81 protein-coding genes, 2 tRNA genes, 3 pseudogenes and 1 riboswitch (1 of these 87 cut by a window edge) are annotated in these 84,762 nt (G+C 68.2%); of the genes and pseudogenes, 52 read left to right on the top strand and 34 right to left on the bottom strand.

The window, feature by feature from the left end; all coding sequences use genetic code 11:
* The 6 genes and pseudogenes from G582_RS18370 to G582_RS0101910 form a co-directional block, all read left to right on the top strand.
* A pseudogene (locus tag G582_RS18370) lies at positions 1-332 on the top strand (IS3 family transposase); the annotation flags it as partial.
* Between the two features lie 69 nt (positions 333-401).
* Positions 402-1,489, top strand: a protein-coding gene (locus G582_RS0101930; protein WP_248642636.1) for an IS3 family transposase whose coding sequence is annotated in 2 segments (ribosomal slippage) — positions 402-654 and positions 654-1,489 — 1,089 coding nt in all. Because the reading frame shifts where the segments join, the coding sequence is not laid out codon by codon here.
* 173 nt (positions 1,490-1,662) lie between these two features.
* Positions 1,663-2,337: a hypothetical protein gene (locus G582_RS17785; protein ID WP_156880198.1), complete on the top strand. Its 675-nt coding sequence runs from the start codon at positions 1,663-1,665 to the stop codon at positions 2,335-2,337.
* 246 nt (positions 2,338-2,583) lie between these two features.
* A complete protein-coding gene (locus G582_RS0101920; protein ID WP_038052420.1) occupies positions 2,584-3,285 on the top strand; it encodes a transposase in 702 nt (233 codons plus the stop codon).
* Positions 3,286-3,400: 115 nt separating this feature from the next.
* Positions 3,401-4,465: a GGDEF domain-containing protein gene (locus G582_RS0101915; RefSeq protein ID WP_169380537.1), complete on the top strand. Its 1,065-nt coding sequence runs from the start codon at positions 3,401-3,403 to the stop codon at positions 4,463-4,465.
* Positions 4,466-4,702: 237 nt separating this feature from the next.
* Positions 4,703-5,233, top strand: a complete 531-nt coding sequence (locus G582_RS0101910) for a hypothetical protein (protein ID WP_156880196.1) — start codon at positions 4,703-4,705, stop codon at positions 5,231-5,233.
* 88 nt (positions 5,234-5,321) lie between these two features.
* Here the strand turns inward: G582_RS0101910 and G582_RS0101905 are convergent, their stop codons facing one another.
* The gene (locus tag G582_RS0101905; RefSeq protein ID WP_028838389.1) at positions 5,322-5,762 is read right to left on the bottom strand and encodes an FKBP-type peptidyl-prolyl cis-trans isomerase; all 441 of its coding nucleotides are present in this window, start codon (positions 5,760-5,762) and stop codon (positions 5,322-5,324) included.
* 279 nt (positions 5,763-6,041) lie between these two features.
* On the opposite strand from G582_RS0101905, the gene G582_RS0101900 reads away from it, so the two are divergent.
* Positions 6,042-6,311, top strand: coding sequence for a membrane protein (locus G582_RS0101900; protein WP_028838388.1), 270 nt, complete (start codon positions 6,042-6,044; stop codon positions 6,309-6,311).
* Positions 6,312-6,464: 153 nt separating this feature from the next.
* Positions 6,465-7,130, top strand: coding sequence for a L,D-transpeptidase family protein (locus G582_RS0101895; RefSeq protein ID WP_028838387.1), 666 nt, complete (start codon positions 6,465-6,467; stop codon positions 7,128-7,130).
* Between the two features lie 41 nt (positions 7,131-7,171).
* On the opposite strand, the gene G582_RS0101890 is transcribed toward G582_RS0101895, so the two are convergent.
* On the bottom strand, positions 7,172-8,083 hold the full coding sequence (locus tag G582_RS0101890) for an NAD(P)/FAD-dependent oxidoreductase (RefSeq protein WP_038052466.1): 912 nt from the start codon (positions 8,081-8,083) through the stop codon (positions 7,172-7,174).
* A gap of 116 nt (positions 8,084-8,199) precedes the next feature.
* Positions 8,200-8,316: pseudogene (locus G582_RS17780) on the bottom strand (pyridoxamine 5'-phosphate oxidase family protein); the annotation flags it as partial.
* Positions 8,317-8,525: 209 nt separating this feature from the next.
* Between G582_RS17780 and G582_RS0101880 the strand changes: the two are divergent.
* Complete coding sequence (locus tag G582_RS0101880; RefSeq protein WP_028838385.1) at positions 8,526-8,753, top strand: hypothetical protein; 228 nt, start codon at positions 8,526-8,528, stop codon at positions 8,751-8,753.
* A 330-nt stretch (positions 8,754-9,083) separates the two neighbouring features.
* Positions 9,084-12,038, top strand: coding sequence for an EAL domain-containing protein (locus tag G582_RS15055; protein WP_051246452.1), 2,955 nt, complete (start codon positions 9,084-9,086; stop codon positions 12,036-12,038).
* A gap of 130 nt (positions 12,039-12,168) precedes the next feature.
* Here G582_RS15055 and G582_RS0101870 read toward each other — a convergent pair whose 3' ends face one another.
* Positions 12,169-13,344 (bottom strand): GGDEF domain-containing protein, encoded by a 1,176-nt coding sequence (locus tag G582_RS0101870; protein WP_028838384.1) that lies wholly within the window; start codon positions 13,342-13,344, stop codon positions 12,169-12,171.
* Positions 13,345-13,528: 184 nt separating this feature from the next.
* Here G582_RS0101870 and G582_RS0101865 point away from each other — a divergent pair, with 184 nt between their 5' ends.
* Positions 13,529-15,181 (top strand): sensor domain-containing diguanylate cyclase, encoded by a 1,653-nt coding sequence (locus G582_RS0101865; RefSeq protein WP_028838383.1) that lies wholly within the window; start codon positions 13,529-13,531, stop codon positions 15,179-15,181.
* A 145-nt stretch (positions 15,182-15,326) separates the two neighbouring features.
* Here G582_RS0101865 and G582_RS0101860 read toward each other — a convergent pair whose 3' ends face one another.
* The 3 genes from G582_RS0101860 to G582_RS0101850 form a co-directional block, all read right to left on the bottom strand.
* Positions 15,327-15,554, bottom strand: a complete 228-nt coding sequence (locus G582_RS0101860; protein WP_156880194.1) for a hypothetical protein — start codon at positions 15,552-15,554, stop codon at positions 15,327-15,329.
* Positions 15,555-15,701: 147 nt separating this feature from the next.
* Entirely contained in the window at positions 15,702-16,214 is a 513-nt protein-coding gene (locus G582_RS0101855; protein WP_028838381.1) for a protein disulfide oxidoreductase, read from the bottom strand.
* 71 nt (positions 16,215-16,285) lie between these two features.
* Complete coding sequence (locus tag G582_RS0101850; RefSeq protein WP_051246449.1) at positions 16,286-18,766, bottom strand: cation-translocating P-type ATPase; 2,481 nt, start codon at positions 18,764-18,766, stop codon at positions 16,286-16,288.
* A gap of 183 nt (positions 18,767-18,949) precedes the next feature.
* On the opposite strand from G582_RS0101850, the gene G582_RS0101845 reads away from it, so the two are divergent.
* The 3 genes from G582_RS0101845 to G582_RS0101835 all read left to right on the top strand — a co-directional run bounded on the left by G582_RS0101845 (position 18,950) and on the right by G582_RS0101835 (position 21,597).
* Positions 18,950-19,993 (top strand): S66 peptidase family protein, encoded by a 1,044-nt coding sequence (locus tag G582_RS0101845; RefSeq protein WP_028838379.1) that lies wholly within the window; start codon positions 18,950-18,952, stop codon positions 19,991-19,993.
* 166 nt (positions 19,994-20,159) lie between these two features.
* The gene (gene pyrC, locus G582_RS0101840; RefSeq protein ID WP_211219270.1) at positions 20,160-21,242 is read left to right on the top strand and encodes a dihydroorotase; all 1,083 of its coding nucleotides are present in this window, start codon (positions 20,160-20,162) and stop codon (positions 21,240-21,242) included.
* Between the two features lie 70 nt (positions 21,243-21,312).
* Entirely contained in the window at positions 21,313-21,597 is a 285-nt protein-coding gene (locus tag G582_RS0101835) for a hypothetical protein (protein ID WP_156880192.1), read from the top strand.
* A 657-nt stretch (positions 21,598-22,254) separates the two neighbouring features.
* On the opposite strand, the gene G582_RS0101825 is transcribed toward G582_RS0101835, so the two are convergent.
* On the bottom strand, positions 22,255-22,977 hold the full coding sequence (locus G582_RS0101825) for an rRNA pseudouridine synthase (RefSeq protein WP_028838376.1): 723 nt from the start codon (positions 22,975-22,977) through the stop codon (positions 22,255-22,257).
* A 90-nt stretch (positions 22,978-23,067) separates the two neighbouring features.
* Between G582_RS0101825 and G582_RS0101820 the strand changes: the two genes are divergently transcribed.
* Complete coding sequence (locus tag G582_RS0101820) at positions 23,068-23,925, top strand: PA4780 family RIO1-like protein kinase (protein ID WP_028838375.1); 858 nt, start codon at positions 23,068-23,070, stop codon at positions 23,923-23,925.
* 72 nt (positions 23,926-23,997) lie between these two features.
* The gene (locus tag G582_RS0101815; RefSeq protein ID WP_425476529.1) at positions 23,998-25,041 is read left to right on the top strand and encodes a YihY/virulence factor BrkB family protein; all 1,044 of its coding nucleotides are present in this window, start codon (positions 23,998-24,000) and stop codon (positions 25,039-25,041) included.
* Positions 25,042-25,159: 118 nt separating this feature from the next.
* Here G582_RS0101815 and G582_RS0101810 read toward each other — a convergent pair whose 3' ends face one another.
* Positions 25,160-26,074: a glucose 1-dehydrogenase gene (locus G582_RS0101810; RefSeq protein ID WP_083960898.1), complete on the bottom strand. Its 915-nt coding sequence runs from the start codon at positions 26,072-26,074 to the stop codon at positions 25,160-25,162.
* A gap of 127 nt (positions 26,075-26,201) precedes the next feature.
* Here G582_RS0101810 and G582_RS15050 point away from each other — a divergent pair, with 127 nt between their 5' ends.
* Entirely contained in the window at positions 26,202-27,101 is a 900-nt protein-coding gene (locus G582_RS15050; RefSeq protein WP_051246446.1) for an amidohydrolase family protein, read from the top strand.
* 73 nt (positions 27,102-27,174) lie between these two features.
* Entirely contained in the window at positions 27,175-27,540 is a 366-nt protein-coding gene (locus tag G582_RS0101800) for a DUF6164 family protein (protein ID WP_028838372.1), read from the top strand.
* Positions 27,541-27,562: 22 nt separating this feature from the next.
* Here G582_RS0101800 and G582_RS0101795 read toward each other — a convergent pair whose 3' ends face one another.
* Positions 27,563-28,042, bottom strand: a complete 480-nt coding sequence (locus G582_RS0101795) for a VOC family protein (protein WP_028838371.1) — start codon at positions 28,040-28,042, stop codon at positions 27,563-27,565.
* Positions 28,043-28,160: 118 nt separating this feature from the next.
* Positions 28,161-28,347, top strand: a riboswitch (yybP-ykoY riboswitch).
* 1 nt (position 28,348) lies between these two features.
* Here G582_RS0101795 and G582_RS0101790 point away from each other — a divergent pair.
* Positions 28,349-28,927, top strand: a complete 579-nt coding sequence (locus G582_RS0101790) for a TMEM165/GDT1 family protein (RefSeq protein ID WP_028838370.1) — start codon at positions 28,349-28,351, stop codon at positions 28,925-28,927.
* 15 nt (positions 28,928-28,942) lie between these two features.
* Here G582_RS0101790 and G582_RS0101785 read toward each other — a convergent pair whose 3' ends face one another.
* The 5 genes and pseudogenes from G582_RS0101785 to G582_RS17045 form a co-directional block, all read right to left on the bottom strand.
* Positions 28,943-29,647, bottom strand: a complete 705-nt coding sequence (locus tag G582_RS0101785) for an ABC transporter ATP-binding protein (protein WP_028838369.1) — start codon at positions 29,645-29,647, stop codon at positions 28,943-28,945.
* Positions 29,640-30,818 carry an ABC transporter permease gene (locus tag G582_RS0101780; protein ID WP_248642634.1) on the bottom strand — a complete coding sequence of 393 codons (1,179 nt, stop codon included), beginning with the start codon at positions 30,816-30,818 and terminating at the stop codon, positions 29,640-29,642. Before G582_RS0101780 ends, G582_RS0101785 begins: the two co-directional genes overlap by 8 nt.
* A gap of 27 nt (positions 30,819-30,845) precedes the next feature.
* A complete protein-coding gene (locus G582_RS0101775; RefSeq protein WP_028838367.1) occupies positions 30,846-32,090 on the bottom strand; it encodes an efflux RND transporter periplasmic adaptor subunit in 1,245 nt (414 codons plus the stop codon).
* Positions 32,091-32,177: 87 nt separating this feature from the next.
* Positions 32,178-33,575 carry a GGDEF domain-containing protein gene (locus G582_RS15045; RefSeq protein ID WP_083960897.1) on the bottom strand — a complete coding sequence of 466 codons (1,398 nt, stop codon included), beginning with the start codon at positions 33,573-33,575 and terminating at the stop codon, positions 32,178-32,180.
* A gap of 172 nt (positions 33,576-33,747) precedes the next feature.
* Positions 33,748-35,882, bottom strand: a pseudogene (locus G582_RS17045) (EAL domain-containing protein).
* Positions 35,883-36,305: 423 nt separating this feature from the next.
* Here G582_RS17045 and G582_RS0101755 point away from each other — a divergent pair.
* Positions 36,306-36,848 carry a hypothetical protein gene (locus G582_RS0101755; protein ID WP_038052460.1) on the top strand — a complete coding sequence of 181 codons (543 nt, stop codon included), beginning with the start codon at positions 36,306-36,308 and terminating at the stop codon, positions 36,846-36,848.
* A gap of 18 nt (positions 36,849-36,866) precedes the next feature.
* Here G582_RS0101755 and G582_RS15035 read toward each other — a convergent pair whose 3' ends face one another.
* Positions 36,867-37,076 carry a hypothetical protein gene (locus G582_RS15035; RefSeq protein ID WP_038052409.1) on the bottom strand — a complete coding sequence of 70 codons (210 nt, stop codon included), beginning with the start codon at positions 37,074-37,076 and terminating at the stop codon, positions 36,867-36,869.
* A 14-nt stretch (positions 37,077-37,090) separates the two neighbouring features.
* Positions 37,091-37,369, bottom strand: a complete 279-nt coding sequence (locus G582_RS17410; RefSeq protein ID WP_083960895.1) for a hypothetical protein — start codon at positions 37,367-37,369, stop codon at positions 37,091-37,093.
* Between the two features lie 392 nt (positions 37,370-37,761).
* Here G582_RS17410 and G582_RS0101735 point away from each other — a divergent pair, with 392 nt between their 5' ends.
* Positions 37,762-38,034, top strand: a complete 273-nt coding sequence (locus G582_RS0101735; RefSeq protein ID WP_138348528.1) for a hypothetical protein — start codon at positions 37,762-37,764, stop codon at positions 38,032-38,034.
* 37 nt (positions 38,035-38,071) lie between these two features.
* On the opposite strand, the gene G582_RS15030 is transcribed toward G582_RS0101735, so the two are convergent.
* A complete protein-coding gene (locus G582_RS15030) occupies positions 38,072-39,598 on the bottom strand; it encodes a lipase family alpha/beta hydrolase (RefSeq protein WP_038052406.1) in 1,527 nt (508 codons plus the stop codon).
* 161 nt (positions 39,599-39,759) lie between these two features.
* Here G582_RS15030 and G582_RS0101725 point away from each other — a divergent pair, with 161 nt between their 5' ends.
* A complete protein-coding gene (locus G582_RS0101725) occupies positions 39,760-40,482 on the top strand; it encodes a hypothetical protein (protein WP_028838364.1) in 723 nt (240 codons plus the stop codon).
* Positions 40,483-40,495: 13 nt separating this feature from the next.
* Here G582_RS0101725 and G582_RS0101720 read toward each other — a convergent pair whose 3' ends face one another.
* Positions 40,496-41,338, bottom strand: a complete 843-nt coding sequence (locus G582_RS0101720) for a GGDEF domain-containing protein (protein ID WP_028838363.1) — start codon at positions 41,336-41,338, stop codon at positions 40,496-40,498.
* A gap of 128 nt (positions 41,339-41,466) precedes the next feature.
* Between G582_RS0101720 and deoC the strand changes: the two genes are divergently transcribed.
* From deoC to G582_RS0101695, 5 genes are all read left to right on the top strand, one after another.
* Positions 41,467-42,204, top strand: coding sequence for a deoxyribose-phosphate aldolase (deoC, locus tag G582_RS0101715; RefSeq protein ID WP_028838362.1), 738 nt, complete (start codon positions 41,467-41,469; stop codon positions 42,202-42,204).
* 3 nt (positions 42,205-42,207) lie between these two features.
* Positions 42,208-43,413: a phosphopentomutase gene (locus G582_RS0101710; protein ID WP_028838361.1), complete on the top strand. Its 1,206-nt coding sequence runs from the start codon at positions 42,208-42,210 to the stop codon at positions 43,411-43,413.
* Positions 43,414-43,416: 3 nt separating this feature from the next.
* Positions 43,417-44,130: a purine-nucleoside phosphorylase gene (gene deoD / locus G582_RS0101705; RefSeq protein WP_028838360.1), complete on the top strand. Its 714-nt coding sequence runs from the start codon at positions 43,417-43,419 to the stop codon at positions 44,128-44,130.
* Between the two features lie 111 nt (positions 44,131-44,241).
* Positions 44,242-44,508 carry a DUF2249 domain-containing protein gene (locus G582_RS0101700; protein ID WP_028838359.1) on the top strand — a complete coding sequence of 89 codons (267 nt, stop codon included), beginning with the start codon at positions 44,242-44,244 and terminating at the stop codon, positions 44,506-44,508.
* Positions 44,509-44,527: 19 nt separating this feature from the next.
* On the top strand, positions 44,528-45,139 hold the full coding sequence (locus tag G582_RS0101695) for an FmdE family protein (RefSeq protein WP_028838358.1): 612 nt from the start codon (positions 44,528-44,530) through the stop codon (positions 45,137-45,139).
* Between the two features lie 3 nt (positions 45,140-45,142).
* On the opposite strand, the gene G582_RS0101690 is transcribed toward G582_RS0101695, so the two are convergent.
* Complete coding sequence (locus G582_RS0101690) at positions 45,143-45,994, bottom strand: class I SAM-dependent methyltransferase (RefSeq protein ID WP_038052403.1); 852 nt, start codon at positions 45,992-45,994, stop codon at positions 45,143-45,145.
* Positions 45,995-46,072: 78 nt separating this feature from the next.
* On the opposite strand from G582_RS0101690, the gene G582_RS0101685 reads away from it, so the two are divergent.
* The 4 genes from G582_RS0101685 to G582_RS0101670 all read left to right on the top strand — a co-directional run bounded on the left by G582_RS0101685 (position 46,073) and on the right by G582_RS0101670 (position 48,931).
* Positions 46,073-46,981 carry an acyltransferase gene (locus G582_RS0101685; protein ID WP_038052400.1) on the top strand — a complete coding sequence of 303 codons (909 nt, stop codon included), beginning with the start codon at positions 46,073-46,075 and terminating at the stop codon, positions 46,979-46,981.
* Between the two features lie 63 nt (positions 46,982-47,044).
* Positions 47,045-47,584 (top strand): cytochrome b, encoded by a 540-nt coding sequence (locus G582_RS0101680; protein WP_248642633.1) that lies wholly within the window; start codon positions 47,045-47,047, stop codon positions 47,582-47,584.
* Between the two features lie 95 nt (positions 47,585-47,679).
* Positions 47,680-47,913 carry a hypothetical protein gene (locus G582_RS0101675; RefSeq protein ID WP_028838354.1) on the top strand — a complete coding sequence of 78 codons (234 nt, stop codon included), beginning with the start codon at positions 47,680-47,682 and terminating at the stop codon, positions 47,911-47,913.
* Between the two features lie 94 nt (positions 47,914-48,007).
* A complete protein-coding gene (locus G582_RS0101670; protein ID WP_028838353.1) occupies positions 48,008-48,931 on the top strand; it encodes a M14 family metallopeptidase in 924 nt (307 codons plus the stop codon).
* Between the two features lie 24 nt (positions 48,932-48,955).
* Here the strand turns inward: G582_RS0101670 and G582_RS0101665 are convergent, their stop codons facing one another.
* Both G582_RS0101665 and G582_RS0101660 read right to left on the bottom strand, forming a co-directional pair.
* Complete coding sequence (locus G582_RS0101665) at positions 48,956-49,729, bottom strand: ABC transporter permease (RefSeq protein ID WP_211219269.1); 774 nt, start codon at positions 49,727-49,729, stop codon at positions 48,956-48,958.
* A complete protein-coding gene (locus G582_RS0101660) occupies positions 49,726-50,664 on the bottom strand; it encodes an ABC transporter ATP-binding protein (protein ID WP_028838351.1) in 939 nt (312 codons plus the stop codon). Before G582_RS0101660 ends, G582_RS0101665 begins: the two co-directional genes overlap by 4 nt.
* A gap of 100 nt (positions 50,665-50,764) precedes the next feature.
* Here G582_RS0101660 and G582_RS0101655 point away from each other — a divergent pair, with 100 nt between their 5' ends.
* The 6 genes from G582_RS0101655 to G582_RS18140 all read left to right on the top strand — a co-directional run bounded on the left by G582_RS0101655 (position 50,765) and on the right by G582_RS18140 (position 55,266).
* On the top strand, positions 50,765-51,250 hold the full coding sequence (locus G582_RS0101655) for a DUF2975 domain-containing protein (protein ID WP_028838350.1): 486 nt from the start codon (positions 50,765-50,767) through the stop codon (positions 51,248-51,250).
* The gene (locus G582_RS0101650; RefSeq protein ID WP_028838349.1) at positions 51,250-51,495 is read left to right on the top strand and encodes a helix-turn-helix domain-containing protein; all 246 of its coding nucleotides are present in this window, start codon (positions 51,250-51,252) and stop codon (positions 51,493-51,495) included. The genes G582_RS0101655 and G582_RS0101650 overlap by 1 nt, the downstream gene beginning before the upstream one ends.
* Before the next feature lie 76 nt (positions 51,496-51,571).
* The gene (locus G582_RS0101645; RefSeq protein ID WP_028838348.1) at positions 51,572-51,916 is read left to right on the top strand and encodes a RidA family protein; all 345 of its coding nucleotides are present in this window, start codon (positions 51,572-51,574) and stop codon (positions 51,914-51,916) included.
* 110 nt (positions 51,917-52,026) lie between these two features.
* On the top strand, positions 52,027-54,087 hold the full coding sequence (locus G582_RS0101640) for a M13 family metallopeptidase (protein ID WP_028838347.1): 2,061 nt from the start codon (positions 52,027-52,029) through the stop codon (positions 54,085-54,087).
* Positions 54,088-54,179: 92 nt separating this feature from the next.
* Positions 54,180-54,764: a DUF6151 family protein gene (locus tag G582_RS18145; RefSeq protein ID WP_169380535.1), complete on the top strand. Its 585-nt coding sequence runs from the start codon at positions 54,180-54,182 to the stop codon at positions 54,762-54,764.
* Positions 54,765-54,792: 28 nt separating this feature from the next.
* Positions 54,793-55,266 (top strand): YciI family protein, encoded by a 474-nt coding sequence (locus G582_RS18140; RefSeq protein WP_038052397.1) that lies wholly within the window; start codon positions 54,793-54,795, stop codon positions 55,264-55,266.
* A gap of 39 nt (positions 55,267-55,305) precedes the next feature.
* On the opposite strand, the gene G582_RS0101625 is transcribed toward G582_RS18140, so the two are convergent.
* Complete coding sequence (locus G582_RS0101625; protein ID WP_028838346.1) at positions 55,306-55,851, bottom strand: peroxiredoxin; 546 nt, start codon at positions 55,849-55,851, stop codon at positions 55,306-55,308.
* A 72-nt stretch (positions 55,852-55,923) separates the two neighbouring features.
* Positions 55,924-57,003 (bottom strand): diguanylate cyclase, encoded by a 1,080-nt coding sequence (locus G582_RS0101620; protein WP_051246432.1) that lies wholly within the window; start codon positions 57,001-57,003, stop codon positions 55,924-55,926.
* Between the two features lie 111 nt (positions 57,004-57,114).
* On the opposite strand from G582_RS0101620, the gene G582_RS0101615 reads away from it, so the two are divergent.
* Complete coding sequence (locus tag G582_RS0101615) at positions 57,115-57,381, top strand: DksA/TraR family C4-type zinc finger protein (RefSeq protein ID WP_028838344.1); 267 nt, start codon at positions 57,115-57,117, stop codon at positions 57,379-57,381.
* A gap of 87 nt (positions 57,382-57,468) precedes the next feature.
* Here the strand turns inward: G582_RS0101615 and G582_RS0101610 are convergent, their stop codons facing one another.
* Complete coding sequence (locus G582_RS0101610) at positions 57,469-58,707, bottom strand: hypothetical protein (RefSeq protein WP_028838343.1); 1,239 nt, start codon at positions 58,705-58,707, stop codon at positions 57,469-57,471.
* 201 nt (positions 58,708-58,908) lie between these two features.
* Between G582_RS0101610 and G582_RS0101605 the strand changes: the two genes are divergently transcribed.
* Positions 58,909-60,636, top strand: a complete 1,728-nt coding sequence (locus tag G582_RS0101605; RefSeq protein ID WP_028838342.1) for a M1 family metallopeptidase — start codon at positions 58,909-58,911, stop codon at positions 60,634-60,636.
* A gap of 155 nt (positions 60,637-60,791) precedes the next feature.
* On the opposite strand, the gene G582_RS0101600 is transcribed toward G582_RS0101605, so the two are convergent.
* Positions 60,792-62,780 (bottom strand): SDR family oxidoreductase, encoded by a 1,989-nt coding sequence (locus G582_RS0101600; RefSeq protein WP_028838341.1) that lies wholly within the window; start codon positions 62,778-62,780, stop codon positions 60,792-60,794.
* A 145-nt stretch (positions 62,781-62,925) separates the two neighbouring features.
* Between G582_RS0101600 and G582_RS0101595 the strand changes: the two genes are divergently transcribed.
* Both G582_RS0101595 and G582_RS0101590 read left to right on the top strand, forming a co-directional pair.
* A complete protein-coding gene (locus tag G582_RS0101595) occupies positions 62,926-63,183 on the top strand; it encodes an acyl-CoA-binding protein (protein ID WP_028838340.1) in 258 nt (85 codons plus the stop codon).
* A gap of 11 nt (positions 63,184-63,194) precedes the next feature.
* Positions 63,195-63,821, top strand: coding sequence for a TetR/AcrR family transcriptional regulator (locus G582_RS0101590; RefSeq protein WP_028838339.1), 627 nt, complete (start codon positions 63,195-63,197; stop codon positions 63,819-63,821).
* Positions 63,822-63,842: 21 nt separating this feature from the next.
* Here G582_RS0101590 and G582_RS17770 read toward each other — a convergent pair whose 3' ends face one another.
* Positions 63,843-63,998, bottom strand: a complete 156-nt coding sequence (locus G582_RS17770; RefSeq protein WP_156880188.1) for a hypothetical protein — start codon at positions 63,996-63,998, stop codon at positions 63,843-63,845.
* 128 nt (positions 63,999-64,126) lie between these two features.
* On the opposite strand from G582_RS17770, the gene G582_RS0101580 reads away from it, so the two are divergent.
* The 5 genes from G582_RS0101580 (at position 64,127) to cysN (ending at position 69,636) form a co-directional block, all read left to right on the top strand.
* Entirely contained in the window at positions 64,127-64,990 is an 864-nt protein-coding gene (locus G582_RS0101580; RefSeq protein ID WP_028838338.1) for a hypothetical protein, read from the top strand.
* 54 nt (positions 64,991-65,044) lie between these two features.
* A tRNA-Leu gene (locus G582_RS0101575) sits at positions 65,045-65,131 on the top strand.
* Positions 65,132-65,152: 21 nt separating this feature from the next.
* Positions 65,153-66,793, top strand: a complete 1,641-nt coding sequence (locus G582_RS0101570) for an FMN-binding glutamate synthase family protein (RefSeq protein ID WP_028838337.1) — start codon at positions 65,153-65,155, stop codon at positions 66,791-66,793.
* 36 nt (positions 66,794-66,829) lie between these two features.
* Positions 66,830-67,735 (top strand): sulfate adenylyltransferase subunit CysD, encoded by a 906-nt coding sequence (gene cysD, locus G582_RS0101565; RefSeq protein ID WP_156880186.1) that lies wholly within the window; start codon positions 66,830-66,832, stop codon positions 67,733-67,735.
* A complete protein-coding gene (cysN, locus tag G582_RS0101560) occupies positions 67,735-69,636 on the top strand; it encodes a sulfate adenylyltransferase subunit CysN (RefSeq protein ID WP_038052395.1) in 1,902 nt (633 codons plus the stop codon). Before cysD ends, cysN begins: the two co-directional genes overlap by 1 nt.
* A 58-nt stretch (positions 69,637-69,694) precedes the next feature.
* Here cysN and G582_RS0101555 read toward each other — a convergent pair.
* Positions 69,695-69,769, bottom strand: a tRNA-Val gene (locus G582_RS0101555).
* A gap of 157 nt (positions 69,770-69,926) precedes the next feature.
* Here G582_RS0101555 and G582_RS0101550 point away from each other — a divergent pair.
* From G582_RS0101550 to G582_RS17035, 6 genes are all read left to right on the top strand, one after another.
* Positions 69,927-70,637, top strand: coding sequence for a polysaccharide biosynthesis/export family protein (locus tag G582_RS0101550; RefSeq protein WP_051246429.1), 711 nt, complete (start codon positions 69,927-69,929; stop codon positions 70,635-70,637).
* Positions 70,638-70,658: 21 nt separating this feature from the next.
* A complete protein-coding gene (locus tag G582_RS15015; RefSeq protein WP_038052393.1) occupies positions 70,659-72,947 on the top strand; it encodes a GumC family protein in 2,289 nt (762 codons plus the stop codon).
* 3 nt (positions 72,948-72,950) lie between these two features.
* The gene (locus tag G582_RS17040; protein WP_028838333.1) at positions 72,951-74,339 is read left to right on the top strand and encodes a J domain-containing protein; all 1,389 of its coding nucleotides are present in this window, start codon (positions 72,951-72,953) and stop codon (positions 74,337-74,339) included.
* Positions 74,336-75,559 carry a tetratricopeptide repeat protein gene (locus tag G582_RS0101535; protein ID WP_028838332.1) on the top strand — a complete coding sequence of 408 codons (1,224 nt, stop codon included), beginning with the start codon at positions 74,336-74,338 and terminating at the stop codon, positions 75,557-75,559. The genes G582_RS17040 and G582_RS0101535 overlap by 4 nt, the downstream gene beginning before the upstream one ends.
* Before the next feature lie 92 nt (positions 75,560-75,651).
* Entirely contained in the window at positions 75,652-76,068 is a 417-nt protein-coding gene (locus G582_RS0101530) for a hypothetical protein (RefSeq protein ID WP_028838331.1), read from the top strand.
* Between the two features lie 96 nt (positions 76,069-76,164).
* Positions 76,165-77,526 carry an O-antigen ligase family protein gene (locus G582_RS17035; RefSeq protein WP_169380533.1) on the top strand — a complete coding sequence of 454 codons (1,362 nt, stop codon included), beginning with the start codon at positions 76,165-76,167 and terminating at the stop codon, positions 77,524-77,526.
* A gap of 35 nt (positions 77,527-77,561) precedes the next feature.
* Here the strand turns inward: G582_RS17035 and G582_RS0101515 are convergent, their stop codons facing one another.
* The 6 genes from G582_RS0101515 to recN all read right to left on the bottom strand — a co-directional run.
* Positions 77,562-78,101, bottom strand: a complete 540-nt coding sequence (locus G582_RS0101515; RefSeq protein WP_028838329.1) for a DUF2939 domain-containing protein — start codon at positions 78,099-78,101, stop codon at positions 77,562-77,564.
* Between the two features lie 35 nt (positions 78,102-78,136).
* On the bottom strand, positions 78,137-79,585 hold the full coding sequence (sbcB, locus tag G582_RS0101510; protein WP_028838328.1) for an exodeoxyribonuclease I: 1,449 nt from the start codon (positions 79,583-79,585) through the stop codon (positions 78,137-78,139).
* A 165-nt stretch (positions 79,586-79,750) separates the two neighbouring features.
* A complete protein-coding gene (locus tag G582_RS0101505) occupies positions 79,751-81,097 on the bottom strand; it encodes an FAD-dependent oxidoreductase (protein WP_028838327.1) in 1,347 nt (448 codons plus the stop codon).
* The gene (gene kynU / locus G582_RS0101500) at positions 81,087-82,361 is read right to left on the bottom strand and encodes a kynureninase (RefSeq protein WP_028838326.1); all 1,275 of its coding nucleotides are present in this window, start codon (positions 82,359-82,361) and stop codon (positions 81,087-81,089) included. The genes G582_RS0101505 and kynU overlap by 11 nt, the downstream gene beginning before the upstream one ends.
* Positions 82,358-83,368 carry an amidohydrolase family protein gene (locus G582_RS0101495; RefSeq protein WP_028838325.1) on the bottom strand — a complete coding sequence of 337 codons (1,011 nt, stop codon included), beginning with the start codon at positions 83,366-83,368 and terminating at the stop codon, positions 82,358-82,360. The genes kynU and G582_RS0101495 overlap by 4 nt, the downstream gene beginning before the upstream one ends.
* Positions 83,369-83,405: 37 nt before the next feature.
* Positions 83,406-84,762: the 3' portion of a DNA repair protein RecN gene (recN, locus tag G582_RS0101490; protein ID WP_028838324.1), read on the bottom strand. Its footprint extends 302 nt past the window's final position; the window shows 1,357 of its 1,659 coding nt (coding positions 303-1,659); its start codon lies beyond the right edge, outside the window; it ends in the stop codon at positions 83,406-83,408.

The raw sequence follows: 84,762 nt of genomic DNA, 5'->3' as shown, positions 1-84,762 counted from the left end.
GGCGGCATGGAGGCCGAAGACGCCAAGCGCCTGAAGGAGCTGGAGTCGGAGAACAACCGCCTGAAGCGGCTGCTGGCTGAAGCGCACTTGGACATCGAAGCGCTCAAGGTTGGCTTCGGGGTAAAACGTTAGCCCCGCAACGCAAGCGCGAGGCGGTCCGGCGCATGCTCGAACTCACGACGTTGAGCGAGCGCCGGGCCTGCCGCCTTGCGGGGCTGTCCCGCGATGCCTTCCGCCATCCGCCCGAACAGACGCCTGCGACCCAGGCGCTGTCGGCGCGCATCATCGAACTGGCGCAGGTGCGCCGCAGGTTCGGCTATCGCCGCCTGCACGGTAATCCCCCCACCCATTAGCAGACGCCAGAGGTGGAATTTTCTCGTACGCTTTCCCGAGGAGGTTCCATGAAGAAGTCCCGCTTCACCGACAGCCAGATCATCGCCGTGCTCAAGCAGGCCGAGGCCGGCACGCCCGTGCCGGAACTGTGCCGCGAACACGGCATCAGCTCGGCGACGTTCTACAAGTGGCGCAGCAAGTTCGGCGGCATGGATGCGTCGCTGATGTCCCAGCTCAAGGAGCTGCAGGACGAGAACCGGCGGCTGAAGAAGATGTACGCCGAGGCACAGCTCAGTGCCGACCTGCTGAAGGAGGCGATGTCAAAAAAATGGTGAGGCCATCTCAACGCCGGGAGATGGCCCGATCGGCGGTGGAAGGCGGACACACGAACATCCGGCATGCCTGCCAGACGTTCGAGGTGAGCGAGACCTGCTACCGCTATCAGGCGAAGGCGTGCGAGGAGAACGCACGGATCGCAGACTGGCTCGTGCGGCTGACGACAGCCTATCGCGACTGGGGCTTTGGCCTGTGTTTCCTGCACCTGCGCAACGTCAAAGGCTTTGGCTGGAACCACAAGCGGGTCTATCGTATCTACCGCGAGCTGGAGTTGAACCTGCGGATCAAACCGAAGAAGCGCCTGGTACGCGAGCGGCCCGAGCCGCTGGCGGTGCCCGATGCGATCAACGAGGTCTGGTCGATGGACTTTATGCACGACCAGCTGAGCGACGGGCGCAGCTTCCGGCTGTTCAACGTGCTCGACGACTTCAACCGCGAAGGACTGGCGATCGACGTCGACCTGTCGCTGCCATCGGCGCGGGTGATCCGGTCGCTGGAGCAGGTCATCGAATGGCGCGGCAAGCCCAAGGTGATCCGCTGCGACAACGGCCCTGAATACATCAGTGGCGCCCTGCTGGGTTGGGCGGAGCGACATGGCATCCGAATCGAGCACATCCAGCCGGGCAAGCCGCAACAGAACGCCTACGTCGAACGCTACAACCGCACCGTGCGCTACGCCTGGCTTGCCCGGACGCTGTTCGACTCAATCGAGCAAGTGCAGGACAAAGCCACCCGCTGGCTATGGACTTACAACCATGAGCGCCCGAACATGGCGTTCGGCGGGATCACCCCGATGCAGAAACTGGCACTTGCCGCTTAGCTCCACTTTTGCTGTCCGCTAAAAGCGGGGGGATTACCGGGGCAGGTCATCCTCGGGAAAGCGTACGAGAAAATTCCACTTCTGGCGTCAGCTAACTGGCGGGGGGATTACCGGCTTGCCAACGACACATCCATTCCAGGTTTCCACGCAACCCCTTGTTAGAATGGAGCGCAATGAAGACGCACTCCCGAGTTAGTCCCGCCTTCCTGCTCGCCGTGGCGATTTGTGGTTGCTCCGATCCCCAGGGAGTGAAGGCCGCCCAGGCCACCGAGGGCAATCGCCCACTCAATGCAGGGCGGATCGCCTCATCGGTTCCGAATGACCAGGGGATTGAGGTCGACGGAAAGCCGAGGGCTGTCCCGGTATCGCGTTTTCCCAGTTGCGAGCACATCAAAAAAGCGCTTGGGCCTGCTGCTGCGGCGTTGGTGGAACTGCCAGAGACCGAGAATGGCCCTTATAAAGACCGGTACGACGAAGGCGTCAGCTGCGGGTGGGTTACCAAGCAAATGAAAAATGGGAGCTTGGAGCTCGATCAGTACGGAGGGCTTGCGATAGGCGTGACGAAGATGGGTAGGCCCTATGTCGAGGCCGACATGCGCCAGTCTGGTTTTGTCATCGCCGATACCAGGGCGGCTAGCATCGGCGCCTACGTACTGAGTCTTGATGGCAATGATTTCAACCCCGAAGATCAACTCGGCCCAACGGGCGTCCAGGTGATCATCGGTGACACGGCGGTCGTTCTCACGTCCAGCGGCTTGGTTTTGCAGAACAACGTCCCCGAACTCGCCGGCCTGACCAACGACTGGGCGATCGGTGCTGGCGTCAATGTGTGGAAACTCATGAAGTAATTATGAGTCGAATCCCCAACATTGAAACCACAGGCAGGGTCGACTTACAAACTTCGGTAAGATTGGACTGCGGCTGTTACGGCACTTGTTGCTGATTCGCTTTGGGTCTTCCACCAAAAAAGGGGTCAGAGAACATTTCCGTTTGAAAAACGCTGCGGCTTGGGGGTGTCTCGGGGAAATGTTCTCTGACCCCCTTTTGATCGGTGCACCGACTGATGAGGCCTGGTCTGCTCGGCATTGTGGGCTATGCGCCGTCCACGCCTCGAACTGCCCGGCATCCCCCAGCACATCACCCATCGCGGGGTGAACCGAGGGGCGACCTTCATCGATGACGAAGACTTCGCCGCCTACCTGCAGGCCCTGGAGTTGACCTCGCGGGAGCAGGGCGTCGCCATCCACGGCTACGTACTGATGACCAACCACGTGCACCTGCTGGTGAGCGCGGAGGCGGCCGGGGCGGTCTCGCGGATGATGCAGGCGTTGGGCCGCCGCTACGTGCGGCCCTTCAATGCGCGCTACGGCCGGACGGGGACGTTGTGGGAAGGGCGGTACAAGTCCTGCTTGGTGGACAGTGAGAGCTACCTGCTGGCCTGCCTGCGTTACATCGAACTGAATCCGCTGCGCGCCGCGATGGTGGCCGAACCGTGGGCGTATCGCTGGTCCAGCGTGCACGCACATCTGGGGCTTCGAACCGATGCCCGCCTGACGCCGCATGCCGGGTACCTCGGGTTGGGGCGGAACGCCGGCGAACGGGCGGCGGCGTATCGATGCCTGTTGATGGACGGACTGTCGGACGAGGTGCTTGCAGACATTCGATCGCACATGCGGCAGGAGCGCGCGTTGGGTTCGCCTGCGTTCCAGTCGATGGTGGAGAGGGCGCTGAATCGACCGGTGGGCGTGCGGCCCCAAGGGCGGCCGCGCGGCGATTCAAACGCAAATGTTCTCTGACCCCTTTTGGAATGGTTCCCCCATAATCTCGACGCCTTGCCTGCCGACTCCCAGGTAGCCCCGAATGCCCGTGCGGGATCCAGACGATCAGTACCTCCGCGTCGCCATGATGGTCATGCTCTCGCTGGCCCTGCTGGCGGGCGTTTGTGCGACGGCGATCCACTGGCTGGGCCCGGTGCATCGCCCGATGGACCGGGTGCTTCCGCCCGTGGCCAGCGCGCTGTTTGCCGGTCTGCTCTGCGCGCTGTGGCGGCGGCCCGCGTGGGTGGGCGCTATCACGCGCATCGCCCTGTGCCTGGCGGCCCTCGCGCTGATGGCGCCGGCGTGGCTCTACACGGTGCAGGCAAGCCTGTCGCCGGAGCTGCGGCTGATCGACACGCTGCCGCCGATATCGTCGCTGTTCGCCGTCTTCATGGCGATGCTCATGATCTTCGTGCCGGGGCGGCGCGCGTACGTCGCCGCTGCGGTCGGCTGGCTGTTGGTGGCGTCGCCGGTGCTGGTCTACCTGCTGACCCACCGCGAGGAACTGTGGACGCCGCGTGGCGTGGACCTGGCCATGGCGTTCGGGCCCGCCAGCCTCATGCTGGTGGTGCTGCTGCCCGTGCAGCGCGGCCTCACGGGGAAGATCCGGCGGCTGGCCTCCGAGCGCGACGGCATCGAGGTGCAGTTGCACCGCGACCCGCTCACCGGGGTGCACAGTCGCCTGTTCGGCGAGCGCGTGCTTCGCGACGTGTTGGCGCGCGGTGGCACGGCCGGGTTGGTCATGCTCGACCTTGATCGCTTCAAGGCCATCAACGACACCTACGGCCATCCGGCCGGCGACGGCGTGCTGCGGGCCGTGGCCGCGAGCTGCGAGCGCCTGCTGAGGCCGAGCGAGTGCATCGCGCGCTGGGGCGGCGAGGAGTTCCTGGTGATCCTGCCGGATGTCAATGCGGCGGCCCTGCATGGCATCGCCGATCGCCTGCGCGTGGCGATCGCGGCCGTGTCGGTGGTGCCGGTCGCGCAGGTGACGGCCTCATTGGGCACGGCCGTGCTGCATCCCGCCGACACCCTAGACACCGCGCTGCAGCGTGTCGACCGGGCGCTGTACCGCGCGAAGGAACTGGGCGGTGACCGCGTTTGCGCCAGTGAAGGAAGCGAGGATGATCAACTGCAGTCCCTGGGTGCATGTGCCCCCTAAGGTTCGCGGCGTCACATCGCCCGCGCTGGGTGACCTGCATGGGAATGCCGGGAACTTCGGCCCTGGCTTGACGTGACAGCGCGCAGGCCTGGACGGGCTGCTTGCAGTCTTCGTCGCCGAACGGGTGGCCGACCTTGGTGATAGCCCGGTTCGCCGGTTGGGGATCGCTTGATTCCCCCAGTCCGGGTTTTCTCCCGCGTGTAGTATTTCCGGATTCTTTCCGCGGGCCGTCTGGACATGCATCGATATTCCCTTGCGTTGGCGTTGGCGGTGGCGACCGCCCTGAGCGCCTGTGGCGGCGATCGCAAGGAGGCCGCCAATGTCGCAGGCGCGACCCCTGATGCCGCTGCCGCTGGCACGGATGCCGCGGTTCCGGTCGACGCCGCGGATGTGGTCGCAGAGCCCGCGGCCGCCCCCGTCGCGCTTCCCGAATGGTTCCCCACCGACGTCTACCTGCCCGCCGACCATGTGGTCGTCGAGGTCAATGAAGACGATGGCGCGCACGCGGTCGAACTGCGGACCCGCGGCGAGGTGTTGAACCTTGCGGGGCAGGCACAGGCCGCGATGTTGGCCGCGGGTTGGACCGAGAACCACTATTCGCCGGTCGACACGCGCGGCGGCGCGAGCATGTACTACCGCAAGGGGGACCGCAGCGCGACCCTGGCAATGGCCTGGGCCGGCGACGGCCAAGTCCGGCTGATGTACAACTTCGCCACCGTGGGCGGGGTGCAGAAACCCGAAACGGGGTCAGGTTCACCTGCCCAATAGCGTCGAGCGACTTCGGCGGGCCAAAAAGGAGTCAGGGAATATTCCCGCGCTCGAGTCCGCGCTGCGCCGCGTGCCCCCGACGGCGATGTCATTTGCGGACGTCAAGTAATTCCACCTCGAACACCAGCGAAGCGCCCGGCGGGATGACGCTGCCCGCACCACTGCTGCCGTAGCCGAGCGCGGCGGGGATGCGGAGCTCGCGCTTGCCTCCCACCTGCATGCCGGCAACGCCTTCGTCCCAGCCGCGGATGACGCGGCCCGCGCCCAGCATGAACACGAACGGCTGGCCCCGGTCGCGGGAGCTGTCGAACTTCTGCCCACGCTTGTCGGCCGCTTTCTGGTCGTAGAGCCAACCGGTGTAGTGCACGCTCACTTCGTCACCGGCCATGGCGACAGCGCCCTGTCCCGTCGCCACATCGATGCGCTGCAGTTCGGTCACGTCGCCACCGGTGTAGGACGGCGGCTGGCTGCAAGCGGTGAGCAGCAGGACGGACAGCGTTGCGGTCAGGCGAAGTGCGCGAGAGGCCATGGCAGTTGTGCGGTGGATGGCGGGACAGCATACGTTGCGAGGCAGGAAGGGCGGTCGCCTGTTTGCATGCACGCATCAAGAAATCAAAGGGCGGGAAGCGCGCACTGACGCTTCGCGACGGCTTCCGCCGGGACGGCCGCCGCGAACCTTAATCGTCCCTGACACCCGTTTTGCCATCTTCACCACGCATCAACGTTCTCCGGTGTCAGCTTCACGCGGGGCAGAACGCCGGCAGGAGCGCCGCGCTGTTGTTCCACCATCAACCGAAGGAGATTGGAGATGCCTCTGAACAATCGACACCTGGCGAATGCGCGCCTGCTCGGCGTGGCCCTCGTCGCCGCCGTGGGCCTGTCCGCCTGTGCCACCTACGATGACGACTTCGCGCGGGTCAACTCGCGCCTGGATCAACTCGACACGCAGGTGCAGGGCGCGGCCCAGAGTGCTGAATCCGCCAACCAGGCCGCACAGCAGGCCAACCGGCGCCTGGATTCGTTGGAAGGCCGCGTCCAGCAGCTTGAAACGGCGCCGCGCCGCACGCCGCGCGGTTAGTCGCGCTTGCACGATTCGCGCCGCATGGCACGAACCGGAACCCGGTGGTCCTTGACGACCACCGGGCTTCGGCGGTCATCCGTTCTTTCGAGGTACCGTCCCATTCGTACTCGCACACATTCCGCGATCCGGGCGTTGCCCGCTGCGTTCGTATTGGCCTTCGCGTTCGCGACGGTCGGCGTTGCCCACGCCGCCGAGGATGCCCCTGCGCCGTCGGCCGCGGTTGCAGACCAACTTCCTCCGGGCCAGAAGGTTTCCGATACGGTGATCGAGCTTGCGGGCTGGGTGGTCGCTTCGAAGGACAGCCAGGGTTATCCCTTCGTGATCATCGACAAGGCCGCGGCGCAGGTGCTCGTCTTTGGTGGCGACGGCCGCGCGCGCGGCGCGGCGCCTGCGCTGTTCGGATCGGCGATCGGCGACCATTCGGCGCCCGGCATCGCCGGGCTTGCGCTGCGCGAGATCCCGGGCCGCGACCGCACCACGCCTGCCGGTCGCTTCATCGGCGGCTTCGGCCCATCCATCGACGCGGGGCGGGTGCTGTGGGTGGACTACGATTCCGCGGTCTCCATGCACCCCACCGCGACCGGCGTTCCCGCCGAGCGCCGCGCCGAACGCCTGGCATCGCCTACGCCGGACGACAACCGCGTCACCCACGGTTGCATCAACGTCTCCCCCGAGTTCTACGAGCAGGTCATCCGACCGACCTTCGAGCGGGGAGGGATGTTCTACATCCTGCCGGACAAGGCGTCGATCGCGGAAACCTTCCCCGAGTTCGCGCAAAGCCGCGCCCAAACGGGCTCTGGGTCACACACCCCGTAGCCACGGGTGAACCGACCAGTCCCCTCGCCGTATGCCGCAGATCACCGAGGCACCATCGGCAACAACGCGTTGATGCGGGTGGCGGCGATGGCGGCATGGCCCACCGCCACCGCGATCTGGTTCAGGCCGCTGACCACGTCACCGATGGCGAACAGGCCGCGCTGCGCGGTCATCTGGTCGCGGTCCACGATGATCTCGCCGCTGTCCGACAGGGTGGCGCCTGCGGCGACCGCAAGCCGCGCGGCGGTGCTTCCACCCAGGAACGGGTAGAGCGCATCGAACACCAGGCGGGTGCCATCGGCCGACGTGGAGCGGCAGTGGTGCCCGTCGAACTCCAGCGCCACCCCCGGTGCCAACAGCTGCACGCCGGCATCCACCGCACGGCGAACGTCTTCGCTGCTGTCGGCGTCGTCGCAGGGCAGCAGGTAGACGCGGTCGCTGTAGGCGCGCAGGAACAGACCGTGTGCGCCGATGTCGCGCGCCGAGCCGTACACGCCGATGCAGCTGTCGCGCGCTTCAAAGGCATCGCAGACAGCGCACAGGCGGATGGCCCCGCAGGCGACGGCATCGCTTATCCATGGCGCGCCCGGCAGCTTGTCGACGATGCCGGTAGCCAGGATGACGCAGCGTGCCTGCCACTGCCGCGTTCCGCTGGCGAGTACGAAGATCCCGTCCGGGTCACTCGGTGCCGCGATGTGCTCCACTTCCGCAGCCTCGAACCGCGTCCCGCAGCCCATCGCCTGTTCCCGCATGCGCCGCAGCAGTTCGCTGCCGGAAACGCCGCTGGGAAAACCGGGGCAGTTGTGGCTCTCGGGAATCCACTTGGCGCGGCTGTTGCCGGCATCGATCACCACGCAGTCGCGCAGGAACCGGCACAGGTAGGTGGCGGCGGTCAACCCGGCCGGGCCGGCGCCGACCACGGCAACGTCGCAGGTGTCACTGGTGTTGGGCATCTCCATCTCCTGCCGCGGGTCGCCGGCAATTCATGGTCGCAGTCCGCACGCAACGCGATCAGCGCAGGCTGACGTCAGCCACCTTGTCCTGCGCGTCCTGCTTCGGGTCGATGCCCGGTGAGCGGGCGCGAATGCCCGTCTTCGATGCCGTCCACGCCCACCATGACGGTGCGGTCGGACCTCAGCGCCTTCCAGAATTTCTGTTCCAGTTCGCGATCCTTGCTGGTGGCCACGGCGTTCGTCCCAAAGTGATGTCGGAACCGGTGTTGTAGCGCAGGCGGGTGAAGCGGGCGTGGAAAAACTTCGCACCGCCGGCCGTGTCGCCAGCCTGTTCGGGAAACGGCCGCCTCGGGCTACTGGAATGGCGCTGCGCGGGTGGGGCGGCTATCCACGCGCTCGCAGGAAGTGAATCTGACCCGCTGCACCGCACTACACTGTCGCCATGGCGAAAAACTACGAACCCCCCCTCACCGGCGACGGGCACAGCCCGCTCTATCGTGTCGACAAGGCGATCAAGCTGGCCCAGCAGCGGCTGGAGGCGGCGATCGACGCGAAGCGTCATCACACCAGCCAGAACCTGGCCAACGAAGTGGTCAAGGAAGCGCGCGACGCACTGCGCAAGGCCGAGCAGGAGCGTGCGCTCAAGCTTCTTGAGCTCAAGCAGAAGTAGTCGCAACACAAGGCCCATGGCGACGTGGGGCCTCGCATCGGCGGTGTTGCCGCGGCTGGCCGTGCACGGGGCGCCTGCGCAGGTGACGCCGGTCTTCACCGTGTCCAGACGTGGACGCGCGATGATCGGGCCAAGTCCCTGCAGCGAGGCGCCCGCATCGATCACACCTATCCGACGTGGCACGCTCACTCGCGGGTGAACGCGTTCACATCCGTCGTGCAGCGTGATGCCGCGCACGCATTGCCGATTCAGGCGGCCGCTTTTCTTGATTCCGCGCAGTTGCCGCCGATAGCTTGAGGTAGCCGGGTGGCCTCGCCCGTGAATAGCCAAATGACGACAAACGCTCACCAGCCCCTGCCGCGCACCGACGCTTTCAGCAATCCGCTGGAAGTGGGGCGCCTGCTGTCGCATCTGCTGCAAGCGGAGTCGCTGCCGGCGCTGGCCCAGGGCATTGCGCAGGCGCTGGCCGATGCCGGTGCGGGCGCGACCTCGGTGGCATGGTGGACGGCGGACGGCGGCAGCGGAATCCAGCCTGCCGGCCCGGTGGCCCCACGTGATGCTGCGTTGCTGGAGGCGCTGCGCGCGGGGACTGAAGGTATCGATGAGTTCGCCGGGCACCATGCGCGTCTGCTGGCGCGCGATGCCGGTGCCGGGATTGCGGTGCTGCACGCCGGCCAAGCCAACAACGGCCCGCTGGAGGCAGCCTGCGCGCTGTTGGCGCCGGTGGCCGAGGCGGTCCTGGAAGCGCGGCACCTGTCCGGATCACTGCGGGCGCTGGCCCGGTCCGAGCAGTTGCAGGCGGCCCTGTTCCAGATTGCCGACATGGCCAGTTCCGGCATGGAGCTGAACGCGATGCTGCGCGAGCTGCATGCCATCGTCGGTCGGTTCATGTACGCGGAGAATTTCTACATCGCGTTGTACGAGGAATCCAGCGACGCGCTGCGCTTCATTTACCTGGTCGATACCGTCGACCCCATCATCCGCGACGCCGACCAGTTCATCCCGATGTCTGTGATGGACAAGGGCTTGACCTGGTACTGCATCCGCGACCGCCGCCCGTTGATGGGGTCGGTACCCGACATCCGCAATCAGGTGTCCGGTCCTTTGCGCGACATCGGCGAGGACTGCTTCGACTGGCTGGGAGTGCCGATCCTGGTGGGTGAAGCTGTCCGTGGCGTGCTGGTGGTGCAAAGCTACATGGAACGCCCGCGGTATACCGCGGCGGATCAGGCGCTGCTGGCGTACGTGGGCAGCCACATCCTGACCGCAGTGGACCGCAAGCTGCAGCAGGAAGAGCTGGAGCGGGGCGTGGCCGAGCGCACGCATGCGTTGACGGTGGAGATGCAGGAGCGGCAACGCACGGTCCGCATCCAGGAAGCGCTGTACCGGATCGCCGAGCTCTCCCATACCGCCATCGACCCGGACGGCTTCTACCAGGCGGTGCACGGGATCGTGGGCCAGTTCCTGGATGCGCGCAATTTCTACATTGCGCTGCTCTCCCCGGACGGCCAGCGGTTGCATTTCCCGTACTACGTCGACGAGAACGGCGGTACCGCGGAAAGCCGTCCCGTGGGTAATGGCATTACCGAGTACGCCATCCGGCACGCGAGGCCGCTCTTGGTGGACATGGATGATCCTGCCACCCGCGCCCGCATCGAGGCATTGCAGGCCAGCGGCGAGCTGGGCCTCATCGGCCGTCAGTCCATGGCATGGCTGGGCGTGCCGCTGGTCTCGGGCGACCGCGTGCTGGGGCTGCTGGCGGTCCAGAACTACGCCAGCGGCCACAGCTACAGCGCGGCCGAGCGCGACCTGTTGACCTTCATCAGCTACCAGATTGCCAGCGGTCTGGAGCGGCAGCGCGCAGCGGCGGAGCTGAAGGAAGCCAATGCGGACCTGGAGCGGCGGGTGCAGGCGCGCACGGCGGAACTCTCCGAGCAGATCCGCGTGCGCGAGGACATCGAGCGCCAGTTGAAATACCAGGTGCTGCACGACCCGCTCACCGGGCTCCCCAACCGCGCCTATCTGCGCGACCAGTTGTTGCGTGCGCTGGCCCACCAGCAGCGCGAGCCCGGGCGTGGCTTCGCGGTGCTGTTCATGGACCTGGACCGGTTCAAGGTCATCAACGACTCGGTTGGCCACCTGGTGGGCGATGCGCTGCTGCGGGAAGTGGCGGCGCGATTTACACACTGCGTGCGCGCGGGCTGCGACATGGTGGCGCGGCTGGGGGGCGACGAATTCGCGATCCTGATGGACGTGACCGGCCCCGATGCGGCAATGCGCATGGGCCAGCGGATCGTGGAGGCGATGAAGGCGCCGATCCGGGTGGAGGGCAAGGAGCTGTTCAGCAGCGTCAGCGTCGGCATCGCGATGAGCGCGCCGCACTACACCGCGCCCGACGAGCTGCTGCGCGATGCCGACATCGCGATGTATCGCGCCAAGGCCGGTGGCCGGGACCGGGTGGAGGTGTTCGACGAAGCGCTGCACGCGCAGGCGCTGCAATTGCTGGAGATGGAGAGCGACCTTCGGCGGGCGATGGAGCGGGCTGAGCTGGTGCCTTGGTTCCAGCCGATCGTCCGCTTGTCCACCGGCGAAACCGTGGGCTACGAGGCGCTGGTGCGCTGGCAGCACCCGCAGCGCGGCGTACTCTCCCCGGCGGAATTCCTGCCGGTGGCCGAGGGCAACGGCAGCATGGAAGCGCTGGACTGGGCAGTGTTCACCCGCACCTTGGAACTGCTGCCCAGACTGCTCATGCCGGGCCAATACGTCAACGTCAACTTCTCCCCGCGGCACTTCCGCTCGCCGGGCCTGGTGGAGCGGCTGATGGGTCTGCTGAAGGCCCATCAAGTCTTGCCATCCCAGGTCCGCATCGAAGTGACCGAGGGCGCGTTGCTGGAGAACGCGGAGAAAATCGGCCAGGTGTTCTGTCAGCTGGCAGACCAGGGCGTCATGGTGGCGCTGGATGACTTCGGCACGGGTTATTCCTCGCTGAGCTATCTGCACCGCTTCAGGATGCACACTCTGAAGATTGACCGTTCGTTCATTTGCGATCTGTCGCCTCACGAAGAAGGTCGCAGCACGGCCGTAGTACGCGCCATTCTGGCTTTGTCGCAGGCCCAGCGGATGGAGGTTGTAGCCGAGGGCATCGAGACGGAGTCGCAGCGCCAGGCCCTGTTGGCACTTGGTTGCGAGCTGGGCCAAGGATATCTGTTCGCTCGGCCAGCACCTCTCTTAGCGAGGGAACCAGGGTTGGACGGACGGCTGCAGGAATGCGCGGAAGGTTCCTGAAACGGTTGCCGTTCCAACCCCGCCCGCGACCGGTACGGGCTGCTCTATCGCCAAAAAGGGAAGAGGCGAGCTCCCGAATTCCTCTGCCTTCCTCCGTACCTGGGGCAGTGCCAGCGCGCCGCTGTACCGCCTAGATTGGGTCAGCCGCCACTTGCGATTCCCCGCTGGCAATGGCGACGCAGTCGCGGCCGGCGTGCTTGGCTTCGTACAGGGCGGCGTCGGCGCGGCTCAGCAGCGTTTCCGCGGACTCGCTGCCACGGTGCGCGGCCACGCCGACGGAAAACGTGACCGGCTGGCCGGCAAGCAGCTGGTCGCGCACTGCTGCCTGCAACCGCCACAGCACCTGCTGCGCCTGCGCCGCAGTGGCGCCGGGCAGGACCAGCAGGAATTCCTCCCCGCCCCAGCGGCCCAGCACGTCGCCTTCGCGCAAGAGCTGCCGCACCAATTCGGCAAACCCCACCAGCACGGCGTCACCGGCAGGGTGGCCCAGCGTGTCGTTGATGCGCTTGAAGTGGTCCAGGTCCACCATCGCGATAGTCACTGGCAGCAGGCCGCGGCGAGCGTGGCGGGTGTTGGTGGCCAGTGTTTCCAGCATGGCGCGGCGGTTGGGCAGCCCGGTGAGCTCGTCCGAGACGGCCAAGCGCTCGACTGCGGCCAGCGCGTCTGCCAGCTGCGCGCGCTGGTCGCGCAGCTTCTTGCGCAGGGCCGACAGGCGCGCGGTCACCAGCGCGAAAGCGGGCAGCACCACGGCGATCATCGACAGGTTGTAGAGATCCACCTGCAGCGGCGACGGCGGTTGCGCCGGGTCGATCCAGGCCGGCAGCCATTGGCGGATGGCGACCGCCGAGGCGAGGCATAGCACGGTAAACAGCGTCAGCCAGCCGATCTGGCGGAACCGCAGCCCGTAGGCGGCGAAGTCGAAGACCACCATCAGCGGGAACAGCGCCGCGGTGCGCATCGGTCCGCAGATCACGTAGCCCCAGTTCACGGCGATCACGCCCATCGAGAGTTGCCACTGGGTCAGCGCGGGGTCGGCGAAGCGCTCGCTCCAGCCGCTGCGGATGGCCGCATAGCCCGACAGCAACACCACCGTGACGAAGCTGGACCAGCCAAGCAAGGCGCCGAAACGCATCCACCCTTGGTCCACACCGGCCACGAGCAGGACGGCGGTGCCGACGTACACCACGCACGCGATCAGCCAATGCAACAGGAGCAGGCGCCGGCGCGGGTACGGGCTGGCCAGCAGGCCAAGCCAGCGACGGCGCGAGACAGCCTGCGATGGCTGGGCAAGGGGAGTGGGTGCCATGGGGCCAGTATCCCCGATGCAGCAAAAAACGGGATCAAAGGCCGACCGGACAGCAGCGTGGTGCACGCATACGAAAACGCGCCGATGCCGCAATCATGTGAAGACGATCCCAGCTGGGTAACCCGACACCGGTCGCGTTTTTTTGCTGGACTGGACGTTCGGGTTTCGGGGACGATGGCGGGGTATGTCCGCTCCCTCCACGCCGTCCGGCACCCTGCTGCAGCTGCTGCCCGAGGCGGTGGTGCAGGCGGACGCCCGATGGGAGGTCACCTATCTCAATCCGGCCTGGCACAGGGTCACCGGTCATCCGGTGGAAGCGGTGATCGGCCGGTCGTTGCTGGGGTTCGTGCATCCCGACGATGTCGGTACTTTCCGCGCAGGCATGCCGGTGTTCCGGCTGCGCTTCGCCGATGGCGAGTACCGCTGGGTACGGCTGCAGCTGCACCCGGAGTCGGACGCTGCGGGGCGGGTGATCAGTCGACAGGGGGTGCTGATCGAGATCACCGAGGTCACCGAGCAGATCCTGGTGGAGGTGCGCCAACGCTTCCTGCGCCTGCTGGAAACCATCGACGGCGTGGTCTGGGAAGCCGAGCGGGGCATCGGCAATACCTTCCTGAGCCCGCAGGTCGAACGGCTGTTTGGCTACAGCGTGGAGGAGTGGCGCTCCGATCCCGGGTTCTGGCGCACGCATGTGCATCCCGACGATCTGGCGGAGGCACTGGCCATCGACGATGCCGCCTACAACGCCACCCACAGTTACGCCTACGAAATGAGTTACCGGCTGACCGCCAAGTCCGGCAAGGTGGTGTGGGTGCGCGATCTGTGTCGCGCCGTGGTCGAGCCGGGGCGGCCGAACCGCATGATCGGCCTGATGATCGACGTAACCCGGCAGAAGAACACGGAGCTGGAGTTACTGCGCTCCGACAACCGCTATGCGCTTGCCACCCGCGGCTCCAATGACGGTATCTGGGACTGGGATCTGCGCACCGATGCCCTGCACGTGTCCGAGCGTTTCCACGAGATCCTGGGGCTGGAGGACACCCCGCACGTGCACGACGGCGGCTGGCGGTTTTTGCAGCAGCGCATCGATCCCGATGACCGCGGGCGCGTGCAGGCGGCCTACGGCAGGCACCTGGCGGGGGAGCGCGCGAATTTTTCGGTGGATTTCCGCGCCTTCCACGGGTCGGGGCGGCTGGTCTGGGTCAACTGGCGCGGGGTCGCGCAGTTCGAGGACGGCGTGGCGGTGCGCATGGCCGGTTCGCTGAGCGACCTGGCGGAACGCGGCAGCTCCTATGACGGGCTGACCAATCTGCCCGGGCGGCCGCTGTTCCGCGAGCGCCTGGCGCATGCCATCGAGGCGTACCGCGACGAGGCCGCAAGAGCCGAGGCGCCGCCGACGCTGGTGGGCACCATGATGTTCGCCGTGCTGCTGTTGGACCTCAACCGGTTCAAGGCGGTCAATGACACGCTGGGGCACCATGCCGGCGACCAGCTGTTGCAGCAGGTCGCGCGCCGGCTTGAAGCCTGCGTGCGCACCGGCGACCTGGTCGCCCGCATGAGTGGCGACGAGTTCAATGTTCTGCTCGAAGCCATCGAGCCTGCCGAAGCGTTGGAGCGCGCCCGGCAGATCGTCGCAGCGCTCGAAGTGCCCTACGACATTGGCGAGCACACCGTGGCCAGCGGGGCCAGCATCGGGCTGGTCACCAGCACGCCCGGCATGATCAGCGTCGATGACTACCTGCGCGCCGCGGACGCCGCCATGTATGCGGCCAAAAGCCGGACATCGGGTGTGTGTGTTTTCCCGGCCGAAGGGAGCGGGGAAACACAGCCAGGCTGAGGCGCCTGCGTTTCACGGACGGGTGGCGTCGGAAATCGACTTCTGGCTTGAGAAGCAGGGCAGCGGCGACGCGATGGCGCTATGACGAGAGCCATCGCGACGCAGCGAAGCGGTGTCGTCTGGAGTGAATTGTCAAACGAGCGACTTACCGTACTGCCGCGGCATTCTTGGCGATTGCCTTGTCCGCGATCTCGGTGATCTGCTTCTGCGCTGCGGCATCCTGTATCCCTTGCGCCAGCTCTCTTACCGCAAGTGCAATCAGTACCTGGTTCGCGGGGCGGCGGCCCCACTCCGGATCTTCCCAGTGACCCTTGAAGTAGTCGGTGATCTGCAGGATGAATTCCAGACGTGAATTGACGCGCTTGACGGCCATTGCAATCTCCTTGAGCAGCAAAGTGGGCTGCATCTGTGGCAACGCTGGCTGCCCGGGGAACAGGACATGCGTCGAAGCAAGGAAAAGGTGTCAGGCCCCGTTTCACGGTTTCACACCGTTTCACGGGGCGCGCACTATTGCCCCGTTTCAGCGCGCCAGCCACAGCCGCAGGCGCAGGCCGTACTCGCTGGTCCAGCCGCTGGTGGCCAGGCGCATGCGGCCATCGGAGATGATCGCGATGGTCGGGGTGACGCCCACGCCCAGCGCATGGCTGATCGCGCCGTCGGGGTCATTGACCACCGGGAAGGTCAGCGCGTGCTCGCGCATGTAGGTATGCACCTGGGCGTCGGTGCCAGACTGCATGGCCACCGACACCACCCGGTAGCCGCTGCGGTGCAGGCGCTCGATGGCCGGCGAGGTGTGGCGGCAGTAGCCGCACCATTCCGCCCACACGTAGAGCACGGTCGGCTGGCGCTGCGTCTGGAAGTCCACCGGCCGGCCCTGCGTGGTGATGAGACGGGCTACCGCGACGGCGCGCGCATCCGGTGCGCGATACCAGTCCAGCGCGGCGATGAACGCCAGCAGCAACAGCAGCTGGATGGCCAGGCGGCGCAGGCGCGCGGACCAGCGCTGGCGGTCGGGGAGGGGTGGGCTGCTCATTGGCCACCAGTATCGGCGAACGCCCCACGCATGCGTTCAATGGTCGCGCCAGCGTCTGCCGCAAGTCGCGTTCATGCGCTGGAGGCGCCAGCGACGCGAGTCCGCATCGACCGTAGCCATCGGCCCAGGTCCAGAACAAGGACCGCGAACAAGGGCAGCGCAACCGCGACGGCCAGCAACTGGCCCGGTGGCCGCACGAAGCCGAACAGGGCGGCCACCGCCGGATGCAGGATCGCCAGCGCCAGCACCGCGCTTGCGGCAGCCGCCACGATCCAGAACGCGGCATTGGGCGTGCGCAACGCGCGCCAGATCGAGCCGCCCGAGCGGTGCAGCAGGATCAGGAACAGGTTGCCGGTCACTATCGCGGTGAACGACAGCGCCGCCAGCTGCGCATCCGGCAAGCCCGCGCGGACGCCCAGCAGGTAGGTCAGGGCGACCGCCAGGAACATCACCAGTCCCTGCCCGAGCGAGGCGAGCAGGGTGGCCCGGTCCAGCAGGGGGTGATCGGCGGGGCGGGGTGGGCGCCGCATGATGTCGTCCGGCGGCGGCTCGCGCTCCAGCACCACCGAGCAGGCCGGATCGATGATCAGCTCCAGCATCACCACGTGCAGCGGCATCAGCATCGGCGCGGAGCCGGTGAGCAGCGGCAGCAGCGCCATGCCGGTGATCGGTACGTGCACCGCCAGGATGTAGCGCGCAGCGCGGGCGATGTTCTCGTAGATCGTGCGGCCCATCCGGATGGCGCGTACCACGCTGACGAAGTTGTCGTCCAGCAGCACGATCGACGCGGCTTCGCGGGCCACGTCGGTGCCGCGGCCGCCCATCGCGATGCCCACGTGCGCCGCCATCAGCGCGGGCGCGTCGTTGACCCCGTCGCCGGTCATCGCCACCACGCCGCCGCGTGCCTTCAGCGCTTCCACCAGCCGCAGCTTGTGTTCCGGCCGCACCCGCGCGAACACGCTGGAGGAGGCTAGGCGGTCGGCCAGGGCGGCGTCGTCGCAGCCGTCCAGCGCATCGCCGTGCACCACCCCCGCATCGGTGTCGATGCCTGCCTGCTGCGCGATCGCGCGGGCGGTGCCGGCGTGGTCGCCGGTCATCATGATCACGCGCACGCCGGCCGCGCGCGCCTCGGCCACGGCATCGGGCACGGCGGCGCGCAGCGGGTCGGCGAAACCGACCAGGCCCAGCCATTCCAGCGCGAACGTCGTCGGGTCCTCCGGCAGCGTTGTGCTGGCCGCATCGGCCATGCGCCGCGCCGCAACCGCAAGCACCCGCAGGCCGCGCTGCGTCATCGCGGCCAGGCGCGGCTCCAGTTCCGCTTGCGTCGGCGCCGAGCCCGGGCACATCGCCGCGATGGTTTCCGGGGCGCCTTTGGCGGCGATGAAAACCTCGCCCGCATCCGTGCGCCAGGCCTGGATGAAGGCCGGGCGCTGGCTGCTCAGCGGGTAGTCGCGCAGCCGCTGCCAGCCCGGCGGCTGCGCCGGCATCTGCCGCTGCGCGGCCGCGTCCAACAGCGCACTGTCCATCGGGTCATGCGACAGCGGCGGGCAGGCCAGGCGTCCGGTTTCCAGCGCGCGGGTGGCATCCGCCGCGTCCAGTTCGGCTACCGCCATCCGGTTTTCGGTGAGGGTGCCGGTCTTGTCGGTGCAGAGGATGCCGATCGCGCCCAGCGCCTCGATCGCGGGCGCGCGCCGAACCAGCGCGTTGTGCCTGGCCATGCGCCATCCGCCCAGCGCCAGGAACACGCTGAGCACCACCGGGAACTCCTCGGGGATGGTGGCCATCGCCAGGGTGATCCCCGCCAGCACCCCTTCCAGCCAGTTGCCGCGAAGAACGCCGAACAGCACCACTACCAGGACGCAGGTGGCCAGGCTGACGGCGGCGAAGATCGCCACGATCCGGCGCATCTCGCGTTGCAGCGGCGTGCGTTCGGTGACGATCGACTGCAGCGAGCGGCCGATGCGTCCCACCGCAGTATCGACGCCCACCGCGACCACCTCGGCGGTGCCGCGCCCGCGCACCACCAGCGTGCTGGCGTGGACGATGCCGGCATCGCCCTCGGCGCCCGCCTGCCGCGCTACCGCAACCGACTCGCCGGTGAGCAGGGATTCGTCGACGTGCAGCTCGGCGGCCTCCAGCACGCGCGCGTCGGCGGCCACCCGGTCGCCTTCCTCCAGCAGCAGCACGTCGCCCACCACCAGCTCCTGCGAGGCAACCACCGTGGCGGCGCCATCGCGCAGGACCCGCGCCCGCGGGCTGCCGAGGTCGCGCAGCGCCTGCATGGCCCGCTCGGACTTGTATTCCTGATACAGGGTCAGGCCCATGACCAGCACCACGGAAGCGACCAGCAGGGCAGCTTCTCCGCGATCGCCCAGCAGCATGTACACCAGCGCCGCGGCCAGCAGCAGCAACAGCATGGGTTCGCGCAGCACCTGGCCGGCGAGCGCCAGGCCGCCCTTCCGGCCCCGCTCGGGCAAGACATTGGGGCCGTTGCGCGCCAGCCGCGCGGCGGCTTCGGCAGAGGTCAGTCCGGGCATGGGTGCCACCTTCATCAGATGATCCGAGTATGCGGACAAAAGCTTGCCGGGAACATTTCACCGAGGGTGGATGCTTGTTCGCCGTAATTGCGCGCGCTTGCTTCTGTGGCGGCAGGTCTTCCGGCTCGGGCATGCGAGGAAGGCCATCCAGCTGCCGCCCGTTGCTACCCTTGCCCCACTTCCGCAACGGATTCGAACATGGATAGAAGGCGATTCCTCGGCACGGCCGTGCTTGCGGGTGCGGTGTTGCCGTTGCTGGGCACGCGCGGAGCGATGGCCGCCCCGCATGGGCAGCTGCTGGCGGCGGGGCTGCGCAAGGGCGATACGGTGGGGCTGGTCAGCCCGTCGTCCGCGGTCAACGAGCGGCTGGCGTTGCAGCTGGCGCAAGAGGCGATGGAAGCGCTCGGTTTGCGGGTCAGGACCGGCGCGCATTACGGCGGTCGCTACGGGCATCTGGCGGGAACCGATGCCGAGCGTGCGGGAGATCTGAACGCGATGTTCGGCGACCGCGAGGTCAAGGCCATCGTCTGCGTGCGCGGTGGCTCCGGCGCGGCACGGCTGTTGCCGTTGCTGGACTACGCGCTGATCCGCCGCAACCCCAAGGTGCTGCTGGGTTACTCCGACATCACCGCGCTGCACTGCGCGATCCATGCCAAGACCGGGCTGGTCACCTTCCATGGCCCGGTGGGAACAGGCAGCTGGAATCGCTTCAACGTCGACCAGTTCGAACGGATGTTCTTCCAGAGCGAGCTGATGCAGTACCAGAACAGCCGCGACGCCGGCGACGAGCTGGTGGCGCGCCGCAACCGCACCCAGACCCTGCGCGGCGGCAGGGCGCAAGGGGCGCTGGTGGGCGGCAACCTGACCGTGCTCACCGCGCTGGCGGGTTCGTCCTACCTGCCGGACTTCAACGGCAGGATCCTGTTCCTGGAGGACGTGGGCGAAGCGCCGTACCGCATCGACCGCATGTTCAGCACGCTGAAGCTGATGGGCGCGCTGGACAAGATCGCCGGCTTCATCTTCGGCGACTGCAGCGACTGCAACCCGGGTGATGGCTATGGCTCGCTGACCCTGGACCAGATCTTCGACGACTACATCCTGCCGCTGAAGATCCCCGCCTATCGCGGCGCGATGATCGGCCACATCCGCGAACAGTTCATCGTGCCCGTGGGTGGCAGGGTGGAGCTGGACGCCGATGCGGGCACGTTCCGCCTGCTGGCGCCGGTGCTTGCGGCGCGCTGATGCGGGTGCCTGGATGACGCGGCAGGCGGTGGCGCGTCGGTGGTTCCGGTGACGCTGATGGCTGTAGCAGCGGCCTCCTGACCGGCCAGCTGCTCCGGTCGCGCATGGTGCCGGCGGGCAACAAGGGGCAAAATTGCGGTCCTCGCCTGCAGGCCCCGGAGCCCCCATGACCCCGCTTGCCCACCACGTTCCCGATCCCGCGCAGGCACCGGCCGGCACCATGTTGACCATCACCCGGCCCGACGACTGGCACCTGCACCTGCGCGACGGCGCGCAGCTGCAGTCGGTGCTGCCGCACACCGCCGCGCAGTTCCGCCGCGCCATCGTGATGCCGAACCTGCGTCCGCCGGTCACCACCACGGCGCTGGCGGCGGCGTACCGCGAGCGCATTCTGGCAGCGCTGCCGGCGGGGGCGGACTTCGAGCCGCTGATGACGCTGTACCTCACCGACAACACGCCGGCCGAGGAAATCCTGCGGGCCAGGGCCAGCGGCTTCGTGCACGCGGCAAAGCTGTATCCGGCCGGTGCCACCACCAATTCGGATTCCGGCGTCACCGACCTGAAACAGGCCTACGCGGCGCTGGAGGCCATGCAGGAGGCGGGCTTGGTGCTGGCCATCCATGGCGAGGTGACCGATCGCGACATCGACGTGTTCGATCGCGAGAAGGTATTCATCGAGGACAAGCTCATCCCGCTGCGTCGCGATTTCCCGGGGCTGCGGGTAGTGCTGGAGCACATCACGACCAAGGACGCGGCGGACTACGTGCGCGACGCCGAGGGCGAGATCGCTGCGACAATCACCGCGCACCACCTGCTGTACAACCGCAACGCCATTTTCACCGGCGGCATCCGCCCGCATTTCTACTGCCTGCCGGTACTGAAGCGGGAAGTGCACCGGCGTGCGCTGCTGGAGGCCGCCACCAGCGGCGATGCGCGCTTCTTCCTGGGCACCGATTCGGCCCCGCATGCACGCGGCGACAAGGAAGCCGACTGCGGCTGCGCGGGCTGCTACACCGGCCTGCACGCGCTGGAGCTGTACGCCACCGCGTTCGAAGCTGCTGGCCGGTTGGACCGCCTGGAGGGCTTCGCCAGCCACTTCGGGGCCGACTTCTACCGCCTGCCACGCAACACCGGCACGCTGACTCTGCGCAAGGGCGACTGGGTCATCCCGGCCGAGCTGCCGTATGGCGACCGCACCATCGCGCCGCTGGCCCACGGCGAAACGCTGGGCTGGCAGCTGCACGGCTGACCCGTCCGCCACGTCGCTTTGACGGCGCGTTGGGGTATCTTCGCGCTCCTGTCCCCCACAGGTCGTTTGCATGAAAGCCACCGTTGTCTGTCTTGTCACGCCGCATGTCATCCGGGTCTTGGACCTGGCCAAGCAGGCCGAGTCCGGCACCAACGTGGATTGGCACCTGCGTGATGCCGTGGCCCGGACGGTGGAGGACCTGAGCCAGCAGTTCAACGCGCGCGATCTGCTTGCGGCGTACGTGCATGGGCTTGAGACCGCCGCCCGCGACCTGGGGCCGGGCCGCAAGCTCTATTCGGGCATGCTGCAGTCCGCAGCGGGGATGGCCGCGCGGGAGATCGAGCGGCTGGCCTGAGCGGCCGGCGCGGCGGAAGCACCTCAAGGTTTCGACGCGTGCCAGGCGTGGCGGGTCACGCGTCGCTGGCGCTCAGCCTGGGACTGCTGGCCGTGCTGGTGGTCGCCGGTGGATCCTTGGCCAACGGTTACCAGCCGGCCACCGGTATTCTGGATCTGTTCGGCACCCGGTGGGTGCTGGAGGCATTGAATGATGCAGCTGCCCCCCAGCACGGTGCGGCCAGCCTCCACCAGCACCGGGAAGCGCTTGAGCGGCCACACCCCGCCCAGCTTGGCGGCGTTGCCGCCTTGCTTCAGATGGCGGCAGGACGAGGACGGAAGCGCTTACGGGCGGGGCAGGGCGGCGCTCATCCAGTGCTTTGGAAAGGCAGGGAGCGGGACGGCATCCGGGCGGAAGGCGCTCCGCCGAGGGGCCCGGCTCAGGTCGGCGCGAACGCCTTGGTCGTCTTCTTGTCCTTCTTTTCGGCCTTCTTTTCCTTCATCGTCTTGGCCGGTTTCTTCTTTTCCTGCTTCTTCTGGTTCATGCCCTTGCTCACGTGCATCTCCCTGGCTGTGCGTTGGTACGGCTGCGGTTGCAGCCGGTCTTCAGAGTATGCGCCCGCGGACGGGCGGGGCAGGTGACAAGCCGCTCGAAAGTCGAGGGGAGCCAGCCAGTGGCCTAGAACCGCTCGCCCACCGGCAGATAGCGCCATGCGCCGACCGGCATCTTCGCCAGCGATACCTTGCCGATCCGCAGGCGGCGGATCGACACCACCTCCAGCCCGACCTGCGCGCACATGTCGCGCAGCTGCCCGCCCTGAACGCCCTTCAGGGCGAAGCGCAGGCGCACTTCGTTCTGCCAGCTGACCTTGCACGGCGGCAGCGCCCGGCCGTTGTAGTGCAAGCCGTGGTTGAGCCTGCGCAGGCCGTAAGGGGCGATCTCGCCGCTGACCTCGACCACGTACTCCTGCTCGATCTCGTCGCCGTCCTCGGTGAGCCGGCGCCACACGCGGCCATCCTGGGTCAGCACCATCAGGCCGCTGGATTCGGCGTCCAGGGGCACCAGCGGGGTCAGCCGGTGGAAGTGGCGTTCCAGCATGCGCACGCCGGAAGGGTCTTCCGGCCAGCGCGTGTCCGGTCGCACCAGGGCTGCGGCCGGCTTGCGCCCGCTGATGGTGTCGTAGCCCACCGGCTTGTGCAGCAGCACGGTGGCCGGCTCCACGGCCTCCAGCCGCGCTTCGTCATCCAGCGTCACCTCTTCGCTGGACACCGGCTGCGCGGGATCCTCGACCAGGCGCCCATCCACCCGCACCCAGCCGTTCTTGATGTAGTGCTCGGCGTCGCTGCGCGAGCAGGCGGCGAGGTCGGCCACGCGTTTGGCCAGTCGAACCGGATCGGACATGCGGCATTGCCGGAAAAGGGGACAGCCAGTGTAGCGATCAGGCACTCTATCGCGCTGGATTCGCGATTTTGATCTTTCTCACGGGATGCAATGAAAACACCTTCTGGCCTGCAGCCGCTCATCGATGACGGCGTGATCGATGAAGTGATGCGACCGCTGAAAAGCGGCAAGGAAGCGGCCGTGTACGTGGTGCGCGCCGGCAACGAGATCCGCTGCGCCAAGCTGTACAAGGACATGGCGCAGCGCAGTTTCCAGCAGCGCGTGCAGTACCAGGAAGGGCGCAAGGTGCGCGGCAGCCGCGAGGCGCGGGCGATCGGCAAGGCCAGCAAGTACGGGCGCAAGCAGCAGGAAACCGCGTGGAAGAACACCGAGGTCGACGCGCTGTACCAGCTGCGCGATGCCGGCGTGCGCGTGCCGGAACCCTACGGCTATTTCCACGGCGTGCTGGTGATGGAGCTGGTGGTCGATGCCGACGGCCATTCCGCGCCGCGGCTGGGCGAAGTGGAGCTGTCGCCGGAGCAGGCGCGCGGATTCCATCGTTTCCTGGTAAAGCAGGTGGTGAAGATGCTCTGCGTCGGGCTGATCCACGGCGACCTTTCCGAATACAACGTGCTGGTGGCGCCCGACGGCCCGGTGGTCATCGACTTCCCGCAGGTGGTCAGCGCCGCCGGCAACAACGCCGCGCGCACCATGTTGCTGCGCGACGTCAACAACCTCACCGCCAGCCTCGGTGCGTGGGCGCCGGAGCTGCTGGACACCTGGTATGGCGAGGAGATGTGGGCGCTGTACGAAGCCGGCGAACTGCGCCCGGACAGCGAACTCACCGGCGTGTTCGCGCATGACGATTCCGCGCCGGATCTTGATGGCGTGCGCCACGCCATCAACGATGCGCGCGAGGAGGCGCTGATCCGCCAGCAGGGCCGCGAGGCCGCGGCCGAGCAGGATTAGCCGCCTGCTGCACCATTCCACCTTCACGCGGCACCCGGCATGGTGCGGGGGTGTTTCCGCAACGGCCCGTGCATGCCGAGACGACGCAGCTCCGGTAAACCCCCAGCCTCGCCGGCAAAGCATGCGGTCAAGAAGATCGTGAGCGCAGCGAAGCCCGGCCAGGTGGCGGAAAAGCTCGACCCCACCAAGCCCACCGCCTCGCGCGGGCGCAGCGGGCTGTCCACGCGCCGGCCCGCCGTGCAGGCGTTCATCCGCAAGGCCCGCGGCAGCCTGCCGATGGCGCTGCTGCGGCGCTTCATCGATGCCGACCTGATGTCGCAGGCGGCGGCGCTGGCGCTGTACGCGATCCTGTCGCTGGCGCCGCTGCTGCTGATCCTGGTGTGGTTCACCACCTCGATCCTGCCGCTTGCGCAGGAAGCGGTGATGCAGCAGATCGCGCTGTTGGTGGGCGCGGATGCGGAGCGGGTGGCGCGCACCATCGTCGTGAATGCGCGCAACCGGCCGGATACCGGGTCGATTGCCGGCTGGTGGAGCCTGGGCCTGCTGTTCGTCGGCGCCACCGCGGTGTTCGCGCAGCTGCAGGACGTGCTCAACAAGGTGTTCCGCACCGACGCGACGGCGCTGTCCGGCCCGCTGGCGTGGCTGCGCAAGCGGGTATTCTCGATGGGACTGGTGCTGGCGCTTGGCTTCCTGCTGGTGGTGTCGCTGACCCTGAATACAGTGCTGGAGCTGCTGTTCGCGCGGGCGGACTGGATGCTGCCGCTGATGGCCCAGGTGGCCGCCTGGCTGGTGTACATGCTCGCGTTCGCGCTGATGTACCACTATCTGCCGGATCGCCGCGTAGGCTGGCGGCGCGCGGTCGGTGGCGGCGCGGCCACCGCGCTGATGTTCCTGGTCGGGCGCGCGGCCATCGGCTGGTACCTGGGGCGCGCGGATCCGGGTTCGGCCTATGGCGCGATGGGCACGCTGGTGCTGGCGCTGGTGTGGATCTACTACGCGGCGCTGATCATTTTCGTCGGTGCGCTGTTCACCGCGGTGGTGGACGAGCGCGCGAAGGCGCGGGCAAAGGCGCGCGCCGGGAAGAAACGGGGCAGGGCTGCGGTGGAAGCGCGCTAAGGGCCGTTGGCATCGGCGTGCTTCGGAAGTCCGCAGCCCATGCGCCAGTACGCGCCTTGGCCTCCCGCTATGCGCGGGCGGGCACCGCGAACGACGCCTGCCGCGATTGCTCGCCGCATCAGTATTTGTACGACTGGCCGCCGTCGATGGTGACCACCAGCCCGTTGACGAAGCTGGCTTCGCCGGACAGCAGGAACGCCGCCACCGCGGCCACTTCCTCTGGCCGGCCGAAGCGCTGCATCGGGTTGACGCTGACGAACTGCTTGCCGGCCGCTTCCCAATCCTCGCCGGCCATCTGCCGCAGCGAATTCTCGACCATGTCGGTCATGATCGCGCCCGGCGCGATCGCATTGATGGTGATGCCGAACTGGCCGTATTCCACCGCCGAGTTGCGGGTCAGGCCCACCACGCCGTGCTTGGAGGCGGAGTAGCCGGACTGGTTGCCCACCCCGCGGATGCCGCCCACCGACGCGGTATTGACGATGCTGCCGCTGCCCTGCTGGCGCATCACCTTCAGCACCTCGGCCATGCCGTGGAACACGCCGTTGAGGTTGACACCGATGACGCGGTCGAACTCCTTGCCGCCGAAGTTTTCGGTCAGATTCTGGTGGCCTTCGATGCCGGCGTTGTTGAAGAACCCGTCGATGCGGCCGAAGGTCTTCATCGTCTTCTTGACGTAGGCGTGGACGTCGTCCGGGTTGGACACGTCGGCGGTGACCAGCAGCGTTCGCGCCTGCGGATTGAGCGCAAGGATTTCCTTCTGCAGCCGCTTCAACGCGTCCTTCTTCAGGTCCACCAGCACCTGCGCCGCGCCCTCCAGCGCCAGCCGCAGCGCGGTGGCGCGGCCCAGGCCCGCGGCGGCGCCGGTGGTGACCACCACCTTGCCGTCGAAGCGGTGCGGCGTGTGCGCAACCTTCGCCGGTGCGGCGGTTCGGGGCTTGCCGCCCGCAACGGACTTGGTGGATTTTTCGGGCCTGGACGGCTTGCCATTCGCGGAAGCCTTGGCGGTGGAACCCGTTTTCCTGCTGCTCATTTCGCACGCTCCGTCGGGGATGCGGCCAGCATGGCACAACGGCGGGACAGCGACGTTGCGGGGGCGGATGGCCGTCCATCCATCCACTTGCCGTTGCCTGTCGTGAGCCCACGCAAAGGAGCGCACGATGCGTTTTTCCGTCCTGGCCCTGCTGCTGGCATTGGCCTGCAGCCCCGCGTTCGCGCAGACGTACTCGGGGCCGATCATCGATGTCCACCTGCACGTGGGGCCGGCTGCCCCGGGTGCACCGAACCCGGCCACCGGACAGCCGACCACGGCCAATTCCGATGCCGAGCGCGAGCAGCTGACGCTGGAGCGCATGCGCCGGCACGGCATCGTGCTGGGGCTGGTCAGTGGCCCGGATACGGCGATGGCCAGCATCCTGCGGGCCGGCGGCGACGACACGATCTGGGCGGGCGCATTCCTGGATGACGGACGCACGCCGCTGCCGCCGGTCGAAGTGCTGCGCAAGGCGTTCGCTGCCGGCGAGCTGAAGGTGATGGGCGAGATCGGCGCTCAGTACCACGGGCTGGACCCCAGCGATGCGTGGTTCGAGCCCTACCTCGCGCTGGCCGAAGAGCTCGACATCCCCGTCGGCATCCACACCGGCTTGGCGCCGCCGGGCACGCCGTATGGCTGCTGCCCGGGCTTCAGCGTCGACCTCGGCAACCCGATGCGGTTGGAGCCGATGCTCAAGCGCCATCCCAAACTGCGGGTGTGGCTGATGCATGCCGGCTGGCCCTACCTGCAGGAAACCAAGGCCATCCTCTACATGTACCCGCAGGTGCACGCGGACCTGTCGGTGATCAACTGGATCATCCCGCGGCAGGAGTTCCATGACTACCTGCGCGCGCTGATGACCGCCGGGATGGGCGATCGGCTGATGTTCGGCTCCGACCAGATGGTCTGGCCGGAAGCGATCACGCAGGCGGTGGAAGGCATCGACAGCGCCGCGTTCCTGGGCCCGGCGCAGAAGCGCGCGATCTTCCACGACAACGCGGCGCGGTTCCTGCGTATCGACAGGTAGACCGCGCGCTGTCGGCATTGCGTGGAGGCACACGCCCGCGCTGGGTCGCGGGCGCGGCTGCTATCCTCGCGCCATGGCCAAGCTGCTGATGAACCTGCGCAACGTGCCTGATGACGAGGCCGACGAAGTGCGCGCGCTGCTCGATGAGCACCGGGTCGAGTACTACGAAACCAAGCCCAGCCGCTGGGGAATTTCCTTCGGCGGGATCTGGCTGCGCGACGAGGCCGGGTTCGCGGCAGCGAAGCAATTGCTGGCCACCTACCAGCAGGGGCGCCAGCAGCGCGCCCGCGCCGAGCGCGAGGCTGCCGAGCGCGATGGCGCCGCGGAGACGTTCTGGTCGGTCGTGCGCGCGGAGCCGGGACGGGTGGCGCTGGTCGTCGTCGGCATCCTGTTCACGCTGGCCCTGTTCGCCCTGCCGATGATCCTGCTGCGCGGCTGAGGCCGCGGCGCAGTCGCCCAGCTCAGCCGCGGCGCGCCGCCTCGATCGCGGCGATATCGATCCTGCGCATCGTCATCATCGCGTCGAATGCGCGCCTGGCTGCGGCCGGGTCGGGGTCGATGATGGCTTCCAGCAGGGCGCGCGGCGTGATCTGCCACGATACGCCCCATCGGTCGCGGCACCAGCCGCAGTCGCTTTCCTCGCCGCCGTTGCCGACAATGGCGTCCCAGTAGCGGTCGGTTTCGGCCTGGTCGTCGGTGGCGACCTGGAACGAGAACGCCTCGCTGTGGCGGAACGCCGGCCCGCCGTTGAGGCCGACGCACGGGATGCCCAGCACGGTGAACTCCACGGTGAGAACGTCGCCCTGGCGGCCCGAGGGAAAGTCCCCCGGCGCCCGCATCACCCGGCCTACGGAACTGTCGGGGAAGGTGGCGGCATAGAAGGTGGCGGCCTCCAGCGCCGCCTCGTCGTACCACAGGCAGATGGTGTTCTTCGGGATCATGGCGCTGCTCCTCCGGTAGGGGTCACTGAGTACGACGGATGGGTGCGACGGAAATCGACAGGCGCGGAAACGACCCGATTCCGCGGGCCGTCCGCTGTCGATGACCCGCACGCCATTGCCATGTAAAATGATTGGGTCATTGGGGAGTAGCCGCTCTTCGTCGCGAAGAGGCCCACGTCAACACACTTGGCCCACAGGCCATGGCGCGGGCGGTTCCCATGCTTGGCAAGACCTTTGACCACTGCGCTTCGGGATGGCCGGGGATGCGCGGTGGTCATTCGTCCGTTGCCCGGCCCTGGAAAATCCATGGAATCACTGCTCGTCTCCACCGGAGTGGTCGCGCTCGCCGAAATCGGCGACAAGACCCAGCTGCTCGCCTTCATCCTCGCCGCGCGCTTCAAGAAGCCGGTGCCGATCATCCTCGGCATCCTGGTGGCGACCATCGTCAACCACGGGCTGGCGGGTGCGCTGGGCGCGTGGATCACCGCCATGCTGACCCCCGAGGTGCTGCGCTGGGTGCTGGGCCTGTCGTTCGTCGGCATGGCGGTGTGGACGCTGATCCCGGACAAGATCGAGGAAGAGGAAACCCGGATTGCAGGGAAGTTCGGGGTATTCGGCGCCACGTTGGTGACCTTCTTCCTGGCCGAGATGGGCGACAAGACCCAGATCGCCACCGTGGCGATGGCCGCCCACTACGCAACGCCTTTGCTGGTGGTCATCGGCACCACCCTCGGCATGCTGATCGCGGACGTGCCCGCAGTGTTCGTTGGCGACCGTTTGGCGAACAGGATTCCGATGAAGCTGGTGCACTCGATCGCCGCCGGCATTTTCGCCCTGCTGGGCGTCGCCACCCTGCTGGGGGCGGGAGCCAAGCTGGGGTTCTAGCGCGTCAACCTGCCGCTAGGCGCGCCGGGCGTCGCCATCGATCCGTCCGTCCACCAGGGTAATGGTGCGGTCGCAGGAGTCGGCCAGGCGCGGGTCGTGGGTGACCACCAGCACGGCGCAGCCGAACTGCGTGTTGAAGCGGCGCAGCAGGGCGAACACGTCTGCGGCCGTCTTGGTGTCGAGGTTGCCGGTGGGCTCGTCCGCCAGCAGCAGGGCCGGCCTCGTGACCAGCGCGCGGGCGATCGCCACCCGCTGCTGCTGGCCGCCGGAGAGCTGGTCGGGCTTGCGGTCTGCCAGTGCCTCCAGTCCCACGTCTGCCAGCAGGCCGCGGGCGCGATCCAGCGCATCGCGGTCAGGTTTGCCACGGGCCACCATCAGCGGCATCAGCACGTTTTCCAGCGCGGTGAACGCGCCGATCAGATGATGGAACTGGAACACGAAGCCGATGTGCCGGCCGCGCAGTGCGGTGCGCGTCTCGTCGTCCATGCTGCGGGTGGGCTGGTCCAGCAGATAGAGTTCCCCGGCAGTGGGCGAATCCAGCAGGCCGATCTGGTTGAGCAGGGTGCTCTTGCCGGAGCCCGACGGTCCCATCAGTGCGGCGAAGTCGGCGCTGTCCACGCGCAGGTCGATGCCGTGCAGCACCTCTACCTCGTTCGGTTGGCCGATGTTGTAGGACTTGCGCAGGCCGTCCAGCCGCAGCACTTCGCGCCGCTCAGGCATGGCGGATGGCCTCCACCGGGTCGAGCCTGGCCGCGCGCGAAGCGGGCACCGCCGCGGCCACCACGCCCGCTACCGTGGCCAGCGCCATCGCCGCCGGGATCAGCGCCGGCGGCAGCGGGATATGGAACAGCTTGGGGCCGAAGCTGTTGAACGCACCCACCAGGCCGAGGCCCGCCAGCGCGCCGAGCAGCGACCCCACCAGCCCCAGCACCGCGCCCTGCACCAGGAACACGCGCAGCATCTGGCCGCGGCGTGTGCCCATCGCACGCAAAATGCCGATCTCTCGGGTGCGCTGGGTCACGCTGACCGCCAGCACGCTGGCGATGCCCAGCGCCACCGACATCGCCACGAAGAAGCTGATCATGTTGGTGGACATGCTCTGCGAGCTCAGCGCGTTCATCAGCTGGGCATTGGTCTCCATCCAGCTTTCCGCCTTCAGCCCGGTCAGCCCGCGGATGCGTGCGGCGCTGCGGTCGGCGCCGAACAGGTCGTCCACGGTGACGTCGATGACGGTGACACCGCCGGGCAGGGCCAGCAGCGACTGCGCCTGCTTGAGGTCGAGGTAGACGTAGCGCGCGTCGAGTTCGCGCACGCCCAGCTCGAAGATGCCGGCGACGTTGACGATGGCCTCGCGGCCCTTGCCGGCGTCAATGCGCAGCTTGCCGCCGGTGCGCAGGCCCAGGTCCTTCGCCAGCTGGCGGCCGATCACGGCATTGCCGGAAGCAAGGTCCAGCCGGCCGTCCACCATGTTGCGGTCCAGCGGGATCACCCGCAGGTAGCGCGGCAGGTCAACGCCGACCAGTGCCACCGATTCCACCGCCTCGCCGCGACGCCCGAATGCCGGCCCGGACACCACCGGCGACACCGCGGTGATACCGGGCATGCGGTCCAGCACGTCGCGCACCTGCGGCCAGTTCACGATGGTTCGCAGCACCTGCGCGCGGCGGTCCTCCAGCACCAGCTGCAGGGTGCCGGGCGGGGCGGGCGCGATGCGGTTGACCTGGTCCGGCGCCTCCACCCGGATATGCGCCTGCGTGCCCAGCGTGCGCTCGATGATGTTGGCCTGCAGTCCGGAAATCAGCGCGGTGACGAACACGATCACCGACACGCCCACGGCGATGCCGAACAGGATCAGCAGCGACTGGCCGCGTCCTTGGCGCAGGAACCGCATGGCGATGGTGGTTTCGATCCACATCGCTCAGTTGAACTTCACCGGCAGCTCGCGGCGGGTGGCGGAATCGCCAATGGGCAGGGACTGGCCCTCGATGCGCACGCGGTCGCCGTCGGCCGGCAGCGCGTCGGCGGCCAGCGCGCTGGCGGCAAGCACGTGATCGCCTGCGCGCAGGCCCGCCACCACTTCGCTCATCGCCAGCCCGCGCAGGCCCAGCGTCACGGCAGTGCGGCGCACCCGCCCGTCGCGCACAAGGAGGACCGTGGCGCGATCACTGCCGTCGCGGGCGTCGAGCAGCGCATCGTTGGGCACCGCCAGCGCGCGCTCGCGCTCGCCGGTCAGCAGGGTAGCGGTGACGGTCATGTCCTGGCGGACGAAGTCCGCCTTCGGGTCGATGCGCAGGCGCACGTCCACGGTGCCACGTGCCGGATCGACGGCCGGTGCGATGTGGTGCACGGTGGCGGCGAACGCCCGCCCCGGAAAGGCATCGGCGATGCAGGTTGCGCGCTGGCCGACGCGCAGGCGCGCGATGTTCTTTTCATCCACCGGCAGCAGGATTTCGCCCGGTGCGTCGGCGGCGATTTCCAGCAGCACGTCGCCCGGGCGTACGGTGTCGCCCGGTTCGACGCCGCGGGTCAGCACGGTGCCGGCCACGGTGGCGCGGATCATCGCGCGCGCCAGGGTCGCCTCGGTTGCCGCCAGTTCCTCGCGCGCCTGGGCCTCGCGGGCGCCGCCGCCGGCCAGCGCATCCACCGTCAGCCGCGCCTGCTCGGCCGCGGCGCGCGCGGCCACCACCGCCTGCGCCGCCTGCTCCACGCTTTCGCGCGCCACCAGCTGGCGCTGGCCCAGTTCGCGCCGGCGCGCGTAGTCGCGTTCGGCCTGCGCCAGCTGCGCCTGCGCCTGGCGCAGGCGCGCCTCGGCGTCCGGGCGTTCAGCCTGGCGCAGGGCAGCAAGAGCGGCGCGGGCCTGGTCGCGGCGGGCTTCCAGGTCGCGCGCGCGCAGCACCACCAACACGTCGCCTGGCGCCACGCGGTCGCCGTCCATCACCCGGCGTTCCAGTACCAGCCCCGTGATTTCCGCGCCTACCTGCACCCGCGACAGCGCCGCCACCCGGCCGGTGGCCACCACGTTCTGCACCAGCGGGCCGGCTTGCACGTCGTAGCCGGGCAGCACCGGGCCGCGCAGCCGGGCGATGCCCATCGCCGCCAACGCCACGAGTGCAACGGCGGCAGCTGCGAGCCATCGTTTGCGGTGGGCGGAGCCAGTGGACATGGACGTGTTCCGGTAGCGGGAGGTCGCATTCTGGCGCAGGGCGGCCATCGGCGCGCCGCCGCGTGCTCCACGCCATCGGCGTGCGGGTCAGAGCACGGAGGAAACGGTGATGACCTGGTTCTCGCAGGCGCGGTCGCGGCCGCCCGACTTGGCCGCGTACAACGCCGAGTCGGCGCGCGCGATCAGCGTCGCCGAGGTGTCGCCGGGGTGGGAATTGGCGATGCCGATGCTCACGGTGACCGGCCGGTTCGGCCATTCCCGCGCATGGAAGGCATCCAGCAGCCGCTGCGCCGTGCGCCGCGCGCCGAGCATGTCGGTGCCCGGCAGGATGACCGCGAATTCCTCGCCGCCGAACCGCGCCGCGATGTCCTGCGGTCGCACCGCCGCGCGCAGGAGTTCCCCGGTGATCTGCAGCGCACGGTCGCCGGCGAGATGGCCGAAATCGTCGTTGAAGCGTTTGAAGTGGTCCAGGTCGAGCATCAGCATGGTGAAGCCGTGGTCGCTTTCGCGGTGGCCGCGGAGCAGGCGGTCGATGGCCTCGTCGAAACCGCGGCGGTTCACCAGCCGGGTCAGCGTGTCGGTATAGGCCGCGTCCTGGAAACGCTCGGACTTTTGCCGCTGATGGTCCAGGTGGTGCAGCAGCCAGGCCATGCCTATGACCATCGAGCAGGCACCCACGCCGCTCAGGTAGCCCACCGCCGCGACCACCTCGGCATGACTCCAGCCCAGCAGATGCTCCGCCGCGCGGATCGCGATCGCCAGCAGCGGCGGTATCAGCAGCGCAGGGATCGCGGCCCATCGCAGCAGCACCGTGCCCGGACTGTCGGCATACGCCACCCGCATGATGCCCATCGGCCGCTGCAGGACCAGCCAGCCCAAGGTGGCGACGATGAGCAGCAGGGCGGTCGGCGCCGACACCGGCAGCACCTGGACGACGCCCATGCGGTAGCTGTAACCGGCCATGGTCAGGGTGAAGGCGCCCAGCGACAGCAGCAGCCCGGCCAGCAGGTGGGCCAGGCGCGGCGCGCGCTGGAGGCTGACCAGCAGGCCCTGCGTACCCAGCAGGAGGAACGCGATCGCGGTCATCTGCGACATGCGCCCCGGTGGATTGCCCTGCGCAAAGGCTTCCGGGTCGGCGAACAGGTGATCGATGCCCAGGTCAACGTTGGTGGTGTATTCCAGCAGCGAGGCGGCACCGAAGACCAACACCAGCAGATTCAGCAGCACGCAGGCGATGCCGATGCGTTCGCGCCTGACGCACCCCAGCAGGGCCATGGCGTTGGCGATGAAGGCAATGGCGGTAATCGCCTTCATCCTGGTGGACCCGGTCAACACCCGGGTCAGCGCCGGAACGTCCAGCCACCAGCCCAGCAGGACCAGCGCGGACACCACCAGCATGACCCATGCGGCAATCTGGGCAATCTTGGCGACGCCGCCCCTGGGCGACGATGCAGCGGTGGGTCCAGCGGAAAGCGGGCTATTCATCGGACCTAATGTTGGCAGAAACCCGCGCGCAAAGGATCGGAAGCAGCGATAACCAAGGGCCCGCGTCGGCGGCAGCGTATGGCGCCGATGCGCTGGCGTTCCCCGCAAAAGGGCCGAGTGCTGGCCAACAAGCCGCCCTCAGGAGGCGGCGACGTCGCCAGGCCAAACTTTCTCAAGCCGGTGCGGCCAGCGGCTCCGGCACGTGCATGCCGTAGCCCTGCGCGTAGTCCACGCCCATCTCGGCGAGCAGATCCGCCGTTTCCGCATCTTCGACGTATTCGGCCACGGTTCTTATGCCCATCACACCAGCCACCTTCGCGATGGCTTCCACCATGGCGGCATCCACCCGGTCGTTGCGGAGGTTGCGAATGAAGGTGCCGTCGATTTTGAGGTAATCCACCGGCAGGTGCTTGAGGTAGCCGAACGACGACATGCCGCTGCCGAAATCGTCGAGGGCGAACCGGAAGCCAAGACCTCGCAGTTCCTGCACCAGCCGGGTGGTGAGCGACAGGTTGTTGACCGCAGCGGTTTCGGTGATCTCGAAGCAGATTTCCCCGGGAGCGATCTGGTGCGCCTGGAGTTGCTCCCGCACGAATGCCACCAGGCGGTCGTCGCGGAAAGGTTGACGGAAAGGGACGTGCGGGCGCGAACGTCGGGCGTCAGCGCGGCAAGGTGTCGGAATGCGGTGCGGATCACGAAGCGGTCGATGGTGGGCATCACGCCATAGCGCTCGGCGGCCGGGATGAACGCCATCGGTGGCACCGTCGTGCCGTCGCGATCACGCAGGCGCACCAGCAATTCCATCCGGTCGCGGGGCGTCCTTGTCGGCGCCAGCGCCACGATGCGCTGTGCATGGACATACATCCGGCCCTCCGCCAGCGCTTCGCGCAGGCGACTGACCCAGTCCATCTCCCGGCGCCGGTCCAACACTTCAAGATCCCCGGCGGCATGCACCTGCACGCGGTTTCGACCCTTTTCCTTGGCCAGCAGGCAAGCGCTGTCCGCCGCGATCAGCACCTCGTGCACGCCGCCGATAGTCCGATCGAACGTCACCATCCCGATGCTGGCGCTGCAGCCGAACAGGCGGTTGCCGTGCACGAACTCCAGCGCTTCGACCGTTTCGCGGAGTTGTTCCGCAAGCACCCTGGAGGCTTCGTGGCCTGTGTGCTCGAGCAACAGGCCGAATTCATCCCCGCCCAGCCGGGCCAGCGCATGGGGCGGACTGACGCGCGCCTGCAGCGCGTCGGCGATCTGGCAGAGCAGGGCGTCGCCCGCCGCATGGCCGCAGGTGTCGTTGACCACCTTGAACTGATCCAGGTCGAGGTACAGCAGGGAGTGCTGGGTGTCGTGTTCGCGCAGGCCATCCATCACGTGCTGCAGACGGCGCTCGAAGTCGCGCCGGTTCAGGAGGCCGGTGAGGGCGTCGTGGGCCGCCTGGTGACTGACGCGCATGGCCAGCGCATGTGCCTCGGTGACGTCGTGTCCCTGGACGAAGATCCCGGTGACCCTGGCGTCCTCGTCGACGATCGGTTGGTAGATGAAATCGATATGACGCTCCACTGGAGGAGCGCCGGGTTCCGTCTGCAGCAGGATGGGCATGGCACGACCGATGAACGGCTGTCCACTGGCATAGACCTGGTCCAGCAGTTCGTAGAAGCCCTGTCCGGCAAGTTCGGGCAAGGCTTCGCGTACGGGTTTGCCGATGATGTCCCGGTGCCCCACCAGCTGGTAATAGGCGTTGTTGACCAGTTCGAACACGTGGGTCGGCCCTTGCCCCACCGCCACGAAGCCTGGCGCCTGCTGCATGAGCTGGCGGAAACGCTGTCGTTCGCGGGCCATTTGCGCGCTGGCGCGACGTGCAGTATTGCTGCGCTTCAGATCGGACGCCGCCTCGGTCGCCAGCACGTGCTGGGTGATGTCGATCGGACACACCAGCAGCCCCGCGACGCGTCCGGCATCGTCGTGCAAGGGGGCCGAACTCACGCTCCAGTATCGGTCTTGCCAGCCCTCGCCATTCCCCTGCGCTATCGGGATCGGGTAGTGCAGCAGGGGCAGGGTGTCAGCTTGCCCGCGCTCGATCACCCGCGAGAACAGTGCGCGCAGGTCGCGCGCAGACTCCTGCATCCGGGCCGGCAGGGCATCGAAGAAGCGCCGCCCGATGTAGTTCCGGGGCGGGCCATTCGCCAGCGCCAGCCAGGCCGGGTTGGCATCGATGATGCGGAGGTCGCGGGAGAGCACTGCGTATGCATTGGGCGATGCCATCAGCAGCCGCTGGTAGTCCAGTCCCGGGGTCGGAGCTGCGTACATGGAGGCGCAGGTTTGTAGCGACATGACAGGGATACACCTGCGCATCGAATTTTGTGTGAAGGCGCCCGCCTGGTTGCCGTGGGCCGCGGACACGTACGTACCATTCCGCGATGAAATCCATCGCGATTCCGCACGCCGGCTCGGTGGTCCCGAACCGCGTCTCCGTCGGCATGGGCATCGCCATGAGCATGGGCAAACTAGTGCTGCCGCCCTGGTGAAACGTTACTTTCCGCAGCGGGTGGATACCGTCAGCACGCTCTGCCTGACCCTGCTGCAGGTGGGCACGACCTGGCGGAAGACGAGGCCGGCTGAGCGGGAATCGACTTCGCGCCCGCTTCACAGGCGCGCCATGCCGCGCCCATTCGCCCAAGGGATGCTGGCGATCCTCGACAAGCGCAAGGCAGGACGATGCACAAAGCGGCGATGACGGGAAATGACGGAGCCGGCAGCAAGCATGGCTTGCGCCCGTTGGTCTGGGGCGGCGCGGCCTGCCTGCTGTTCCTGCCGGCGCTGGTGATGCGCCTGTATCCGCAGGCCGGAGTGGACTGGACGGCGCTGGATTTCGCGGTGATGGGGGTGCTGCTGGCGGCGGTCTGCGGCCTGTACGAGTTCGCCGCGTGGCTGGGCGGGTCGCTGGTCTATCGCGCCGGCTTCGGGGTGGCGGTGCTGGCCGGATTCCTGACCATCTGGGTCAACCTGGCGGTCGGCATGCTGGGCAGCGAAGGCAACGTCGCCAATCTGATGTTTGTAGGAGTGCTGGGCATCGCCGGGCTGGGCAGCCTGCTGGCACGCTTCCGCGCGGCCGGGATGGCGAACGCCATGTTCGCGGCCGCGCTGGCGCAGCTGGCTGCGGTGGGCATTGCGATGGCCGTGGGCGGCTTCGGCGAACGCGAACTGGCGCTGACGGCCGGTTTCGCGCTGCCGTGGCTGCTGGCCGGGGCGCTGTTCCGCTACGCGGCGCGCTGACCCCGGCCCGGCGTCAGTTCACTCGGCGGATTTGCGCAGATGCACGCGCGGGCCGGCCTGCGCCGGTGCCGAATCCGGCGCGGCGGTTTCCGTTACGGATTCGGATGCTGATTCTGGCGCTGCGTCGGCAGCGCGTGCTTCGCGCTTGCGGGCGTCTTTTTCGTCCTGCTTCTTCTTCTTGGCCAGCTCGCGCTGGCGCTTTTCGAACGCATAGTTTGGCTTTGCCAACGGAAACTCCTGTATCAGCGGGTGGATTTGCGCGAGCGCGCAGCAACGGGGACGACCGGCGGCGCCGGCTGGGCGTCCGCAGGCAGCCCAATGTGCTGCAGGGAACGGGTGGTGCCCAGCACTTCAATGGTACCGCCAGCCTTGCGGAAGGCATCCATGTGTTCGGCGATGCGTTCGCGGGTGAGCGCACCACCGCGTTCCGTTGGCTTGCGGCCCTGGAACAGATGGCTGGTCTTGGTCGCGGGCAGCGGCTGCTGGGGTTGGCTTTCGGTTGCTTTCCTGGGTCGTGGCATGCGGGCCTCCTGTGGCTGACGGCGTGAGCGGACGGCGCGGGCATGGCGCTCGCGGCGTGTTGGAGGTGTGCGCCTCGGGCGGCCAAGCGGGCTTGGCGCGCGGATCTGCGCAGGACTTGCGGAGGCCGCGCCGGCGGTAATCGCCGCGGGCGCCCCGCAGGGGCAATCGAAAACCGCCCGGCAAGCATTGCAGGGCGCGTGAATGGGAGCGAGGCGCGCGACGCGAGGCGTCGGACGAAACGCGCGTGGCGCGGAGGCCTTGCGCCATCCTACTCCAATGTGGCAGAGACTTCCATCCGCAGTGGCGAAATGCGGGCCGGAAACCGGGCCGTAAGGCCGTCGGGAAAGCGCGAGGGGAAAGCGCATACTCCAGAACCGCAAGGAGTGCCCGCATGTCAAGCCATCAGATCGCGATGTTCACCTTCACGCTCGGAAAGGACGAGAGCATCGGGCCGCACGCGCTGCGCAGGCTGTGGGCGCAAGCCAGCGGAACCGGCAACATCGGCGTCAGCCGCAAGGAGCCGGCCGAAGGCCAGCGCAACCGACCGATCTACACCCTGTACGCACCGCAGCAGCTGGACGACCTGCGAATGGTCGAGGCGCGCCTGCGCCACATGCTGGAAACCGCCCACCTGCACGCATCGCTGACGCCCATGCACGCCTGATGCGGCGCGCGACTCGGGCCCGGCCGCCGCGGCCGGCTCATGCCCACGCCGACAGGGCGATCTGCAGCGCGGCGCGAAATCCCTTCGCCGATGCCAGCGGGATCGAGAACGCCGACGGCGACTGCTGGGCGATGCCGATGGCCTTCTTGCCCAGCGCCAGCACGTCGGCTTCGGTCTTCGGGCCGGTGGCCCAATGTTCATCGGCCCAGACGTAGCGCAGCTTCCATTCGCCGCCGTCGTCCTGTTTGGCGAACAGCACCAGGGTGTTGCGGAACAGGTATTCGCCCGGGATGTGCTGTTTCAGGAACAGCGCGCCGTCGATTTCATAGCCGGCGTTGGATACCGCCAGTTCGATCGAGAACGCCACCTCGCTGCCGGCGGTGATCTTGGAGGTGTCCAGGAACACCGTGAACAGGGTCGGCGCGCGCGCGTTGCGGATCAGCTTGCCGTCCTTGTCGAACAGCTCCGAATACTGCCGCCGCACCGCGCTTTCCTGGCCCTTGGTGCGCGCGGTCAGGTCGTAGGTGTAGGCGCCGCGCGGGGCCACCGTGGCTTCGATGTAGTACGACGATTCGATCTTCTTGCCGGCCTTGCACGCGCGTTCGATCTCGGGCGGGAACGGCAGCGCCTCGATGTCCAGCCTGCCGGTGGCGCACAGGTCGCCGAACAGGAAGCGGGCGAGGTTCTGGTAGCCCTCCTCGGAATTGACGATGCCGAAATAGCCGCTGTGGCTGCGGTGCACGAACGCGCGCGGGGCGCCGGCCACGTAGGCGTTCTCGATCCGCACCAGCCCGTCGCTCATCTGCCCGACGGCCAGCGAGGACAGTCCGTGCGCCACCGCGTAGTCGCGGCTGTTGGTGCCGATCAGGCAGAAGAAGCGCTCGGGCGGAAACCCCGAGTCGCCCAGCGTGTTGACCTTGTCCTTGGGCACCTTCAGGTACTTCGCCATCACCGGTCGGCTGAAGTTGTTCATGTCGTTGATCGACAGGAAGCCGGGCACGTTGATGCCGCCCAGCTCGATGCCGTTGTGCGGGGTTGCGTAGGTGAACACCTTGTCCACCATCGCGCGGATTTCGGCGCTGGCGATGTCCGGGTTCTGCAGCAGGCAGCGGCAGATCAACCCGCCCATCGAATGCGCGACCAGGTGCACGCGGAAGGCCTTGCGCGCGGCGGCATCGTTGCCGCAGACGCTGTCGTGCAGCTGGGCGATGCGCAGCGCCAGCGCCTTGGCGGCGTCCGGAATCGAGGGCGCCTTGCCGGCACCGAAGGCCGGGTCGGCCTCGTCGTAATAGCGGTGGATCACCAGGCTGCGCGCCGGCAGTTTTCCCAGCTGCTCCGCGCCGGAGGCGTACACGTCGCGGTAGCCGTAGTCCTTCATCAGCCGCACCAGCGGCGACTCGAACACGAACTTGACGATGCTGCCGTCCTGCGCCTGGCGGATCTTGGTGGAGCCGGCTTCAAACCCCATGTACGGGGTCGAGGTGGTCTGCACGATTTCGTCGCGGGTCATCGCGTAGCCGCGGACGTAGATGATCGGGAAGAACGGCGCTTCGACTTTCGGCATCGCGGGGCTCCTGCCGCCGGCCGACCGCCGGCGTCTTTCGGAAGGATGTTGGGTAGTGAACGGCTGCCCAATCCACAACCGGTCAGTGACGAACGGTGCTTGACGCACGCGCCCGATGCGCGCGTAGTCTCTGCCACAGTCAGGCAGCCGCAGGTGGCGACATGAAGGCGTTCGTTCCGATCGGCGTCATCGCGCTGGTGCTGGCATTGCCGGCCGCGGCGGCAAGCGGCGTCAATGGCATCAACGGTTCGATGCCGAACCGCATTTCGATGAACGTGACGGTGCCCAAGCAGACCCAGGGCGCGACCTTCGGCGAGAAGGTCAACGCCGGCCTGCACGCTGCCGGCAGCGCGCTGGCGCAGGGCGCGACGCTGAAGATCGACATCGGCTGCGGCGGCGAAGCCTGCTTCATCGCGGTGCCGGGTGGCGACGGCGTGCGCGTGGATCTGGGCGCGCTGCGGCTGACGCCGCTGGATCCGGCCGGGCGGCAGGCATTGCTGGGCGGCACGCTGCCGGGCGGCAGCATCGTTTCGGCCGCGGTGTCGTCGCTGTCAGGGCAGGGGGGCGGGGCGGCTGCTGCCTCCTATGCCGCTACCGGGCGAATCGCCGCGCCCGCCGCACCCTCGATGGCGGCGGCGCCTGCGCTGCTGCCCAGTCGGCGCGCGTCGGCAGCGGCCATCGACATCACCCAGCCGCTGGCTGACGGCGACTATCTGCTGGTGGTGGTTGCCGATCGCGCCGGCAGGGGGCTGAAGGACACGCTGAAGACGCAGGTGCGGGCAGCGCCGCCGCAGGTGAAGATCGAGCTGGTGTTCAGCGTGCAGGGCGGCGCGCTCAAGACCAGGCACGATACCGCCAAGAATTCCGTCTCCAATATCCGCTGACGGCGGCAGCGTTTCAGCGGCAACCGCGGCTGGCGTACATTGCCTTGTCCGCATGCGCCAGCAGTGCGTCCGGGGTCCGGCCGTTGGCGGGGAAGGTGGCGATGCCGATGCTGGCATCCATCCGCAGCGGGCCATCGCGCAGCGCGCACGGCACGCGCAGCTGCTGGCACAGCTGCTGCGCCATGCCGCGTGCATGTTCGGCATCGCAGCCGGGCAGCAGCACCACGAATTCGTCGCCGCCGATGCGCGCCACAAGGTCGATCTGGCGCACGCCCTGCTGCAGCCGCTTCGCCACCTCGCACAGGACGCGGTCGCCGGCCTCGTGGCCATCGCGGTCGTTGACCTGCTTGAAGCCGGCCAGGTCGACGTAGAGCAGCGACACCTGTCCGCTGCTTTCGGCCGCCTCAGCCAAAGCGTTGCGCAGCGCCAGCTCCAGCCGGCGGCGGTTGGCCAGGCCGGTCAGCGGATCGTGGTTCGCATGGTGTTCCAGTTCGCGTTCGGCGCGCTGCAGTTCGCCGATCTCGCGCGCCACGCCGATGCGCAGGCACTGCTCGGGCAGCCAGTGCGCCGACCACAGCAGATCCACGGCGTGGCCCTGTCGGTGCAGGTAACGGTTGCGGAAATGGCGCTCGCCGCCGCCCTCCATGAGCGCGCGCGCCTGCCGCAGGGTGGCGTCGCGGTCATCGGGATGGATGAAGTCGAACAGCAGGCGACCGTGCACTTCGGTGGCGGCGTAGCCCAGCAGGCGCTCGAAGGCGGCGTTGACGAACAACAGTTGGCCGTGCTCGTCCACGATGCAGACCGCATCTGGCAGCAGATCCAGGACTTGCGAAAGCGGCGGCAGGCTCGGGGCCATGGCGAGCATGTCAGACGGGGCAGGTGACTGTAATCGATATCCCGCGGGCGGGCCGCGAACTTGCTGCAGATCAAGGTTCGGCGCAGCCGTGCGGCCTAGACTGGCGGCGATCCGCAACCGGGCTTGCCATGTCCACCACCGAACTGTTTCCCGCCGCGCGCGTGCTCGGCCTGCTCGACCTGACCAGCCTGGGCGAGGACGACACGCCCGCGCGCATCCGCAGCCTGTGCGCCGCGGCGCGCAGCGCGCACGGGTTGCCGGCGGCGGTCTGCATCTATCCCGAACACATCACCACCGCCCGCGAGGCGCTGGCCGGCACCGCGGTGAAGGTGGCGACGGTGGTGAACTTCCCCGAAGGCGCCGACGATCCGCAGCGGATCGCTCGCGAAACCCGCCGCGCGATCGCTGCCGGCGCTGACGAGATCGACATGGTGCTTCCGTGGCGCGCGCTGCAGGCGGGTGACGTGGCGCGTGCGCGCGCCGGCGTGGAGGCCTGCCGCGCCGCCTGCGGGCCGGGCATCGCGCTCAAGCTGATCCTCGAAACCGGCGAGCTGGGCAAGCCGGAGCTGATCCGTCAGGCCTGCGAACTGGGCCTGGATGCCGGGGTGGACTTCCTCAAGACCTCCACCGGCAAGGTATCGGTGAACGCCACGCCCGAAGCGGCGGCGGTGATGCTGGACGCGATCGCCGCGCGCGGCGGGCGCTGCGGCTTCAAGGCCGCGGGCGGCATCCGCACCCTGGCCGATGCGCGGATCTATCTCGCGCTGGCGCAGGCGCGGCTGGGCGCGGATTGGATCGATCCGGCACGCTTCCGCATCGGCGCCAGCGCGCTGTTCGATGCGCTGCTGGCCGAGCTGGACGGCTGAGCCGTGGCGCGCGCCATCTGGCTGGTGCTGGATTCGCTGGGGATTGGCGGCGCCGCGGATGCGGCCGACTATGGCGACGCCGGCGCCGACACCTTCGGCCATATCGCCGACGCCTGCGCGCAGCACGCGCGCGGCCCGCTGCGCATCCCGAACCTGACCCGGCTTGGCCTGCCGCAGGCGCATGCGTTGGCCACTGGTCGCGCAGCCGCCGGCTTCGAAGAAATGCCCGCTGCGCAGGCGCTGTGGGGTTGCATGGAGGAGCGTGCCTGCGGCAAGGACACGCCCTCCGGCCACTGGGAGAGCGCCGGGGTGACGCTGCACGAGGCGTTCGGGCTGTTCGCGGCGGTGGAGAACAGCTTCCCGGATGCGCTGCTGGCGGCGCTGGTCGAGCAGGCCGGGCTGCCCGGGGTGCTGGGCAACTGCCACGCGTCCGGCACCGAGATCATCGCCCGGCTTGGGCTTGAGCACATCGCCAGCGGCAAACCGATCGTCTACACCTCGGCCGATTCGGTGCTGCAGATCGCCGCGCACGAGGAGGCTTTCGGATTGGAGCGCCTGTACGAGGTGTGCCGGATCGCGCGCGTGCTGCTGGCGCCGTACAACATCGGTCGGGTGATCGCGCGGCCATTCGTCGGCGAAGGTTCCGACGACTTCAGGCGCACCGGCAATCGCCACGACTACGCGCTGCCGCCGCCGCGGCCGACCCTGCTGGAAGCGGTTTGCGCGCACGGAGGGCGGGTGCACGCGGTCGGCAAGATCAGCGACATCTTCGCCGCGCAGGGGGTGAGCCGGACACTGCTGGCGAGCGGCCACGACGCGCTGTTCGATGCCACGCTTGCGGCAATGGAACAGGCCGGCGAAGGCGACCTGGTTGCCACCAATTTCGTCGATTTCGACAGCGTCTACGGCCACCGCCGCGATGCGCTGGGTTATGCCGCGGCGCTGGAACATTTCGATGCCAGCCTGCCGCAGCTGCTGGCCGCGCTGCGCCCCGGCGACCTGCTGGTACTCAGCGCCGACCATGGCTGCGACCCCAGCTGGCGGGGCAGCGACCACACCCGCGAACGCGTGCCGCTGCTGGCCTTCGGCCCCGGATTTGCGCCGCGCGCGCTGGGCCGGCGCGACAGCTTTGCCGACCTCGGGCAGGGCCTCGCCACCCATCTTGGCCTGCCGCCGCTGGCGGAAGGCCACTGCTTCCTGACGAGCTGACCCATGAGCACACCGCATATCGAAGCGGCCGTTGGCGCGATTGCCGACACCGTCCTGCTGCCGGGCGATCCGCTGCGCGCGCGCTTCCTCGCCCACGAGCTGCTGGAAGCACCGGGGCAGGTGAACGCGCGCCGCAACATGCTGGGCTACACCGGCCACTGGCGCGGGCAGCCGGTGACGGTGATGGGCGGCGGCATGGGCATTCCGTCCACCGCGATCTACGTGACCGAACTGGCGCGGACTTACGGCGTACGCCGGATCATCCGCGTGGGCACCTGCGGCGGGGTGGGCGATGTCGAGATCGGCGACGTGCTGCTGGCGCAATCCGGCAGCACCGATTCGCGCTTCAACCGCATGCAGTTCGGTGGCCACGACCTGTCGACCTGCGCGGATTTCGCGCTGCTGCGCGCCGCAGTGGATGCTGCCGTCGAACAGGGCGTGCCGGCGCGGGTGGCATCGGTATTCAGCACCGACTGCTTCTATGACGGCGACCCGCAGCTGCTGGCTCACCTGCGTCGCCATCGCATCCACGGCATCGAAATGGAAACCGCCGGGCTGTACGGATTGGCGATGCGCGAAGGCTTTGCCGCGCTCGCGGTGCTGGCGGTCAGCGACCACCTGGACAGCGGCGCCAGCATGCCGCCGGCGCAGCGCGAACAGGGCCTGCTGGCGCTGGGTCGGCTGGCGCTGGCCGCGGCGTTGCCGGCCCAGGGCTGATTCGACCGCCAGCGCCACCCGCGGGTCTCGCCGTCCCCATGACCTACGTCAAGGCGAGGGACGGGCCGCGGCGTAGCATGGCCCTGTTCACTGCAAACAGGAGTCATTCCCATGTCGATCCAGCTTGATCCGGAGCCCAGCGTCCACGTCTTCGATGCGCGCGGCATTGCCCGCCGCTTCCGCCATTCGGCGATCTTCGGCGCGCTGGGTGCGCTGCGCAACGGCGAAACCATGCGCTTCATCAACGACCATGACCCGATCCCGCTGCTGGGCCAGATCGGCCAGCGTTTCGGCGAACATGTCACCGTGGAATACCGCCAGCGCGACCAGGCGGGCGTGGTGATCGATTTCGGGATCACCGGCCTGCCGGAAGAGTAATCATCAGGAGAGCCCGCCCATGCATCAACCCGCCTTCTATTCGCACGCACCGCGGCTGTTGGTGCGTGACCCCCTGGCCGAACTGCTGGGCGCGGCGGGCGACGGGTTGATCGAATACGTCTATCCGGACGCGGTGCGGCTGGCCGGGCATTCCTGTCCCACCGTGGCCGGCGCCTACCTGATGGCGCGCGCCGGCCTGCGCGCTCTGTATCCGGACGCCGTGCCGGAACGCGGCGGCGTGGTGGTGACCATGGGCGCGGCGGAAGTGGAGGGCACAACCGGCGTCATCGCGCAGGTGTTCACCCTGCTCACCGGCGCGGCGGCCAACAACGGTTTCCATGGCCTCGCCGGCCAGCACGCGCGCCACAACCTGCTGCGCTACGGCGGCGGCGACCGCAGCTGCATCGCCAGCTTCCGTCGCGCCGACAACGGCGACACCGTGTACCTGTCGATGGACCTGTCCAGCATCCCCCCGGCGCCGCAGATGCGCGAGCTGATGGTGCGCGCGCTGGCCGACGACGCCAGCAGCGAGGAGCGCGCCGCGTTCGGTTCGGTCTGGCAGGATCGGGTGCGCCGCCTGCTGTTGGAGCACGGCGAAGACCCGAACGTGATCCGGGTCGAGCGGCGCTGAGATTCAGCGTCTGACTGCCAGCACCCCGTCGAGCGCCAGCTCGGCCTTGAAGCCGGCGTTCTCCAGCCTTTTTCCCACTTCACGCGGCACGTCGCGCCCACTGGTCAGCTTGTTCGGACTGCCGGTGTAGTGGAACAGGCGCCCGCCCCGGCGCAGCACCCGCGCCAGCTGGCGGTAGAAATCCAACGAATACAGTTCGCCGGCAATGCCGAAGCGCGGCGGGTCGTGCAGCGCGGCGTCGAAGCCTGCATCCGGCAGCGTGGTGATGGCCTGCGCGACATCGGCATGCGCCAGCTGCAGGCGCCCGCCGCTTGCGGCGGGGTCGGGCGACCACGGATTGATCGTGCGCAGCCACAGCACGTCTTCGTTCTTCTCGAACGACTGGATGCGCGCCACCCCGGCGTCAAGGCAGCAAGCAGCGAAATAGCCCAGCCCGCCGCAGGTATCCAGCACGGTCTTGCCCGGCGGCTGCACCAGCGCCACCTTGCGGCGCGCATCGTCCAGCGGCGATTCCTTCGAGGTAGGCAGCATCTTGATGCCGTCGATCTCGAAGGTCGGTACGTTCCAGTCCGTCGGCACCAGTTTGATCAGCTTGCCGGCATAGCGCGACACCGGCACGAACGCCTCCCCGTCCCACCAGTACAGGGTGCGATCCTTGAGCTTGCCGGGGTAGGGATAGCCGATGTCCTGCCAATGCCAGTGATCGGCGCCCAGCTGCGCTTCGCCGCTGCTGCGGCCAAGATCCAGCGAGCCTTGCCAGCTGGCGTGGCTGGCGGCATGCGCGGCGTTGAGGGCGTCGCCCGAGGCGCGCGTCAGCAGGGGGCCGGCGTAGCGCGGCGCGGTCGGCGTGGACATGCGCACATGATACCGATGGCCTGAATCGCGCCGGGTTTTCCGCGACAATGGCCGCCTGTTCCATCGCCTTGCCCGCCGATGCTGACCTTACGCCTTGCGCTGCTGCTCCTGCTGATCGCCACCAGCACCGTGCTGCACGTGGTCCCGCTGCTGCTCATCGCGCTGCTGAAGATGGTGCTGCCGTTGCCGCGCCTGCGCGCCGCCTGCAACCTGCTGCTGACCGGCCTTGCAGCAAGCTGGATCGGCTTCAACAACTGGCTGTGGAATACCTTCCCCCGCACCCGGCTGACCCTGCATGGCGATGCCGACCTGCAGATCGACGGCCACTATCTGGTATTGGCCAATCACCAGAGCTGGGTGGACATCCTGGTGCTGCAGAAGGTGTTCAACCGGCGCATCCCGCTGCTGCGCTTCTTCCTCAAGCGGCAGCTGTTCTGGGTGCCGCTGCTGGGGCTGGCGTGGTGGGCGCTGGATTTTCCGTTCATGGGCCGCTACACGCCGCGGCAGGTGGCGAAGAGCCCGGCGCTGGCCGGGCGCGACATCGCGGCCACCCGCCGGGCCTGCGAGAAGTTCCGTGCGATCCCGGTGGCGATCATGAATTTCGTCGAGGGCACCCGCTTCACCCCCGACAAGCATGCCAAGCAGGGGTCGCCGTACCGCCACCTGCTCAAGCCGAAGTCCGGCGGGGTGGCGTTCGTGCTGGACGCGATGGGCGAGGGCCTGCACGCGATCCTGGACGTGACCATCGCCTATCCGGGGGGGCGCCCCTCGCTGGTCGACCTGCTGGCCGATCGCGTCCCCGAAGTGCGGGTGCAGGTCCGCCAGCGGCCGATCCCGGTCGAACTCGCCGGCGGCGACTACCAGAACGACCGCGAATTCCGGGTCCGCTTCCAGCAGTGGATGAATGGCCTCTGGTGCGAAAAGGACGAGGACCTGGCCGCGATGCTGGAGCCAGCCGTCGCCACGCCCGACGATGAGTCGAATTGATCGAAGTCAAGATTTCCATGCCCGCCCGGCGCATAGTCCGGTCATCACAGCAGGAGCCGCGCCTTGAACGCCATCGCCCGTCCCCGTTACGCCCCCGTCCTGCGCCGCCTGCACTGGCTGATGGCGCTGCTGATTCTGGCTGCCTACCTGCTGATCGAGCAGCGCGGCCTGTTTCCGCGCGGCAGCGATGGGCGGGCGGCGATGGTGCAGGGGCATTTCTGGGTCGGCATCGCGGTGTTCCTGCTGGTGTGGTGGCGGCTGGTCGGTCGCGTCCGCAACCCGGCGCCGGCGGTGACACCGCCGCTGGATCGCTTCAGGGCTCTGGCATCGAAGCTGATCCACCTGGCGCTGTATGCGTTCTTCATCGTCATGCCGCTGCTGGGCTTGGCCACCGCCTGGAGTGACGGCAAGGCGGTGATGATTCCGTTCACCGGGCTGGCGCTACCGGCGCTGCTGCCGGAGAACGAACAGTTGGCGCATACGCTGGAAGACCTGCACGGCACGATCGGCGAGGCGTTCTACTGGGTGATCGGCCTGCACGTGCTGGCGGCGATCTGGCACCACGCCTTTCGCCGCGACGACACCCTGAAGCGGATGCTGTGATCGCCCCGACGGCTTGATCCCCGTCAGGGCGGGTCAAGCCGGCGCGGCGCAGGATGGCATCAAGGCGCTGCGGATGGCGCGCGTTGGAGGTGCCCATGGAATTCAGGATCAGGCTGGCGGCGGATGCGCCGGACATGGCGGTGATCGACGATGCGCTGCATGAGGTCGACCCGGCCGCCATCATCGATCGCGACCCCGCCGATGGCGCGCTGCGCGCCACGGTATGGATGAGCGGCGACGAGCTGGCGGCGGTGCTGGCGCAGGCGGGCTACCCGCCGGCCGAGGTCGAGCAGCTGGCCTCGCTGTGTTGCGGCGATTGCAGCGGCTGACCGCACATCTGAAGCATGGCGGGTGCAGCGCAGGTGGCACCAGCCCGGCCCGCGCATGCGGCTAGACTGACGGCCCCCATCGCAGGAGCCGCGCATGCACGCACAGACTTTCCCGGCCATCGGTACACCCGGCCAGCCTTGGGGCGACACCGAAATAGCCCAGTGGCGTGCGCTGCAGACCAGGAAGCGCAGCTACGCGGACGAGGTGCTGACCCGCATCGATGCGCTGCGCGAGCACTTCGACGTGGCGCAATACGGTGAAGTGGACTGCGGCGCCGACGGCCGCTATCCGCTGTTCGCGCTGCGCAGTCGCGGCTGGGATGCGGCGCTGCCGGTGGCGGTGGTGACCGGCGGCGTGCACGGTTACGAGACCAGCGGCGTGCACGGCGCGCTGCAGTTCGCGGAGCGCCACGCGGCCGGCTATGCAGGCCGCGTCAACGTGCTGGTCGCGCCCTGCGTCAGCCCGTGGGCGTACGAGCGCATCCACCGCTGGAACGCCCAAGCGCTGGACCCCAACCGCAACTTCCGAGCGGATAGCCAAGCTCCCGAATCGGCGGCGCTGTGGGCGTTGCTGCATTCGCTGGGCGATCACGTACTCGTGCACATCGATCTGCACGAAACCACCGACAGCGACGAAACCGAATTCCGCCCGGCGCTGGCCGCGCGCGACGGCAAGCCGTTCGAGCCCGGCACGATCCCCGACGGCTTCTACCTGTGCGCCGACAGCGCGCGCCCGGAGCCGGCCTTCCAGCAGGCGATCAACGCCGAGGTGGCGAAGGTCACCCACATCGCGCCGGCCGATCCGGATGGCACCATCATCGGCTCACCGGTGGTCGCGCCGGGCGTGATCGAGTACGACTGCCGCGCGCTTGGCCTGTGCGCCGGCATCACCGATGCGCGCTTCGTCACCACCACCGAGGTCTATCCCGACAGCCCGCGTGCCAACCCGCAGCAGTGCAACGACGCGCAGGCGGCGGCGGTGCGCGCGGCGCTGGATTTCGCGCTGACGCCGCGCTGAGCGGCAGCGCGGCCGACTGCCGGTTCAGGCCGGCATTTCGCGCTGGCCCATCCGCCACAGCATCAACGCGAAGCAGACCATCCCGCCGGCCAAGCCCAGCGCCAGCGCCAGGTCGGCGCGGGCCGGGTCGCTGGCCAGCTGGTTGACCGGGATCTGCCAGGGCATCGCCACGCCCACCTTGGCCGAGGTGGCGACCACCGCGAAGAAGGTGCCGGCGATCCCGGTCGCCAGCGCCGGCACGAAGCTGGCCCAGCGCAGCGCGATCCACAGCTGCACCGCGACCAGCAGCCAGGACGCGAGGAAAGTACGGCCCAGCAGGCGCAGGTAACCGGCGATGTCGAGGACGCCGGTGGCGGCGATGGCGGGCTTGGCAATGCCGGCGCCGACCACCGCGAGCGAGGTCAACGCCGCCAGCAACAGGCTCATCGCCGCGACCAGCGCCAGCATGCAGATGGCCTTCGCCGCGTACAGGTGCCAGCGCGGAACCGGCAGTGCGCGCAGGTGATCCCACGCGCGCGGGCCGTGCTCGGCCTGCGCCACCAGCGCGGTCAGCGCGGTGATGCTCATCGGCAGCATGAAGAATGCCCAGATCGCCGCCGAGGATTGCAGCGACATCGTCCACGGCGCGGGTTTCTCCCCGCGCAGCAGGTTGAAGAACACGAACACCGCGATCAGCAGCGGCGCAACCGTTGCCAGCAGCAGTGCCAGCGAACGGCGCAGCTTGTGGGCTTCCACCGCGATTGCGGTGGTGAAACGCGGCGTGCGGGAAAGCGCGGTCATCGTCGTCACCGTGGTCATGCGGACAGGGTGGCCGGCGCGGCGGTGTTCGCGGCCTGCCGGTACAGGGTTTCCAGCGAACGCTGGCGCGGGGCCAGCGCATGGACGCGCACGCCGCCGGCGATGCACAGCACCCGGTTCAGCGCGGCGGTGGCATGGCGGCTGTCATCCTCGGGGCGGAACCGGGCGATCAGCGCGTCGTGTTCGCGGACGACATCGAAGCCGTGGGCGCGGGCGATACTGGCGGCGCGCTCGGGGGTGTCGGTTTCGATCAGCACTTCGCTGGCCAGCCCCGCCTTCAATTCGGCCAGCGCGCCTTCCAATACCAGCCGGCCGTGGCTGAGGATGCCGACGTGGGTCGCAGTCTGTTCGATCTCGCCGAGCAGGTGGCTGGACAGCAGCACGGTGGCGTTGGCGCGCTCGGGCAATGCGCGCAGGAAGCGGCGCATGTCGGTGATGCCTTCCGGATCGAGGCCGTTGGTGGGTTCGTCCAGCACCAGCACCGGCGGTGCGCCCAGCATCGCCCGCGCCAGGCCGAGACGCTGGCGCATTCCCAGCGAATAGTCGGCGACGCGGCGGCCGGCGTGCGCGGTCATTTCCATGATCTCCAGCACGCGGTCGGGCTCGGTGGCGGGCAGGCCGAGCAGGCGGCGGCTGAGGTCGAGGTTCTCGCGGCCGCTGAGGTGCGTGTAGAAGCCCTGCGCCTCCAGCAGCGCGCCGACCCTGCGCGCGGCCGTGATGCGGTCGCGGGCCACATCGATCCCGGCGATATGCGCGCTGCCGGCGTCTGCACGCAGCAGGCCCAGCAGCAGCCGGATGGTGGTGGTCTTGCCGGCGCCGTTGCGGCCGAGGAAGCCGTAGATGCTGCGTTCCGGCACATGCATGCTGACGCGGTCGACCGCGGGGCGGTCGCCAAAGCGGCGGCTCAGGCCGCGGGTTTCGATGGCGGATGGCATGGTGGTCTGGGCTCCGTGATTTAACTCTCGCATAAAGTTTTTACATGGAGCGAAATTTAAGTCAAGCTTAAAGTCCAGGTTTTTTTCAGAGAGCTGCCCGATGGCGCTTCCCGACCGCTTCCGCCGTCACTGCCGCTGGCTGCGCGCCGCCACCCTGCTGGTATTCGCCGGACTGGCGCTGCTGCTGGCACTGGGCGCCAGCACCCTGCCGTGGATGGGCAGCGCAAACGCCAGCGCGGGTGACCGGACGCTCCTGATGTTGGTCCGCCTCTCGCCCGGCCTTGGATACCTGTGGGCGCTGTGGGCGGTGCAACGCGCACTGGGCGACCTGGCCGCAGGCCGGCTGTTCCATGCCGCGGTGGCGCGGGCGATCCGCCACATCGGCGTGGGCGTGCTGGTGGGCGCGCTGCTCAGCGTGTTCGCCATCACCAACCTGACGCGGCTGATCGAGGGCGGGCACGGCGGGCTGGCCTATTTCGACCTGTCCGGGATCGTGCTGGGCGTGGTTGGCGCGGCGCTGGTGCTGCTGGCGCGGGTGGTCGACAGCGCCCGCGCGCTGCAGGCAGAACTGGACGAGATCCTCTGATGCCGGTGCGGATCACGCTGGACGCGATGCTGTCCCGCCGCGGCATGACCGCGCGCGAACTGGCGGCCACGGTGGGCATCAGCGAAACCCAGATGTCGCTGTTCCGCAGCGGCAAGGTCAAGGGCCTCCGCTTCCGCACCCTGGCGCGGCTGTGCGCGGCGCTGGACTGCGTACCGGGCGACCTGCTCGATTACCACTTCGACCCCGACGACCTGCACGGCGCGGACGCGGACGCCGAGGGCTGACCCCCGTGGCTGCGCAGGGCTTGCGCGCGCCGAGACGCTGGGCGAAGGTGCCATTCCCACATCGGAAGAGCCTCCCATGATCGAACGCATCGACGCCGGCCCGCGCATGTCTGAAGCCTGCATCCACGGCGGCATCGCCTACCTTGCCGGGCAGGTGCCGGAAACCGCCGGCGCCGACATCGAAACCCAGACCCGCGAGGTGTTGGAGGCCATCGATGCGCTGCTGGCGCAGGCCGGCAGCGACAAGACCCGGATCCTGCGCGCGCAGGTTTTCCTTGCCGACATCGCCGATTTCGCCGGCATGAACCGGGCGTGGGATGCGTGGGTGACGCCGGGCCAGGCGCCGGCTCGCGCCACCGTGGAGGCCAGGCTGGCCAACCCGGACTGGAAAGTGGAGATCGTGGTGACCGCGGTGGTCTGAACGCGCGGCGCAACCGCGATGTGGCTCACGGACAGGCCAACCAAAGTCACGCGCGGTGGAGTAGGGATGCAGGCTACCCTCGGGTTTCCTTCCGTCACCAGACCTCCCGCATGAAGCGTTCCCTGCTTGGCCTCGGCATCGCCGGCGCCCTCGCTGTCGCCGTCTCCTCCGCCACCGCCGCCACACCGAACGGCAAGGCCCAGCTGGGCAGTTTCGGCGTCGACCTCACCGCGCGCGACCTGTCGGTCAAGCCCGGCGACGACTTCAACCGCTATGCCAGCGGCCAGTGGATCGACACCTACGTCCTCAAGGACTACGAGACCAACTACGGCTCGTTCAACCAGCTGCGCGACCGCTCCGAGGAGCAGACCCGCGCGCTGATGGACGAGCTGCTGGCCAGCGAGGATCTCGCCGCCGGCAGCAACGGCCGCAAGCTGCACGACTACTACGCAAGCTTCATGGACCGCGCCGGCCGTGACGCCGCCGGGATCAAGCCGCTGCTGCCGGTGCTGGACCGGATCGCGAAGATCGATTCGAAGGACAAGCTGATCGCCGCGTTCGGCAACGCCGGCATCGACGGCAGCAGCGCGCCGTTCGGGCTGGGCGTGGGCATCGACCGCAAGGACCCGAACCAGTATCAGGTGGGCCTGGGCGTGGGCGGGCTGGGCCTGCCCGACCGCGACTACTACCTCAATCAGGACGCGCGCTTCGTCAAGATCCGCGAGGCCTACGTGGCGCACATCCAGCGCATGCTGGGTTTTGCCGGCGTGACCGGCGCCGATGCCAAGGCCCGCGCCGAAGCGGTGCTGGCGCTTGAAACAGCGCTGGCCAAGCCGCAGTGGGAGCGGGTCAAGCTGCGCGACCGCGACAAGACCTACAACCAGTTCACCTTCGCCGAGCTGCAGCAGAAGTTCCCCGGCTACGACTGGGTCGCGCAGCTGCGCGCGCAGGGCATGCCGCAGCCCGACAAGCTCAACATCACCACCCCGGACGTGATCCAGCCGGTGATCGAGATCGTCAATGCCACCCCGCTGGCGACCTGGCGCGACTACCTGGCCTTCCATGCGGTCGATGGCAACGCGGACCTGCTGAGCAGCGAGATCGACGCCGCCTCGTTCGAGTTCAACGGCAAGGTGCTGGCGGGACAGAAGGCGCAGCGCGATGACTGGAAGCGGGCGCTGGCGCTGGTCGGCGGCCGCGGCGGCTTGGGCGAGGCGCTGGGCGAGCTGTACGTGGCGCGCTACTTCAAGCCGGAAGCCAAGGCGGCGATGGACCAGCTGGTCGAGAACCTGCGCACCGCGCTACGCAGCAACATCGAGCAGATCGGCTGGATGGGCGAGGCGACCAAGGCCGAGGCCTACCGCAAGCTGGCCAGCTTCCGCCCGAAGATCGGCTATCCGTCCAAGTGGAAGGACTACTCCAGCGTCGCCATCAAGGCCGACGACCTGCTGGGCAACGCGGTGGCGATGCGCGAGTTCAACCGTGCCGATCAGAACCGCCGCGTCGGCCAGAAGACCGATCGCGAGGAATGGGGCATGACCCCGCAGACGGTGAACGCCTATTACAACTCGGCGTTCAACGAGATCGTGTTTCCGGCGGCGATCCTGCAGCCGCCGTTCTTCGACGTGCACGCCGACGCCGCGGTGAACTACGGCGGCATCGGCGCGGTGATCGGCCACGAGATGGGCCACGGCTTCGACGACCAGGGCAGCAAGTCGGATGCCGACGGCATCCAGCGCAACTGGTGGACCGACGAGGACCGCAGTCGCTTCGAGCAGCTGACCAAGGCGCTGGGCGCGCAATACGACGGCTATTGCCCGCTGGAAGGCCAGTGCGTCAACGGCGGCCTGACCATGGGCGAGAACATCGGCGACCTCGGCGGCGTGTCGATGGCCTACAAGGCCTATCAGCTCAGCCTGGGCGGCAAGCCCGCGCCGGTGATCGACGGCCTGACCGGCGACCAGCGCTTCTACCTGGCCTGGGCGCAGGTGTGGAAGAGCAAATATCGCGACGAAGCCCTGCTGCGCCAGCTCAAGACCGACCCGCATTCGCCTGGCATGTACCGCGCCAACGGCCCGCTGCGCAATCTGGATGGCTGGTACAAGGCCTTCGAGGTGGAGCAGGGCGACGCCATGTACCTGGCGCCGGACAAGCGCGTGCAGATCTGGTAAGCGCCGCCGGCTGACGCCTGAAGCGGGCGGGTCTCCCTGGACCCGCCCGCTTCAGTTATCGTGCAGCCCTACACCCTGGGGAGGGGCGCGAGATGAAGCTTGCGTGCCGCTGTGGACAGGTGGAGGGGCGGATCGATCCGCAGCGCGCGTATGTGCGGGCGAGCTGCTATTGCCGGGACTGCCGGGCGTTCGCGCGCTGGCTGGGCGGCGCGGAGTTGCTGGACACGGCCGGCGGCAGCGACATCGTGGCGATGGCGCCGGACGGGCTGCACATCACCCGCGGCTTCGAAAAACTGGCCTGCATGTCGCTGGGGCCGCACGGGCTGCTGCGCTGGTACGCCAGCTGCTGCCGCACGCCGCTGGGCAACGTCCCGCGCGACGCGAAGCTGTATTACCTGGGGGTGCCGGTAGCCGCCATTGCGGAACCGGCGGATGCCATCGAGGCCAGCTTCGGGCCGGCCGGGCGGATCGCGGTCAACACCGCTTCGGCCACTGCGGCGGTGGCATCACCCCCGCTGCGACGGCTTGCCGGCACCCTGCGCATCGCCGCCGGCCTGTTCGCCGCGCGCCTGCGCGGCCGCCGCAATAAGCTGCTGTTCGATGCCGACGGCCTGCCGCTGCGCGAGCCGCTGGTGCTGGGCCGAACCCAGCGCGAAACGCTGTCGGCAGACCCATGACACCCCATTCCGCAACAGGAGCCCCCCGATGCGCCGCCTCCAAGTGCTGATGCTCGCCGCCGCCGCCATCGGCACCGCGCCGGCGGCCGAGCCCGTTGTGCAATCCGCCGCACCCGTCTACGACGCCGCGCTGGCGCAGCGCACCGGCGCCGATGAGCGCGGCATGCGCCGCTACGTGCTGGTGATCCTGCGTACCGGCCCCACCCCGGTGAAGGATGCGGACGTACGCAAGGCGATGTTCGCCGGCCACATGGCCAACATCCAGCGGCTGGCGAAGGAGAGCAAGCTGGCGCTGGCCGGGCCGTTCGGGGATGCCGGCGGCGACTGGCGCGGCCTGTTCGTGTTCGCCACCGCCGACATCGAGGAGGCCAAGGCGCTGGTTGCCACCGATCCGGTGATCCAGCAGGGCGAGATGGTGGCCGACTACCACAGCTGGTACGGCTCGGCTGCCACCATGTTGACCGGCGAGTTGCACGAAAAGCTGGTGCGCGGGACGCCCTGATCCAGATCCGCGCGACCATCGCCGCGCCGGATGGGGCGTTTACTTGCCGGCGCGCTTCGCCTTCAGTGCACCCAGTGCCGCCAGCGTTTCCCTGACGTGCAGGTTCGGGTTCATCGAATCGAAGGCGAAGGCGACCTTGCCGTCCTTGCCGATGACGTAGGAGGTGCGGCTGGACAGGTCCGGCTTCAGCGTCATGGTGGCGTCGTAGGACTTGGCGATCTTGGCGCCCTCATCGGCCGCCACCGGGAACTTGCCGGCGCATTTTTCGGTGTCCCTGGAGAACTCCGCCAGCCGCTCGGTATTGCCGGCGGTCACGCCCACCACGCTGGCGCCCTGCGCCTTGAACTTGTCGATTGCCTGCGAGAACGCCGCGGCTTCGGCATTGCAGCCGGGCGTGAACGCGGCCGGGAAGAAGTACAGCACCACCGGGCCCTTCGCCAGTGACGCTTTCAGGTCGAAAGTGTAGGGCTGGCCGGCCAGATAGGCGGGCGCGGTGAAAGCGGGCGCAGCGGCACCAGGCTTGAGCGCGGCGAATACCGGGGTGGCGCAAATCAACAGCAGGGCGGAAGCGGCGAGACGGCGCATGGCGGGCTCCGGACAATGGGCAACTGCGCCACTGTAGCGCCGTTTCGTCACGGTTTCGTGAGCCGCAAGTGCTCAGCCGTCGGCTGCCTCTGCGGTGAACACCTGCACGCGGCCGCGCCCGTTGGCCTTGGCCAGGTACAGCGCGCGATCGGCGGCTTCCAGCCATGCGCGCAGATTGGTGGTTCCGCTCGGTGGCGCCGCCAGGCCGATGCTGATCGACGCGCGCAGGCCAGGTGTACGCGGGAACTCAAGCGCCTGCACCTGCGCCAGCAGGGTCTCGGCAACGCGCGCGGCCTCGGCAGGTGCCAGCGGCAGCGCCACCACGAACTCGTCGCCTCCCAGCCGACCGGCGTGGCCGCCTGCCGGCAGCGTGGACAGGATGCAGGAAGCGATCGCGCGCAGCAGGTCGTCGCCGACCGCATGACCATGGCGGTCGTTGGTGTCCTTGAAGCGGTCCACGTCCACCAGCAGCAGGGTCGCCGGCCGTTCCTGCGGTTGTTGCAGCAGGCCGGAGGCCATCGCCTGCCAGTGTGCGCGGCTGCCCAGCCCGGTCAGGCTGTCGTACCGGCTCAACTTGTCCAGCTGCAGGTTCTGGGCCTGCACCCGCCGCACCAGCTGGTAGCTGCTGGCGGCCACCGCAAGGGCATGGATGACCATGGTCGGCAGGCAGGCCAGCAGTGTGTTCATGCTGGTGTTGATGTCCACCCTGAAGCCGTTCAACAGTCCCGACAGCAGCAGCGCGCCCAGCATTGGCAGCAACGAGCGCCGCCACAGCCTGCGCACGCCGGAGCTGATCTTGTCGGCGGTGGTCACCGACAACAGCATGACCGAGGGCAGTAGGCTGAAGTGCATCAGCGGAACCAGCGACGCAGCCAGCGCCGAGTCCATCACCAGGTTCTGCAATTCGGCATGGTAGGGATCGCGGCTGCGCGCGGCCAGCCAGCGCGCCAGATGTGGCCAGGCCAGGCCGCAGGAAAACGCCCACCCCCAGGCGACGATGCCCGCCTCGCGTTCCTGCAGCACCATCGCGACCGGCAGCAGGCCCAGCCCCATGCCGAGCGTGCGTAGCGGGTAGGTGCGGCGATACAGATCGCGCAGGCGCGTCTCCGCTCCCAGTCCGTCCGCAGCCTTCCGTTTGCCGTGCTTGTCCATCACGCCCCCTGCAACACCTGCGCAAGTGTGAGCGAGGCGTTGCCGACGCGCCAGCGGGCGCGGTGTATCGTCACGGTTCCTGGGTATGGCGGGTGCGGGAAGGAGGCGGACATGGCCATCGGTTGGGCGGGCGACGGCGCGGTGCAGGAACAGATCGACGCCACGGTGAAGGACGGTATCGCGCGGGCGCGCAACCGGCTGCCCAGCGGGGCGGGGCTGGAGCGCTGCGAAGAGTGCGATGCGCCGATTCCGGAGGGCCGGCGCAAGGCCGTGCCCGGCGTGCGCTTGTGCCTGATTTGTCAGCAGGCGCAGGATGCCGAAGACGCTGCGTTCACCGGCTACAACCGTCGCGGCAGCAAGGACAGCCAGCTGCGCTGAGGTTCCACCCATCGATCACCGCGTGTTCGCCCGGCAAAAAAACGCCCGGCGCATGGCCGGGCGTCAGCTGGCGCGGGGTACCGTGGATCAGTTGATGCTGAAGGACAGGATCATGCCGAGGATGGCCGGCAGGATCATCGCGCCGCCGTTGTCGTAACGGCCGTACTGGTTGCGCCCGTAGTAGCCGTCGCGATAACCGCGTTCGAAGCCCTGGCGGAAGTACCAGCGATAGTCGCTTTGGCGGACGTAGCGGCCTGGGTAACCGTAGCTGCCGTCCATCCACCCATAGTTGTTGCGGTAGTCGAACTGCCAGCGATCCATGCGGTCGGCCTGTCCGGCATACCAGCCTTCGCGGTAGCCGTCGCGCACCGCCTCGCGCAGGATCTCGGCGCCGTAGCTGTTGGTGCTGTACCAGCGCCCGCCGTAGCTGTAGCGGTAGTTGTACGGGGTGTAGAAGTACGGGTCGCGGTCGTAGTCGAAGCGCTGGCTGTTCCAGCGCGACTGCGCAGCCAGCCAGCGGCGCCAGTAGTCCTGCTGGTAACGGTATTGCGCGTTCCGGCGCTGGCGCTCCAGCTGGTGGCGATGGCGGTCGTACTCGCTGCGGCGGCGATGATCGTCGCGCTGCCACTGGGCCTGCTGGCGACGCTGTTCCTCGATCCGTTGGCGCTGCTGTTCGCGCGACACGCGGCCGTCGCCGTCGCGCCAGTCGCGGCGATCATTGCGATCATCACGCCGGTCTCGGCTGGCTTCGCGCTCACGCGCTTCGGCGATGACCCGCGCCTGCGGGCTGCTGGCCGCGGCCTGCTGGCGTTGCCGGTCTTCGGACTCGCGCTGGCGCTCGCGCTGTTCGGCAAAACGCTGGCGCTGCTCCAGCTGGCGCTCGTCTACCTGCGGGCGGCGCAGTTCAGGCTGTTCGGCGATGCGCGGCTCGGGCGCGCGCGCCCGTTCGGCCTGCGGCTGCACGCGTTCACGCTGCTGCCACGGGCCGCGCGAATCCTGCGCGGCCTGCCGCTCGCGCTGTTGGCGGGCCAGTTCGCCCCAGTTCTCGCGGCGCTCGGCGTCGCTGCTGCGCGGGATATTGGAGCGCTCGGCGCGTTCGACGCGTTCGAAGCGTTGCGGCGGGTCGCTGCGCTGGCTGCGGCTTTCCGCCGGCGCCGGGCGCGGGGTTTCGGCCGCCTTTTCGGATTTCTGCAGGCGGCGTTCCAGGCGTTCGGCGCGGCGGTCGTTGCCGTCGTCCTGTGCGGCAGCGGGCAGCGCGGCGCCTGCGGTGAGCGCAAGGCCCAGCAGGGCGGCGGTCAGGACATGCAGTCTGGGAATGCGTTTCATGGTCTCGTCTCCCCGGGGCGCGAACCATTCGCGGCCCTCACGTGCAGTTAGCGGTTTGCGCGATGAATCGAAGCTGAGGTTTTCCGTGCAAGAGCCCGCTTGCCAGCAGGCATTCAGCTTTGCCCCGGCATGACTAACGACAGACCTGCCAGTCCGGTGCCCCGTGCGATGGTAGGCGATCGTTCCACTGGATGCCGCTGCATGCCCGCGCCCGCCCGTTGCTTCGCCCTTGCCATCGCCGTTGCCGCGCTGCTGATCCCTGCTGCCGTCTCCGCGCAGCAACCGGAGTTGACCCCAACCACCGCGGCAACGGGCCTGCCGCGCACGCCAGAACAGTTGGCCTCGGTGATCGAGAAGGCCGAGCTGTCGTTCCGCGTCGATCCTGCGCGGCAGTGCCTGCAGGGCGACGCCACGCTGCGTTTCCGCGTCTCGCAGGAAGTGCAGCGGCTGGTGGTGGATCTGGACCGCAACTACGCCATCGAGCGGGTGGAGGTGGATGGCGCGGAGGTCGATGCCGCCCATTGGCGCAACCCCGAAGGCCGAATGCAGGTGGAGCTGCCGCAGCCGCTGGCGGCGGGCGGACAGGCCACCCTGCGGATCCGCTACGGCGGCCAGATGCACGAGGCGAAGAAGGCGCCGTGGGATGGCGGCATCGTCTGGGCCAAGGCCCCGACCGGCGAGCCGTGGATCGCCACGGCAGTGCAGGGCGAGGGCTGCGACCTGCTGTGGCCCTGCATCGATCATCCGATGGGCAAACCGCTGGAGGTGGTGCAGCACATCGCCGTGCCAAGCCCCCTGGTGGCGGCGGGCAACGGCATCGCCGAGGGCATGGAGGAGCGCGATGGCTGGCGCACCTATCACTGGCGCGCAAAGCTTCCCGACACCTATGCCATCGCCCTCAACATCGGCCCCTATGAGGTGCTGCAAGGCGACTACAGCTCGCGCTTCGGCAACACCACCCCGCTGCGCTTCTGGTATCTGAAGGGCAACAAGGCCAAGGCCGAGGGCCTGTTCGCCGAGTTCGCGCCGATGCTGGACTTCTTCGAGGAAGTAATCGGCCCGTACCCATTCGCCGACGAGAAGATGGGCGTGGTCGAAACCCCGCACCTGGGCATGGAACACCAGACCATCAATGCCTACGGCAACGACTACAAGAAGGCGGAGACCGGCTACGACTGGCTGCTGCAGCACGAGTTCGCGCACGAGTGGTTCGGCAACCAGCTGACCAACGTCGACTGGGACGACTTCTGGCTGCACGAAGGCTACGGCACCTACATGCAGCCGCTGTACCTGCAGTGGCTGCGCGGCGACATGGAATACATGGCGGCGCTGATGAAGATGCGCTCGACGCTGATGCTGCGCCATCCCATCGTCGCTGGCCGCAGCATGGTGGAGAAGGATGTCTCCAGCGCCGACCGCGGGCCCGGCAATGACGTGTACTACAAGGGTGCGCTGATGCTGCACACCCTGCGCGGGCTGATCGGCGATGCGGCCTTCTTCCGCGCTACCCGCGAACTGGTCTACGGCACCGATGCGCCGAAGCCGGGCAACTTCCGCCCGCGCTACGCCTCCACCCGGGACTACGTTGCGCTGGTCAACCGCATCACCGGCAGCGACTACGGCTGGTTCTTCGACGTCTATCTGCGTTCGGTGAAATTGCCGGAGCTGGTGGCGACGCGGGACGCCGCCGGCCTCGCACTGGTTTGGAAGACCGAAGGCGACAAGCCGTTTCCGATGCCGGTGCAGGTGCGCGCAGGCAAGCGCGTGGTGGACGTGCCGATGACGGACGGGCGCGGCCGGATCGCGCTGGCGGCGGGCGAGAGCTACACGCTCGATCCGCACTCGAAGGTGCTGCGCGAGTTGCCGCATGTGGCCGAGTACCAGAAGGATGCGGTGGCGCGGGCGAAAGCGGCGGCTGGGGAGCGTTGATCTCGCGGTTGCCCCCACCAGTGCGGGCCGCGTCTGGAGACACGCCGTAAATACGTCCATGTAGGCTCATCGGCGACATCCATGTCGCCGATGGTCTCCAGCCCCGGCCCGCCCCGGTGGGGGCAACGCCGGAGACCACGAACGGTGGATGATCGCTACCAGTGCACGCCGCGCATCAGCGAGGCGAAGGCGATCTGTTCCTGGCTGGGCGTCTGGTCGCGCAGCGCCTGCTTGTCGCCCTTGGCCGCGGCTGAGTCCGGGAACAGCTCGAAGGCCGTGCTCATCACCGCCTCGTAGGCCTTCGGCGCCACCGCGTTGACCAGCGCGGCGAAGATGCCGAGGCGCGTGGCGATGCGGCTGGGGCGTTCGATGATGCCCTTCACCACCAGATCGGCCGCTTCGTCCGAGGTCAGGGTGGGCACGCTGTCGTACATCTTGGTCGGCGCGATCATCGGGGTCTTCACCAGCGGCATGTTGATGGTGGTGAAGCTGATCCCCTTGCCGGACAGCTCGCCCTGCGCGCAGCGGCTGAACGCATCCAGCGCGGCCTTGCTGGCGACGTAGGCGGCAAAGCGCGGCGAGCTGGCGAGCACCCCGATCGAACTGATGTTGATGATGTGGCCCTTGCGGCGCTGGGTCATCGACGGCATGAAGCCCATGATCAGGCGGATGCTGCCGAAGTAGTTCAGCTGCATGGTCCGCTCGAAATCGTGGAAGCGGTCGTAACTGGCCTCGATCGAACGCCGGATCGAACGCCCGGCGTTGTTGACCAGCACGTCCACCTGGCCGTGTTCCTGCAGGATCGTCGCCACCAGCCGGTCGCAGTCGGCCATGTCGGCCAGGTCGGCGGTGTAGGCGAATACCTTGCCGCCGGCGGCCTTCATCGCATCGCGCGCCTTGAACAGCTCCTCTTCGCCGCGCGCCACGATCACCGTGACCGCGCCGGCCGCCGCCACCTTCTGCGCGGTGGCAAGGCCGATACCGGAGGAGCCGCCGGTGATCACCACCACCTTGTTGCGGACCTTGCCCTTCAGGCTGTGGTCGATGAACAGGTCGGGGTCGAGGTGGCGCTCCCAGTAATCCCACAGCCGCCAGGCGTAGTCCTCCAGCCGCGGCACCGCGATCCCGCTGCCCTTGAGCGCGCGTTCGGCCTCGCGGTTGTCGAAGCGGGTGGGGTAGGTGATGAACTTCAGGGTTTCCTTCGGGATCTTGAAGTCGCGCAGCAGCATGCCGATGAAGCGTCGCACCGGCGGCAGGCTGCCCACTGCCATGCGCACGCTGCCGGGCAGGAAGGCGAACATGCGTGCGTCGATGCGCATGGTCATCTCCGGTGCGTGGCCGGCGCGGGCGAAGGTGTTCATCGCCTCGCCGACGCGCAGCGGCTCCGGGTCGGTCAGGTGGAAGCAGTGGCCATCCAGGCGCGGCCTGTGGGCGATGTGGTCCATCGCGTCGGCCACGAAATCCACCGGCACGATGTTGACCCGGCCACCCTCGATGCCCAGCGTCGGCATCCACGGCGGCAGCGCCTGGCGCAGCTTCTTGAGGAAGGTGAAGAAGTAGTAGGGGCCGTCGATCTTGTCGATCTCGCCGGTCTTCGAATGACCCACCACCATGCCGGGGCGGTAGATCCGCCACCTGATCCGCTTCTCCGCGCGCACCAGGCCTTCCGACTCGTGCTTGGTGCGCAGGTAGGGGTCGTCCAGCCCTTCGGCTTCCTCGAACATGTCCTCGCGGAACACGCCCGGATACATGCCAGCGGCGGCGATCGAGCTGGTGTGGTGGAAACAACCAGCCTTGATCGCCACGGCCAGATCCAGCGCGTTGCGGGTGCCGTCGATGTTGGCCGCATGCAATGCATCGGGTTTGGCGGCCATGTCGTAGATCGCGGCCAGGTGGAAAAAGTGCTTCACCTTGCCGGACAGCGCGCGCAGCTGCGCGGCGGACAGCCCGCATTTCGGCGCGGTCATCTCACCGGCGACCGGCAGCACGCGCTTGCGGTCCCAGCCGCGCTGCTTCGCCAGTACCTCGAATTTCTTCATCGAGTCCTTGCGCACCAGCACATGGATCGTGCCCTTGCGCTTGAGCAGGTTGTCGATCAGGAAGCGGCCGATGAAACCGGTGCCGCCGGTCACGAAATAAGCCATTGCGCATCCCCTCAGGCTTGCCCGGCGCGTTGCGCGCCCGCTGCCGCTACGTTGCCAGAGCCGCGTCCGCGCGACAATTCCCCGCCGTATTGACCGGTGCCGGGACGCATGGTCAGATGGCCGCCTCACGCAAGGGGGATACGCGATGGCCGACCTGAAAGCCCTTTTCGAGCAAGCCGCCAAGGACGTGCATGCGCTGGCCGAGCGCCCGGACAACGACACCCTGCTGCGCCTGTATGCGCTCTACAAGCAGGGCTCGGAAGGCGACGTCAGCGGACCCAAGCCCGGCTTCTTCGACTTCGTCGGCACCGCCAAGTACGAGGCCTGGGCCAAGCTCAAGGGCACCGCGCAGGAACAGGCGATGCAGAAGTACGTGGACCTGGTGAAGAACCTCACCGCCTGACGGAGCCCGGCATGGCAAGGCAGACCCGCCAGCGCATCCTCGATGCGTCGCTTTCGATGTTCAACGCGCAGGGCGAGCCGAACGTCACCACCAACCATATCGCCGACGAGCTGGAGATCAGCCCCGGCAACCTGTACTACCACTTCCGCAACAAGGACGACATCATCGAGCAGCTGTTCGCCGGCTACGAAGCGCGGATGGATGCCGCGCTGTCCGCCCCGGAAGGCCGGCTGCCGGGCCTGGAAGACGTGTGGCTGCAGTTGCACCTGGTGTTCGAGTGCATCTGGGACTACCGCTTCCTGTACCGCGACCTGGTCGACATCCTCAGCCGCAACCGCCGCCTGCGGCTGCGCTTCGCACGCATCCTCAAGCGCGCCGACGAGCAGGCGCACATGGTGATGCGCGGGCTGGTGCAGGCGGGGGTGATGCGCGCGTCCGCTGTCGAGCTGGACGCCGCCGCCACCAACGTGCTGGTGATCGCCACTTTCTGGATGAACTACGCCGCGGCGCGCGGCGACAAGGACGAACAGGCGTCGATCCGCGACGGCATCGTGCAGGTGATGATGCTGGTCGCGCCGTTCCTGCGCGACGCCGAACGCGTGCACCTCAATACCCTGACCAGCGCCTACCTCGACTGAACGCGGTGGCGCGGGGCCGCGCTACTTGGGCGGCCTGCCGCGACGCGCGCCGGTCGTTGGCAACAGCCGGCGCACGGTCGCCAGCAGGCCCAGCGCCGCCAGCCACAGATGGCGCGGCGTCGGCGTGAAGAACACCGCTGGGGCGCGGCGGGAAGAGGGCTTCCGGCGAGCTGGCATGGCGTGTTCCGGGGGCGGGGATATGCGCAGGCTGGGCCGGCGCCGTCGAGCAAACACACTATCGCCCCTTGTCAGCGGACGCGGGCGGCGGGATGCTGGCCGCCGGACCTCAATCAGGGCATCGCCGCATGGCCAGCAAGAAATCCGCCGCTTCCGCCTGGGCCGCATTTCCACTCGACGCCAAAGCCTTTGCCCATGCCGGCGACGCGCTGAAGAAAGCCTGGCCGAAGCTGCACGCCGGCGACTGCGAACCATTCCCCGATGCCAAGCGCGCCGCCGCGCTGCTGAAGGCGGCCGGCAAGGCCGCGCCGAAGCTAGATGCCGATGCGCTGGCCACGGCGCTGCAGGACGCGTGGCGCGCGTTCCATCGCGGCGACTTCATGGCCGCGTTCGAGGCGGGCGAAGCGCTGGGGCCGGTGGGTGCGTCGGTGGCGGTGAAAGCCATCGGCATCCATGCCACTTACCTGGTCGACGATGAAGACGAGAAGCTCAAGCGCTTCGAGCGCGCGGCGGCGCTGGCGGAGGCGGCGATCAAGGCGCTGCCAGGCGAGCCCAACAGCCACTACCGCCACGCCTTCGCGCTGGGCCGCTACAGCCAGGGTCTGTCGATCGCCAAGGCGCTGAAGCAGGGCATCGCCGGCAAGGTGCGTGCCGCGCTGGACGCCGCGCTGGCGCTGGCGCCGAAACACGCAGAGGCGCATACCGCGCTGGCGCTGTACCACGCCGAGATCATCGGCAAGATCGGCGCGATGATCGGCGGCCTGACCTACGGCGCCAAGGCCTCGGAGGCGGACAAGCACATCAGGGAAGCGTTGAAGCTGACCCCGGCCTCGCCGATCGCACATATCGAGCACGGCAACGTGTTGCTGTTGCTGGACGAGCGCCGCAACGAGGACGCCGCCGCGGCAGCCTACGAGAAGGCCGCGCAGGCCAAGCCGCTGGATGCGATGGAAGCGCTGGACGCGGCGTACGCCCAGTCGCAACTGGAGTGACTTGGTGCGGCCGTCAACGAAGCGCGCGCACGATCGCGTAAGCTTTGTCGGGCAGCCCGGATGGCGAAACTGGTAAACGCAAGGGACTTAAAATCCCTCGGCCGCAAGGCCATGTCGGTTCGACCCCGACTCCGGGCACCAGCCTGACGACGAAGGAGCGCCGTGATCCGATACTCCGCCTATCTCGCCAGCATTGTCCTGGCCGTGCTGGCACTGCTGCTGGCCCTCGCGAACCCGCACTGGTGGTGGGGCGTGGCGGGGTTCGGTGCGCTGGCTGTACTGGGCACTGCCGACCTGCTGCAACGCAAGAGCACGCTGCGCCGCAACTACCCGCTGCTGGCGCACTTCCGCTACGGGCTGGAAACCATCGGCCCGGAAATGCGCCAGTACTTCATCCAGTCCGACACCGCCGAGGTGCCGTTCTCGCGCGAACAGCGCGCGCTGATTTACCAGCGCGCCAAGCACGTCAACGACGTGCGCCCGTTCGGCACGCTGCAGGATGTGTACGGCATCGATTACGAATGGATCAACCATTCGCTGGCGCCGACGGCAATCCCCGACCATGACTTCCGCATCGTCATCGGCGCCGGCTGCGCCCGGCCGTATTCGGCCAGCGTGTTCAACATCTCGGCGATGAGCTTCGGCGCGCTGTCCGCCGCCGCCATCCATGCGCTCAACGTCGGCGCCAAGCGCGGCGGCTTCTACCACGACACCGGCGAAGGCTCGATTTCGCCCTACCACCGCGAGGGCGGCGGCGACCTGGTGTGGGAACTGGGCTCCGGCTACTTCGGCTGCCGCAACGACGACGGCAGCTTCAGCGAGGAGCGGTTCGCCGCGCAGGCGGTCGAGCCGCAGGTCAAGATGATCGAGGTCAAGCTGTCGCAGGGCGCCAAGCCCGGCCACGGCGGCATCCTGCCGGCGGCCAAACTCAGCGCCGAAATCGCCGCCACCCGTGGCGTGCCGATGGGCCAAGACTGCGTTTCTCCGGCTGCGCACTCGGCCTTTTCCACGCCCCTGGGGCTGCTGCAGTTCGTGGCGCGGCTGCGCGAGCTGTCGGGCGGCAAGCCGGTGGGCTTCAAGCTGGCCATCGGACATCCGTGGGAATGGTTCGGCATCGCCAAGGCGATGCAGGAACAGGCCGAAGCCAACCCGCAACTGCTGCCGGACTTCATCGTCGTCGATGGCGCGGAAGGCGGCACCGGCGCGGCGCCGGCGGAATTCGTCGACCATGTCGGGGTGCCGATGCACGAGGGCCTGATGCTGGTGCACAACACCCTGGTCGGGCTGGGCCTACGCGAGCGCATCAAGATCGGCGCCGCCGGCAAGATCGTCAGCGCCTTCGACATCGCCCGCGCGCTGGCGATGGGCGCGGACTGGTGCAACGCCGCGCGTGGCTACATGTTCGCGCTGGGCTGCATCCAGTCGCTGAGCTGCCATACCAACCGCTGCCCCACTGGCATCGCCACCCAGGATCCGGCGCGCTGGAAGCAGCTGGACGTGGCCGACAAGTCGGTGCGCGTGGCCACCTTCCACACCAACACCGTGCGCGCGCTGCGCGACCTGCTGTGCGCGGCGGGGCTGGAGCACCCCGACCAGCTGGGCCCGGAACACATCCTGCGTCGGGTATCCCCATTCGAAGTTCGTTCGCTGTCGGCGTTGTATCGCTACCTGGAACCAGGCGAGTTGCTGGGGGGGCGCCTGCCCGAGCACGCGGTGTTCCGCGAGTTCTGGCAGCAAGCGCGCAGCGATGCCTTCATGCCGCCTGCGCATGTCGCGCGGCTCCGGGGCAGCAAGGCCAGCTGATACGCTGTGCGCCTTCGTTGACGCAGCATTGCAACCTTGAACTCAGCACTGTCCCATCTTGACCGGCTCGAAGCCGAAAGCATCCACATCCTCCGTGAAGTCGCCGCCGGGTTCCGCAACCCGGTGCTGCTGTATTCGGTGGGCAAGGACAGCTCGGTGCTGCTGCACCTGTTGCTGAAGGCGTTCCATCCGGCGCGCCCGCCAATCCCGCTGCTGCACGTGGATACCACGTGGAAGTTCCGCGAGATGATCGCCTTCCGCGACCGCCGCGCTGGAGAAACCGGCGTCACTTTGCATGTGCACACCAACCCCGACGGCATCGCGCAGGGGATCGGCCCGGTCAGCCATGGCGCCACCGTGCACACCGACGTGATGAAGACGCAGGCGCTGAAACAGGCGCTGGACAAGTTCGGATTCGATGCCGCCATCGGCGGTGCCCGGCGCGACGAAGAGAAATCGCGCGCCAAGGAGCGCATCTTCAGCTTCCGCAACGCCCAGCACCGCTGGGACCCGAAGAGCCAGCGGCCGGAGTTGTGGAACCTCTACAACGCGCGCATCCACAAGGGCGAATCGGTGCGAGCGTTCCCGCTGTCCAACTGGACCGAACTGGACATCTGGCTCTACATCTATCGCGAAAAAATCCCGGTGCCGTCGCTGTATTTCGCCGCCCAGCGTCCGGTGGTGGAACGCGATGGCGCCCTGATCATGGTCGACGATGCGCGCTTGCCGCTGCGCGATGGCGAGGTGCCGGCCCTCCGGCGGGTGCGCTTCCGCACCCTGGGCTGCTACCCGCTGACCGGCGCGATCGAGTCTGAGGCCGACACGCTGGAGAAGATCATCGCCGAGATGCTGGTGGCCACCACCTCCGAGCGGCAGGGCCGGGTAATCGACCAAGACCCATCCGCCTCGATGGAAAAGAAGAAGCAGGAGGGCTACTTCTGATGCGCATGGACGACGCCGACGCACAGGTGGCTGCCTACCTGCGGCAGCACGAAACCAAGGACCTGCTGCGCTTCATCACCTGCGGCAGCGTGGACGACGGCAAGAGCACCTTGATCGGACGGCTGCTGCACGACACCCGGCTGCTGCTGGACGACCAGGTCAGCGCGCTGGAAGCCGACAGCCGCAGGCACGGGACCCAAGGCGACGAAATCGATTTCGCCCTGCTGGTCGACGGTCTGGCCGCCGAGCGCGAGCAGGGCATCACCATCGACGTGGCCTACCGCTTCTTCGATACCGAGCGCCGCAAGTTCATCGTCGCCGACTGTCCCGGCCATGAGCAGTACACCCGCAACATGGCCACCGGCGCGTCCACCGCGGACGTGGCGGTGGTGCTGGTGGATGCGCGCAAGGGTCTGCTCACCCAAACCCGCCGCCACAGCTACATCGTCAAGCTGTTGGGCATCGACCGGGTGGTGCTGGCGGTCAACAAGATGGACCTGGTCGGCTTCGACGAGGCCGTGTTCGATAGCATCGCCGACGAATACCGCGCGCTGGCGGCACAGCTGGGCATCGCCCACGTGGACTGCATCCCGCTGTCCGCGCTGCGTGGCGACAACATGGTCGAGCGCTCGCGCAACACGCCCTGGTATGGCGGGCCGGCGCTGCTGGAGCTGCTGGAAACGGTACCGCTGGCGCGCGCCGCGGATGATGCCGCGCTGCGGATGCCGGTGCAGTGGGTGTGCCGGCCGAACCAGGATTTCCGCGGCTTCGCCGGCACCATCGCGGCAGGCACGGCCAGGCCGGGCGACGACATCGTGGTGCTGCCGTCCGGGCGGCGCTCCCAGGTCGCTGCCATCGTCACCGCCGACGGCGAACTGCCGGAAGCGAGTGCAGGGCAGGCGGTCACCCTGACCCTGCGCGACGAGATCGACGTCAGTCGCGGCGACGTGATCGCCAGCGCCGCCAATCCGCCGGAGGTGGCCGACCAGTTCGCCGCCCACCTGCTGTGGATGGGCGATGCGCGGCTGCTGCCGGGGCGGCCGTACCTGCTGCAGATCGGCAGCCGCACCGTCGGCGCATCGGTCACCGAAATCAAGCACAAGGTCGACGTCAACACCCAGGACCAGCTGGCCGCCAAGCACCTCGACCTGAACGAGGTCGGCTACTGCAACCTGCACCTGGATCAGCCGGTGCCCTTCAGTGCCTACGCCGAGAACCGCGCGCTGGGCGCCTTCATCCTGATCGACCGGCAGAGCAACGCCACCGTTGCGGCCGGCACGCTGGACTTCGCGCTGCGCCGCGCCGGCAACATCCACTGGCAGCACCTGGACGTGGACAAGGCCGCGCGCGCCGCGGTCAAGCACCAGACGCCGCGCTGCCTCTGGTTCACTGGCCTGTCCGGCGCGGGCAAGTCCACGATTGCCAATCTGGCGGAAAAGAAACTGCTGGCGCAGGGACGGCACACCTATCTGCTGGACGGCGACAACGTCCGCCACGGCCTCAACAAGGACCTCGGGTTCACCGCCGAGGACCGGGTGGAGAACATCCGCCGCGTCGCCGAGGTGGCCAGGCTGATGACCGACGCCGGGCTGATCGTGCTGGTCAGCTTCATCAGCCCGTTCCGCGCCGAACGCGAGATGGCGCGCGCGCTGTTCGAACCTGGCGAGTTCCTTGAGGTGTTCGTCGATACCCCGCTGGCCGAAGCGGAGCGCCGCGACGTCAAGGGCCTGTACGCCAAGGCGCGCCGCGGCGAGCTGCGCAACTTCACCGGCATCGATTCGCCGTACGAGCCGCCGCAGGCGCCGGAGTTGCGCCTGGATACGCTCGGGGCCGATCCGGCGGTGCTGGCCGACGCGGTGGTGGCCGCGCTGGGATTCGGCGGGCACGACCGGAACTCGTGACGCCGCCGGGGCGCAAACACGGAAAAGCCGGCCCTAGGCCGGCTTTTCTCGTTGGATCTGGTGGGCGGTGCAGGGTTCGAACCTGCGACCCTTGCCGTGTGAAGGCAATGCTCTACCGCTGAGCTAACCGCCCGAAGAAGCCGCGCATTCTACATGAACCCGGTGGATAGGCAATAGTCCTGAATCCATGTGAATGGGCGATGGCGCAGGCGCTGGGGTGTGTGAATTCCATGTGTTTGCGCCGACTGGCCTGCCAAGCATAATGCCCGTTCAACCGTGGAGGATCGTGCATGCGCAACTGGATGCGTGGCTTGCTGACATCGACCTTGGTGCTGCTGCTGGCGGCTTGTGCCAGCAGCGGAGGCGGCCGAAGCGCCGCGGCGTCTACGGTGACCGCGCTGCCGCCGCCCGACACCACCGCAGCCTCGGGCGCTTACGAGGGTGCGACCGACTACCGAATCGGCGCGATGGATTTGCTGCAGATCAGCGTGTTCGGCGTGCAGGACCTGGACAAGGAAGTGCGGGTCAACTCCAACGGCCAAATTTCGCTGCCGCTGGTGGGTGGGGTGATGGCCGGTGGCCGCACCATTCCCGAATTGGAAGCGCAGCTGGCGAAGAAATACGCGGATGGATTCCTGCAGAACCCCCAGGTCAGCGTGTTCGTGAAGGAATATTCGAGCCAGCGGATCACCCTGGAAGGTGCAGTGAAGAAGCCGGGCATCTATCCCATCACCGGCAAGACCAGCCTGCTGCAGGCGATCGCGCTGGCCGAGGGCGTGGACGACAAGATCGCCGACCTGGGCGGCATCGTGCTGATGCGGCAGGTCGAGGGCAAGCGCCAGGCCGCGGTCTTCGACCTGCGTCTGGTGCGCAAGGGGATGGTCGACGACCCGCAGGTGTACGGGGACGACATCATCGTGGTGGAGCAGTCCGGCAGCAAATCGGCCTTCCGCCGCTTCATCGAAGCCGTGCCTGCGATTGGCGTGTTCCGCTGGTTCTGACAGATCAAGGACGATTCCCGCATGACTGATGAAAACCTGCCGGCGGGGCCGGCCAACGACAACCGAGGCCTGCCGGCGCGAGCCGAGGCGGGCAGGCTCGACCTGCATCGCGGCGGTACCGCTCTAGTGCTGGAAGCGCAGGAGGAACGCCGCGATGACGACGAAATCGACCTGCTCGCCTACTGGCGGATTCTGGTCAAGCGGCGCCGCCTGATCGCCAGCGTGCTGGCCGGTGTGGTGGCGCTCGCGCTGCTGGCCACGCTGACCGCGACCCCGATCTATCGCGCCACCACCGTGCTCCAGCTGGACAAGGACGGCATCCAGGTGATGCAGGTGGAAGGCATCCAGCCGGGCGACGACCGCGGCTTCGATCCGTCGTTCCTGCAGACCCAGTACGAGCTGATCAAGAGTCGCTCGCTGGCGGAGCGAGTGGCCAACGAATTGGGGTTGGATCAGGCTGCGCTGGATCGACTCAGCGATCCGGGCTGGCTGGGCCGGATGCTGGCCCTGCTCAAGCCGAAGGGCAAGCAGGACGAAAGGAATCAGGCGAGTGCGTCCGGGACCGATGTCGCGACCGAACTGCGCGACGCCGCGAAGCTGGTCGGCGATAACCTGAGCATCGAGCCGGTGCGCAATTCGCGGCTGGTGAAGATCAATTACGACAGCCCTTCACCGCAGTTTTCGGCGCGCGCGGCCAATGCCATTGCCGAGGGCTACATCGCGTCCGGGCTGGAGCGCCGGTTCGGCGCGTCCTCCTATGCCAAGACCTATCTGGAAGACCAGCTCAAGCTGACCAAGGCCAAGCTGGAGGATTCCGAGCGCAAGCTGGTGCAGTTTGCCCAGCGGGAAAACCTGATCAATACCGGCGAGAACGGGCAGTCGCTGGCGGTGCAGAACCTGACCCAGCTCAATGCCGCGCTGGCAGCGGCGCAGGATCAGCGCATCCGCGCGCAGGCGCGCTGGCATCAGGCGTCGTCGGGGGCGATGCCTGCCGACATGATCGGCAACTCCAACATCCGCGTGCTGCAGCAGGAGAAAGGCCAGCTGCAGTCGCAGTACCAGCTGAAGCTGCAGACCTTCAAGCCGGATTACCCGGAGATGCTGCAGCTCAAGAGCCAGATCGACGAGCTGAATCGGCAGATCGCCAGGGAAACCGGAGGCGTTCGTGCTTCGGTCAAGGCCGAATACGACGCCGCCGCCGCGCAGGAACAGATGCTGACCCAGCAGATCGCCACGCTGCGCACCCAGGCGCTGGACGTGGACGGACGCAGTATCCAGTACAACATCCTCAAGCGCGAGGTCGACACCAACCGCCAGCTGTACGACGGCCTGCTGCAGCGTTTCAAGGAAGTCGGCGTGGCCGGAGACGTGCGCGCCAACAACATTTCTATCATCGACCGTGCGGAAGTGCCGCGCTGGCGCTTCAAGCCCAACCTGACGCTGAACCTTGCCATCGGCCTGCTGCTGGGGGCGATGCTGGGCGTGCTGGCGGCGTTCCTGCTGGAGTTCCTCGACGACACCATCAAGACGCCGGACGACGTCGAGCACAAGCTCAAGCTGCCGGTGCTGGGGATCATTCCCAAGTTGGGGCCGAAGGAAAATCTCGGCGAAGTCGCCTTGGATACCCAATCTTCGTTCTCCGAGGCCTACCGCTCGGTGCGTACCGCGCTGCAGTTCGCCACCGATCACGGCGTGCCCAAGAGCCTGCTGGTCACCAGCAGTGGCCCCGGTGAAGGCAAGTCGACCACCGCCCTGGCGCTGGCGCGCAACCTCACCCAACTCGGCAAGCGCGTGCTGCTGGTGGATGCGGACCTGCGCAAACCATCGCTGCACAAGACGCTCGGATTGAAGGCCGAGTCGGGGCTCAGCCATCTCCTCGCCGGCGGTTGCACGTTCGGCGCAGCCGTCCAGCGCACGGAGGACGAGCGCCTGCACGTCATCCTTGCCGGGCCCCTGCCGCCCAACCCGGCGGAGCTGCTGTCCGGCTCGAAGCTGGTGTCGCTGCTGACTGTCGGCACCGAACGCTACGACCACGTGATCATCGACGGGCCGCCGGTGTTGGGCCTGGCCGACGCCCCGATCCTGGCCAATGCGATCGATGGCACCCTGCTGGTGGTCAATAGCGCCAAGACCAAGATCGGTGCCGCACAGGCCGCGTTGAAGCGGCTGTACGCCGCGCGCGCGCGCATTCTGGGTGGGTTGCTGACCAAATACGATGCCCGTGCGGCCGGATATGGCTATGGTTATGGCTATGGCGGCGCCTACTCGTACTACTCCTATGGCGACAAACCGCGGCTTGCCAAGGGCTGAGGGGTGAGCGGCGCGAAAGGGGACGCGCTGGAGTGGGCGCTGGCGCTGCTGAGGGCGCCGGGCGAGCGGCATGTGTTGCGGCAGCGCCCGCTGCCGGAGGGCATGGAGTTGCTCTTGGGGGTTGCCGCCGCGGCGCCGCCCGAGGTGCTGGCCGAACAGGCGCGGCGGTTCGGTGAAAGCGAAACGCAGATGCTGGAAGCCGCGCGATTCTATGCGCGCGAAGTGCTGTTCCATCCCCAGGCGGATGCCTACCGGATGTTGGGCGTGGAGGCTCGCGCCAGCGTCGAAGAGATCAAGGCCCATCACCGACTGCTGCAAATGTGGCTGCATCCGGATCGCCAGCAAAGCGAAGATGACACGGTGTTCGCCGCGCGAGTCAACAGCGCCTGGAACCGCCTGCGCAGCCCGGAGCGGCGGCAGGCCTACGATGCGGCGCTGCGGGCGGAGCGGCCTCCAGAAATTTTCGACAGCAGCGGCGCCCTCCGGGTCGTCCGCACCTGGGTGCCGGCGCCAGAGCCGGTTGCGCCGCCTTCGCCATGGCTTCGCCGCTGGCCTGCGCTGGCGCTGCTGGGGCTGTGCGGCGTGCTGGCCCTGCTGGCGTTGCGCGACATGAACCGGGCCGACCCCGACTGGGAGGCGTCGCGGCAAATCGAGAGTTCCGCCGGCAACGCCGATGCCGACAGGCTTGTGCCGCTGATTCCTCCCGCTGAACCAGGTTCCGATCCGGCGGAACAGGTCGAGCCGCGCTTGCCTCTTGGTGCCAGCCCGGTCTTGGGGACGGCGGCGGCCGCATTGCAGGAGGCCCCGTTTGATCCGCTGCGCCCGCAAACGGAAGACCCGATGTCCGGCTTTGACGCTGACCGTCGCGCCGGCGTGGAGCCATTCCGATCCGAGGCCGGCGTTGGACTGCAGGATCCGGCTGCCGCCAACGCCGTGATGGCTGCAGCTCCGGCGGAGGCTGCGACCGCGGTCGAGCGCCTCCAGGTTGCTGCCATTGCGTCTTCGGCCGTCGCCAAGAACCGGTCGATGCCCGCTGCGACCCCGGCTTCGCCATCCGCCCTGCCGGCGCTGCAGCCGGAGTTCAGCCGGGTGCAGTCTGCCAGGAAAACCGGTGAACAGCTCCTGCACTATCTGAGGATCCCACGCACGGACATCCCGCCGATCTGGAGCAGTCCGGCCGTCGAAGCGGACACGCAGCGCCTGCGGCAACGCCTGCATGCCGACGGTCGCGCGCGCTTCGCTGAGGCGCACTGGCGGATCGGCAGCAGCGAAGCGGTGCTCGAATCCGCGGTGGCCGGGGCGAGCGGCCCCAACGAACTGCTGATCGCCCAATTGCGTTGGCGCGATGGCTACTGGCTGGTGACCGGGGTGGAAATGGAGTCGATTCGATGAAGCAGTCGCTGCGCTATCTGGTGTCGGCCGCGGTGGCGATGGCGGCGCTGTTCGCCGGCTGGCGCGTGGTGGGGCAGATGCAGGCGGAACGTCATGCATCCAGCGATCCGGCGCAGGCTTTGCGTTGGCGCCCAGCAGATCCCACTGCGCTGCTGGCATTGGCCGAGCGGCAGCTGGCTGAAGGTGATGCCGCAGCCGCGCGGGCGACTGCGACGCGCCTGCTGGGGCACGAGCCGCTGCAGGGGCAGGCGTTCCGGGTCCTGGCCGCTGCCAGCGAACGCGATGGTGATGAGGCCCGCACTCTGCAGCTTTACCGTATCGCCGCGCGCCGCGCGCCGCGCGATCAGGCGCCCCGCGCGTGGCTGGCCAGATATTTCCTGCGGCGGGGCGACTACCCGCAGGCGCTGGTGCAGATCGACGCACTCCTGCGGGTGGCACCGCGGCGGGCCGACAAGATCCATCCGGCGCTGGTGCAGCTGGCGCAGGATCCGAAGTTCGCGCAGGCGTTGGCGCAATCGCTGCGTGACGATCCGCCTTGGCGCGCGGGTGTGCTGGCCGCGCTTCGCCACCCGAAGACGGGCAATCCGCTTGCCGCTGGCCAGGTGATGCAGGCCTTGCAGGACAAGGGCGGCCTGTCTGCGGATGAGTATTCCCGCTGGCTGGACAGCTTGATTGCGCAGGGCCGGTGGGGCGAGGCCTATGCGCGCTGGGCCGGCACCGCAGTAAAGCCGAACGGCCGCTTGCCGCTGCTCTACAACGGTGACTTCGCCCAGGAGCCATCCGAGGCCGGGTTCGACTGGCGTCGCCGTCGCGTGCCTGGCGTGCTCATGGAGTTCGAGCCCGGGAAAGAGGTCGGCAGCCGGATTGTCCACCTGCAGTTCCTTGGTCGACGCGTGCCGAATGCTGGGCTGGAGCAGGCGTTGATGCTCGCACCCGGGCGTTATCGGTTGCTCTTGCGTGCTCGTGCCCGAGCGTTGCGGAGCGAGATGGGGCTGCAATGGCGCGTTGCCTGTGCCGGGCCGGCGCGCGTGGTGGGACGGAGTGAGGTGCTCCAAGGGAGTTTTGACTGGATGGATGTCGACATGGAATTCACGGTGCCTCCCGCAGGATGCCCCGGACAGTGGCTTCGTCTGGAAAATCCCGTGCCTAGTGGGGCAGGGCAGCAGGTTGCCGGTGACCTGTGGCTGACCGGTTTCCGGTTGAAGCAGAAACCTGAATAAGTGTCATAGTTCCTATTGCAAAGATCCGGAGTTTCCGATACCCTCGAGACGGAGGGATCTTCCCCCGCCCCCATAGCCACAAGGATGAAGCCATGACCAAGATCGCCGCCGCACTGCTCGCTGCCGCCGCTGCATTCGCCACCCCGGCGTTTGCCCAAGAACCCGTCAGCGCCACGCTGCAGGTCGACAGTGGTTCGATCATGACCAGCGCCGGTGGCGAATACGCCTCGGCAAACAGCGGCCAGGTGCTGGCTGCCGGTCAAAAGGTCATGGTCAACGCCGGTTCCAGCGGCTTCCTTGCATATGGCAACGGCTGCAAGATCAAGCTCGACCAGCCGGGTGTCTACACCGTTCCGAGCGAGTGCAACGCGATCCCCGGCAAGACCGGCGGCAGCTCGGCCATGAATGCCGGCATCATCGCGATTTCCGCTCTGGTCGCGGCTGGCGTGATCGAAAACGAAGACAAGACCCCGAACGGTCCGCTCAGCACCGGCATCCGTCACTTCTGATGCCGGCGCCTCGTGCGCTTTATGCTTGACAGAACAGGGCAGGTCGAAAGACCTGCCCTGTTTCGTTTTTTCTCCGCCACCGGAATCCATTCGACGATGCCAGAGTCCGTCCGTCGCCTGTTGCTGCCCGCTACCATCATCCTGTTGACCGCCTGCTGGCTGGGCGGCGGCGTGACTGCCGACAACACTGCCATCGACGAATGGCTGCAGCTGCTGGCGTTGCCGGTGCTGCTGCTCGCAGTCGCCGCACTGGCTGAAGACGGCGCGTCACCGCAGGTGGGCTGGGGCATCGCGGTGGCGGGCCTGATCCTGCTGTTGCCGATCCTGCAGCTGCTTCCGATCGGGGGCGGAACGGCTGCTCCGGCACGGCAGATGCTGCAGGCCGACCTGGCCAGTGCCGGCGTGCAAGCGACGCCGCACTGGAGCTTGGCGCCGTTCGCCACCGAACAGGGCCTGTGGGCGTTGTTGCCGGCGCTGGCGGCTTTCCTCGCCGCGGCGGCGCTGACCGGCTCGCAGCGACGCCGACTGCTGCAGGCGGTACTGGTGCTGCTGGCGATCAACGTGATATTCGCGTTCTTCCAGGCCGGGTTGCCGCGCGACAGCGCCCTGCGGCTTTATCAGGATTTCGATGCCGGCTTCGGCGGCCTGCTGGCCAATACCAACCACCAGGCGACCGCCTGCATCATCGGCATGGTGCTGGCGGTGGGTCTGGCTGCGGAAGCCCGCCTGCGGGCGCGTAGCGGGCAGACCCACCCGCACCGGCGCTGGTGGTACCTGGGGCTGGCGGGGTTCTTCCTGCTGATGGTGCCGCTGTCCACTTCGCGTGCCGGCATGGCGATCGCACTGCCGGCGCTGGCGATCGCGTTGCTGCTGACCGGTGCGCTGCGACTGCGCGAAATCGGTCGCAGCCGTCGTTCCACCATACTGGCGATGGCAGTGGTGGTGCTGGCCGTGGTCGGCGGGCACGCGGCGATGGGATGGATGGCCGTCGATCAGGCGGAGGAGCTGCGCCATGTCATGGCCGCCGCCACGCTCAGGGCAGGCCAGGCGCAGGCGCCGCTTGGCGCCGGCATCGGCGCGTTCGTGCCGGTATTCGCGCAGGCGGCGCCGCCGCAGCTGCAGCTGGCCAACTACGTCAACCACGCGCACAACGAATATGCGCAGTGGTGGCTGGCCACCGGCTGGGCGGGGATGACGGTGCTGGCGCTGGTATTGGCGCTGCTGGCGGTTTGCGGCTGGCGTCTGGTCCGCAGCGAAGGTCGTAGCGCCGCGCTGGCGGCCGGCTGTTTCGCTGCCATCTGCGCGGTGCTGGCGCATTCCTGGGCCGACTATCCCCTGCGTACGCTCGCGCTGATGTCGACAACCGGCGCGCTGGCTGGCCTGATGCTGGCCTGCCTCGCCGATGCACGCCCGCGCACTTTCCGCCGCGACCGCGTTGCCGGAATCGGCAACGATTGACGCGTCACGTGCCGCCATGCGGCCGGTTCGGCTGACTATTCGGGCAGGCGCAGTCCCGCCAGCTTCCACGACAGTCCATCGCGGTGGAATTCGAATACCACCGGCTTGCCTTCCGCGTTGGCGACAGTCGCGGTGAACAGCGAAATCGATTCGAAGCGGGTGTCCGCGCCCTGCAGCGGATCCGCGGCGCGTGCCTTGCCGTCCGCTTCGGCCTTGCCGGTCAGCTCCCGCACCAGCGCGCTGCCGGTGAGCAGGGTGGCGATGCCCTGTGGCGATACCATCGCGTCGACCGCTGGTTTCGCCACCATCGCGGTGAGTTCGCCGACCGCCTTGCCGGTCTGGCCCGAGCCGACGTGGCTGATGATGCCGCGGGCGATGCGTTCCTGCACCTGCGGGCGCAGGTCCTCACGCAGGCGGTCGAAGTCGACGAAACGCCACAGCTCGTCGTACCGGTTGCTGGCGACGAGGTTGCGGATGCCGTTGACGGCCAGATAGGGGCCCGCCGCCGCATACGCGAACAGGGCCAGCAGCAGGCCGATGGCGATGGCCAGGATCCACTTCAGCTTCTTCGACACGGCGCGGCTCCGGAAGTCCTGTCTCAGTGTAGCGGTCAGCCGCCCAGCCCGGCGGCGAGCTGGTCACCCCAGGCCGAGAGCTGGTCGAGCAGGGCCAACCGGTCGGGGATCCCGGCGTGCGCCTCGCGCAGCCGGGCGATGTCCTCGCGGTATTGCGCCAGCGTCAGTTCCGACAGCCCGGCGTCGGTCAGCAGCCGGCGGTGGCGATAGGCGTCCCAGTCGGCGCGCTCCGCTGGCAGCAGGGTTTCCGGCCAGTTGCGTGCGCGGTAGCGGAACAGCAGTTCGGGCAGGCGCGGGTCGCGGAAGGCGAAGCTGGCGCGCCCGAGCAGCTGCGGCGGCGTTCCGCGCAGCTGGGCGAACAGCCGCTTGTCGCCATCGCCGAGGAAGCCGTCGTACAGCGCGGCATCCGGGTCGACCGGCGTGGCAGGCCGTTCGCGCGCGAACACGCGGCGGATTTTTTCCGCCAGCGCCGGCCCCGCTGCGCGCAGGCGTTCCGCGCGCGCTTCAGCCACAGCGACATCGACGCCGAGCCGGGCGAAGTCGTCCGGGCGCAGGTGGTCCCAGCGGACCAGCGCCGGACACTTGTTGGTATGCACTTCCTTCAGCGGAATGCGCAGCTCGCCTTCGGGCAGATCCTCCTGGCGGACGTACAGGCGCGCGGCGATGGCGTCGGCTTCCAGCGCCAGCAGCGGTTCCGGATCGGCGTCGAGATCGAACACCACCACCCGCGAATCGATCTGCGGATGCCGTGCCAGAGGCAGCACCGGAGCGGCGCACAGGCGTGCGGCGGGGTAGCGCTGCGAGACATGCAGCAGCGGCGTCATCGCCACCGTGTCCAGCAGCGAGGCGGCGAAGCGCTTGTCGCGCAGGCGCAGCGCGTAGTCCCACAATCGTGGCTGGGCCTGCTTGAAACGGCGAGCCACTCCGATCAGCGCGCGCACGTCGCTCAGGGCTTCGTGCGCCATGCCTTCGCGCAGGCCGTTGTCCTCGGCCAGGTGCTCGAGGCGGAAGCTGGTGCCCTTGCCGTCCTCGCGCTGGCGCCAGGTGATGCCGTCCGGCCGTAGCGCGTGCATGAGCCGAAGCGCGTCGAGCAGGTCCCAGCGCGAATTGCCGCTGCGCCATTCGCGTTCGTAGGGATCAAAGAAATTGCGGTACAGGCCGTAGCGGACGAATTCGTCGTCGAAGCGCAGCGAGTTGTAGCCCACGCTGCAGGTGCCGGGCTGGCCCATTTCATCGGCGATGCGGGCAAACGCGGCGGCTTCGTTGACGCCAACGCGCAGCAGGGCCTGCGGCGTCAGCCCGGTGACCATGCTGGCGCCGGGCGAGGGCAGCAGGTCGTCGGCAGGCCGCACCAGCACGTCAACCGGCGCATCGATCTCGTTCAGTTCAAGGTCGGTGCGGATCGCGGCGAACTGCGCGATGCGGCTGCGGCGCGGGTCGGTGCCGAAGGTTTCGAGGTCGTAGAAGAGGAAGCTGGCGGTCATGTTTCCTGCTCGTCATGCCCGCGCAGATGGGCATACAGCGTCGTGGTGGAGTGCGGAAGAGCTGGCTCCCCGCGTGCGCCGGAGCCTGCCGCCGGACGCTCGCTCCGCCGCTCGAATGTGGCTGCGCAAGCGCCCGGCGGTCTCGCCGTCGCGGCCGATTCCTTCCTAGAGCGGTTCAAGGTTCGCCACGACCGCCGCGTCCACCGCCGCCCAGTCCACGTCGTCCAATGAAACGAGGCCGCGTGTTGCGTCGACCAGGATTCCGCGCTGCACCTCGCTGCGGTGCAGGGCGGTGGCGTAGGGAATGCGCATGAAGGTGACCATCGCGTAGTGCGGCACGAAGCGGCCGGGATGCCTTTCCTGCAGCGCCAGTTCGAGCTGACGCTGGAGCAGGAACTCGGCATCGTCCACCTTGTCGCGCATCTCGATGTAGTTTTCCAGCGCCATCTTCTGGATCGCCTCGGCATTTGGCTTGCGTTCGGCCTCGAACGCAGCGAATGCATCGCCCAGCGCCGGCGCGCGTTCCAGGTGTTCGGCCAGCGCCACGCAGTCCTCGAACGCGCAGTTCATGCCCTGGCCGTGGAAGGGCACCATCGCGTGCGCGGCATCGCCCAGCAGCACCGCGTGGCTACCCATGTGCCAATGGTCGAGGTAGAGCGTGGCGAGGCTGCCGACCGGGTTGGCGTCGTAGTCGTGGCGCAGCGCGGGGATCAGCGGCAGGGTGTCCGGGAATTGCGCCTGGAAGAGCGCCATCGCATCGTCGCCGTTTTGCACCTGCTCGAAGCTGGGATAGCTGCCCGCATGCGGCATGAACAGCGTCACCGTGAAGGTGCGCTCGTCGTTGGGCAGGGCGATGCACATGTAGTGGCCGCGCGGCCAGATATGCAGCGCGTTGGGCTCGATGCGGAAGCCGCCGTCGGCGGCCGGCGGGATTTCCAGTTCCTTGTAACCGTGGTCCAGCCATTCGGTGCGCTCGCCCAGCGGCTGCACCTTCGCCATTTCCGCGCGCAGGGTGGAGCCGGCGCCGTCCGCGCCGACCAGCGCCTGGAACGGCCGCTTCACCTGCTGCTCGTGGTGGCGGAAGGTGGCGATGCGGTCGATGAAGTCCACCCGCTCCAGTGCGTGGTCGAAGTGCACGCGCGCGCCGTGGGATTCGGCGATGGTCAGCAGTACGATGTTCAGCTCGCCGCGGTTGATCGACCAGATCACTTCCGAATCGTCGCGGCCGTAGCGCTGCAGGCCGGGCTCGCCCTGCAGCGGATGCACGTAGCGGCCACGCATCATCACCGCCTGCTGTAGGACCGCGTCGTCGGCGCCGGCCTGACGCAGTGCGTGCAGCCCGCGTTCGGCCAGCGCGAGGTTGATCGAGCGGCCGCCGGCATAGCCGTCCACGCGCGGGTCGCCGCGCCGCTCGAACACGTCCACCGACCAGCCGCGCCGGGCCAGAAGGATGGCGAGCAGGGCGCCGGCCAGGCCGCCGCCGATGATGGTGATCTCGCGCTCAGCGCCCATCGCGCCACTCCTTCACGGTGCGGGCGAAGCGCAGCACGTCGGCGAAACTGTTGTACAGCGGCACCGGCGAGATGCGGATCACGTCCGGCTCGCGCCAGTCGCCGAGCACGCCGCGTGCGGCGAGGACGTCGAATAGTTCGCGGCCGCGCTCACGGCCGCCGATGACGCGGATGGAGAGCTGGCAACCGCGTTGCGCGGGGTCGCGCGGCGTCGCCACCTGCAGCACGTCGCGCAGGTCGGCGTCGATCAGCTGCTCGAGGTAGCCGGTGAGCCGTTCCGACTTCGCCCGCAGCGCCGGCAGCGTGGCGCGATCGAACTGCTCCAGCGAGGCGCGCAGGGGAGCCAGCCCGAGGATCGGTGGGTTGGACAGCTGCCAGCCGTCGGCGCCGGGCGTGGGCGAGAACTGCGGGCCCATCCTGAAGCGCACCGACGCATCGTTGCCCCACCAGCCGGCGAAGCGCGGGCGGTCGGTGCGTGCATGGCGTTCATGGACGAAGCAGCCGGCCACCGCGCCGGGGCCTGCGTTCATGTATTTGTAGTGGCACCAGACCGCGAAGTCGGCGCCGGCGTCGTGCAGCTGCAGCGGCAGGTTACCGACGCCGTGGGCGAGGTCGAAGCCCACAACCGCGCCGGCCGCATGCCCCAGCCGCGCGATTTCCTTCAGGTCGAACGCCTGCCCGGTGCGGTACTGCACGCCGGGCCAGACGATGGTGGCCAGCCGCGGGCCATGCTTGGCGATGGCGCGCTCGATGGCGGCCATCGAGAAGGTGCCGTCGGCGTTGTCCGGCTGGACTTCGATCAGCGCCTCGGCCGGATCGAAGCCATGGAAACGCAGCTGCGATTCCAGCGCGTAGCGGTCGGAGGGGAACGCCCCGGCCTCCATCAGCAGCACCGGGCGCTCGGGGGTCGGGCGGTAGAAGCTGACCAGCATGAAATGCAGGTTGGCGGTCAGCGAGTTCATCGCCACCACTTCCGACGGCTGCGCGCCGACCACGCGGGCCAGCGGATCGCGCACCAGTTCGTGGTAGGGCATCCACTGCGCGCTGCCGGTGAAGTGGCCTTCCACCGCCTCGCGCGCCCATTTGTCCAGCACTTCCTCGACGTGCGCGCGGGCGCCCTTCGGCTGCAGGCCCAGCGAGTTGCCGACGAAGTAGGCCTGCGGCGCGCCGTCGTGCAGCGGCAGGTGGAACTCGTCGCGGAAGTGGCGCAGCGGGTCGGCTGCATCGAGCGCGGACGCGTGGTGGTCGGTGTAAAGCTCGGTCATGCAAACCTCGATGCGGACAGGCCCAGCCATTCCAGCGCGGTGCCGTGGTAAAGCCGTGCGCGCTGCGCGTCGTCCAAGCCCAGCCGTTCGATGCCTTCGCCCGGCACCTGCTCGCCCAGCGGGAACGGATAATCGGTGCCCAGCATCACCCGGTCGCTGCCGCAGGCTTCGAGCAGGTAGCGCAGCGCGGCGTCGTCGGCCACCCAGGAATCGAAGTACAGCCGCTTCAGGTACTCGCGCGGATTGCGGAAATTGTCGGTGGCGACGAGGTCAGGGCGCATGTTGAACCCGTGCTCGATCCGGCCGATGGTGTAGGGGAAGCTGCCGCCGCCGTGGGCCAGCGCGATGCGCAGCTTCGGCAGCCGCTCCAGCACGCCGCCGAAGACCAGGCAGCAGGCGGCACGCGACTGCTCCGCCGGCATGCCGACCAGCCAGGGCAGCCAGTACTTCGGCATCGACTCGGCGCCCATCATGTCCCAGGGGTGCACGAGGATGGCCGCCCCCAGTTCGCTGGCCGCCTCGAAGAATTCGAACAACTCCGGCGCGTCCAGGTTCATGGCTTCGACATGGCTGCCGATCTGCACGCCCTGCAGGCCCAGTTCGTCCATGCAGCGCTCCAGCTCACGCACGGCGAGCTGCGGCGATTGCAGCGGTACCGTGCCGATGCCGGCGTAATGGCGCGGGAAGTCGCGGCAGGTCTGCGCCATGTGGTCGTTGAGCGACTTGTGCAGCTCCAGCGCCTGGTGCGCCCTGGCCCAATAGCTGAACATCACCGGCACCGTGGACAGCACCTGCACCTGCACGCCGAAGCCGGCGTAGTCGTCGATGCGGATCTGCGGGTCCCAGGTCTTCGGCCAGATCTCGCGGAAGAACTTGCCGTCCTTGTAGATCCGATGCCGGCCGTCATCGCCATGGTGGATCACCGGGAAGCGGGCGTCGCCGAATTTCGCGGCCAGGTCGGGCCAGTCGCGCGGCAGGTAGTGGGCGTGGGTGTCGATCTTGAGCATGGCCCGATTCTAGGGCCAATGCATGGGCTGGTTGAGCTCAGTGACCGTCCAGCAGCTTCTTCGCAGCGGCGCGGGCTTCCTTGCTGACATCCGCACCGCCCACCATGCGGGCGATCTCGTCCACGCGCCCGGTGGTATCCAGCGCGGCCACCGAGGACTGGGTGATGCCGTCCTGCGCGGCCTTGCTGACGCGGTACTGCGCGTGGCCGGCGGCGGCGACCTGCGGCTGGTGGGTCACGCACAGCACCTGCTTCGATGCCCCCAGCGCGCGCAGCTTGGCGCCGACCGCGGCGGCCACCGCACCGCCGATGCCGGCATCCACTTCGTCGAACACCAGCGTCGCGGCCGCGTCCTGTCCCTGCGTGGCCACTTCGATGGCCAGCGAAACACGCGAGAGTTCGCCGCCGGAGGCGACCTTGCGCAATGGACGGGGCGGCTGGCCGGGATTGGCCGAGACCAGGAATTCGGCCCGCTCGCTGCCGTTGGCATCGGGGTTGTCGCTGGCACTGGCCTCCAGCGCTACTTCAAAGCGGCCGCCCTGCATGCCCAACTCGCCGATCAGCGCAGTGATGGCAGCCCCCAGCGTGTCACCCGCCTTGCGGCGGGAGGCGGCGAGGGCAGCGGCGGCTGCGCGCCAGTCCGCCAGCGCCGCGGCGATGTCGCGGTCGAGGCGCTGCAGGCGCGCATCGGCATCGGCCAGTGACTCCAGCTCCGTGGCCAGCGCGTCGCGGTGCGCGGCGAGCTTGTCCGGGGTGAGGCGATGCTTGCGTGCCAGATCCTGCACGCGGACGAGCTGGCGCTCGATTTCGGCCAACGCGTCGGGATCCAGGTCGAGGTCGTCGCGGATGCGCTGCATCAGCGTCAATGCTTCGTTGAGCTGGATCGCGGCGGAGTCGAGCATCGCATCGACTTCCGACAGGCGCGGCTCGTGCGCGGTTTCGCGCTGCAGGCCGTTGCGCAGCTGCTGCAGGCGGCCGGTCAGCGCGTCGTCGCCACCCAGCGCGTCCAGCGCGGCGTCACAGGCGGCGATCAGCGAGGCGGCGTGGGCTTGGCGGCGATGGCTGGCGTCGAGTTCGGCCAGTACCGCGGGTTCCAGCGGCTGCGCCTGCAGTTCCTCCAGCTGGTGCCGAAGCCAGCCCTGACGCTCGGCAACGTCGCCGCGGGCGAGCAGGGCGTCGCGTTCCTGCTGCAATGCCTTCCAGCGCCGCGCCGATTCGCCGGTGGCGGCCAGCAGGTCCGGATGACGGGCGAAATCGTCCAGCAGGCGGGTCTGCTGCGGCCGCACCAGCAGCGCCTGCTGGGCGTGCTGGCCGTGGATTTCCACCAGCAGCGCGGCCAGCTCGGCCAGCTGGGCGATGGTGACGCTGCGGCCGTTGATCCACGCCTTGGAGCCG

The sequence above is a fragment of the Thermomonas fusca DSM 15424 genome, assembly GCF_000423885.1.
Lineage (GTDB): Bacteria > Pseudomonadota > Gammaproteobacteria > Xanthomonadales > Xanthomonadaceae > Thermomonas > Thermomonas fusca.
The sequence above is the reverse complement of the archived record's forward strand: the minus strand, read 5'-3'. Positions and strand labels throughout refer to the sequence as shown.

Excerpts from the sequence above, each read along its gene's own strand:
- G582_RS17785 (WP_156880198.1), top strand. The coding sequence starts at position 1,663 with ATGAAGACGCACTCCCGAGTTAGTCCCGCCTTCCTGCTCGCCGTGGCG.
- G582_RS0101920 (WP_038052420.1), top strand. The coding sequence starts at position 2,584 with ATGCGCCGTCCACGCCTCGAACTGCCCGGCATCCCCCAGCACATCACC.
- G582_RS0101915 (WP_169380537.1), top strand. The coding sequence starts at position 3,401 with ATGCTCTCGCTGGCCCTGCTGGCGGGCGTTTGTGCGACGGCGATCCAC.
- G582_RS0101910 (WP_156880196.1), top strand. The coding sequence starts at position 4,703 with ATGCATCGATATTCCCTTGCGTTGGCGTTGGCGGTGGCGACCGCCCTG.
- G582_RS0101905 (WP_028838389.1), bottom strand. The coding sequence starts at position 5,762 with ATGGCCTCTCGCGCACTTCGCCTGACCGCAACGCTGTCCGTCCTGCTG.
- G582_RS0101900 (WP_028838388.1), top strand. The coding sequence starts at position 6,042 with ATGCCTCTGAACAATCGACACCTGGCGAATGCGCGCCTGCTCGGCGTG.
- G582_RS0101890 (WP_038052466.1), bottom strand. The coding sequence starts at position 8,083 with ATGCCCAACACCAGTGACACCTGCGACGTTGCCGTGGTCGGCGCCGGC.
- G582_RS0101880 (WP_028838385.1), top strand. The coding sequence starts at position 8,526 with ATGGCGAAAAACTACGAACCCCCCCTCACCGGCGACGGGCACAGCCCG.
- G582_RS15055 (WP_051246452.1), top strand. The coding sequence starts at position 9,084 with ATGACGACAAACGCTCACCAGCCCCTGCCGCGCACCGACGCTTTCAGC.
- G582_RS0101870 (WP_028838384.1), bottom strand. The coding sequence starts at position 13,344 with ATGGCACCCACTCCCCTTGCCCAGCCATCGCAGGCTGTCTCGCGCCGT.
- G582_RS0101865 (WP_028838383.1), top strand. The coding sequence starts at position 13,529 with ATGTCCGCTCCCTCCACGCCGTCCGGCACCCTGCTGCAGCTGCTGCCC.
- G582_RS0101860 (WP_156880194.1), bottom strand. The coding sequence starts at position 15,554 with ATGGCCGTCAAGCGCGTCAATTCACGTCTGGAATTCATCCTGCAGATC.
- G582_RS0101855 (WP_028838381.1), bottom strand. The coding sequence starts at position 16,214 with ATGAGCAGCCCACCCCTCCCCGACCGCCAGCGCTGGTCCGCGCGCCTG.
- G582_RS0101850 (WP_051246449.1), bottom strand. The coding sequence starts at position 18,766 with ATGAAGGTGGCACCCATGCCCGGACTGACCTCTGCCGAAGCCGCCGCG.
- G582_RS0101845 (WP_028838379.1), top strand. The coding sequence starts at position 18,950 with ATGGATAGAAGGCGATTCCTCGGCACGGCCGTGCTTGCGGGTGCGGTG.
- pyrC (WP_211219270.1), top strand. The coding sequence starts at position 20,160 with ATGACCCCGCTTGCCCACCACGTTCCCGATCCCGCGCAGGCACCGGCC.
- G582_RS0101835 (WP_156880192.1), top strand. The coding sequence starts at position 21,313 with ATGAAAGCCACCGTTGTCTGTCTTGTCACGCCGCATGTCATCCGGGTC.
- G582_RS0101825 (WP_028838376.1), bottom strand. The coding sequence starts at position 22,977 with ATGTCCGATCCGGTTCGACTGGCCAAACGCGTGGCCGACCTCGCCGCC.
- G582_RS0101820 (WP_028838375.1), top strand. The coding sequence starts at position 23,068 with ATGAAAACACCTTCTGGCCTGCAGCCGCTCATCGATGACGGCGTGATC.
- G582_RS0101815 (WP_425476529.1), top strand. The coding sequence starts at position 23,998 with ATGCCGAGACGACGCAGCTCCGGTAAACCCCCAGCCTCGCCGGCAAAG.
- G582_RS0101810 (WP_083960898.1), bottom strand. The coding sequence starts at position 26,074 with ATGAGCAGCAGGAAAACGGGTTCCACCGCCAAGGCTTCCGCGAATGGC.
- G582_RS15050 (WP_051246446.1), top strand. The coding sequence starts at position 26,202 with ATGCGTTTTTCCGTCCTGGCCCTGCTGCTGGCATTGGCCTGCAGCCCC.
- G582_RS0101800 (WP_028838372.1), top strand. The coding sequence starts at position 27,175 with ATGGCCAAGCTGCTGATGAACCTGCGCAACGTGCCTGATGACGAGGCC.
- G582_RS0101795 (WP_028838371.1), bottom strand. The coding sequence starts at position 28,042 with ATGATCCCGAAGAACACCATCTGCCTGTGGTACGACGAGGCGGCGCTG.
- G582_RS0101790 (WP_028838370.1), top strand. The coding sequence starts at position 28,349 with ATGGAATCACTGCTCGTCTCCACCGGAGTGGTCGCGCTCGCCGAAATC.
- G582_RS0101785 (WP_028838369.1), bottom strand. The coding sequence starts at position 29,647 with ATGCCTGAGCGGCGCGAAGTGCTGCGGCTGGACGGCCTGCGCAAGTCC.
- G582_RS0101780 (WP_248642634.1), bottom strand. The coding sequence starts at position 30,818 with ATGCGGTTCCTGCGCCAAGGACGCGGCCAGTCGCTGCTGATCCTGTTC.
- G582_RS0101775 (WP_028838367.1), bottom strand. The coding sequence starts at position 32,090 with ATGTCCACTGGCTCCGCCCACCGCAAACGATGGCTCGCAGCTGCCGCC.
- G582_RS15045 (WP_083960897.1), bottom strand. The coding sequence starts at position 33,575 with ATGAATAGCCCGCTTTCCGCTGGACCCACCGCTGCATCGTCGCCCAGG.
- G582_RS0101755 (WP_038052460.1), top strand. The coding sequence starts at position 36,306 with ATGACGGGAAATGACGGAGCCGGCAGCAAGCATGGCTTGCGCCCGTTG.
- G582_RS17410 (WP_083960895.1), bottom strand. The coding sequence starts at position 37,369 with ATGCCACGACCCAGGAAAGCAACCGAAAGCCAACCCCAGCAGCCGCTG.
- G582_RS0101735 (WP_138348528.1), top strand. The coding sequence starts at position 37,762 with ATGTCAAGCCATCAGATCGCGATGTTCACCTTCACGCTCGGAAAGGAC.
- G582_RS15030 (WP_038052406.1), bottom strand. The coding sequence starts at position 39,598 with ATGCCGAAAGTCGAAGCGCCGTTCTTCCCGATCATCTACGTCCGCGGC.
- G582_RS0101725 (WP_028838364.1), top strand. The coding sequence starts at position 39,760 with ATGAAGGCGTTCGTTCCGATCGGCGTCATCGCGCTGGTGCTGGCATTG.
- G582_RS0101720 (WP_028838363.1), bottom strand. The coding sequence starts at position 41,338 with ATGGCCCCGAGCCTGCCGCCGCTTTCGCAAGTCCTGGATCTGCTGCCA.
- deoC (WP_028838362.1), top strand. The coding sequence starts at position 41,467 with ATGTCCACCACCGAACTGTTTCCCGCCGCGCGCGTGCTCGGCCTGCTC.
- deoD (WP_028838360.1), top strand. The coding sequence starts at position 43,417 with ATGAGCACACCGCATATCGAAGCGGCCGTTGGCGCGATTGCCGACACC.
- G582_RS0101700 (WP_028838359.1), top strand. The coding sequence starts at position 44,242 with ATGTCGATCCAGCTTGATCCGGAGCCCAGCGTCCACGTCTTCGATGCG.
- G582_RS0101695 (WP_028838358.1), top strand. The coding sequence starts at position 44,528 with ATGCATCAACCCGCCTTCTATTCGCACGCACCGCGGCTGTTGGTGCGT.
- G582_RS0101690 (WP_038052403.1), bottom strand. The coding sequence starts at position 45,994 with ATGTCCACGCCGACCGCGCCGCGCTACGCCGGCCCCCTGCTGACGCGC.
- G582_RS0101685 (WP_038052400.1), top strand. The coding sequence starts at position 46,073 with ATGCTGACCTTACGCCTTGCGCTGCTGCTCCTGCTGATCGCCACCAGC.
- G582_RS0101675 (WP_028838354.1), top strand. The coding sequence starts at position 47,680 with ATGGAATTCAGGATCAGGCTGGCGGCGGATGCGCCGGACATGGCGGTG.
- G582_RS0101670 (WP_028838353.1), top strand. The coding sequence starts at position 48,008 with ATGCACGCACAGACTTTCCCGGCCATCGGTACACCCGGCCAGCCTTGG.
- G582_RS0101665 (WP_211219269.1), bottom strand. The coding sequence starts at position 49,729 with ATGACCACGGTGACGACGATGACCGCGCTTTCCCGCACGCCGCGTTTC.
- G582_RS0101660 (WP_028838351.1), bottom strand. The coding sequence starts at position 50,664 with ATGCCATCCGCCATCGAAACCCGCGGCCTGAGCCGCCGCTTTGGCGAC.
- G582_RS0101655 (WP_028838350.1), top strand. The coding sequence starts at position 50,765 with ATGGCGCTTCCCGACCGCTTCCGCCGTCACTGCCGCTGGCTGCGCGCC.
- G582_RS0101650 (WP_028838349.1), top strand. The coding sequence starts at position 51,250 with ATGCCGGTGCGGATCACGCTGGACGCGATGCTGTCCCGCCGCGGCATG.
- G582_RS0101645 (WP_028838348.1), top strand. The coding sequence starts at position 51,572 with ATGATCGAACGCATCGACGCCGGCCCGCGCATGTCTGAAGCCTGCATC.
- G582_RS0101640 (WP_028838347.1), top strand. The coding sequence starts at position 52,027 with ATGAAGCGTTCCCTGCTTGGCCTCGGCATCGCCGGCGCCCTCGCTGTC.
- G582_RS18145 (WP_169380535.1), top strand. The coding sequence starts at position 54,180 with ATGAAGCTTGCGTGCCGCTGTGGACAGGTGGAGGGGCGGATCGATCCG.
- G582_RS18140 (WP_038052397.1), top strand. The coding sequence starts at position 54,793 with ATGCGCCGCCTCCAAGTGCTGATGCTCGCCGCCGCCGCCATCGGCACC.
- G582_RS0101625 (WP_028838346.1), bottom strand. The coding sequence starts at position 55,851 with ATGCGCCGTCTCGCCGCTTCCGCCCTGCTGTTGATTTGCGCCACCCCG.
- G582_RS0101620 (WP_051246432.1), bottom strand. The coding sequence starts at position 57,003 with ATGGACAAGCACGGCAAACGGAAGGCTGCGGACGGACTGGGAGCGGAG.
- G582_RS0101615 (WP_028838344.1), top strand. The coding sequence starts at position 57,115 with ATGGCCATCGGTTGGGCGGGCGACGGCGCGGTGCAGGAACAGATCGAC.
- G582_RS0101610 (WP_028838343.1), bottom strand. The coding sequence starts at position 58,707 with ATGAAACGCATTCCCAGACTGCATGTCCTGACCGCCGCCCTGCTGGGC.
- G582_RS0101605 (WP_028838342.1), top strand. The coding sequence starts at position 58,909 with ATGCCCGCGCCCGCCCGTTGCTTCGCCCTTGCCATCGCCGTTGCCGCG.
- G582_RS0101600 (WP_028838341.1), bottom strand. The coding sequence starts at position 62,780 with ATGGCTTATTTCGTGACCGGCGGCACCGGTTTCATCGGCCGCTTCCTG.
- G582_RS0101595 (WP_028838340.1), top strand. The coding sequence starts at position 62,926 with ATGGCCGACCTGAAAGCCCTTTTCGAGCAAGCCGCCAAGGACGTGCAT.
- G582_RS0101590 (WP_028838339.1), top strand. The coding sequence starts at position 63,195 with ATGGCAAGGCAGACCCGCCAGCGCATCCTCGATGCGTCGCTTTCGATG.
- G582_RS17770 (WP_156880188.1), bottom strand. The coding sequence starts at position 63,998 with ATGCCAGCTCGCCGGAAGCCCTCTTCCCGCCGCGCCCCAGCGGTGTTC.
- G582_RS0101580 (WP_028838338.1), top strand. The coding sequence starts at position 64,127 with ATGGCCAGCAAGAAATCCGCCGCTTCCGCCTGGGCCGCATTTCCACTC.
- cysN (WP_038052395.1), top strand. The coding sequence starts at position 67,735 with ATGCGCATGGACGACGCCGACGCACAGGTGGCTGCCTACCTGCGGCAG.
- G582_RS0101550 (WP_051246429.1), top strand. The coding sequence starts at position 69,927 with ATGCGCAACTGGATGCGTGGCTTGCTGACATCGACCTTGGTGCTGCTG.
- G582_RS15015 (WP_038052393.1), top strand. The coding sequence starts at position 70,659 with ATGACTGATGAAAACCTGCCGGCGGGGCCGGCCAACGACAACCGAGGC.
- G582_RS0101535 (WP_028838332.1), top strand. The coding sequence starts at position 74,336 with ATGAAGCAGTCGCTGCGCTATCTGGTGTCGGCCGCGGTGGCGATGGCG.
- G582_RS0101530 (WP_028838331.1), top strand. The coding sequence starts at position 75,652 with ATGACCAAGATCGCCGCCGCACTGCTCGCTGCCGCCGCTGCATTCGCC.
- G582_RS17035 (WP_169380533.1), top strand. The coding sequence starts at position 76,165 with ATGCCAGAGTCCGTCCGTCGCCTGTTGCTGCCCGCTACCATCATCCTG.
- sbcB (WP_028838328.1), bottom strand. The coding sequence starts at position 79,585 with ATGACCGCCAGCTTCCTCTTCTACGACCTCGAAACCTTCGGCACCGAC.
- G582_RS0101505 (WP_028838327.1), bottom strand. The coding sequence starts at position 81,097 with ATGGGCGCTGAGCGCGAGATCACCATCATCGGCGGCGGCCTGGCCGGC.
- kynU (WP_028838326.1), bottom strand. The coding sequence starts at position 82,361 with ATGACCGAGCTTTACACCGACCACCACGCGTCCGCGCTCGATGCAGCC.
- G582_RS0101495 (WP_028838325.1), bottom strand. The coding sequence starts at position 83,368 with ATGCTCAAGATCGACACCCACGCCCACTACCTGCCGCGCGACTGGCCC.